The sequence below is a fragment of the Ralstonia psammae genome, assembly GCF_958405935.1.
In the GTDB taxonomy this organism is placed as follows: Bacteria; Pseudomonadota; Gammaproteobacteria; order Burkholderiales; family Burkholderiaceae; genus Ralstonia; species Ralstonia psammae.
Genome location: NZ_CATZBU010000016.1, coordinates 1 through 88,665, shown reverse-complemented (window position 1 = coordinate 88,665; position 88,665 = coordinate 1). Strand labels below are relative to the sequence as shown.

The 88,665-nt window shown below is 64.3% G+C and carries 78 protein-coding genes and 1 tRNA gene; 24 read left to right on the top strand and 55 right to left on the bottom strand.

Annotated features, from left to right (window positions below; all coding sequences use genetic code 11):
* From R2N16_RS22905 to R2N16_RS22890, 4 genes are all read right to left on the bottom strand, one after another.
* On the bottom strand, nucleotides 1-271 hold a 271-nt coding region (locus R2N16_RS22905), incomplete at its 3' end, for a PAS domain-containing protein (protein ID WP_316668906.1).
* A gap of 365 nt (nucleotides 272-636) precedes the next feature.
* Nucleotides 637-2,145, bottom strand: a complete 1,509-nt coding sequence (gene mctP, locus R2N16_RS22900; RefSeq protein ID WP_316668915.1) for a monocarboxylate uptake permease MctP — start codon at nucleotides 2,143-2,145, stop codon at nucleotides 637-639.
* Nucleotides 2,145-2,324, bottom strand: a complete 180-nt coding sequence (locus R2N16_RS22895; RefSeq protein ID WP_009240236.1) for a DUF3311 domain-containing protein — start codon at nucleotides 2,322-2,324, stop codon at nucleotides 2,145-2,147. The genes mctP and R2N16_RS22895 overlap by 1 nt, the downstream gene beginning before the upstream one ends.
* A gap of 991 nt (nucleotides 2,325-3,315) precedes the next feature.
* Nucleotides 3,316-4,677: an MFS transporter gene (locus R2N16_RS22890; RefSeq protein ID WP_316668904.1), complete on the bottom strand. Its 1,362-nt coding sequence runs from the start codon at nucleotides 4,675-4,677 to the stop codon at nucleotides 3,316-3,318.
* A gap of 150 nt (nucleotides 4,678-4,827) precedes the next feature.
* Between R2N16_RS22890 and R2N16_RS22885 the strand changes: the two genes are divergently transcribed.
* Entirely contained in the window at nucleotides 4,828-5,553 is a 726-nt protein-coding gene (locus tag R2N16_RS22885; RefSeq protein WP_316668903.1) for an ArsR/SmtB family transcription factor, read from the top strand.
* A gap of 9 nt (nucleotides 5,554-5,562) precedes the next feature.
* Here R2N16_RS22885 and blaOXA read toward each other — a convergent pair whose 3' ends face one another.
* The gene (blaOXA, locus tag R2N16_RS22880) at nucleotides 5,563-6,390 is read right to left on the bottom strand and encodes an OXA-22 family class D beta-lactamase (RefSeq protein WP_316668900.1); all 828 of its coding nucleotides are present in this window, start codon (nucleotides 6,388-6,390) and stop codon (nucleotides 5,563-5,565) included.
* Nucleotides 6,391-6,560: 170 nt separating this feature from the next.
* On the opposite strand from blaOXA, the gene R2N16_RS22875 reads away from it, so the two are divergent.
* Nucleotides 6,561-6,645: transfer RNA gene (locus tag R2N16_RS22875), tRNA-Leu, on the top strand.
* 119 nt (nucleotides 6,646-6,764) lie between these two features.
* Here R2N16_RS22875 and R2N16_RS22870 read toward each other — a convergent pair.
* Entirely contained in the window at nucleotides 6,765-8,183 is a 1,419-nt protein-coding gene (locus tag R2N16_RS22870; RefSeq protein WP_428984155.1) for a diguanylate cyclase, read from the bottom strand.
* 363 nt (nucleotides 8,184-8,546) lie between these two features.
* On the opposite strand from R2N16_RS22870, the gene R2N16_RS22865 reads away from it, so the two are divergent.
* Nucleotides 8,547-9,623 carry a glycosyl hydrolase family 18 protein gene (locus tag R2N16_RS22865; protein ID WP_316668897.1) on the top strand — a complete coding sequence of 359 codons (1,077 nt, stop codon included), beginning with the start codon at nucleotides 8,547-8,549 and terminating at the stop codon, nucleotides 9,621-9,623.
* Here R2N16_RS22865 and R2N16_RS22860 read toward each other — a convergent pair.
* The 9 genes from R2N16_RS22860 to pip form a co-directional block, all read right to left on the bottom strand.
* A complete protein-coding gene (locus R2N16_RS22860; RefSeq protein ID WP_316668896.1) occupies nucleotides 9,604-10,326 on the bottom strand; it encodes a hypothetical protein in 723 nt (240 codons plus the stop codon). The two genes, R2N16_RS22865 and R2N16_RS22860, sit on opposite strands and share 20 nt — an antisense overlap.
* A gap of 8 nt (nucleotides 10,327-10,334) precedes the next feature.
* Nucleotides 10,335-11,399 carry a hypothetical protein gene (locus tag R2N16_RS22855; RefSeq protein ID WP_316668894.1) on the bottom strand — a complete coding sequence of 355 codons (1,065 nt, stop codon included), beginning with the start codon at nucleotides 11,397-11,399 and terminating at the stop codon, nucleotides 10,335-10,337.
* A gap of 31 nt (nucleotides 11,400-11,430) precedes the next feature.
* On the bottom strand, nucleotides 11,431-12,492 hold the full coding sequence (locus R2N16_RS22850) for a hypothetical protein (protein WP_316668892.1): 1,062 nt from the start codon (nucleotides 12,490-12,492) through the stop codon (nucleotides 11,431-11,433).
* Between the two features lie 71 nt (nucleotides 12,493-12,563).
* The gene (locus tag R2N16_RS22845; RefSeq protein WP_316668890.1) at nucleotides 12,564-13,859 is read right to left on the bottom strand and encodes a glycosyltransferase family 2 protein; all 1,296 of its coding nucleotides are present in this window, start codon (nucleotides 13,857-13,859) and stop codon (nucleotides 12,564-12,566) included.
* A 76-nt stretch (nucleotides 13,860-13,935) separates the two neighbouring features.
* Complete coding sequence (locus R2N16_RS22840; RefSeq protein WP_316668889.1) at nucleotides 13,936-15,306, bottom strand: nucleotide sugar dehydrogenase; 1,371 nt, start codon at nucleotides 15,304-15,306, stop codon at nucleotides 13,936-13,938.
* Between the two features lie 443 nt (nucleotides 15,307-15,749).
* Nucleotides 15,750-16,898 (bottom strand): DSD1 family PLP-dependent enzyme, encoded by a 1,149-nt coding sequence (locus tag R2N16_RS22835; RefSeq protein WP_316668887.1) that lies wholly within the window; start codon nucleotides 16,896-16,898, stop codon nucleotides 15,750-15,752.
* Nucleotides 16,899-16,907: 9 nt separating this feature from the next.
* Nucleotides 16,908-17,567 carry an HAD-IA family hydrolase gene (locus R2N16_RS22830; protein WP_316668885.1) on the bottom strand — a complete coding sequence of 220 codons (660 nt, stop codon included), beginning with the start codon at nucleotides 17,565-17,567 and terminating at the stop codon, nucleotides 16,908-16,910.
* 103 nt (nucleotides 17,568-17,670) lie between these two features.
* Nucleotides 17,671-18,576, bottom strand: a complete 906-nt coding sequence (locus R2N16_RS22825) for a LysR family transcriptional regulator (protein ID WP_316668883.1) — start codon at nucleotides 18,574-18,576, stop codon at nucleotides 17,671-17,673.
* Between the two features lie 3 nt (nucleotides 18,577-18,579).
* Entirely contained in the window at nucleotides 18,580-19,533 is a 954-nt protein-coding gene (pip, locus tag R2N16_RS22820) for a prolyl aminopeptidase (RefSeq protein WP_316668882.1), read from the bottom strand.
* A 118-nt stretch (nucleotides 19,534-19,651) separates the two neighbouring features.
* On the opposite strand from pip, the gene R2N16_RS22815 reads away from it, so the two are divergent.
* From R2N16_RS22815 to R2N16_RS22805, 3 genes are all read left to right on the top strand, one after another.
* Entirely contained in the window at nucleotides 19,652-20,296 is a 645-nt protein-coding gene (locus tag R2N16_RS22815; RefSeq protein ID WP_316668880.1) for a TetR/AcrR family transcriptional regulator, read from the top strand.
* Complete coding sequence (locus tag R2N16_RS22810) at nucleotides 20,293-22,833, top strand: PEP/pyruvate-binding domain-containing protein (RefSeq protein ID WP_316668878.1); 2,541 nt, start codon at nucleotides 20,293-20,295, stop codon at nucleotides 22,831-22,833. Before R2N16_RS22815 ends, R2N16_RS22810 begins: the two co-directional genes overlap by 4 nt.
* 123 nt (nucleotides 22,834-22,956) lie before the next feature.
* Nucleotides 22,957-23,103: a hypothetical protein gene (locus R2N16_RS22805; protein ID WP_175537079.1), complete on the top strand. Its 147-nt coding sequence runs from the start codon at nucleotides 22,957-22,959 to the stop codon at nucleotides 23,101-23,103.
* 67 nt (nucleotides 23,104-23,170) lie between these two features.
* Here R2N16_RS22805 and R2N16_RS22800 read toward each other — a convergent pair whose 3' ends face one another.
* From R2N16_RS22800 to R2N16_RS22780, 5 genes are all read right to left on the bottom strand, one after another.
* Nucleotides 23,171-23,857 (bottom strand): Fe2+-dependent dioxygenase, encoded by a 687-nt coding sequence (locus tag R2N16_RS22800; protein WP_316668913.1) that lies wholly within the window; start codon nucleotides 23,855-23,857, stop codon nucleotides 23,171-23,173.
* 48 nt (nucleotides 23,858-23,905) lie between these two features.
* Entirely contained in the window at nucleotides 23,906-26,134 is a 2,229-nt protein-coding gene (locus R2N16_RS22795; RefSeq protein ID WP_316668873.1) for a TonB-dependent receptor, read from the bottom strand.
* A 282-nt stretch (nucleotides 26,135-26,416) separates the two neighbouring features.
* Nucleotides 26,417-27,823, bottom strand: coding sequence for a ClcB-like voltage-gated chloride channel protein (locus tag R2N16_RS22790; RefSeq protein WP_316668871.1), 1,407 nt, complete (start codon nucleotides 27,821-27,823; stop codon nucleotides 26,417-26,419).
* Between the two features lie 52 nt (nucleotides 27,824-27,875).
* Nucleotides 27,876-28,193 (bottom strand): YciI family protein, encoded by a 318-nt coding sequence (locus tag R2N16_RS22785; protein WP_316668869.1) that lies wholly within the window; start codon nucleotides 28,191-28,193, stop codon nucleotides 27,876-27,878.
* A gap of 127 nt (nucleotides 28,194-28,320) precedes the next feature.
* The gene (locus tag R2N16_RS22780; RefSeq protein ID WP_316668867.1) at nucleotides 28,321-29,319 is read right to left on the bottom strand and encodes a quinone oxidoreductase family protein; all 999 of its coding nucleotides are present in this window, start codon (nucleotides 29,317-29,319) and stop codon (nucleotides 28,321-28,323) included.
* A 205-nt stretch (nucleotides 29,320-29,524) separates the two neighbouring features.
* Between R2N16_RS22780 and R2N16_RS22775 the strand changes: the two genes are divergently transcribed.
* Nucleotides 29,525-30,397 carry a LysR family transcriptional regulator gene (locus R2N16_RS22775; RefSeq protein WP_316668911.1) on the top strand — a complete coding sequence of 291 codons (873 nt, stop codon included), beginning with the start codon at nucleotides 29,525-29,527 and terminating at the stop codon, nucleotides 30,395-30,397.
* Between the two features lie 108 nt (nucleotides 30,398-30,505).
* Here the strand turns inward: R2N16_RS22775 and R2N16_RS22770 are convergent, their stop codons facing one another.
* The 7 genes from R2N16_RS22770 to R2N16_RS22740 form a co-directional block, all read right to left on the bottom strand.
* Nucleotides 30,506-31,231 carry an ABC transporter ATP-binding protein gene (locus R2N16_RS22770; RefSeq protein WP_316668865.1) on the bottom strand — a complete coding sequence of 242 codons (726 nt, stop codon included), beginning with the start codon at nucleotides 31,229-31,231 and terminating at the stop codon, nucleotides 30,506-30,508.
* Entirely contained in the window at nucleotides 31,228-32,004 is a 777-nt protein-coding gene (locus R2N16_RS22765; RefSeq protein ID WP_316668862.1) for an ABC transporter ATP-binding protein, read from the bottom strand. Before R2N16_RS22765 ends, R2N16_RS22770 begins: the two co-directional genes overlap by 4 nt.
* A gap of 7 nt (nucleotides 32,005-32,011) precedes the next feature.
* Nucleotides 32,012-32,920, bottom strand: coding sequence for a branched-chain amino acid ABC transporter permease (locus R2N16_RS22760; RefSeq protein WP_316668860.1), 909 nt, complete (start codon nucleotides 32,918-32,920; stop codon nucleotides 32,012-32,014).
* Between the two features lie 10 nt (nucleotides 32,921-32,930).
* A complete protein-coding gene (locus R2N16_RS22755) occupies nucleotides 32,931-33,812 on the bottom strand; it encodes a branched-chain amino acid ABC transporter permease (RefSeq protein ID WP_316668859.1) in 882 nt (293 codons plus the stop codon).
* A gap of 121 nt (nucleotides 33,813-33,933) precedes the next feature.
* Nucleotides 33,934-35,094, bottom strand: coding sequence for an ABC transporter substrate-binding protein (locus R2N16_RS22750; protein WP_316668857.1), 1,161 nt, complete (start codon nucleotides 35,092-35,094; stop codon nucleotides 33,934-33,936).
* Between the two features lie 451 nt (nucleotides 35,095-35,545).
* Nucleotides 35,546-38,227 carry a diguanylate cyclase domain-containing protein gene (locus R2N16_RS22745; RefSeq protein ID WP_316668854.1) on the bottom strand — a complete coding sequence of 894 codons (2,682 nt, stop codon included), beginning with the start codon at nucleotides 38,225-38,227 and terminating at the stop codon, nucleotides 35,546-35,548.
* 108 nt (nucleotides 38,228-38,335) lie between these two features.
* A complete protein-coding gene (locus tag R2N16_RS22740; protein ID WP_316668853.1) occupies nucleotides 38,336-38,776 on the bottom strand; it encodes a surface-adhesin E family protein in 441 nt (146 codons plus the stop codon).
* A 125-nt stretch (nucleotides 38,777-38,901) separates the two neighbouring features.
* Between R2N16_RS22740 and R2N16_RS22735 the strand changes: the two genes are divergently transcribed.
* Nucleotides 38,902-39,702 carry a YhfC family intramembrane metalloprotease gene (locus tag R2N16_RS22735; RefSeq protein ID WP_316668851.1) on the top strand — a complete coding sequence of 267 codons (801 nt, stop codon included), beginning with the start codon at nucleotides 38,902-38,904 and terminating at the stop codon, nucleotides 39,700-39,702.
* Here R2N16_RS22735 and R2N16_RS22730 read toward each other — a convergent pair.
* The 7 genes from R2N16_RS22730 to R2N16_RS22700 form a co-directional block, all read right to left on the bottom strand.
* Nucleotides 39,699-41,057 (bottom strand): sigma-54-dependent transcriptional regulator, encoded by a 1,359-nt coding sequence (locus tag R2N16_RS22730; RefSeq protein ID WP_316668849.1) that lies wholly within the window; start codon nucleotides 41,055-41,057, stop codon nucleotides 39,699-39,701. The genes R2N16_RS22735 and R2N16_RS22730 overlap by 4 nt on opposite strands.
* Entirely contained in the window at nucleotides 41,054-42,970 is a 1,917-nt protein-coding gene (locus tag R2N16_RS22725) for a sensor histidine kinase (RefSeq protein ID WP_316668847.1), read from the bottom strand. The genes R2N16_RS22730 and R2N16_RS22725 overlap by 4 nt, the downstream gene beginning before the upstream one ends.
* Nucleotides 42,971-42,974: 4 nt before the next feature.
* Nucleotides 42,975-44,315, bottom strand: coding sequence for an MFS transporter (locus R2N16_RS22720; RefSeq protein WP_316668845.1), 1,341 nt, complete (start codon nucleotides 44,313-44,315; stop codon nucleotides 42,975-42,977).
* A 284-nt stretch (nucleotides 44,316-44,599) separates the two neighbouring features.
* Entirely contained in the window at nucleotides 44,600-45,550 is a 951-nt protein-coding gene (gene galU, locus R2N16_RS22715; RefSeq protein ID WP_316668843.1) for a UTP--glucose-1-phosphate uridylyltransferase GalU, read from the bottom strand.
* 266 nt (nucleotides 45,551-45,816) lie between these two features.
* Nucleotides 45,817-46,635, bottom strand: a complete 819-nt coding sequence (locus R2N16_RS22710) for a DNA-binding protein (protein ID WP_316668841.1) — start codon at nucleotides 46,633-46,635, stop codon at nucleotides 45,817-45,819.
* 321 nt (nucleotides 46,636-46,956) lie between these two features.
* Nucleotides 46,957-47,967 carry a ParB/RepB/Spo0J family partition protein gene (locus R2N16_RS22705; RefSeq protein WP_316668840.1) on the bottom strand — a complete coding sequence of 337 codons (1,011 nt, stop codon included), beginning with the start codon at nucleotides 47,965-47,967 and terminating at the stop codon, nucleotides 46,957-46,959.
* Nucleotides 47,964-48,632: a ParA family protein gene (locus R2N16_RS22700; RefSeq protein WP_316668838.1), complete on the bottom strand. Its 669-nt coding sequence runs from the start codon at nucleotides 48,630-48,632 to the stop codon at nucleotides 47,964-47,966. Before R2N16_RS22700 ends, R2N16_RS22705 begins: the two co-directional genes overlap by 4 nt.
* A gap of 416 nt (nucleotides 48,633-49,048) precedes the next feature.
* On the opposite strand from R2N16_RS22700, the gene R2N16_RS22695 reads away from it, so the two are divergent.
* Nucleotides 49,049-49,252 (top strand): cold-shock protein, encoded by a 204-nt coding sequence (locus R2N16_RS22695; protein WP_004632415.1) that lies wholly within the window; start codon nucleotides 49,049-49,051, stop codon nucleotides 49,250-49,252.
* Between the two features lie 77 nt (nucleotides 49,253-49,329).
* Here the strand turns inward: R2N16_RS22695 and R2N16_RS22690 are convergent, their stop codons facing one another.
* A complete protein-coding gene (locus R2N16_RS22690; RefSeq protein ID WP_009240208.1) occupies nucleotides 49,330-50,406 on the bottom strand; it encodes a replication protein RepA in 1,077 nt (358 codons plus the stop codon).
* 1,433 nt (nucleotides 50,407-51,839) lie between these two features.
* On the opposite strand from R2N16_RS22690, the gene R2N16_RS22685 reads away from it, so the two are divergent.
* On the top strand, nucleotides 51,840-53,144 hold the full coding sequence (locus R2N16_RS22685) for an NCS2 family permease (protein ID WP_316668832.1): 1,305 nt from the start codon (nucleotides 51,840-51,842) through the stop codon (nucleotides 53,142-53,144).
* Nucleotides 53,145-53,434: 290 nt separating this feature from the next.
* On the opposite strand, the gene R2N16_RS22680 is transcribed toward R2N16_RS22685, so the two are convergent.
* On the bottom strand, nucleotides 53,435-54,697 hold the full coding sequence (locus R2N16_RS22680; protein WP_316668830.1) for an integrase: 1,263 nt from the start codon (nucleotides 54,695-54,697) through the stop codon (nucleotides 53,435-53,437).
* A gap of 298 nt (nucleotides 54,698-54,995) precedes the next feature.
* Here R2N16_RS22680 and R2N16_RS22675 point away from each other — a divergent pair, with 298 nt between their 5' ends.
* The 6 genes from R2N16_RS22675 (at nucleotide 54,996) to R2N16_RS22650 (ending at nucleotide 62,014) form a co-directional block, all read left to right on the top strand.
* Nucleotides 54,996-55,778 carry a DUF4397 domain-containing protein gene (locus R2N16_RS22675; protein ID WP_316668828.1) on the top strand — a complete coding sequence of 261 codons (783 nt, stop codon included), beginning with the start codon at nucleotides 54,996-54,998 and terminating at the stop codon, nucleotides 55,776-55,778.
* Nucleotides 55,779-55,869: 91 nt separating this feature from the next.
* The gene (locus tag R2N16_RS22670; protein ID WP_316668826.1) at nucleotides 55,870-58,287 is read left to right on the top strand and encodes a hybrid sensor histidine kinase/response regulator; all 2,418 of its coding nucleotides are present in this window, start codon (nucleotides 55,870-55,872) and stop codon (nucleotides 58,285-58,287) included.
* Between the two features lie 51 nt (nucleotides 58,288-58,338).
* Nucleotides 58,339-59,604: an AI-2E family transporter gene (locus tag R2N16_RS22665; RefSeq protein ID WP_316668824.1), complete on the top strand. Its 1,266-nt coding sequence runs from the start codon at nucleotides 58,339-58,341 to the stop codon at nucleotides 59,602-59,604.
* 221 nt (nucleotides 59,605-59,825) lie between these two features.
* Entirely contained in the window at nucleotides 59,826-60,320 is a 495-nt protein-coding gene (locus R2N16_RS22660; protein ID WP_316668823.1) for a hypothetical protein, read from the top strand.
* Nucleotides 60,321-60,327: 7 nt separating this feature from the next.
* A complete protein-coding gene (locus R2N16_RS22655; RefSeq protein WP_316668821.1) occupies nucleotides 60,328-61,500 on the top strand; it encodes a glycosyltransferase family 4 protein in 1,173 nt (390 codons plus the stop codon).
* Nucleotides 61,478-62,014, top strand: coding sequence for a phosphatase PAP2 family protein (locus R2N16_RS22650; RefSeq protein ID WP_316668819.1), 537 nt, complete (start codon nucleotides 61,478-61,480; stop codon nucleotides 62,012-62,014). The genes R2N16_RS22655 and R2N16_RS22650 overlap by 23 nt, the downstream gene beginning before the upstream one ends.
* 9 nt (nucleotides 62,015-62,023) lie before the next feature.
* On the opposite strand, the gene R2N16_RS22645 is transcribed toward R2N16_RS22650, so the two are convergent.
* The 3 genes from R2N16_RS22645 to R2N16_RS22635 are packed head-to-tail and all read right to left on the bottom strand — an operon-like array spanning nucleotide 62,024 to nucleotide 65,579.
* The gene (locus R2N16_RS22645) at nucleotides 62,024-62,818 is read right to left on the bottom strand and encodes a DUF2334 domain-containing protein (protein WP_316668817.1); all 795 of its coding nucleotides are present in this window, start codon (nucleotides 62,816-62,818) and stop codon (nucleotides 62,024-62,026) included.
* A 21-nt stretch (nucleotides 62,819-62,839) separates the two neighbouring features.
* Entirely contained in the window at nucleotides 62,840-64,051 is a 1,212-nt protein-coding gene (locus tag R2N16_RS22640; RefSeq protein ID WP_316668815.1) for a glycosyltransferase, read from the bottom strand.
* 25 nt (nucleotides 64,052-64,076) lie between these two features.
* Nucleotides 64,077-65,579 (bottom strand): RNA polymerase factor sigma-54, encoded by a 1,503-nt coding sequence (locus tag R2N16_RS22635; protein ID WP_316668813.1) that lies wholly within the window; start codon nucleotides 65,577-65,579, stop codon nucleotides 64,077-64,079.
* 319 nt (nucleotides 65,580-65,898) lie between these two features.
* On the opposite strand from R2N16_RS22635, the gene R2N16_RS22630 reads away from it, so the two are divergent.
* Together R2N16_RS22630 and R2N16_RS22625 are read left to right on the top strand one after the other, a co-directional pair.
* On the top strand, nucleotides 65,899-66,303 hold the full coding sequence (locus tag R2N16_RS22630; RefSeq protein WP_316668812.1) for a hypothetical protein: 405 nt from the start codon (nucleotides 65,899-65,901) through the stop codon (nucleotides 66,301-66,303).
* A gap of 29 nt (nucleotides 66,304-66,332) precedes the next feature.
* Nucleotides 66,333-66,479, top strand: coding sequence for a hypothetical protein (locus R2N16_RS22625; RefSeq protein WP_316668810.1), 147 nt, complete (start codon nucleotides 66,333-66,335; stop codon nucleotides 66,477-66,479).
* Between the two features lie 64 nt (nucleotides 66,480-66,543).
* On the opposite strand, the gene R2N16_RS22620 is transcribed toward R2N16_RS22625, so the two are convergent.
* Nucleotides 66,544-67,647, bottom strand: coding sequence for a sigma-54 interaction domain-containing protein (locus R2N16_RS22620; RefSeq protein ID WP_316668808.1), 1,104 nt, complete (start codon nucleotides 67,645-67,647; stop codon nucleotides 66,544-66,546).
* 541 nt (nucleotides 67,648-68,188) lie between these two features.
* On the opposite strand from R2N16_RS22620, the gene R2N16_RS22615 reads away from it, so the two are divergent.
* From R2N16_RS22615 to R2N16_RS22600, 4 genes are all read left to right on the top strand, one after another.
* On the top strand, nucleotides 68,189-69,595 hold the full coding sequence (locus R2N16_RS22615; protein WP_316668807.1) for a sigma-54-dependent transcriptional regulator: 1,407 nt from the start codon (nucleotides 68,189-68,191) through the stop codon (nucleotides 69,593-69,595).
* Between the two features lie 90 nt (nucleotides 69,596-69,685).
* Nucleotides 69,686-69,853 carry a DUF1328 domain-containing protein gene (locus tag R2N16_RS22610; RefSeq protein WP_004632450.1) on the top strand — a complete coding sequence of 56 codons (168 nt, stop codon included), beginning with the start codon at nucleotides 69,686-69,688 and terminating at the stop codon, nucleotides 69,851-69,853.
* Between the two features lie 70 nt (nucleotides 69,854-69,923).
* Complete coding sequence (locus tag R2N16_RS22605) at nucleotides 69,924-70,229, top strand: hypothetical protein (RefSeq protein WP_316668798.1); 306 nt, start codon at nucleotides 69,924-69,926, stop codon at nucleotides 70,227-70,229.
* A 120-nt stretch (nucleotides 70,230-70,349) separates the two neighbouring features.
* On the top strand, nucleotides 70,350-71,357 hold the full coding sequence (locus tag R2N16_RS22600) for a YihY/virulence factor BrkB family protein (RefSeq protein WP_316668796.1): 1,008 nt from the start codon (nucleotides 70,350-70,352) through the stop codon (nucleotides 71,355-71,357).
* 9 nt (nucleotides 71,358-71,366) lie between these two features.
* Here the strand turns inward: R2N16_RS22600 and R2N16_RS22595 are convergent, their stop codons facing one another.
* Nucleotides 71,367-71,684: a hypothetical protein gene (locus R2N16_RS22595; protein WP_316668794.1), complete on the bottom strand. Its 318-nt coding sequence runs from the start codon at nucleotides 71,682-71,684 to the stop codon at nucleotides 71,367-71,369.
* Between the two features lie 134 nt (nucleotides 71,685-71,818).
* Complete coding sequence (locus tag R2N16_RS22590) at nucleotides 71,819-72,046, bottom strand: hypothetical protein (RefSeq protein ID WP_316668792.1); 228 nt, start codon at nucleotides 72,044-72,046, stop codon at nucleotides 71,819-71,821.
* A gap of 362 nt (nucleotides 72,047-72,408) precedes the next feature.
* Here R2N16_RS22590 and R2N16_RS22585 point away from each other — a divergent pair, with 362 nt between their 5' ends.
* Nucleotides 72,409-74,004, top strand: a complete 1,596-nt coding sequence (locus R2N16_RS22585) for a peptide chain release factor 3 (protein ID WP_316668790.1) — start codon at nucleotides 72,409-72,411, stop codon at nucleotides 74,002-74,004.
* Between the two features lie 111 nt (nucleotides 74,005-74,115).
* On the opposite strand, the gene mdcH is transcribed toward R2N16_RS22585, so the two are convergent.
* The 9 genes from mdcH to mdcA form a co-directional block, all read right to left on the bottom strand.
* Nucleotides 74,116-75,051, bottom strand: a complete 936-nt coding sequence (gene mdcH, locus R2N16_RS22580) for a malonate decarboxylase subunit epsilon (RefSeq protein ID WP_316668788.1) — start codon at nucleotides 75,049-75,051, stop codon at nucleotides 74,116-74,118.
* The gene (locus tag R2N16_RS22575; protein ID WP_316668786.1) at nucleotides 75,048-75,683 is read right to left on the bottom strand and encodes a malonate decarboxylase holo-ACP synthase; all 636 of its coding nucleotides are present in this window, start codon (nucleotides 75,681-75,683) and stop codon (nucleotides 75,048-75,050) included. The genes mdcH and R2N16_RS22575 overlap by 4 nt, the downstream gene beginning before the upstream one ends.
* Entirely contained in the window at nucleotides 75,680-76,444 is a 765-nt protein-coding gene (gene madM / locus R2N16_RS22570; RefSeq protein WP_316668784.1) for a malonate transporter subunit MadM, read from the bottom strand. The genes R2N16_RS22575 and madM overlap by 4 nt, the downstream gene beginning before the upstream one ends.
* Before the next feature lie 11 nt (nucleotides 76,445-76,455).
* Nucleotides 76,456-76,863 carry a malonate transporter subunit MadL gene (gene madL / locus R2N16_RS22565; protein ID WP_316668782.1) on the bottom strand — a complete coding sequence of 136 codons (408 nt, stop codon included), beginning with the start codon at nucleotides 76,861-76,863 and terminating at the stop codon, nucleotides 76,456-76,458.
* Nucleotides 76,864-77,096: 233 nt separating this feature from the next.
* Nucleotides 77,097-77,927, bottom strand: a complete 831-nt coding sequence (gene mdcE, locus R2N16_RS22560) for a biotin-independent malonate decarboxylase subunit gamma (protein WP_316668780.1) — start codon at nucleotides 77,925-77,927, stop codon at nucleotides 77,097-77,099.
* A complete protein-coding gene (locus R2N16_RS22555; RefSeq protein WP_316668778.1) occupies nucleotides 77,924-78,769 on the bottom strand; it encodes a biotin-independent malonate decarboxylase subunit beta in 846 nt (281 codons plus the stop codon). The genes mdcE and R2N16_RS22555 overlap by 4 nt, the downstream gene beginning before the upstream one ends.
* 9 nt (nucleotides 78,770-78,778) lie before the next feature.
* Nucleotides 78,779-79,084 (bottom strand): malonate decarboxylase subunit delta, encoded by a 306-nt coding sequence (locus R2N16_RS22550; RefSeq protein WP_316668776.1) that lies wholly within the window; start codon nucleotides 79,082-79,084, stop codon nucleotides 78,779-78,781.
* Nucleotides 79,071-80,000: a triphosphoribosyl-dephospho-CoA synthase gene (locus R2N16_RS22545; protein WP_316668774.1), complete on the bottom strand. Its 930-nt coding sequence runs from the start codon at nucleotides 79,998-80,000 to the stop codon at nucleotides 79,071-79,073. The genes R2N16_RS22550 and R2N16_RS22545 overlap by 14 nt, the downstream gene beginning before the upstream one ends.
* A complete protein-coding gene (gene mdcA, locus R2N16_RS22540) occupies nucleotides 80,000-81,688 on the bottom strand; it encodes a malonate decarboxylase subunit alpha (protein WP_316668772.1) in 1,689 nt (562 codons plus the stop codon). The genes R2N16_RS22545 and mdcA overlap by 1 nt, the downstream gene beginning before the upstream one ends.
* A gap of 165 nt (nucleotides 81,689-81,853) precedes the next feature.
* Here mdcA and R2N16_RS22535 point away from each other — a divergent pair, with 165 nt between their 5' ends.
* On the top strand, nucleotides 81,854-82,759 hold the full coding sequence (locus R2N16_RS22535; protein WP_316668770.1) for a LysR substrate-binding domain-containing protein: 906 nt from the start codon (nucleotides 81,854-81,856) through the stop codon (nucleotides 82,757-82,759).
* Between the two features lie 210 nt (nucleotides 82,760-82,969).
* On the opposite strand, the gene R2N16_RS22530 is transcribed toward R2N16_RS22535, so the two are convergent.
* From R2N16_RS22530 to R2N16_RS22510, 4 genes are all read right to left on the bottom strand, one after another.
* Complete coding sequence (locus R2N16_RS22530) at nucleotides 82,970-83,215, bottom strand: PAAR domain-containing protein (protein ID WP_316668768.1); 246 nt, start codon at nucleotides 83,213-83,215, stop codon at nucleotides 82,970-82,972.
* 25 nt (nucleotides 83,216-83,240) lie between these two features.
* The gene (locus R2N16_RS22525) at nucleotides 83,241-84,494 is read right to left on the bottom strand and encodes a hypothetical protein (RefSeq protein ID WP_316668766.1); all 1,254 of its coding nucleotides are present in this window, start codon (nucleotides 84,492-84,494) and stop codon (nucleotides 83,241-83,243) included.
* A gap of 47 nt (nucleotides 84,495-84,541) precedes the next feature.
* On the bottom strand, nucleotides 84,542-85,762 hold the full coding sequence (locus tag R2N16_RS25555; RefSeq protein WP_428984153.1) for an RHS repeat-associated core domain-containing protein: 1,221 nt from the start codon (nucleotides 85,760-85,762) through the stop codon (nucleotides 84,542-84,544).
* 631 nt (nucleotides 85,763-86,393) lie between these two features.
* A partial coding sequence (locus R2N16_RS22510; RefSeq protein WP_316668764.1) for an RHS repeat-associated core domain-containing protein occupies nucleotides 86,394-88,665 on the bottom strand: 2,272 nt, incomplete at its 5' end.

Here is an 88,665-nt window from a genome sequence, read left to right as displayed (position 1 = left end):
CCTGGCCCTCGCCCAAACCCACCACCACCCCCCCGCCTGGGCCGGCGGCTGCAGCCCGCGCGCCGGGGGCGCCCCCCGCGCCTCGGCCCTCCGGCGGATACAACTGCGCGAGTGGCTGGCCAACAATCTCGTCCGACCGATAGCCCTGAATGCGCTCGCCGCCCGGATTCCACGTCGCGACAATGCCGTGGAGCGACAGTGCAAAGACGGCGTAATCCGAGGTGGATTCGGCCCACAGCCGCAGCCATGCAGAGCCAAATTCGGAGGACAAGGAAGCGGCGTCGTTCATTCAGGTACCAGGTAAAGGTGCAAACGCCGCAAGGGGTATATGTTTGGGCCAGCAACGAATGTGCCCATGGCCTGTCCCCCCGTACAGCGGCGCGGTCTGGGGGGTGCGAGCCGGAGACCCGTCTCAGCGCCCCAGCTAGCAAGCGGAACGCAGTTTGCATACCTCGCAGCCGCCGAACGGGTCAGCGACCCTTTCCACCGTGTGGGCAATGGCCCCCCGCTGCGCACACCACGCCGTCTCGACATGGCTTTCGCAACCCATCAAGAGATCCCTGACGGGGAATTCACCCAAAAAAAAAGCCGGCACCCTGAGGTACCGGCCCTTTCACTTGCAGATCGCAGCGTCGATCAACCGGCCTGACGCAGTGCCGCTGCTTGTTCTCCGCGCTTACCCATCAACAATTGCACCACCACCGCAACGATGATGTTGAAGGCCAGTGCCGCCAGGCCCGTGTAGATGGAGTACTTGTCCCCGCCAATCACAAAGGTGTGCACGGGCTTGATGCCGTCGGAGAAGGCCAGCCAGCTGCCGGCAATCATGCCCGCCGCCCAACCGGCCAGCAGCGCCGGTGCGCGGAAGCGGTTCGAGAGGTTGAACAGCCCGAACACCACCGACGGGAAGGTCTGCACGATCCACACGCCGCCCAGCAGTTGCAGGTCCAGCGCGAACTTGGTCGGCAGGAACAGGATGAACACCAGGGCGCCCGCCTTGACGATGAGCGAGATCACCTTGGCGACCTTTTCCTCGCCCGCGTGCGACAGGTCCGGCGCCACGTAGGGCTTCCAGAAGTTGCGCGTGAACAGGTTGGCCGCACCAATCGACATGACGGCCGCCGGCACCAGCGCACCGATGGCGATGGCCGAGAACGCAAAGCCCGTGAACCAGCTCGGGAACAGCGCGTTGAACAGCGCGGGCACGACGTCGTTGTTGTTGGTGACCTTGATGCCCGCGGAGTAGGCCATGAAGCCCAGCAGCGCAATCAGGCCCAGCAGCACCGTATAGGCGGGCAGGAAGACGGCGTTCTTGCGGATGGTGTCTGCACTGCGCGCGGCAAAGATGCCGGTGAGCGTGTGCGGATACATGAACGCCGCCAGCGCCGAGCCAATCGCCAGCGTGGCGAACGGCAGGAACTGCGCGGGCTTGAGCGTGAGGCCCGTGGCGCCGCCCTTCACGGCAAACGCGTCGTGTGCATGCGCAAACACCGAACCGTAGCCGCCCAGCTTGGCCGGCACCAGCACCACCGCCACCAGCACCACGATGTAGATCATGATGTCTTTGACGAAGGCGATGAGCGCCGGAGCGCGCAGGCCAGCGGAGTACGTGTACAGCGCCAGGATGATGAAGGCGGCCGCCAGCGGCAGCTCGCCCGTCAGGCCCAGCGCCTTGATCACGACTTCCATGCCGATGAGCTGCAGGGCGATGTAGGGCATCGTCGCCACCACGCCCGTGAGCGCCACCGCAAACTCCAGCGGCCGCGAGCCGTAGCGGCCGTACACGGCATCAGCCGCCGTGACGTGGCCGTTGGCATGCGCCACCTTCCACAGCTTGGGCATGATCAGGAAGACGATCGGGTACACCAGGATCGTGTACGGCAGCGCGAAGAAGCCATACGCGCCCACCGCATACACGAGTGCCGGCACGGCGATCACGGTGTAGGCGGTGTAGAAGTCGCCGCCCACCAGGAACCACGTGATCCAGGTGCCGAAGTTGCGGCCGCCCAGGCCCCACTCTTCAATGTGGGCGCCCTTGTCGGACTTGCCACGCTGCCAGCGCGAGGCGATGAAGCCCAGCACCGTGACCAGCGCGAAGAAGAAGATGAAGACCGCCAGCGCAGTCCAGTTGATTTGTCCGTCCATCATTCTTCTCCTTTGCTCTGACCGTTCTTGAAGACGATCCAGATCAGCAGCGAGGTGATCGGCACCCACAGGAACTGATACCAGTAGAAGAACGGAAAGCCGAAGAGCGTAGGCGTTTCCTGGTTGTAGAACGGCACCCACAGCAGGCCGATGAAAGGCAGTGCGAGCAAGAACTTCATGGGTTTGTCTCCTAGTTCGGGGACTTCGGATGTTGTTTTGAACAGGTGAGGTGCCACGCCCGATGCGTGACCAGACGGATGTCTGACGAAATGCTTTCCGCCTTTGTTGTTATCGGGCGCACTGTGATCGCGCGCCTTCTGGAAGACCATCCGCACCTGTACGCAGCAGCCACACGTAGTAGTACGTAGTAAGCGTAGACTTTTCGCGTGAAATAACCAATCGCTAAGGTGGGCGCGGGTTTCCTAGGGTTTTCACGAATTCCTGTCACGACAGACAGCCGTCGAATGCGTGAGCAAAAATCGCAAGCCGCCACGGTGCCGCATGGCACCAAGCACAACGGGGAGCCGCAGTGGCTCCCCGTTGATTGTTGTGGCGCAGCATAAGCCCTGGCGTGTCCAGGGTTTCTGCAGGGTGCAGTGTTGCCGCGTTGCTGCCGGCTTACCCGTTCCAGCGGATGCCGAGCTTACCGTCGTAGCCATGCAGGCTGCCGTCCGAGCGTATCAAGCTGGACCTACAGCGCTGGACCCGACACACCAAGTCCCGAATTCCGGACCGCCGACGTGCGACTCGGCAAATAAAGACGGAATTGACGGTTCACCCGTCCAACTCAATTCAAATCGGATCAACTCAAACGAGGATTTTTCATTTTTATTTTTCGCCTCTTTTTAAATACGCCGCAATTTACCCCGCATTGGAATCTTTAAAGGAAATCGTTTGCCACAGACCCCACAAATGGCTTACTCATCAGGAAAAACCCGTACATCACATCTGCATTCAAGCACCCGTTTCTTTAGAGCAAACACTCAAAATCGCGTGGTGTTTTAAATTTGTTTTCAATCTGATCAAAGAAATTCTTGTAAGGTGGGTTCTGTCGCACGCATTCACATCCCACTTAGCCCGGCAATCCCCTCGCCGGGTATTTTTTTGGGCGGTGTTGCAGAGGGCCCTGCCTGCGACCCTCTGTCGTCAACCTGGGACATTGCACAGCGCTCAGTGGCGATCCGCACCATGACGCCACGCCACAGCGGCGCACGCGAGCTGTACTGCGCCACCGCACAACATGGCAACGCGCAACCCCGGTGCGCCGCTGCCGTACACGGCATACACCGCCCCCAGGATCGCCACGCCCAGCGTGGCCCCGCTCATGCGCGCCACGTTGACGAGCGCCGACGCCGTGCCCGAACGCTCCGGCCCCACGGCCCCCACTGCCGCCCCCATCAGCGGCCCGGTGGCAAAGCCCATGCCGAGCCCCGTGAGTGCCAGCCCGATGGCCGCCGGCACCACCGATGCCGCGCCGGCAGACGCCCCCAATGTGAGCAGCCCCAGTGCGATGATGCCCACCCCACCCGCCGTGGCCAGCCGCGCGCCATAGCGGCGCGCCACCGTGCCGGACACGGGCGACACCACCATGAAGACCAGCGCCATCGGCATCAGCGCAATGCCCGCGCCCATGACGTTCAAGCGCCCGGTGCTCTGCCACATGAGCGGCAGCAGAAAGAGTGCGCCGTACATGCCAAACGTCATGCCAGCCGTGGCGACAATGGCGCCCCGAAACGCGCGCACGCGAAAGAGTTCCAGCGGCACCAGCGCCTCGCTGCCATAGCGCGCCTCTACGCGGATGAACCACGCCAGCGCGATGAGCGCCACCGCCAGCACAGTCGCCCCCATAGCGGGCGCGTGATGCGCTTCGATGGCGGCAAAGGCCAGCCCGCCCAACGTGAAGGCGCCCAGCACCTGGGCCAGCGCATCGAAACGGCGGTGCGCGGCGTCGGACGATTCCGGCACCACGCGCACGGCCAGCACCATGATGGCCACGCTCACCGGCACCACCACCCAAAACACGGCACGCCAGCCGAAGTGCGTGACGAGCACACCGCCGGCCGTCGGCCCAATCGCCATGGCCAAGCCGTTGCATGCCGCCCAGATGCCCAGCGCATGTGCACGTTCGCGCGGGTCGCGCCACACCACCCGCAAGATCGCCAGCGATGCCGGCAGCAGCAACGACGCCCCCACCCCCGCCATGGCACGCGCACCTATCAGCCACCCGATCGACGGCGCCAGCGCGCACAGCACCGACGCCACCGAGAACACCGCCGCACCCGACACAAACGCCCGCCGCCGGCCGTACAGGTCAGCCAACAGGCCACCGCTGAGCAGCAGCGCGGCATAGGCGAGGTTGTAGGCGTCGATCACCCACTGCAGCGGGCCAACCGCTGCGTGGAAGAACTGGCCAATCGGGCGCACCGCCAGGTTGACGACGGCGGTGTCGATCTGCGCGACCAACACGGCCATCGACAGCACGCACAGCACCAGCCGCTTAGGTGTCGCGGTGTCGGCATGCGCTTGTTGCATCGTGATTCCATCCATCTCGGGGCCTTTGGCCTTGGGCTTGAGCAAGCGATGCCCCCAGCGTAGTGCCGGCACCCTGGGCAACGCTTCGATGCGTGTCGAAGCATCGCGGCGCGGGGCTCCCTAGAATGGCCACATGACGAGGAGTCCGACATGTCGCATCCGAACAGCTTTTCGGGCACGGCCTTCCTGATTGCCGACCCGGCACGGGCGGCCATGCTGACAGCGTTGCTCGATGGGCGCGCACTGCCTGCAGGCGAGCTGGCGCATACTGCCGGCGTCACCGCGCAGACGGCCAGTACGCACCTGGCCAAGTTGCTGGACGGTGGCTTGGTGGTGGTGGAAACCGAGGGGCGGCACAAGTACTTCAGGCTGGCCGGCGCGCATGTGGCGCAAGCTCTGGAACACCTGGCCGCCATCACGCCCGCAGCGGCCGTGCGCCGCGCCACACCCAGCCCGAAGGCGCGCGAGCTGGGCTTCTGCCGCTGCTGTTATGACCACCTCGCCGGGCAGGTGGGCGTGGCCGTCACGCAGGCGCTGCAATCACGCGGCTATCTGCTGCCGATGCCCGACAAGCAATACGAGATCACGCCCGCCGGCATCACCTGGTTTGGCGACGTGGGGCTCGACGTGCGGAACATTCGCCCGACGCGACGGGGGCTCGCCCGGCAGTGCCTGGACTGGACGGAGCGCACGCATCACCTGGCGGGGCCGCTGGGGGTGCAGTTCCTGCGTCGCCTGTGCGATGTTGGTTGGATGCTGCGCGCACGCGATTCACGCGCCGTGCTGGTCACGCCCAAGGGCTGGCAGGAACTGCATCAGCGCCTGGGCGTGGATGAGGCGACGGTGCGCAGCGAAGCCGAACACCGCCATGCATGACGCCGTCGATCAGTGCGCACCAAAGGCCAGCACTGCCGGCAAGCGCGCAAGCAGCGCATCGCGCGAGCGTATGCCCCCGGACGTCGGCTCAATCTTGTCGTCCTGGATCAGGTTGGCAAACACGTACGTTTTGTCGCCCTTCTTGGCCCAGCCGACAAACCAGCCATAAGCGTGCGCCTGATCCCACGTGCCGTCGGGTGAGGTATTGCCCGGCGCCGGGCCGGCGGTGCCCGTCTTGCCCTGCACGGCCCAGCCGCCCGGCACCTGCCAGGTCTGCACGGTACGGTCGAGCATCTCGTAGGTCCGCGCAGACACCGGCAATTGCCGGTTGACGATCTTGCGCATGAAGCCGACCTGCTCCTGGGGCGAGATCTTCAGCGACGAGGTGATCCACGAACGGTCCATGCCGTTGTTCTTGCCCGGGTCGCCGCTCACATCCATGTTGCCGTAGCCGAGCTTGCGCACGTATGCCTGGAAGGTCTGCGCGCCCATCGCATGCGTGATGCGCTGCGAATACCAGACCACCGAATATTTGAGCCACAGCGCCGGGTCGATGGGCTGGCGCCAGGCTTCGCCGCCCCAGTCGGGGTCACCGCGCCTGAAGTGCTCGACGGGGGCGTGTTCGTTTTTGAGGAAGCCGTGGTCGAAGCCCATGACGGCCAGGGCCAGTTTGAACGTGGAAGCAGGGGTCACACGCTCGTCGCACGTGCCTTCGTGCAAGACGGCCTGGCCCGTGGCGGCATCAGCAACGATCGTGCAGATCGGGTGCTCGGCGTGGGCCAACGTGGCAAGCGCGGCGAGCAGGGCGCCGGTGGCGGCGTGGCGGAGTTTCATCATCGTTCAACCTCATGTTGGGGGAATGCGGACAACTGCGCGGCAGCGTAGCAGCGAGGTTGCCGCCCTGCTGACCCCCACACGCGTAACTGCTGTAACGCTAGCGGAATAGCCGTTCAGAAAAGAAGGGCTTGCAAATTTTCCAGCGGTCGGTAGAATGCGCGGCTCACCTAGCCCAGGTGGCGGAATTGGTAGACGCACTAGTTTCAGGTACTAGCGGGTAACTCCGTGGAGGTTCGAGTCCTCTCCTGGGCACCAAACACAGTCCCAAGCAGTTCAGGGGCGACCAAAAACCCGCGTGGCGATGAGCCTCGCGGGTTTTTTGTTGTCCGGATGGATTCGGCGCGAGATGTATGGTCGCGTACGCGTGCGGGCAACTACGCCGGATTCAGCCTGGACCGGGCCACGCGGTTACGACCCGTTGCCTTCGCGTCGTACAGGGCTTCATCTGCAGCACGGATGACGGCCGACACGTCGACATCCTGTTCCGGCGTCCACGCTGCCGCGCCGATGCTGGCAGTCACCCGGCCATATTCGCTGGCCCTGTGCTCGATGGCGAGGTTGGCAATTGCCGCGCGTATTTTTTCGGCAATGGAGGCAGCGCCCTCCGGCGACGTATCCGGCAGGACCACAATGAACTCTTCACCGCCATACCGTGCAGCACTGTCGGTCGGTCGGCGAATATTGTCGCCAATGCACTTCGCGACCGCCGCCAAGGCATCGTCGCCCGCCTGGTGCCCGTAGGTGTCGTTGTACATCTTGAACCGATCAATATCGACGAACAGCAAGGACAGCACGCTGCGCGTTCGCTTCGCCCGACGCCATTCTTGATCGAGGATTTCGCCAAGGGTGCGGCGGTTGTTCAGCCCGGTCAGCCCATCTGTGCGGGCCAGCATGGCCAGCTCCGATTCCGCGCGCATGCGCCGCCGCAGTTGTGCCCCGAAAGCAAAGGACAGGCCGATGAAGCCCAGTGTCAGCGCGGCCATCAACGAGGCGATGACCAGCGCGCGATGCTCCCAAGCCGCGTAGATGTCGGTGTGTGCTTCGGCCACCATGATGATGAGCGGCAGGTTGGGCAGGTTCTTGAAGTAATACAGCCGCTCGACGCCATCGAGTGTCGATGTGTCAGAAAAACTTCCCTCCGGCGCCGACAGGAACTGCTTGAACGTACTGGCGTTGCGGATGTTGCGCCCAATGACCTTCGGATCGTAGGGCTGCCGCATGACCATTGCGCCGTCTCGTGCAATCAACGCCACCGATCCATGCGGCCCCAGTGACAGGGCAGCAAACAACTTCTGAAAATATTCGAGCTGGATCGCGATCAGAACGACGCCCGCGAACGAGCCGTCCGGCCGGGAAAGACGTCGACTCAGCGGAATGCTCGGCGCCCCATCCCGCAACCGAGACGAGTAGGGATCGCCAACGTACAGGCCGACGTTGGGATTGTCCCGGTGGACTTTGAAGTATTCGCGATCGGAGAAGTTGGCTTTGCGCGGTACATCGCCAGCGGAATCGATGACGATATTGCCCTGGGCGTCCAGCACAAGCATCGAGCCCAGATACGTTGCGGTTGCGGCGCGGTCGAACAAGGCGAAGCCACGCAACCGGGGCGAGGCATTCATCACTTCGGAGTCGTTCACGCCATCGACGACGGCCTGGAGCGACAGCGCGTAGAGTTCGAAATTTCTTTCGATGTCCCGCTCCGCCAGAAGCGCAAGGTTGCGTGATGTTTCGGTGGCGCGGGCCATCGCATCCAGCCGGCTCTCGTACAGCACCACCGTGCAGATCACCACCATCGATAGCGCGATGACAACGCCTGCAGCCACGATTGCATGGGGCGTTGTCACCCAGCGGTGATCCCAAAAGGACGAAAGCCAACGAAGTCGATTGGTCTTGTTACTGTCCTTCACCGTGATCGCCATATTCGTGTGCTCTTGTCAGGAAGACCGCGAAACCCCCGAATACATCAACGCCACCCTTGCCGTGGCAAGCCCGTCAGAAGCAGTCTAGAAGATCCGACAATGCTTCGTGCCTGACAGCCGATTCAAACGCCTGATTTCAACATCGCCCTAGGCGATATGGCTGAGACGTCGGCGTCTCAAGGTTCCAGAGGCCCGACCGATAAACCCCGAGAGAACAAAAAACGAACGGGGTTTCACATGAAGATTGTCGGTTTGGTCAGCGCAGCGTGCGTCGCACTCATGCTTTCCGGATGCGGTGGCGGCGACGGCGCATCCGGCTCGGGCGCCGCTGTGCAGACGAACACCCCCACGACGTCCACCAAGACCGCCGCGGCCGCGCCCAAGGTGCTGCTGGGCTACGCATTGGGCAGCTCCACGTCGATGGCGTCGGCCATGAACGCGGCCACGCCGGTCACTGCCGTCTCAGTGGATGTGATCCGTGCCGATGCAAACGGTGGTTTGAATGGCACGCTGCCTACGGCGCTGCTCTCCAGCAACCAGGCGGCGGGTAAGCTTTCATACGCGTGTATCACGAATTTCGGCACCGATTTCGACCCCGTCATTGCGCACGGCGCGCTCGTCACCAACCGCGCGACAACGCTGCAGAACATCGTCACGCTGGCCAAGACGCAGAACCTGGCCGGCATCAATCTCGACTTCGAGGGCCTGTACACCAGCGATCGTGACGCCTACACCAGCTTCGTCGCCGATCTGGCTACGCAACTGCACGCCAACCATTCCACGCTGATGCTCAGCCTGCCGGCAAAGAGCGCAGACGTGATCGGCAACACGTGGACGTGGCCGTACGATTACGCCGCACTGGGCCAGAGCGCCGATTTCATCCAGGTGATGACCTACGACGAGCACATCCCCAGCGGCCAACCCGGCCCGGTGGCCGGCAGCGACTGGATGCTCGCCGCGCTGCAGTACGCCGCGAGCCTCGTGCCGTCGACCAAGCTGCTGCTGGGCCTGCCAGCCTATGGCTACGACTGGAATCGCACACGGAACACAGGCACCTCGGTCGCCTTCAAGGACATCCCCACGCTGATTGCCACAACCGGCGCGACGGCCCAATGGGACGCCGCCACGCAATCAGGCCATTTCAACTACACCGCCACCGACGGCAGCGCGCACGAGGTCTGGTACGAGACAGCGCAAGGCCTGCAGACCAAGGCCGCCCTGGCCAATACGCTCAACCTGGCGGGCGTGTCGATGTGGGTGCTGGGCGCAGAAGACACGAGCTTCTGGGGCGCCGTCACCGCTGCGATTCACTAGGCGACCGGCGGGGCGTAAAGCGAAACGCCCGCATCACGAATTCCACCGGCTGCCCGTTCTGCGGCGGCTTGCCCCGGAACAGCCACAGGTTCAACTGGATACGCGCGTCGCCCGCCTCGGGCACGCCCGCGGTGCGCGACCAGTGCTGCAACACCGTGCCGTCGGCGGCCATGGCGCTGAACTCGGCCAAGCCGCGCTCCCAATGGATGCGATAGGTCACGTGCCCCTGATTGACCTCAAACCTGCGCAGCGTGTCCGGCGCACCGGAGGGCTGCACGACAAACTGGGCGTTGTTCGGCTCGCCCGGCCGCGCCCAGTAGGACAGCTCCACGTCCAGCTCGCGGTGCGCCTGTTCCGGGGCGCTGCTGTAGGTGAAGAAACCGAAGACGGCCTGCCGGTCCATGCCGAACGGATTGGTTTCCACCTCAAGCTCGTAGGTGCCGTAGCCCAGCGGACGCGAGAGCGTGACCTCGGCGCTGTGCCAGCCCTGCCCCGCCTTGACGATGGCCATGCGCAAACGCCCTTGTGCATCAACGTGCACCGCATCCAGCCCATCCGAAAATATGTTGGGGCCCGGCCCGCTCAACTGGTCGCCGGATGAACGCACCACCCACTGCTGATCGGAGAACGTGATCTCTCGGGCCGTTGCTACCGTGCACGTGCACGCAAGCCCCGCGAGCAGACATGCCAATCGGCGCAGCATGGCGGGTCTCACAGCAGCAGCGGCTTGCGGCCGAAGAAAACGACGCGGCTGGTGCTCGACGCCGGCTCGGTGAATGTCACCTCGACGAGTTTGCCTTTGAGGTCGTAGCGGAACAGCGGATGTTTTGCGTATTCTTCGGCGTCGTAGGTGGCCGCCACCTTGCCGACCTGCTTGCATAGGAAGATCTGCAGAACGCAGTCATAGACAGGCTCGCCGGGCTTAGCACGCTCCATGTTCTCGTACGGCACGAAGGCCACCGACACCGGTTGTGTGAGCGCCTTGTAATACGGCGAGCGCATGGCCACCGCCAGGATACGCTCCGACTCCTTGATGCCCGCGCGCAGCACGCCCAGATTGCCCTGTGCCGAATCGATTTCGGCCTTGAGCTGCATGCGCGAGAAAATCATCTGCTGCGTCTGTGCCAGCGTGGTCATGGTCTGCAGGTCATCCGCCGCGCCGCCCAGAGTGGACATCACCGCACGGCTCTGCGTGGAGTTCACGCCCACCTGCACTGCAGCGATCTTGGAATCCGTCAATGCATTGGCCGACGATTGCAGCGTCACCATGCGCGCGGCAGCGTCTTCCTTGGAGATGAGGCCCGCGCGCATCTCCGCATCGGTCGAAGCCATCATGCCCTTGAGCTGCGCGTGCGCGCGCTCGCTGTCGGCGATGTCGCCGAACTTGAGGCTCACCAGCCGCCCGAGGTTTTTCGACACACGCGACATGTTTTGGATCTGGCGCTGCTGCGCTTCGGTGGTGCGCGCGATCAACGCATCGAGCGCCTGCAGCCCTTCTTGCTTGACAGCGAGCTGCGCGGTGAGGTCTACCAAGTCTGTGCGCTGCTTGTCGAGCTGTGCACGCAGTTGCGCCACCTGCGGTTGATACGACAGCACGCGCTCCTGCGCGGGCGAGATCACGAGGGGTGCGCCCCAGTTGGTGCTCTGCAGGTAGAAGAAAAGTAGCGCGATGTAGCCGAAGATGCCGCCAATGATGGCAATCAGCACAAAGAAGGAAGCCAGCCGATAGACGACGAGCATCTTCGACTGAAAGTAGTTGGAGAAGGCGGCAATCATGAAGGTGCCCCGCAGGTTGGTGGATTCGGAATCAGTTGGTCGGATTGGCCTTGAGCCATGTGCGGATGTCCTGGATGCGCGCGTTGCTGGCGGCCAGCTCGGCCGAGGTGGTCAGACTCTCCACCGACATGTTGCGCAGCAGGCGGCGCGAAGCATTGGTGTCCACGCCCTGGGCGCGTTCGATCATCGTGCGGATAGCCGTGTTGCGTTGCTCCAGGCTGTTTTGGCGCAGGGTTTCGGCGCTCAGCACGCCTTCGAGCGACTGGCGCATGCGCTGGACTTGCCGATACGCGCCGTCGCGCTGTTCGGCAACCAGCTTTGCGGTGAGTTCGCCCACGCGGTCCGACGCGCGCACGGAAGCGTCATAGCCGAAGCTGCGCGATGCGGTGAGCCCGATGAATGGTGACTGCGAACCGGACGTGAAGTCGTGACGCATGCCGGCCAGGATGGTGACGTCCCAGCCGAGCGTGGCGCTCACGCGCGAGGCCAGTTGCGCAGCGCGCGCCTGGGCAGTGGCGTTTTGGCTCACGAGTTCGCTCAGCGGGCCTTGCGCGGGTTCGGCGGCGGTGGACAGTTCGACCTCACGTTGGCGCAGTGCGGCCATATCCATCGCAATACCGTCGCGCAGGCGCAGCGCCGCTGTGAGGTCGGCCAGCGTGGCGTCATTGCTCGCCAGCAACGCTTGTTCGGTAGCGAGGTTGCGCTCGGCAGATTGCAGCGCGCGCTCCAAGCCCTGTTTCCGCTCCGCCAATGAACGCAGCTCGATCTTGGCGGGCACGCCGTCCACCGATTCCTTGAGCGCAAGGCCAGAGCGATAGGCCTCGCACTCTGCCGCTGCGCGTTCCTGCACCAAACCCGCCCGGCGCGCCTGCGACAGACTCTTGCTTACACCGGCCGACACGACTTTGTTCGAGATGGATGGATTGCCCACATTGACGAAGGCGTACGGCGCGTCGAGCACCTTCGACTCCGCGTCGGCCTGCACACCCGACAGCTCGCAGAACAGATCGGCCTCGCCCGCCACTGCGAGCATCGGCAACACCGCGCACGTAAGAAACACTGCGCCCTTCCAGCGCATAGAACGACGAACCATGTCTGAGCTCCCCCGGCCGTCTCCGCGTACTGCTCTGTGAAGCCGGCGCGTTCGATTTGTTTTTTTGTGTGTCAGCCTTGTTGTGGCTGCATGCCTTCAAGTTCGGCGCCGTCCTCCGCGGTGCCGGCGGATTCCTCCGGTTTCTTGGATACGCGCGTGCCCCAGCTGCTTGAGTCCATCGTGAAGATGGCCATCATTGCGCACGTGACCGTGCCCGCCAGCGCCCATGCCGCAATAAACGGCAGCAGCGGCAGCGGTCCGCCCTTCACTGCCTGATCGGGTGCGCACCGCTTGGCCCAGAAATGCACGCCAAACAGGAACGGCGCGAACACCGTGTACGTGAACACCTGGTGCGACACGATCCACTCCAGCGCGTTGCCCGAGGCGATGGCGAACACGAACGTGAACAGCATCAGGTAGTTCACCGTCTCGGGCAGGATCAGGTTCATGGCCGAGAGCGGATGGACGTTGCGCGCGTGCCGGCCCAGCGTACGCAGCGTAAGCAAGTAGTCCTGCGTGCCGCTGCGGCGCCAGCGCCACTGCTGCGTGAAGAACTTGCGGAAGGTGGTCGGCACCTCGGTCCAGCAGATGGCATCGAGATTCACCGCAGTCTGATAGCCGCGCAGCATCAGCAGGTGCGTCATGTAGCGGTCTTCACCGGCCGAGAACTTGGCGCCCAGGAAGTTGCACGTCTTCACGTCGTCTTCAATCTCGAAAAACGCATCGCGGCGGATGGCAAACAGGCAACCGCTGATGCACGTGACATTGCGCAGGCGGTTCTGGAACATCTTCATCACCTTGTAGGCGTAGAAGTACACCGTGGCCTGGGTTTTGGTGACGAGGTTCTCGTTGACGTTGCTCACGCGCACGTGCCCGCCCACCGCCGCGATCTTGTCCGACGTAAACGACGCCACCAGCTCGCGCACCGCATCGGGGTGGAAGGTGCAATCGCTGTCGATGCAGATGAAGATGTCTGCGCTGTTGGCGATGTTGGCCGCGCGGTTCAGCGCTTCGTACTTGCCCTTGTTCACGGGCTGCCGATACGCGGCGATCCTGACCGCACCCGAGAAATCGCGCTGCGCTTTCTGGATCCATTCCCAGCTGTCGTCGGTAGAGTGGTCATCCACCGCAACGATCTCCAGCAGCCCGGTCGGATAGTTCGACTCGCTGATGCTCTTGATCGTGTCGTATGCGTGCGGGCCTTCGTTAAAGCAAGGCAGCAGCACCGACACGCGGCGCTGCTGGGTGTAGTCCTTCGCCAGGAAGGTTTCCTTGCGCCAGACAATCACGCACAACAGCGGGATCAGGTACAGCAAGGCCGACAGCACCCAGCCGAGTGAAAGGGTCAGCAGCAGATATGCATCCATGAACAAGCCAGGGCGATAGAAAAAAACGGAGAAACAGAAAGAAAAGGAAAGGCGGGGGCCAGGCCCCGCACGCACCTCAAGGCCGCCAGAGCACAGCGCGATCCGGGCATGTATTCCGATCCAGCACCGCCTTGAGATCGCTCACCACGAACGGCGACCCGGGTCGGGCGAGCGACTCCACCAGCGCCCAGCCGCCCTCGCGGTACTCGGTGTGCGGCACAGCCAGCACGATGGCGTCGGCAGGCTTGGCATCGGCCAGCCGCGTGAGGCGGAAGCCGTATTCGTGCGCCACTTCGTTGCTGTCCGCAAATGGGTCGATCACCTGTGTGCGAATGCCCAGCGCGCCGAGCTTTTTCACGATGTCGGCCACCTTGGAGTTGCGGATGTCCGGCACGTCTTCCTTGAACGTGGTGCCCAGGATGGTGACAAGCGTGTGCGGCCCAAGCAGGTGGCACTGCGTCATGCGCCGCATGAGCTGGTCGACCACGAACTGCGACATGCTGTCGTTCGTCTCGCGCGCAGCCAGGATCAGGCTCGCGTTGAAGCCGCACGACGCCGCCTTGTGCGTCAGGTAATACGGATCGACCGAAATGCAGTGCCCGCCCACGAGCCCCGGGCGGAAATCCAGGAAGTTCCACTTGCTGCGAGCGGCAGCCAGCACGTCGTGCGTATCCACGCCGAGCGCGGCCAGCAGTTGCGACACCTCGTTCATCAGTGCGATGTTTACGTCGCGCTGCGTGTTCTCCAGCACCTTGGCGGCCTCGGCCACCTTGATGCTCGTGGCCGGATGCACCTGCGTGACAGCACCGTAGAGGCTCACCAGCGCCTGGAGCGTTTCGGGCGTGTCGCCGGCCACGATCTTGGTCATCGTGGTGAGCGTGTGCACGCGGTCGCCTGGGTTGATGCGCTCGGGCGAATAGCCTACGTGGAAATCCTTCAGATGCTTCAGGCCGCTGTGGCGCTCCAGCAGCGGGATGCAGATCTCTTCGGTCACGCCGGGGTAGACGGTGCTTTCATACACCACGACCGCGCCGCGCTTCATGTGCTTGCCCACCGAGACGGACGCCTGCATCACGGGGTTGAGATCGGGCACGCGAGCCTGGTCCACGGGCGTGGGCACCGTCACGACAATCACGTCGGCCTGGCCGAGCACGGCGGCGTCGGTGGTGAAGCGCGCGCCGGATTCCAGCAGCTCGTTGCCGGTCAGCTCGTTGGTGCGATCGCGTCCTTCGCTCAGCTCGGCGACGCGCGTGGCGTCAATGTCGAGCCCGGACACGGCAAAGTGCTTCGAGAACGCCACGGCCAGCGGCGCACCCACATAGCCGAGACCGACCACCGCAATCTTGACTGTGGCCGGCTCGACCGCCGGCGCTACCGGATCCGGCCAGCGCGGCGCCGGCTTGATGAACAGATTTTCTGCAAACGTCGACTCGCCACCCAGTGACATCGCCCGCTCCCCTCGTTGAATCAGACCGGCTACCCGTGGGCCGACCCGTTGTGATGGTTCACGCAGACGCAGTTCCGGCGGCGGCTGAGGACCATTTTTATGAGGGGCAATTCTGCAAAGTGCGTGCCATGCGCGGTTGCAACATCACCTAAATCAGATGAAAACGTTGCCGCGCAAGGCGATGCGGGCAGGGCAACGTGTCGGAATCATCAACGAAAAGCGCGCCGTACGGCACTTAAAAACGTTTCGCGTTACGTAACGCCGCGCACACCGATTATGCGTTCTGCAGAAATAATCACGAGTTCCGCATAATTGGATGTGTCATGCAAGCGAGCAATGACACAAGTGCAAACGCCCGGCCGCCGCCCATTCGGCGGCACCGCTGCCGGCGGCACGCGAGAATGCAGTGGCCTACATCACCAAAGGCTTGCCAGGCGCACGACTCACCAGCCGTGGAACCGCCCCCACGTCTGCACCCCGCCGCGCGACGACACCGCCTGATACTCCGGGAACTGCGCCCCCGTGGCGCACGCGTGGTTCGGCAGCACACGCAGCTTCGTGCCCACAGGAAAACGCGCCACCAGGTCTTCACGTACCGAGCCATCGCTGCCCGCCAGAATGCCGTGCTCCTGGTTCGCACCGATCAGCATGAGCCCGTCGAGCGGCGTGCCGTCGAGCGCGCAAGGCTGCCCGTAGCCGAAGTCATGCGACTGCTTGGCGGTGCCGCGGTCACGGCTCATCGCCATCCATCCGGCATCAACAATCACCCAGCCTTTCTCAGGCTGATGGCCTATCACCGTGGTCAGCACGCTCAGGGCGATCTCGTCCATCGCGCACACGCCCACGTTGTGCATGACCAGATCGAAGAACACGTAGACGCCGGCGCGCACCTCCGTCACGCCTTCGAGGTGCTCGGTGGCCAACGCCGTGGGAGTGGAGCCCACGCTCACTGCCGCGCACGGCACGCCGGCTTCACGCAGGCGCTGCGCCGCGCGCACGCAACCGGCGCGCTCCTGCTCGGCCAATGCGGCCAGCGCGGCGCGGTCGTTCAGGTCGTAGCTTGATCCGGCGTGCGTCATCACGCCGCCCACGCCGATGCCGCCGTCTTTCAGGATGCGGCCCACTTCCAGCAGCGCATCCTGCTCGGGCGTGATGCCGGAGCGGTGACCATCGGTGTCGACTTCAATCCACACTTCGCAGCGCGCATCGTGTGCGCGGGCGTAGTCGACCACAGCGCGGGCGGCCTGTGCGTTGTCGACGACGAGCTTGAGATCGCAGCCACGGTTGCGCAGCGCCATCGCGCGCGGCAGCTTGTTGGCGACAATGCCCACCGCGTACAGGATGTCCTTGATGCCGGCGGCAAAGAAGGCCTCGGCCTCCTTCAACGTCGAGACGGTAATGCCCTGCGCGCCGGCCGCCACCTGTGCACGTACCACATCGAGGCACTTGGTGGTCTTCACATGCGGGCGGAATTTCACGCCCAGCGCGTTCATGCGGTGCTGCATGCGCGCGATGTTGTGCTGCATGCGCGGCAGGTCAATCAGCGCAGCGGGGGTGTCGAGATTTTCAAGCGTGTGCGTGTCGATGGTCATGGTTACTCCTCATGCGGCAAAACGGCGGGCCCAGGGCAGCAGATCGTCCAGCGTGGGCGATGTGATGTCCGGCAGCCTGGCGCCCTCCACCGGCGCCAGGCCGATGCGGTTGTGCCAGTACGTGCGCAGCCCCACGGCCGCCGTGCCGAACATGTCGTAACTGGAACCCGCGACAAATGCCGCGTCGGCCGCCTTCACGCCAAGCTGTTCGAGCGCCATGCGATATGGCTTCGGGTCGGGCTTGTACACGCCCGCCTGCTCGGCCGTGATGACGACATCCCACGTGATGGGCAACAGCGCGGCGGCTTGCCGGCCCAACCGTTCCGAGCAGTTGGTGACAACAGCCAGCTTGCAGTGCGGCTGGAGCTGGGCCAGCGCTTGCGCAGCGCCGCTCCACGGGGCGAGCTGCAGCCAGTTGGCTTCCAGCGCTTCCGGCGCCGACGCGGCCAAGCCGACGTTCTGCGCGGCCTGCCGCACCATCGCCTCATAAGGGGCGTACGTGCCGCAGCCGTACGTGAGCCGCAGATACTCGGCGCGCCACGTGCGGCCAGCCTGCTCGGAACCGGCGGCGCGGTTCCACAACGACCATGAATCGAGCAGCGCGGTCAGCAGATCGAACAGGACGGCCTTGGGATAGCCGGAGTGGGAGGAAACCGTGGAAGACGTCACGTTTGTCACCTGCAAATCGGTGGAGATCGATGCAACCGATTGTAGGCACCGCACGCCGGCTTTCGGTGAAGCCGGTTTGAATCAAAGATTCAGTCTGGCTACATTAGGTGCGCCAGGGCGGCTGCGGCTTGAAGCGGCTTTGTAGCGCCTGCATGAAGTGACGCGTACGTTGTGGCAAACCGGCGCGGTTGTGCGTGAGTGCGATCACGTTGGCATCCGGTGCCTTCCAGCCTGGTAGCAGGCGCACAAGCCGGCCCGCGCGCAGGTCGTCGGCCACATCCCATTCGGAGCGCAGGATCACGCCACGCCCTTCGCACGCCCACTGGCGGATGACATCGCCGTCGTTGCAGATCAGCTGACTCGGCACGCGCACGCTGCGGCTCGTGCGGCCCTTGCTGAAGTGCCAGAGCGACACGTCTTCTTTGTTCTCGCGCAGCACGATGCAAGGCAGCGCGGCAAGGTCATCGGGCGTTTGCGGCAAACCGAAGCGCTTCACAAGCGCGGGGGACGCACAGACAAAGCGGGCATTTGGCGCAATCGCATGGCCGACCAGGTTCGACACCTGCAACGCGCCGATATGCACCACCACATCAAAGCGGTCCGCCGCTTCGGTAAGGGGTGCATCGGACAGTGCCAATTCGATGTCGACATCGGGATGCTGCTGCTGAAAATCGGCAATGACGGGTGCCACGTAACGCCGCCCAAACCCCAGCGGCGCGTTGATCTTGAGCGTGCCGACCAGGCCGCCCCGGCGCGTGTGCAAATCCTCTGACAGTGCGTCGAGCTGGCGGATCAGCTCGGCCCCGCGCTCGCACAGCAGCGCGCCCTCCTGCGTAAAGCGCAGGCTGCGCGCGGTGCGATCGACCAACCGTGTGCCCAGCTTCTTCTCCAGCTGCTGCAGGCGCTGCGAGACTGCCGATGGCGTCAGGTCCAACGCCCGCGCGGTCGCCACCAGGCTGCCGTTGTCCTGGATGGCGAGCAGGAAGCGCAGGTCGGCAGAATCCGTCATGGGTTACTTGCCGGCAAAGCGGTCCGTTGCGGCCAGCAGCTGATCGAGGATGCCGGGTTCGGACCACGCATGGCCGGCACCTTCGATGAGGTGGAAGTCCGAATCCGGCCACGCCTGATGCAACGCATACGCGTAGCGCGCTGGGCACGGCATATCGTAGCGGCCGTGCACGATCACGCCCGGAATGCCCGCCAGCTTGTGCGCCTCGCGCAGCAACTGGCCCTCTTCCAGCCAGCACTGATGCGTGAAGTAGTGGTTCTCCAACCGTGCGAACGCCAGTGCGAAATGGTCGTCGGCGTGCTTGGCGCTGTTGCTCGGGTCGGGCAGCAGCGTGATGGTCTCGCCTTCCCACACGCTCCAGGCGCGGGCGGCTTCGATCTGCCTGGCGGTGTCATTGCCGGTGAGCACCTTGCGGTAGGCCGCAATCATGTCGCCGCGCTCGGCCTCGGGAATGGGCGCCTGAAAACGTGCCCATTTCTCGGGGAACATCTCGGACACGCCGTATTGGTAGTACCAGCGCAGCTCGGCCTGCGTGACGGTGTAGATGCCGCGCAGCACGAGTTCGCTTACGTGTTGCGGATACTTCTGCGCGTAAGCGAGCGCCAACGTCGAGCCCCACGAGCCGCCGAAGACGAGCCAGCGCTCGGCGCCGGCAATGGCGCGCAGGCGTTCGATGTCGGCCACGAGATGCCACGTGGTGTTGGCCTCCAGGCCCGCATGCGGCGTAGACCGCCCACAGCCGCGCTGGTCGAACAGCATGACGTCGTAGCGTGCGGGGTCGAACACACGGCGGTGGTCAACCGACACGCCGCCGCCCGGCCCGCCGTGCAGGAATACCGCCGGCTTGGCACCGGGCGTGCCGACGCGCTCGTAATAGATCGTGTGGCCATCGCCCACGTCGAGCATGCCGGTCTCATACGGTTCGATTGGCGGATACAGGGTGCGCAGTGCAGACATGGTGGGTCCTGTCGAAAGGCTGCCGGGAGAATGGGCTGATTCTACAGAGGGGTTCTCGCTTGCGCATATTTTTGAACGACGTATAAAATTGCTCATCGTATAAAAAAGCGAACCCATCATGTCGTCCAAACCGGTCCCCATCGCGATCCCCCTCGAAGCCGGCCGCCGCGAACGTAAGCGCACCCAGACGCTGGACCACCTGGCCGCCACCGCCTTCTCCCTGTTCGAGCAGCACGGTTACGACGCGGTGACGATGGAGCAGATTGCCGCGCAGGCCGATGTGTCCAAGGGCACGCTGTACAACCACTTCCCGGTCAAGGAAGCATTGCTGGCGCACCAGTTCCATGCCGAGCTGGCGGCAGGCGGCGCGCAATTGCGTGCGCAGATCGAGGCGCAGCCGGACTTCGCTTCGCGCCTGGCGGTGCTGCTTTCCGCCTCGGCCGATTGGTGCAACGCGCGCCGCCCCTACCTGGCCGCGTATTTCCGCTACCGCTTTGCCAGCGCCGACCTGGCCGCCCGCAGCCGTGACACCGACAAGCGCAGCGGGCTCGAAGCGGTGTTCATGGCGCTCATCGACACGGCGCAGCGCTCGGGCGAACTCGACACACGGCTCGATGCCGAGCACCTCGCGGGGCTGTTCGAGTACTTGTATCTCGGCGCGCTGATGCGCTGGCTCGCGCGGCCCGACACAGACCTGCACGCGGGCTTCTCCGCCGTCATCGACCTGTTCCTGCACGGCATGGCCCGCAAGGGGGCGCGATGAACACGCTCGTGCTGGATTGGCCGGCCGCGGCGGCAGCGGGTGCCGCAGTGGCCGGCGGCAAGGGCTGGCAGCTGGGTCGGATGGCAAGACTCGGCGTGCCGGTGCCCGATGGTGTCGTGCTGGCCGCAGACGCCAGCCGCGGGCGGCGTCGCGCAGATGCCGTGCCCGATACCGTGCTGGCTGCCATCGCAGAAGCCCTGGCCGCGCGCGGCTGGCAGAACATACCGTTGGCTGTGCGTTCGTCCGCGCCGCAAGAGGATTCCGCGCAACGCTCGTTCGCGGGCATTCACGAAACGCGCCTGAACGTCATCGGCGCGCAGGCGATGGCCGAAGCGGTCCGCGCCGTGTGGGACTCAGCACACGCACCGCAAGCGTTGGCATACCGCGAGCGCTTCGGCATCGACACCACCGACCTGGCGATGGCCGTGGTCATCATGCCGATGCTGCCGGCAGTGGCCGCGGGCATCGCGTTCACCGGCGACCCGGTGAGCGGCCGCAACGACCACATCGTCATCAACGCGCACTGGGGCCTGGGCGAAGCGCTGGTGGCCGGCCAGGCCGATGGCGACGTCGACCGGGTGGAAGTCGCGCCGCAAGCCGACATGCTGCACGTGATCGAACGCCAGGTCGGCACAAAGCGCCGCATGACGCGCGCGCTGGCAGAAGGCGGCACGGCACTCGCCGACACCGCCACAGAAGACGCCCGGCGCGCCGTGCTGGACGATGCGCAACGCATCGCCCTTGCCACGGTGGCGCGCGACACGGCACGCGCGCTGGACTTTGCACAGCCGCGCTACGACATCGAATGGGTCTGGGACGGACAGCGCTTCTGGATCGTGCAGGCACGCCCGATCACCACGCCCGCCCGCCACACTTACACCGCCCTGCAAAACCAGCCCACGTTCTGGACACGGGGCAACACGCGCGAGATGTTCCCCACGCCGCTGTCGCCCATCGACTGGACGCTCTACGGCCACGCGGCCAACCGCATGCTGACGCTGGCGTACGCGCTGGCAGGCTACGCGGTGCGCCCGGGGCTGGCGCGCGCGGGGCTATTCGGCGGCCGCGTGTATCTCGATGTCTCATTGATGCAGTGGGAGGCATTTGACGCGTTCGGCATTGCGCCGGATGCCATCAACCGCATGCTGGGCGGCACGCAGCCCGAGATTGCGCTGCCGCGCGCCACGTGGCCGCAACGGCTGGCACGCGGCGCGCGGCTCGTGCGCTATCTGTTCAGCGCCGGCGCGGCGCGCCGCCATGCGCAGAGCGATCTGAACCGCGCCCGCAAGCAAGCCGCGCAATGGCGCGAAGACGCATGGCCGGAAACGACAGCTGAGCTGGCCACCTGCCTTCGCGAGCGCTTTAACACCGCGCGCCGCGCAGACAGCCTGTTCTTCCTGCAGGGCTCGGCGGGCGGCTCCGTTTCGGGCCTGGTCGACGTGATCGAAAAACAGTGCCCCGGCGAAGGCCACGCGCTGGCCGCCGCGCTCATGGCCGGCGCTGAACCCAGCGTCACCGCGCAGCAGAGCTACGAGCTGATGGCGCTGGCGCAAACGGCCGCCGCCGATACCGAAGCGCTCGCCTGGCTTCGCTCGGACAAACGCATCGGCGCGCAATGGGCGCAGCAGTTGCCGGCACACAGCCCGTTCCGCCAGCACTTCAGTACGTTTCTGGAGCGCTACGGCCACCGCGCCATTGAAGAGAGCTACGTCCGCCACCCGCGCTGGCGCGAGCAACCGGACTACCTGCTCGACCTCGTCGTCGGTCTGATCGGCAGCGATGCGCGGGCCGTGCGACAACGGCAGCAAGCGGCGTCTGAGCGCGCGTGGGGGCGCCTGCCGTTCTGGCTGCGCCCGATGGTGCGAGGGATGCTCAAGAGTGCCGTGCGCGACAGCAACCAGCGCGAAGCCGCGCGCAGCGCGCTGGTGGCGTATCTGGAAGCGCTGCGCATCGGCCTGCTGAAGCTTGCGGACAGGCTGGTCGACGAGGAAGGACTCGATACGCCGGAAGACATCTTCAACCTGACGCTGGACGAATGCGTGGCGGCAGGCATCGGCACGTTGCCCCTGCGCTTTGCCGCCCAGCGTGCGCGCGAACGCCGGCAGCAGTTGGACGGTTGGGCCACCGAGCAGGAGCCGGACATCCTCACCGAACATGGCGGGGCGCTGGTCGCGGCCAAAGCACCAATCGGCCTCGGCCTCGGCGTCGTCGGAAATGTCTGGAGCGGCACCGCCGTGGGCGCGGGCTCGGCACAGGGCCAGGCACGTCTGGTCGACCACGCTGCCGCCGGCACGGCGCTGCAAGCAGGCGACATCCTGGTCGCGCCCAGTACCGACCCCGCCTGGACGCCACTCTTCCTGAAGGCAGGCGCACTGGTCATGGAAACCGGCGGCTACCTGTCGCACGGCGCCATCGTCGCGCGGGAGTTCGGGATTCCGGCGGTGGTGAACCTGCCCGGCATCCGGGCACAGTTGAAAAACGGCGAGACGATCCGCGTAGACGGCAATGCCGGAACGGTCAGCAGAGTGGAGGTCTAGCCACTTCTATGTGGCGACGAGGCGACACGGGCACGTGCAATTTGCTGCGTCGCAATATTCCGACTAAGATTCGGGTATTCCCTACTAGGGTTATCCCTAAATCAGTCCTCAGAAGGAATCGCCATGAACACCGTCGCCCTCAAAGCCGCCCCCGCTTCGCGTTTCGCCCGTTTCTGGCAAATCGTGCGCCGTGAGGCCAGCCGCGCCGTTGCGCTGCACGTGGAAAGCTGCGGCATGATGGCCGAGCTGTATCGCCGTTCGGGCCACTAAGCCGAATCACACGGAACGTGTGAATATGGCGTCGCACACCTCCCCGGTGTGACGCTGGGCGCTCAAATCAGGTTTCGCTCCACTGCCGCATCAGGTTGTGATACACGCCGATCAGCGTGCGGCGCGCAGTGGCATCCGCGTCGGTCTGATTGAGTGTCTGGATGGCGTTGTCCAGATCGAACAGCATGGCGCGCTGCGCGTCGTCGCGAATCAGGCTCTGGATCCAGAAGAAGCTCGCCACGCGCACACCGCGCGTGATGGGCGTCACCTGATGCAGGCTCGTTGCCGGATAGATCACCAGGTCGCCGGCATTGAGCTTGATGCTGTGCATGCCATAGGTGTCTTCGATCTGCAGTTCGCCGCCGTCGTAGCTGGCGGGGTCTGACAGAAACAGCGTGACCGAGATGTCGGTACGCAGCTTCGTACCGTTGTGCGGGTGGATACGCACACTGCCATCGACATGCGCGCCGAAGGTCATGCCCTCGCCGTAGCGGTTGAACATCGGCGGGTACACCACGTTCGGCAGCGCCGCGCTGATAAAGCGCGGATGCCTCTCCAGCACGCTCAGGATGAGCTGCTGGCACTGCAGGGCCACTTCCGCGCCCTCATCAATCTGTTGGTTGACCTTGACTGGCGCGCCCGAATACCCGGCCGACACGCGGCCATCGACCCAGGCGTCGCCCGCGCCGTCGAGCAGTTCTCGCAGTGCCGCCACCTGCGCGGCGTTGAAGACATTCGGGATGCAGACAAGCATGGTGCTGGAAAGAAACGGGAATGCAGCCAAGGGCCCATCCCCCAGCCATTACATCCGATACACCACCGAGAGCATCGCGGCGCGGCCGGTACCCGGCACGGCGCGACCACCATCGGACGGAATCAGCGCATCGTAATACGTCTTGTTGAACAGGTTGAACAGGTTCAGGCGCACGTCGTATTTCGGCTGATGGTAGGCCAGCATTGCATCCCAGCGCACGAAGCCGCCCACCTGCACCGTGTCGGTGTTGTTGGCGTAGCGCTGCGACATGTAGAACGCGCCCGCACCCACCTCCCAGTTCGGCAGGAAGGTGTAGCTCGTCCACACGGTGGCGGCATGCTTGGGCGTGTTGGCCGGCGTCATGCCCTGCGTGCCCGCGGCAATACCGTTGACGATCTGAGCATCCAGGTACGTATAGCCCGCGAACACCTGCAGCTTGTCGGTCACGTGGCCCGTGGCACCCAGGCGCGCGCCGCGCACGCGAATCTTGCCGGCCGAGGTGTACGTCGTGCTGTCGATCTGCGTGCGGGCGTTGTCCTTGGTGATCTGGAACAGCGCCGAGCTGACCGACAGGTCGCCGTTGAGCAGATCCCACTTGCCACCCGCCTCATACGACTTGTTCTTCTCCGGATCCAAACCCTGCTGGCCCGTGGTGCCCACGAGTTGTTCCAATGACGGATTGAACGACGTGCCGTACGACACGTAGTACGACTGCCACTCCGTCGGCTGCCAAATACCGCCCAGGCGCGTGCTCACGAAGTTCACGGTCTGCTGCGCGTACGGCAGCGCGGTGATCTTGGCCGACGCCGGCGTGTTCGCCGCATTCAGCGAGTTCGAAATGCTGGCGACGTAGCGGTCATAGCGCAGGCCGGCCACCGCCTTCCACTGCTTGGTGAACTCGATCGAATCGTTGAAGTACGCGGCCACCGTGTTGGCCGAGCCGCCCTGCAGGTTGCCCAGGCTCGACGGCGTGCTGGCCGGCGAGGTGGTGTAGCCCGGGCTGACCAGCGGCTCGCACGAGACGAAGCCCGTGGTCAGGCTCGACTGCGCCAGCGGCGTGCCGTTGCACGAACCGTTGCGGTAGTAGTTCTGGTTGTCGTAACCGTCGTGGCCGAACTCGGTGCCAACCAGCAGCGTGTGCTTGACCGAACCCGTATCGAACTTGGCCGTCAACTCGGTCTGGTTGAACAGGGAATAGTCGCGGATGCGGCGGTCATGGCTTTGCAAGCGCACCGACAGCGCCGAGAGCGGCAAATTGCTGTTGGTCAGCGCCGTAAATACGCCCGACGAATTGACGGTACCCACCGAGTTGGGCGCCGTTTCGCGCGCGTCGGTCTGCACGTAATTGAACTGCGTCTGGTTACGCAGCCTCAGGTTGGGTGAGAACTTGTGATCGATATTGGCCGAGAACGACGCCACGTCCTGTGTGGTGCGGTCATCGGTGTAGCCGTAGTACGTCTTGGGGCTGACGTTGACGGGGTGGCCATTGAGGTTCGGCACGCCGTAGTCGGGCATGTCACGGTTGTGCTGCAGCAGCGCGGACAGGGTCACCTCGGTCGGCGTGCCGATGCCGAAACGCCACGACGGCGCAATGCCGAAATCCTGCGCGGTCATCTCGTCGCGCGTGCTGGTCTTGCCGTTCTGCGCCATCGCGGCGATGCGGAAGGCGGAGGTGTCGGAAGTCGGCGTGTTGACATCGGCAGTCGCACGCACCAGGCCGTTGGTCGTGATCGAACCGGTGATTTCCGTGGCCGCCTTCAGCTTGGGCTTCTTCGTCACCTGGTTGATGACGCCGCCCGTCGAGCCGCGGCCAAACAGCATCGACGACGGGCCCATCAGCACTTCCACCGAATCGAGGGCGAACAGGTCGCGGTAGTACTGGCCGCGATCCCGGAAGCCATCGAGATAGATGTCGGTCCGCGCAGAGAAACCGTTCAGGTTGATGTTGTTGCCGATCTGCCCGCCCTCGGCCGCGCCGATGGTGATCCCCGGCACGTTGCGCAGCGCATCGGCCAGCGAACTGCCGCCTTGCGCGTCGGTCAGCGCCTTGGGCACGACCGTCACCGATTGCGGTACGTCGCGCAGGTTTTCGGGCAGCTTGGAGATGGAGCTTTTGGCGGCGTTGTAGTCGTCACGCGGGGCAGAGGCCTTCACGACGGCTTCCGGCAACGTGGCGGTGGCTGGCGCCTGCGCAAGCGTGGTCTGCTGGGCGAGTGCGACGGTGGGGGTGGCAAACAGGGCCAACAAGGCGCTGGCGACGGGCGTGTGGCGGTTCATTGCGTGGTTTCTCCGGCGGCACTCTTTCGTTGGGTGCCGACCGCTACGGAACGCCCTCCTGCGCCCGTGCCGCCGTGCACGAGAGCGCACTACGAATTGCGGACGCAAATATAAATGATAACGATTCGCAACAGCAACAAATTGTCGCACGATCTCCGAAAAGTTCCCGAACACGCACAATTTCAAGAGACTCATGGCTCGCTTTTCCTTGGATTTAGCTGACAGGGCAAGCTGTGCTCCTGGGATATTGGGTGGCGGTGCCCCACAAGCGGAAAAGCGTACCTATTTCTGCGTGGCATCTGATGATGGCGATGGAAGGTGCTCGGCGTCGTCGCCCGCATCCTGACGATTGCGCGCCAGCGCGCGCGCATACACCGACGGCGCACCCGCTGCATGTGCCGTCACATAACCGGTGATGCATGCCAACATGAGCGGCAGCACCACCTGGTACGACAGCGTCATCTCAAAGATCATCAGGATCGACATGAGCGGCGCATGCGTGGTGGCTGCCAGCAACGCGCCCATACCGACCACCGCATAGCTGACCGGCACGGGCGCGGCGTCCGGCAGCAGCGCATGCATGCCCGTGCCGTACAGCAACCCCAGCGCCGCGCCACAGAACAGCGTGGGCGTGAACACACCACCCACCGCGCCCGATCCCGCACTCGACGCCGTTGCCACCACCTTGCAGATCAGCACCAGCGCTACCGTCTGCCACAGCCACGGCTCGTGCAGGAAGCCATTGACCACGCTATAGCCGTTGCCCCAGACCTCGGGCACGCCCGTGGAAAGCGCACCGACAATCAACCCGCCGGCCGCCAATTGCAACGTGAGCGGCAACTTGGTCTGTGCAAACGCATCGCGCGCGCGGTCAATCAGACCCAGCAGCAGCGGCCCCACCATTCCTGCCGCCAAACCAAGGCCCAAATACGTCAGCACTTCCCAGCCGGAAACGAAATCGAAGTGCGGCATCTCGTAGACCGCCCCGTACCCGAAGAATTGGCGCACCACGATGTCTGCGGTGACAGCCGCCACCAGCAGCGGCCCCAGCGTGGCCGTGGTGATGACACCAAACACGATTTCGCAGACGAACACGGCGCCCGAGATGGGCGCGTTATACGCAGAGGTGATGCCCGCGGCCGCCCCGCACGCGACCAGTAGACGCAATTGCTCGACCGGCACGGGCGTCCAGCGCCGCAGCACGCGGCCGACCAACGAGCCGCACATCGCCGCCAGTTGCACCATCGGCCCTTCGCGCCCGATCGACGCACCGCTGGCCACCGAGCACAACGACGACGCGCTGCGTACCAGGCTCTGCCGCGCGCTGAGCACGCCATCGCCCACGGCAATGGCTTCCATATAGTCGTCCGAGCCTTTTCGCGGAATCCATTTGAGGCCCACCTGCAAGGTGATGCCTGCCAGCAGTCCACCCGCCGTCGGCACCAGCAGGCGCGCCCACCATGGCAGCGCCCGCGCCGTGGCCACCAAGCCCTGGTCCGTACCCGAAAGCCACCATTGCAGATGACGCAGGCACTCGCGAAACAGGATCGTCGACAAGGCCCCAGCGCAGCCGATCACCCCGGCAATCACGAACACCAGATGCTCGCGGCCGAACGGCAGCCGGGCAATCGCGTGCCGCCACCATGGCTGGCGCGGCACATCAGGTTGAGGCGGCGGCGTGTCGGTCATGTCGATTCGCGCAAGGACGGATCGACATGATAGCGGCGGCGCCGCACCGGTTTTAGGCCGATGCCGCAACCAGGGCGTCTGGCAACCACGCCTGCGGTACGTCGGCGCTGCGACGATTCGGGCCCCAGGTAATGACGCGCGCCTGTACGAGGTTTTCGATCACGAAAGGGTCGCGCGCGACGATGGCGTCGATCTCTTCGCGGGATTCGGCACGCGCCAGGATGCCGCCACCCTCACGGGGGACGAACGGGCCCGACATCAGGAAGTGACCGCTCGCATAGTGGGCGTCCAGGTGCGCGCGGTGCGCAGGCAGCACGCGATCGAGTGCTTCGAGCGGTGCCGTGTAGTTGAAAAGAATCAGGTACAGCATGCGATGGCTCCTTATGGGATGAGGTGAAACCTTCGAAACGCGAGACCCGGCAGCGTGAAACAACGACGTCGAGTGTCACGCAGAAATGGGTACGCTTTGCAGGGAAACCCTTCGGTGCGCAGGGTTCTCAAGGGCGCAAGAGCAGCGCACCCGAGGTCTGTCCGGCTTCCAGGGCGGTGTGCGCGGCGGCCGCTTCTTCCAGCGCATAGATGCCGCCCACCGGCACACGCACGCCATCGAGCATGCGCTGCAATGCTGCCTGCGCCCCCGTGCGGTAGTTCGACAGATCGGTCATGTAGCGGAATACGCCTGGCCGCGCCAGCGCAATGGAGCGCGACGGCCCAAGCGCAGCAAGATCGACGGCGTTCGTTTGCGCGTTACCGACATCGCCCGCCTGACCGATGCTCGCCACCATGCCGAACGGCCGCGTCACCGCCAACGAGGTCTGCAGCATCGCGCCGCCAATGCCATCGATCACATAGTCGGCGCCTTCTCCGCCGGTGAGCTGCAGCACGGCTTCGCGCACGTCTTGCTGGCGATACAGCACGACGTGGTCCGCGCCATGGCCGAGGGCAAGAGCGGCCTTGGCCTCGTTGCCAACCGTGCCGATCACGCGCGCACCCTGGCGCTTGGCCCACTGCACCAGCAACACGCCCAGGCCGCCGGCTGCCGCGTGCACGAGCACCGTATCGCCGGCGCGCACCTGCCGTACCCGCGTCAGCAGCATGTGTGCGGTGATGCCGCGGACCAACGTGGCCGCCACGGTTTCGTCGTCCAGCGCATCAGGCAACGCAATCGCGCGTTCGGCCGGGATGTTGCGGTGGCTGGTGTAGCCGCCGGGCGCGCCGTCCATCAGGCCGGCCCAGGCCACGCGCTGGCCCAGCACAAAGCCGCGCACATCCTTACCTACCGCTTCCACCACGCCGACGCCCTCCACACCCAGCACCGCCGGAAACGCCGGCACCGGATATAGCCCGGCACGGTGGTACACGTCGACAAAGTTCACGCCGACGACGGTGTGCCGCACGGTCAACGCGTTCGGCGCGGGCGGCGGCAACATCAGGCTGGTGGGCTGCAAACCCAACGCTGGTCCGGGTTCGCGGAGTTGGATCACCTTCGTGTGCATGGCAAAAAGTCCTCGCAGAAATGGGTACGCTCTCGGGTTTCGTGATGAGGGGTACTGCGTTCGTCACGTTGTGAAACAAGCGTAATCCGTTCAGAATCACCCGGGAATTCACAAAAACTGATCACTTTCTGTGCAAAAAAGCTCAGACCGACCGAAAAAAGTGCGCGCCCTGTCGCGGGCGGCGGCGGCCGAACCTTCTTCTTCCTTGCAGTGGGATGACGTGCGCTACTTTCTCGTGCTGGCGCGCGAGGGCAGCTTGTCGGCCGCTGCGCGGCGGCTGGCGGTAGAACACACCACGGTGGCACGGCGCGCCGATGCACTGGAGCAATCGTTGGGCGTGCGGTTGTTCGACCGCCTGCCGCGCGGCTGGCGCTTGACCGCCGAAGGCAACGCGCTGGCCGAGCGCGCTGAACGCATGGAGCAGGAAGCCGCCGGCTTTGCACGTGCGGCAGCGGGGGCGGGCAGCTTGCGCGGGACGGTGCGTATCTCCGCGCCGCCCACGGTGGCCAGCCACATCATCGCGCCAAACCTGGCGACACTGCGCCGGCAATGGCCAGGCATCGACCTCGTGCTGCTGGGCGAAAAGCGCAACGCCAACCTGATGGCGCACGAAGCCGATCTGGCGGTGCGGCTGTCGCGTCCCACATCGTCTGGGTTGGCGACACGCCCGCTGGGCGATCTCGGCTACGGCCTGTACGCCACCGCAGAGGTGCTCGCACGCCCCGAATCAGAGTGGGAATTCATCGGCTACGACGAAAACCTGCGCCACGTCCCGCAGCAGCGTTGGCTGGACAACTACGCAGGCGAACGTCGCGTGGTCTTACGTTGCAGCGATCTGCTGGCGATGCATCAGGCGGCGCTGGCCGGCCTGGGGGTCGCGGCGCTGCCCCACCTGCTTGGCGCCCCCGCAGAAACGGGTACGCTTTTGCGCCGATTGCCCGTCGACGACCCCGCGTTGCATCGGGAAATCTGGTTGGTGATCCACCCCGACGTTCGACGATCACCGCGCGTGCGGGCCGTGGCCGATGCGTTGATCGCGCTGTTCGACGCACAGCGACACGTGTTGGCAGGGATGTGAACGTACGCAGAAACGGGTACGCTTTTGGATGGAAATGAACCGCAAACCCAATGGATATGCGGTTCTCGCGCCCCGGCGATGTTGCATGCCGAGGCGCGTTGAGAACACTCAGCCGCCCAGGTAGGCTTCGAGCACGCGCGGATTGCCCAGCAGGTTTTTACCGCTGTCAGCCAGCACGATCTGGCCGGTCTCCAGTACATAGCCGTGCTGCGCAATCTTCAACGCCTGGCGCACGTTCTGCTCGACCAGGAAGATCGTCAGACCCTCTGCATTGATGGTGCGCAGGATGCGGAAAATCTCCTGCACGATGATCGGGGCGAGGCCCATTGATGGTTCATCCAGCAGCAGCACGCGCGGGCGCGCCATCAGCGCGCGGCCGATGGCAAGCATCTGCTGCTCGCCGCCCGACAGGTTGCCGGCCAGACCGTCGATGCGCTCCTTCAGGCGCGGGAACAGGTGGAACACGCGCTCGAGGTCAGAGGCGATCTGGCCCTTGTCCTTGCGCGTGTAGGCGCCCAGCTCCAGGTTTTCGCGCACCGTCATCGTGGTGAGCGTGGCGCGCCCTTCGGCCACCTGCACGATGCCGCGCTCCACGCGCTTGTGGGCAGACCACTGTGTAACGTCTTCGCCCTCGAACAGGATCTGGCCGCGCACATCACCCTGCGACTTGGGGATCAGGCCTGAGAGCGCCAGCAGCGTAGTCGATTTGCCCGCACCGTTTGCGCCCACCAGCGAAGTGATCTCGCCGGCCTTGAGCGCAAAGTCGATGCCCTTGACGGCTGCGATGTGCCCGTACGACACGTCCAGCCCTTTGACTTCCAGCAGTGTCGTCATGCTGCCACCTCACCTTCGTCGTCATCGCGGCCCAGGTACGCCTCGATGACTTGCGGGTCGTTGCGGATCGCCTCGGGCGGCCCTTCGGCGATGATGCGGCCGAAGTTCAGCACGGCAATGCGCTCGCACAAACCCATCACAAAGCGCATGTCGTGTTCGATCATGAAGATCGTGTAGCCCCGCCCCTTGATGTTCTCGATTTCGGCCATCAGGTCGACCTTCTCGCCCGTGTTCATGCCCGCGACAGGCTCGTCGAGCAGCAGCAGTTTGGGGTCGGTGGCCAGCGCCCGCGCGAGTTCGAGCTTGCGCTGGTCGCCGTACGAGAGGTTGTCGGCAATGTCATGCGCCTTGTGGTCGAGCTTGACCCACGAGAGCAGCTCCAGCGCACGGTCGCGGGCGCGGCGCTCGGCAGCGCGGTACTTGGGCAGCGAGAGCAGCAGGCCCGGCGCGCCGTAGTCCAGATGCCGGTGCATGCCCACCACGACGTTCTCCAGCAGCGTCATCTCCTTGAAGATGCGGATGTTCTGGAACGTGCGCGCGATGCCCATCTGCGTGATCTGGTGCGGCTTCTTGCCGACGAGATTCTCGCCGTTGAATGTGAGCGAGCCGCCTGTGGGCGCAAGCAAGCCGGTGATCAGGTTGAAGACGGTGGTTTTGCCGGCGCCATTCGGGCCGATCAAACCGAAGATGCTGCCTTGCGGCACTTCAATGTTGACGTCCTGCAAGACCGACAGGCCGCCAAAGCGCTTGGAAATGGAGGTGAGTTTCAGCATGGCGGCCTCAGTGCGATTCATTGGAAGCGGCCCGGGTGTCGCCCGTGCCCGGCATGGTGCCACCGCGCTTCATGCCGAACCAGCGCGCGAAACGCGCCGGATCCCAGATGCCCTTGGGCAGGAACAGCACGATCACCATCAGGATCACGCCGTTGACGACCAGGCGGAAATCCTTGAACGCACGCAGCAACTCCGGCAGCAGCGACAGGATCAGGCTGCCGAGCACGGGGCCCGTGAGGCCGTTGGTGCCACCCAGAATCGTCATCGTGAGAATTTCCACGCCGCGATCGAAGCCGAATTCGTTCGGGCCGATGAAGAAGGTCAGGTGCGCATTGAGTGCGCCCGCCAGCCCCGCGATGGCTGCGCCCAGCGTGAACGCCAGCAGCTTGGTACCGGCGACGTTGATACCCATGAGGCCTGCAGCCGTTTCGTCTTCCTTGATGGCCTCGAATGCGCGGCCAACCTTCGAGCGGCGCATACGCGCAAGCACGAACAGCGTGGCCAACACGGCCAGCGCCACATGCCACCACTCGGTCAGTTGCGGAATGCCGTTCAGGCCCAGCGCGCCGCCGGTCCAGTTCTCGGTGTTCAAAATCAGCACGCGCACGACTTCGCCAAAACCAAGCGTGGCCATGGCCAAATACACGCCGGAAAGACGCAGCGTCGGCCGCCCGATGACCACGGCCACCACGGCCGGCGCCACCATGCCGCCCAGCAGCGCGACCGAAAATGGCATCTCGGCATTCATCGTCAGCAGGGCCGCCGTGTATGCGCCGATGCCCATGAAGGCCGCATTCGCCATCGCCAGCAGGCCGCACGACAGGGTCAGGTAAATGGACAGCGCCAGCAGCGCGTTGATGCCCAGCGTCAGCACCAGGTTGCTGTAGACCGACCAGAAGTTGTCGAACCATTCCATGTCGGTCTCCTTATGCCTTGCGTTCCAGCACCTTGCCGAACAGCCCTTGCGGCCGCACCAGCAGGATCAGGAACAGCAGACCGAACGCCACCGCATCGCGCATGGTCGAGCCGATGTAGGCAACCGACAGCACTTCGGCAAACCCGAGGAACAGCCCGCCGAGCATCGCGCCGCGAATATCGCCCAGGCCGCCCAGGATGATGACCGCGATGCCCTTGTGCAGCATCGGCTGGCCCATCAGCGGGAATACGGCGTTGGAATACAGCCCGATCAGCACGCCCGACAACCCGCCCAGCGCAGCGGCCGCGAACGACGTCAGCAGGAACAGCCCTTCGACGTTGATACCAAGCAACGCTGCCGCTTTGGGCGACTCCGCAATCGCGCGCAGCGCGCGGCCGAGTTGCGTGCGTTTGAGCAACAGCATGAGCGCGCCCATCAGCACGAACGACAGCACGATGATGCTCAGCTCCAGCGGCGTGAGATGGATGCCGCCCAGATCCAGCGACGCATCGGACACGAGCCCGGCCGGGAAGCGCAGGTTCTCTGCGCCAAACGCGCCTTGCATGGCGTTGTTGATGGCGATGCCCGCACCGATGGTCCCGATCATCGGGATCAGGTGCGGCGCGTTGCGGCGGCGCAGTGGGCGCAGCAGCAGCACATCGATGATGAGCCCGGCCACACCGCTCACGATAAAACCGACGGCCAGTGCTGCCCACAGTGGCAGATCGAAGTGGAGGACGACCTGCAGCGCCGCATAGGCACCCAGCATGAAGACCGCGCCGTGCGACAGGTTGATCACGCCCAGGATGCCGAAAACCAGCGTGAACCCCAGGGCGAACAACGCATACACGCAGCCAAGCGACAACGCATTGACGAGTTGCTGTTCCAGCATGATGAATCAGAGTGAGGTGCGGCCGAATGTGACCAAAGCGGTCACCAAAGCAGCCGCAAAAAAAGCGATGGGGCGTAGGTTTAGCTACGCCCCGCGTTTCGGTCTCAACGAGAACCGAAGATTACTTCTCGATCGTGTACTTGCCGTTCTTGGTCACGCTCACGATCGGCGTCTGCACGGCGTCATAGCCGGCCGGCTTGCCGCGTGCCGTCACCTGGCGGAACGCAAACGCGCCGGTCGCCCCGGTGTGCTTGACTGCCGGCAGCGCGTCGCGGATCGCCTTGCGGTCGGCATCCAGGTTGCCGCTGAACTTGACCGTCTTCAGCGCCTTGCTGGCGATATACATCGCGTCATACGCCTGCGCCGCAAACTGATCCGGCGCTGCCTTGTACTTGGCGGTGTAGGCGGTGATGAACTTGCTGTTCTCAGGCGTGTGGTTCTCGATCGACCACGGGCTGCCCACCCACAGGTTATCGGACTTGTCCTTCGCCAGGTCGAACACCTTGACCGAATTCATGCCGTTGCCGCCGATGATCGGCACGTTCAGGCCGAGCTGGCGCGCCTGCACCATGATCGGACCACCTTCGGCAATCAGCGCAGACAGCACGATCGCATCCGGGTTCGTCGCCTTGATCTTGGTGAGCTGGGCCTTGAAGTCGACGTCGCCCTTGGCGAAGGTCTCGGTGGTCGTGACCGGGATCTTCAGGTCTTCGAGCGCCTTCTTGAAGTTGTCGTAGCCGCTCTTGGTGAAGACGTCGTCGTTGCCATACAGCACCGCGACCTTTTTCACGCCGGCTTTCTTCACGACCGTCTGGATCGTGGCCGGCAGCACGTCGGCTTCGGTCACGGAATTACGGAAGACGAAATCGCCGATGCTGGTGATGCCGTCTGCGGTGTTGGAAGTGCCGAAGGCCACCGTCTTGGCAGCCTGCGCGATCGGGTCGGCCGCCTGGGCCGAGTTGGACAGCGTGGGGCCAAACACCATCGCCACCTTGTCCTGGAAGATCAGCTTCTTGAAGACGTTGATGGCCTCTTCCTTCTTGCCCTGCTCGTCTTCGATCACCAGCGCGATCTTGCTGCCGTTGATGCCGCCCGAGGCGTTGATCTCGTCAGCCGCCAGCTGGAAGCCGTTGCGGATGGCCACGCCGTACTGGGCTGCGCCGCCCGACAGCGCTTCGGCCACACCGATCTTGATGTCCTGGGCCGCGAAAGTCGTGCCCGTTGCGATTGCCGCCCCCGCAGCCACTGCCGTCAACAGCAGCCGTTTGATCATTTTTTGCATGCGAACCTGCTCCTTGTTTGTCCGTCGCGATTGCTTGAATGCGATGCGTCTCGAAGATGCGCTGGCCCAACACCGTCGCTTCCCCCGCATGCGCCCTGCATCGCGTCCGGACGCTCGCCTGCCGGGTTTCACGCCACGAAGACAAAACAACGTTGGCGAAACGGCGGAAGGCCTGCCGGGCAAGCGATGCCGGATTGGGCATGCGTGCTCCAGGAGTGCGTCGGCGTGTGAAGCGAAGGCGCCATGGGTACAGCGCTCTTGTGCGACGCGCCGGGGTGGCCGGCACGTGCAGTCAGTCGCGGGACTTTACCGGAAAGCGCACGACCGTGCGATAGGGGATTGTCCGCCGCCCGGCCTGGGGGGCGGACATTGCGGCGCAACATTGCCCGCGCAACACCGTCAAATCGACGTGGAGCGTACCCGTTTCTGCGTGCCTTGCGGCACTGCGAAATCAGCCCGTCGACAGTTCGTCGGCACTGACAAACAAGCCCTTGCCGCGCGATTTGGCTTCGTACAGCGCCTCGTCGGCGGCTTCGAAGACGACGCTCTGCGCCAGCGTGCGCGCGTCAAAGGTCGCGATGCCGATGCTCGCGCCCACCTGCACCATCGCCTCACGCAGGCGAAACGGCTTGTTGCATGCGGCGAGGATGTTGGTGGCAACCGTCTTCGCGTCGTCGGGGTGCGGCAGGTGCTCCAGGATGACGGCGAACTCGTCACCGCCAAAACGCGCCACGCCGTCGTACGGGCGCACGGCCCGCGCCAGGCGCTGCGCGAAGGTACGCAGCAGCGCATCGCCCACGGCGTGCCCGTACGTGTCGTTGACGACCTTGAAGCCGTCGAGATCGACCAGCAGCAGCGCGCCGGTGGATCCGTTCACACGCGCCTGGTCGAGCGCAGCCAGCAAACGCTCTTCAAAGCCGGCACGGTTGGCCAGGCCGGTGAGGTGATCGGTGGTGGTCAGCGCGCGCAGGCGCAGTTCCTGTTTCTTGCGCTCCGTGATGTCGAGCGTGACCGAATGCACACCCGCCACACGGCCTTGCGCATCGAACTGCGGAAGGTAGCTGACCTCTTCGCAGCGGTACAGATCGCGGCCGCGCAGTTCGCGCTCGAAGACCATCGTCTCGCCGCCCAGCGCGCGCCGCAACGCGTCACGAAGAATGCTGTAGGCATCGTCACCCACGACTTCACGCAGCGTCTGTCCGAGCATGCTGGCGGCCGATCGCCCATACGCTTTCTCGTAGGCGGCGTTCAGGAAGCGGAAGCGCTCGTCGGTGTCGATGAAGGCCACCAGCGCGGGCAGCGCGTCGGTCACGGTCTGCAGCGTTTCGCGGCTGCGCTGCAGCGCTTCCTTGGCGGCCCTGTCCTGCGTGATGTCGCGCATGACCGACGAGAAGTACTCCATACGCCCACGGGGATCGCGGTGCGCGATGATCATGTGGTTGATCGGCACGACCTGCCCCTCTGCACCTCGCACGGTGGTTTCGCCAATCCACACGCCGTCGCGCGCAGCCGCGGGTACGGCCACCTCGCGCAGCCAGCCCATCGTCTCGGGCGGGTAGAAATCTGCGACGGTCAGCCCTTGAAGACTGGCGTCCAGCGCAATGCCGGCAAAGCGGCGGCCGGCCGGATTCATGTAGGTGACGTTGCCCTGTACGTCGCTCTGCGCGACAAAGTCGGTGGTGGAGTCGAGGATCTTGGTCAGCACGCGCGATGCCTGCTGCGCGCGCGCGCGTACGGTGATGTCTTCCATGGCCCCGACGTGGCCAACCACCTCGCCGTCCACCCGCACCGGTGCGGTCGTGACGATCAGCAATCGCTCGCCGATGCCCGGGACGATCACACGCTGTTCGGCGCTGTAGCCGGCGCCGCGCGCGAGCGCCTCGCGCCAGCCGGCCATGGTGGCATCCCGGTCGTCCGGATGCAGGCGCGCGAGCCACACGTCGGCCAGGGCCTCTTCATGCGTGGCACCGAGCAGGCGGCGATATGCCTCGTTGGTATAGACGGTCCGGCCGTCCGCATCCGAGCGGAACAACCCGAGCGGCGAGGCATCGTTCACGGCTTCCAGCTCGGCGCGCTGGCGGACGACCTCGCCCATCAGTTTGCGGAACGCCGTCGACACCGCCTCGATTTCCGCCGAGGCGCCGAGCAGCTCAAGCGGCGGCGCATTGCGCAAGTCCGTGGCAGAGAGCTGCGTCATGGCGGCATGCAACCGGCCAAGCGGGCGCAACAGCCACAGCATCGCCGCCCACACCGACACACCGATCAGCGCCGCCAGCACCAGGAGCGACCAGCGAAAACGCTGCCGCATGAGGAAGAGTTGCCGATTGGCCTCGGCGCCAGGCAGCACGGCGGCGAGCGTCCAGCCGGCCGCGATGATGTCGTGCGTGGTGACCACGTCGCCGCCGCGCTCAGGCAGCGCTTCCGGGTCCGCGCGGAACGCCGCGGCCGCCACCGGATCGGCATCGAGCGGCGCAAGCGTCTTGTCGGCCTCGGGGTGCACGATATAGATGGGATTGTCACCACGCGTGACCAGGTAGACATGGCCGGTCTGGCCCACGCGCATGTCGCGCAGCTCGCCGAGAAAGTTCGGCTTGAGCAGGTACAGCGACGCGCCGATCAGTCCGACGAGATTGCCGTCCTGATCATGCACTGGCGCGGCCAGGATGACGATGGGCTCGCCGCCCACGCGGTTGCGCAGCGGGGCGGAGATGGTCGGCTGATCGACCACCATGATCTGCTTGAAGTAATCCCGATCCGAAATGTCGATGCCGACCACGCCCGCGCGGCGCGACGAGGTGGCGGTCACCTTGCCCTCGGCCGAGGCCAGGAACACGCCGTCGAACAGGCCGCTGGCGGGCTGGATGGATTGGTAGAACGCCGCTTCCTGCGCGGGCGTGTTGAACCGCACGGTGCGCATCTGCTGCGCGGTGCGCTCGAGCACGCCCAGATAGGTGTCCAGCCGCTGCTTGAGGTCTTCCGCCGACTCCTTGACCAGGGCCGTCTGCTGCACCTTGATCTGCGCCATTACCTCGCGGCGGATCGGCTCGCGTTGCGACCAGCCGAACAGGCTCACCACCGTCACGCTGATGACGGTTGCCATGATGGCCGCCTGCGACTTCAGGGTCAGTTTCATCGGACGGTCGGCTGGCACCGGCGCCCCTCGCGGCCGGTGTCTTGTTGTAGAGAGTGGGCAGACACCATAGTGCTCTGCCCGCCGGTCATTGTCGAGCCGCCGTGACGTTTAGCGGCGGCTGCAGACGTAGGCAGCGGAGCGCGCCGCGAGCGTACCGGGGCGGATGCGCATCCAGTGCGCGCCGGCTGCGGTATCGCTATCGAGCGTGGCGCCGTCGGGAGCGCGCACCACGTAGTCGATCAGGCGGATGCGCTGGCGATGGCAGTCGATCTCCTGGCGCGAGAGGATCACCGTGCCGGGCCGGTAGCGGGCCCCATGGGCACGGCGTTCGCCGCGCTTGAGCACGGTGCGCGCCAGAAAGATCTTGTGGCCAGTACGGTTGGAGCGCAAAGACGTGCGATCGATGGAAGCCACGACGGAGGTGGTCGTCAGGTACTCGTGCCAGCGTGCTGCCTGGGCAGGCGCCGCCATGCCGAAGGCGCCCACGACGACACCGCATATCCAGAACCACCGCCACATCATGCGTTTCACGACCGTCTGTCCTGCCATATCAAGAAGCCAAGAAGCGGCATTCCTGCCGCAGGCCGTATTGTAACAATCGGCCCGTAAGACTCGCGCCTGCGTGCCTCAGGTAGCATGCGGCCACCTCGATCGTCTCAACTGCGCCATCCGTCATGCCCACCGTCGCCCTGCCTGCCCTCGTTGCCCACGCCATCGCGGCCTTGCTCATCGCCAGCGCGCCCGTCGGGGCGTGGCTCTGGTTGCGGCGGCGCTTTGACCTGGCGTGGCGCGACATCGGCGTGGGCGCGGCGGTGTTTGTCGTGTTTGCGCTGGTGCTGGAACGCACGCTGCACCTGTATCTGCTCCAACTCAACCCGATCACGGCGCACTGGCTGCGCATGCCCGTGCTGTTCGTCATCTACGGCGCGCTGATGGCCGGTTTGTTCGAGGAAAGCGGCCGCTGGCTCGGCCTGCGCTTTCTCGTGCGCAAACCCGGGAATGCCGCCACACCGGTCGCGTACGCGCTCGGGCACGCCGGCGTCGAGGCCTGGCTGGTTGGTGCGGCATCGCAGGCGCAGATGGTGATGTTCGGCATTGCCGCCAACCGGGGCGAGCTGGAATCGCGCCTCGCGGCCAGCGGCGCCGACGCCATGGGCGGAACGATCCACGCCATGCTCGCGCAGCTCTCGCCGTGGCTTGCACTCGGCGCAGTGAGCGAGCGCATGGCGGCGATGCTGATCCAATTCACGCTCACGCTGGTGGTGTGGCACGCGGTGCGGCAGCGGCGGTTTGTGATCGTCGTGCTGGCGGTGTTGCTGCATGCGCTGGCGGACTTGCCCGCTGCGCTGTACCAGGTACATGTGCTGCCCCTGGCGGTGACCGAAGCGATCTACGCCGTGGCGGCCGTGCTGCTGGCAGCAACATGCTGGCCCCCGCAAGGTGGCCGCAAGCTCGGCGAATCTTCCCTGCGCTAACTGCTGCGGAATCGGTCCGGCTCGATGCCGTGCCGGTTGAGCTTGTCGTACAGCGTCTTGCGCGGCACCGCGAGCAAGTCCGCCGCGCGCGCAACATTGCCCTCCGTGGCGCGCAGTGCTTCCTCGATGGTGGTGCGTTCGACCGCCATCATGCGGCCGGCCAGGGAATGCTGGCTCGCTTCGGAAGCCACCAGGCCATCGTCCAATCCGAGGCAAAACCGTTCGGCCACGTTCTTCAGCTCGCGCACGTTGCCGGGCCAGTCGTAGTGCTGCCAGCGCATCATGTCCTGCGCAGTCCAATCGGGCGCGGCACGCTCGTACCGCACCGCGGCTTGCTGCAGAAAGTGGGCCATCAGCAGCGGAATGTCTTCGGCACGCTGACGCAGCGCCGGCAGCGCAATCGACACGACATTCAAGCGGTAATACAGGTCCGCGCGGAACTGGCCGTGATCGGATGCGTCCTTCAAGTCGACCTTCGCGGCGGCCACCACGCGGCAATTGACCGGCACGCTCGCGTTGCTGCCCAGCCGTTCGATGCTGCGCTCCTGCAGCGCGCGCAGCAGCTTGGCCTGCAGCGCCAACGGCATCGATTCGATTTCATCCAGGAAGAGCGTGCCGCCATCGGCATATTCCATCTTGCCGATACGGCGGCGGTTGGCACCCGTGAAGGCGCCCGCCTCGTGCCCGAACATCTCGCTCTCGAACACGGACTCCGGCAACGCCGCGCAGTTCAGCGCGACGAACGGCCCGCGGCGTCGGCTGCCTTCGTGAATGGCACGCGCGAGCACTTCCTTGCCCGAGCCGGTCTCCCCGGTGACGAGGATGTCGGCGTCGGTCGGTGCCAGCGCGGTGACGAGTCGGCGCACGTTATGCATGACGGCGCTCTGGCCGATCAATGGGTACGCCTGCCGGCCCTGCAGCGCTTCGCGCAAACGCAGGTTTTCGGAAGTGAGCCTGCGCTTTTCCAACGCGCGCCGCACCACGTCGACCAGGCGCTCGGAGTGGAACGGTTTCTCCATGAAGTCGTACGCGCCCGCGCGCATGGCGGCCACGGCCATCGTCACATCGCCATGACCGGTGATGAGGATGACCGGCAACTGGCGGTCGTGCTGGAGCATCTCGCGCAGCACAGCAAGACCGTCGCGGCCGGGCAGGCGCACGTCGGTGACGACCACGGACGGCGTTTGCGTGGCGAGCGCGGCCAGCGCGCTTTCCGCATCGGCAAAAGACTGCACCGGCACATCGGCCAGCGTGAGCGCTTGCTCGCAGCCCAGGCGCACCACGTCATCGTCTTCGATCAGGAAGACGGGCGCGTGGTCGATGGGGGAAGGGTCCGGCGTACCGTGTTCAGTCATGTGGGTTCCACAACGCGTTCTAGCTCGATGATGAATTCTGCGCCACCCGCATCGTCGCCAGCATTGCGACCTTCGAGTCGACCACCAAAGTCTTCGATGATCGCCAGCGAAATCGCCAGCCCGAGCCCCAGGCCCTGACCATCGTCCTTGGTAGTGAAGAACGGCTCAAACAGGCGGGGGAGCACAGCGGCGGGAATGCCCGCACCGAAGTCTCGCACGGTGATGCGTACCCATTTCTCGATGGACTCGACGTTCACGTGCACGGTGGCGGCTTCGGCTTTTGGCGCCTCGACGGTGGCATCAATGGCGTTGCGGATGAGGTTTACGAGCACCTGCTCGAGCCGCACGGCGTTGGCCCAGACCGCAAGATCTGCCGGCACCGGCTCGGCCGTCACCGTCACGCCGGCCTGGCGGCGACGCGTCTCAACCAGCATCAGTGCCTGGCGGATGGCTTCGTCCACCGACACAGCCGCGCGTGCCGCATCGCCCTTGCGCGAGAACGCCTTGATGTGCGAAACGATGCGCCCCATGCGCTCGGCAAGCTGGCTGATGTGCGTGAGGTTGCCGCGCACCTCGTCGATGCGGCCGCGCTCGGCAAGCTGGTTGGCGTTGTCGGACAGCGTGGTCAGCGCGGTGAGCGGCTGGTTGAGTTCGTGCGTAATGCCGGCTGCCATCTGGCCGAGCACGGCGAGCTTGCCGGCCTGCACGGCGGCATCGCGCGTTTCGCGCAGGATGCGTTGTGCGGCGTCAAGTGCCTCGACCTTGCCGGCGAGTGCGGTGTTGGCAGATGTCAACTCGGCGGTGCGCTGAGCAATGCGCACTTCCAGGTCACGCTGGACTTCGCGCAGCGCGGCGCGCGCGCGGTGCTGCTCTTCGCGCCGGCGCGTACGCAAACGCAAGGCAACGAGTACGGCGAAGATCAGCGCCATCGCAAACGCGGCACTCGCACCGGCCACCAGCGCGGTGCGCTGCTCGTCGCGCGGGTCGATCAACACGGCGACCTGCCAGCCGAGCAAGCCCACCGGGCGGTACTGCACACGCAGTGTCGATACCGATTTTCCGGGCAACGCCACGCGCACGGTCTGCGGCGGGTGGTCCGCAGAAAAGGGTACGCCCCCGGCTTGTCCGTCGTTCATTCCGAGCGGCGTGAGGCTGTGGGGTGCGTACTGGCGTGTCGCATCGAGTGCGGCGCGCTGGTCCGCGCTCAAGGTGCCAAGCGTGCGGTATTTCCACTCGGGTACGGACGACAGGAAGATCACGCCGTGCCGATCCACCAGCAGCACCGTATCGCCACTGCGCGACAACGTGGCCTCGAACGCATCGAGGTTGACTTTCACGACCACCACGCCGATCGGCTTGTTGTCTTCGCGCACCGGGGCGGCCACGAAATAGCCCGTCTCGCCAGTGGTGTTGCCGACGCCATAGAAGCGGCCGAGCCCTTCGCGCATGGCCTCGACAAAGTACGGGCGGAATGCGTAGTTCTGGCCGACGAACGAAGTGGGCAAGTCCCAATTGCTCGCCGCAATCGTCAGGCCTGTCGTATTGATCAGGTGGGCGGCAGCCAGATCGGTGGCCGCCTGCACTTCTTTCAGGTAGGCGTTGGCCGCACGACGCATGACGGCGTCGCCAGCCGGGGGATTCTCTTGTAGCGCGACGTGCAGCACGTGCTCCAACGCCGCCAGCCTTGGCAATGACTCGTAGCGCGCCAGCGTGCTGCGCAGGTTCTGCGCGTAGAAGGTGGTGCGCTGTCCGGCCTCCTCGGCGCGCGTTGCAACGTAGCGCTGCAGGGCGATGGCGTAAGCGCCCCAACCCGCCACTGCGCAGCACGCCGCCATGGCCAGCGCGACGGCCACGCGCCAGCCCCTCCCGCGCGCAGGTTGGGCAAGATCGGCGTGGCCGTCGGTTGGCGACATGGGGTCAATGTTCGATGCGGGAATGCTCGCGAGTATCGCGCATGAACACGTACACCAACAGCGACAGGAAGATGGCGCCCGTCACGTACCAGTAGAACAGCGACTCATGACCCGACTGCTTGAGCCACAGCGCGATGTACTCCGCGGTGCCGCCAAAGATCGACACCGTGAGCGCATACGGCAGGCCCACACCCAGCGCGCGCACTTCTGCAGGGAACAGCTCCGCCTTCACCACCGCGTTGATCGACGTATAGCCCGAGACGATCACCAGTGCGGCCATGATCAGGAAGAAGGCTGTCCACACGTTGGTGGTCTGGCTGATGCCGGTCATGATGGGCACGGTAAACAACGTACCCAGCACGCCGAACGCAATCAGGATCGGACGGCGGCCGATGCGGTCGGACAACCCGCCCACGATCGGCTGCAGCATCGCAAACAGCAGCAGCGTAGCGCCGGACACCAGCGTCGCCTTGTCTTTCGACAGACCGACCGTGTTGGCCAGGAACTTCTGCATGTAGATCGAGTACGTGTAGAACGCCACCGTACCGCCCATCGTCAGGCCCACGACCGTCGCAACGGCACGCGGATGCTTGGCCAACTCCGACAGCGTGCCGCGCTTGGTGTTTGCCTTCGCGGCAGTAAAGGACTGCGTTTCTTCCATGTGGGAGCGCATGGCCATCGCCACCAGCGCGCACAGCGCGCCGACGAAGAACGGAATGCGCCAGCCCCACGCCTCAAGCTGCGCCGGCGACAGCACGAACTGCTGCAGCACGATCAGCAGCGCCAGCGCCGTCAGTTGGCCGGCGATGAGCGTGACGTACTGGAAGCTTGAGTAGAAGCCGCGGTTTTCCTTGCTGGCGACTTCGCTCAGGTACGTGGCCGAGGTGCCGTATTCCCCACCGACCGACAGCCCTTGCAGCAGACGCGCCAGCACCAGCAGCGCTGGTGCCGCAACGCCGATGGTCGCGTAGCTCGGCGTGAGCGCAATGATGAGCGAGCCCAGGCACATGAGCACCACCGAGAAGAACAGCGCGCGCTTGCGGCCGTAGCGATCGGCGTAGATGCCCATCAGCCAGCCGCCCACCGGACGCGCCAGGAAGCCCACCGCAAACACCGCCGCCGTATTGAGCAGCTGCGCGGTCTGATCGCCCTGGGGAAAGAACGACTTGGCAAAGTACAGCGCAAACGCCGAGTACACGTACCAGTCGTACCACTCGACCAGATTGCCAATCGAACCGGAGAAGATGGAACGCAGACGACGGCGTACGTCTGCGGGAGTGTCTTTGGCGGGGGCTTGCGTGGGCGAAAAGTCGCCCGTGACCGCGCCAGCCTGAGGCTGCGTCATGGTGTCTCCTTGGAGCGTTGGCGGCGGCCTTTGCTCATGACATGTCGGCACATGCAGCTACGTGCGCGACGTCCGAGCGGCCCGCCGGTTTATGGGTGGTCGCTCTTACTCAAGAAGCATTCCATGCGGAAATCAGGCGCGTTGATCCGCCGCAAACGCCCATAGCACAAGGCTTTGCGGGGAAACTGAGGAACGGCGGGGGATAAGAGAAGTGTGCGGATTCCCAGAATCGGCCGCGCGGCCTGTGCGGAAACCCGCACGACCGATTCTGAAAGAGGCGAGGCTCAGGCTGCCACGCTCAGCGGAATGGCGTCACGGACCAACGAATCCATCTCGGCAGGTACTTCCTCACGCGTGTGAGACAGGCCAAGGCGGTGATGCAGATACGCCTCAAAGTCAGCACCCACTTCCGGATGGCGCAGGGCAAACTCAACCGTCGCCTGCAGGTAACCGAACTTGCTGCCGCAATCGAAACGCTGACCACGGTAGCGGTAAGCCAGGACCTGCTCTTCTGCGAGCAGGCTCTGGATGGCATCCGTCAACTGCAGCTCGCCGCCCGCGCCGGGCTTCAGATTGCGCAGATGATCAAAGATGCGCGGCGTCAGGATGTAGCGCCCGACGACGCCAAGATTGGACGGTGCATCCTTCGGCGCCGGCTTTTCGACGATGCCGTCGAGCTTGACCAGGCGGTCATCCCATTCACGGCCGGCCACGACGCCGTACGAACGCGAGGCTTCCGGCGCAATCGTTTCGACGCCGACGATGGAGCAACGGTAGTGATCGTAAAGCTCCGTCATCTGCTGCATGACGGGCGGCTGGCTGTCCAATAGGTCATCGGCCAGGATCACGGCAAAGGGTTCGTCGCGTACCAGTTTCTGCGCGCACAGCACGGCGTGGCCCAGGCCCAGCGTCTCGGGCTGGCGCACATAAAAGCAGTCGACGCCGGGCGGCTTGATCGACTGCACCATCTCCAGCAACGCCAGCTTGTTCTTGGCGGCCAGTTCAGTTTCAAGCTCGTAGGCCTTGTCAAAATGGTCTTCGATAGCACGCTTGGCGCGGCCCGTGATGAAGATCATCTCCGTGATACCCGCAGCGGCTGCCTCTTCCACCGCATATTGGATCAGCGGTTTATCGACGATCGGCAGCATCTCTTTCGGGCTGGCCTTGGTGGCGGGTAGAAAACGCGTGCCGAGCCCTGCCACGGGAAACACGGCCTTGGTGATCTTCTCGTTCATGACGACTCCATTGGTGAGACGTAGCGTCAGGAGCAAGTCATATGCCAGTGCAATCCCGTAGGTCGGCCCTTTGATGGAGCACCATCTGGCGCGGCCTGCTCGACGTGGCAGGCATCGCATGGGCGCCTTTCCTACAACCGGTTGCAACTCTGCCGCACCAACTTTCAGCGCCGAAAGTCGAAAAGCGTACCCAATTCTGCGTACCGATTTGCGCGAACTTGCGGTCGGCCAGACCCGTAAACACGCGCTAACAGTGCGTCAGAAAATCAGGAAGATGGCTTGACCCAGCCGCGCGAAACCGGTGTGGTGCGCTCCGATGTGCGTCGGTAGGCGTCGATTTGCGCGTTCAGTTGCGTGACCTCGGCCTCAAGGGTGCGAATGCGCTGGCGAAGTTGATCGGCCTCGTTTTGCGTCTGCTGCCGCACCGCATCGTTCTGCAAGCGCAGGAAGCGCTCCGTCCCCGCCAGCGCGCTGGCCGCGCTCTCCAGGCGGGTCACGGTTTCCATGGTCTGCTCCAGGCGCTCGAGGGTCGCATCGGTCAACTTGGGCGGCAGGGCAGGCGCCATGGCCAGCGCCTCGCCGAGACGCCGCTCCAAGTCGGCCATGGCCGCCTGCAATTGTCGGTTGCGCGCGGCCTCGTGCTCCAGCGCCCGCTCCGCCACTTCGGCGCGAATGCGCGCTTCCATCCATTCAGCACCCGCACCCGGCGCACCAATGGCGCGCGAGGCGATGCGGTTGCGCTCGTCACGCGCCGAAAGCGTACCCGTTTCTGCGTGCATCAACGGGATCGGCCAGGGCTCAACCGCATCCGCTGCGACACCGCTTGCAGCCGGCCCGCGGCCCTGCGCTCGATCCACCGCCTTCTGCAGCGTCGTATTGCTCGGACGTCGGCGCACTCCCGCCTCCGCCAGCCACTGTGCGTAACGCCGCGCGCCATAAATACGACGCGTCACGCCCTGAACGGCTTCGATGACTTCGTCCAGGAACACGGCATTGTCGTGCGGGAAAGCGATATCCAGCCTTCGGATCGCTTCAACGATCCGCTGCTGCTGCTCTGCCGAGAAATGTAGACCGGGGCGTGCCATGGGGGCTATTGGGTGTCCAGATAGTGTACATGAAGGGTTAAAAACCTCAAATACCGCACAATAGAGACCATTATTTAAATACAGGATGAATGTATTTGCAGTCCGCATCCGAGACATTGAGATGGTCGTGGAGCACCGAATCTGCGCATTTCGGCGCGCGTTTGGGAGTGAGGAGAAGCGTTCCCGGGAATACACCCTCCGCGAGTCGCCCTCCCGCAGAAACGGGTACGCCCAACGCGCCGAAGTGCTTTCTGCACACGAAATCGGGCCCAAAAAAAAGCGCCCAATCGGGCGCTTATGGCGGATAAATCTGCGGCGAAGCTACAGGAGGGCGACGTCCAGGCCAAACCGGCTTTTCAGCGCCTCCACCAACGATTCCCGGGCACCACGATCTCCCAGCTTCACATCGAGCATGACGCGCCCGGAATCCCACTCCTTGATTGTGCCGAGAAGATCACCTTCCGCGCTGCGGATCTTGTACTGTCGGCTGACTTCCTTGACCTTGCGGGTACGCCCCTCCTGAGCCACCTTGCGGATCTGCTCCACGTCGCGGCTTGAGAGCCCCTCTTCCAGCACACGATGCACCAGTTCACGCGTGCGGTCTTCGCCGGCGCTCTTGAAATACAGCGTCAGCTCATATCCGGTTGCGATACCGATACCAGCCGGTCGCTCCTTCATCACTTCAAGCACCGACTCCGGCAGCTTCAGCAGCGCCAATGTCTTGTTGACCGTTCCAGCGGACACGCCGGTAATTTCACAAATATCTTCTTCTTTTTTAACTTTTCCTTCGTCTAGCAGCTGCCGCCAAGCGATTGCGTTATCGAGCACGGATTGGCCCGAACGCTGCTCGTTCAGAACGAAGGACAGACGGTAGAAATCGATGTCCGACAGACCGTCTTCGATGAAGCAGTCCATCTCCGCCTTCCCGGCGGCGGCCAAGGCACGCTTACGGTAGTGGCCGTCGATCAGGACGTACCAGCCAGGCCGCGCCGGGTCTGGCGCCGCCAACCCTGGCGTCTGCTGACCGTGCGTAGCGATGGATGCCGCTCGCTCCTGAACGATCTGCGGATCGTAGATGCGACGCGCGTTGAGCGGATTTTCCTGCAGTCGCTCAAGGGAAACCTTGATGACCCGGCGTTCGGACGTGTTCGCAGGCGCGGGACTTTCAGCGCTGAAAACGGGCGCGGGCGCGGCTTGGCCAAGCAGGCCGCGGGGGTGCGATGTAATCGCTTTTTCTGCCAAAGCAAAGCGATCAACCGGTGTCGCCTTGGTTTTCTCTGCGGCAATGCCGGCCAGCATGCCGTCTTTGAGCGATTTCAACTTCGCGCTCATACACGTTCCTCCTGCAACAACTGCAACACCTCGTCGATCAAGATGTCGACTTCACTAATGGCTTCCCGGGCGCCCGATACACCATGCACCGTCGCACCGATCGCCTGGCACTCGCGAAATGCGGAGCGCGAACCGATCATGGAATCCATCAAAGGAATATCACCATCATCACCAAGAATTTCAATTGCTTGCTTGGCGAGCGATACGCGCCGCTGGACCATGTTCGCCAGTACGCGAATGCGCAGCGTCTCATTGGTCACCTGGGCCTGCTGAGCCAGGGCTTTGGCAGCCACCGCAGCCCACAGATCGGGCGGTGACGGCACAACGGGGATCAGGGCAATGTCGGAGATCAACAGCGCGCTTGACGACGACGGTGAGTGCACCGCCGGAGGGCAATCGACCACGATGTAATCGTAGTCGGCCACAAACTTGCGGACTTCTCGGTGCATGGCACCGCCCGAGGGCGCCAAACCGATCACCGAAGCAGGGAAGGGCTTGTCTTCCGGAGCTTGAGCAGCCCACCGCGTGGCCGTTCCTTGCTCATCCATATCGACCAGCAGCGTCTTACTACCCCGCAAACCGAGGGTTCCGGCGATGTGCATGCTGACCGTGGTCTTACCGCAGCCGCCCTTCTGATTGAATACCGTTACGATCTTGGCGCTCACTGGCCCTCCACTTTCAGCGCTGAAAGTCAGCAGCGCTCATCTTAGGGAAGACAGCATGAAAACACAAGATCGATAAAATTCAATTCATACAAATTTCATTGGGAAGCTGGCGCACACGATGCCCAGGACAGCCGGCTTTCAATTCATCTAAATTGAGATGTAAATGCGGTCTTTGGCGCATAACTTCATGCGTTCGCCCCTGCATTTACCAGCTTCCTAGGTGTTTACCAGTGAGATGCATAAAAGCGACATTTCGGAAAAATGCCGCCCATCGACACTCTGCTCCAAACTGGTTATGATGCTTAGACAGTCGTCTGAAGACTTTGTCTACGCAAGATTCGGAAATCAGCCGGTTCTTCGTGCGATGTCCGGATCGGCTGGACGACGTGTTTTTTGTTTATTAAAGGAATTTTTGCATGGCCACGGGTACTGTCAAATGGTTTAACGAAACCAAAGGCTTCGGCTTCATCACTCCGGACGGCGGCGGCGCAGATCTGTTCGCGCACTTCTCCGAAATTCAGGGTTCGGGCTTCAAGACCCTGAAGGACGGCCAGAAGGTCACCTTCGAGGTGAAGCAAGGCCCGAAGGGTCTGCAAGCCTCGGCGATCAAGCCGGAATAAGTTTCGGGCTGATCGCCTGAGATGAGAAAGGGGAGCTTCTGCTCCCCTTTCTTTTTGTCTGACGCTTCCGCTTTGCTTCAGGCCAACTTCCGCACGCTGGTACGTGAAGGCTGCAGAATCAGCGCCTTGGAAGAGTCGGCATCTACCTTGGCGTCCGGATAGACAACCAGCACATCCTTCAGCGCCTTGCGGAACAACGCACGGAATTTCCGCTCGCTTTCGGTCTCGGTACCGAACTGCATCTGCAGCGCTTCCCACGGGATCTCTGTACGCTTCTGGATCGTAAAGAAGCGGTATGTGAGCCACGAATACACATCCAGCGCAAACGGCGATTGCTTGAGCGCTTTCAACGCCCGCATATCCACCGGCACAGGCCGATTCACGAGTTCGTTGAAGAACGGTTCGGACAGCACGACGAAGCTCTCGAACATCGAGCCCTGGCCCGGCTGCATCGGATCCCACCAAGTCGACAGCTGATCGGCCAGCAGATAGCCGATACGATCGATCGACAGCGGTTCCTGATTCTGATTTTGGCTGCTGGGTGCTGACTTGTTCTGCACGATGGCAATCGTGGCGGAGAACAGGCGAATCATCTGCTGGCGCACCAGCGTCATGGTGCCCCGCTTGCCCCCCGTGGCCATCGGGATGCCCAGGTTGTACATGAACTCGGACAACGAGTTGCCCAGCGAAATGCGCCGGTCTTCCACGGTGCCCTGGAATTCGCCGCGCTTCTTCTTGGCCATGATCTCCTTGCCGATCCACGCCAGCATCAGACGCGGATACGAGCCATAGGGATAACCGAAGGAGACCGTCTCGGAAACGATGCGCTGCCGCCCATTGCTGGCCCGCTCGGAACGCTGCTGCGTGAAGTAGCCCGGCTGGATCATCAGCGAGATGTTGCCGCTGGAACGCGTCCAGACGGGCGGCGCCCCTTTGGGAGCGCGATAGGGGAGGGTGACCTGCACGCTGGCGCGGCTGAGAAAGCCGACCTCGCCGCTTTGCCAAGCGTCTTCGCGTTCCATCGCCTGTGCTTCGTCGAACAGGCGCTGAAATTTCTCCGGCGCGGCAATGACTTGCCCTCCCGAGGGGACGATGATGCGGCCGGGCGAATCGTCGTCCGGTTTCCCATTGGGTGTGAGGCGTTTGGTGACCATGGTGGGCAAGAATTGTTCAGAGCCTTTGTACTAAAACGCCTTCGGCTTGTCACGCAGAATTGGGTACGTTTTCTTATTTTTGCTCGTTGTCGCGGGAAGGGCATCGGTGGGCAACCGTTAAGGTTGTCCACGGAAGACCTTTCCTTACTACCAGCCATATATACCTTCTACGTTTACTACAGGTAAACCGTATACGCGGCCCGCAAAGCCTTGCCACGACTGGGTTCGGAGGGGTAAACCGAACCAGTTTCTGCGCACCCGCGAACCAGATTCTGCGGAATGGCGTACCCGCTTCTGCGCGAAACCGTACCCGCTTCTGCGCATTGGGCGTACCGGAATCTGCGGGGACAACATCATGTTGTCCACAGAGTTATCCACAGAAAACAGGCGTGGGGCGGCGCGATTCGCTGGATTTCTGCGTGCGCGTACCCGTTTCTGCGGCGGATCCGGCGACGTTTGGGGCTGGCTGAGCTTGATATCCGCCGAAGCGTACCTGTTTCTGCGTGAGTAAGGGCGATTTCTGCGCGCACTCGCGTACCCAAATCTGCGATCGTGCCGATCCGCCGGATTTTCTCTCTCTCCTTATCGCGCCATTTGCTTGAAAGCGTGCGCACGCTTCGGACTGCCTGCCTGACCTCTGTGCGTACCTGTTTCTGCGTGGCTATTCGGAAGCCGTATGTGCCCGCACATCACCAAGCCTTCCGCCTGGACGAGTGAAATTCTGAACTTTCATCGCTGAAACCTGGACGAGGGGATGTGGTTTGCCGACGTTTCGGGGCCTGGCATCAACGGTGCCGTACCTGTTTCTGCGGGTAAAAAGCCTTATTAGCCAAAGGCTTAGCGAGGCGGCTTGCAAATAAACCGTACCCATTTCTGCGGAGGGCCGCGCAGAAATGGGTACACCCGATTCCAGACCGTGCACGCAGAAACGGGTTCGCTGCGAGCCGGGTGGTGGGCGTGATCATGCGCAGAAACGGGTACGGTCTGCTCCTCAAAGGCCCGCAGAAACGGGTACGCGGCGCCTTGTCCTCACGCGTTCCCCGATTTGCAGAATGCGTACCCATTTCTGCGGAGGCGAACGAAGAAATGGGTACGCCAATCGCTACGCGGACCGCGTGGCATCGGGCTTTCGCAGAAACGGGTACGGTTGATCGGTAAGGGCAGCTCCTTCGCTGCCGAGGCGATGCGGCCTGTCAGGCGAGTGCGCACGCTTCGCGTTTCGGGCATCATGCGCATCCCGCGCGCAGGCCTGGCACTTGGCCGGCGCGTTTTCCATCATTCGATTCGCATGAACAGTATGTTGACCGCGCAGCGTTTGGGTGCCGGAATCTCGCTCAGAGTAGCCTCGCCCCGTGGTGGGCGTGCATCGGGGGGCCGGGTGCAGGACAGCGCCGGCCGGCGATGACACTTCATAACGAGAGGAGACAAGCTGAATGACCTGGCTCGCGCGCACCTTCAAGCTCGAGGAACACCAGACCGACGTCCGCACGGAAGTGCTCGCCGGGCTGACAACGTTCCTCACGATGGCGTACATCATCTTCGTCAACCCGAACATCCTGGCTGACGCGGGCATGCCGCACGACGCGGTGTTTGTCGCCACCTGCATTGCCGCGGCGATCGGCACGACCATCATGGGGATGTACGCGAACTACCCGATCGCGATGGCGCCGGGCATGGGGCTGAACGCCTACTTTGCGTACGCGGTGGTCAAGGGCATGGGCTTTACATGGCAGGCGGCACTGGGTGCGGTGTTCATCTCCGGCTGCCTGTTCCTGCTGGTGAGCGTGTTCCGCATCCGCGAGATGATCGTCAACGGGATCCCGCATTCGATTCGCGTGGCGATCACGGCGGGTATCGGGCTGTTCCTGGGCATCGTGTCGCTACGGGGTGCGGGGCTGATCGTCGGGAATCCGGCGACGCTCGTGACGCTGGGCGACGTGCACCAGCCTTCGGTCATCCTGGCGGTGATCGGCTTCTTCGTGATCGTGGCACTGGACCACCTGCGCGTGAAGGGCGCCATCCTGATCGGCATTCTGGCCGTGACGGCAGCGAGCTTCTTCTTTGCGGGCAACACCTTCCACGGCGTGGTGTCGATGCCGCCGTCGCTCGCGCCCACGCTGATGCAGCTCGACATCATGGGCGCGCTGTCGGTGGGCATCCTGAACGTGGTGCTGGTGTTCTTCCTGGTGGAGCTGTTTGACGCGACCGGCACGCTGATGGGTGTGGCCAACCGCGCGGGCCTGCTCAAGCAAGGCAAGATGGATCGCCTGAACAAGGCGCTGCTGGCCGACAGCACGGCCATCATGGCGGGCTCGCTGCTGGGCACGTCGTCGACCACCGCCTATATCGAAAGCGCTTCGGGTGTGCAGGCTGGTGGCCGGACGGGGCTGACCGCGCTGACGGTGGCGGCGCTGTTCCTGCTGTGCCTGTTCTTCTCGCCGCTGGCTGGCGTGGTGCCGGCTTACGCGACGGCGCCCGCGCTGCTGTATGTGTCGTGCCTGATGTTGCGCGAACTGGTGGACCTGAACTGGGAAGACACCACCGAAGCCGTGCCGGCCGTGCTGACGGCGCTGATGATGCCGTTCACGTATTCGATCGCCAACGGCGTCGCGTTCGGTTTCATCACGTACTCCGGGCTGAAGCTGTTCACGGGCCGCATGCGCGAGGTGCCCGTCATCGTGTGGATCATCTCCGCTGTGTTCCTGTTCCGCTTCTTCTATCTGTCGGGCGGGCACTGAGCACGTAGGCCGTTACTCGACCAACAACGAACGCGGACCGTCGAGTCCGCGTTTTTCTTTGGGGTATTCGGGCCAAAACGTACCCATTTCTGCGGACGATTGCGGGGGCGGGCGTACCCGTTTCTGCGGGCCGCCGTAGACGCTTCTGCGGCAGAGCGTACCCAATTCTGCGGACGACGTAAGCGGCAACTGTCGCGCAAATCGCGCCAACAATTGGTTTCGACAATGTATTCACACGGCATTCGCGCTGGAGATGCGTACCCGTTTCTGCGCGAAGTGGGGAGGAAATGTCAGGTCGAAGGCGGGGCCAGTTTGCGGGCCGCGTCAGCAATGCTGGCGGCCAGATCGGCTTCACGCGCGCGCACGGCGACGCTCGGCAGGGCAGCAAGGCCAAGTGCATGGGCGATGTCGGCTGCGGCCTCACCGGCGGCGAGCCGCTCGCGCAAATGAGCACCGCGCACGCCGCGCAACGAAGCATTCGCAAGGCGCACGGCCGCGTCAGCGTGGCCGATGGCGCGAGCGTATTCAGCGGCTTCGCCGAGCATGGCCTTGACGATGAGCAGCAGTTGCGAACGCGAGGCGATGCCCTTGCGCTCGCCGAAGTCGCGGCGCAGGGCGGGGGAGTCGATGATGGTGCCGTCTGCGCGGCGCGGCGAGCGCTTGCGCACCGACAGCAGCAGCGGCGTGGCTTCATTCGGCAGCGGCAGCGGCGACAGGCCAAAGGCCGCGCGGTACTCGCGCAGCGCAGACATCAGCGCATCGCACGGCAGCCAGCGCTGCGAGCGGCCTGAGCCGATCGCCAGCAGCCACACCGATGCCGGCAGCAGGGTGTCGGATGTTGCGTGCTCGGTCGGCACGGCGTGCAGGGCCACGTCGCCCATGCGCGCGCTCACCAGCTCCGATACACGCATGCCCGCCTGCGCGAGCAGCACGGCCAGGAAGTGGTCGCGCGCCTGGCGCAAGCGCGCTTCGCGGCCAAGGGCGACGCGGGCGCGCACGGCATCGACCATCAATGCCATGTCGGATGCGCTAAGCGCGGTGTCGGGTTCGGACGCGGCAACGGACTTGGGGGCGGGGGCGCTTGGCGACGGCACGGTAATGACGATCGCATCGTCATCGAGAAATGGGTTCGCGCGCAGATAGCCGGTGCGCAGCAGCCAGCCGCAGAGGTTTGCCGCGATGATGCCGCTTTGCCGTGTGGAGCGTGCCGAGAGCGGGCCGCGTAGCGGCGTCCAGTTGGCATCGTCGCGTTCGATACCGCGCGCACTGATCGCCCATGCAGGCGGTTCTTGCAAAAAGCGCAGATAGGCCGACGCGTCGTCGCGTCGCCAGCTTGCGATCGGCTTACCGAACGTGCGTGCGTACCAGCACACGCGCTCGGCTTCCACGCGGTACTGCGACAGCGTGGAAGCACTCACCGCACGCGCGCCCGAAGCCCGCGCAGCGAGCCACGCCTGCACGCGTTCGCGCTCGTGGGCGAATGCCTGCGGATCGGCCTGGGTAGCGGCGTTATCGGGAAGGGGCGCGGCGTCAGCCGGGCGCGGTTCGAGCATGCGGGGCGTGCGTCGCGCACGAAGGCAAAGCAGATCGCGCAAGTATAGCGATCCGCATTCACGCCCCGCCACACACACCGGATTGGAGTGGTCATTCAACTGCGATGGGCACGCGCCATGCTCAACGAGGGAACGTCGCTTCGTGTGTCGGACGCTTCCGACAAAACGATCGGAACCGGCTCGATAGGCGCGCTGCATGTGCGCGGCTATCGTCGGTTCCGCAAGTCGACAACAACGTACATGGGCGCGCCATGACCGGCGCCCGGTTCATGACAGGACTCTCCCTCCGAGGTGGAAGATGAAAATACAGATCAGGAAGATCGTCGCCGTGCTGGCGATGGGTTCGTTGGGTGTGCTGGCCGGATGCGGCGGCGGTGACGACGACATCGGGCAGATCATCGGCACCAGCTCGCCGCAGTACCGCACGGTGCACGCCAACCCGTTCATCGGCAACGTCGACTTTGGTGTGAACGGCACCACGAAGGTCACCAACGTCGGGTTCAAGAACGTCAGCAACTACTTCGGCATTGACGCGACGGCCAGCACCGCCACCGTGTCGAACGCGGGCAGCAGTACGCCGCTGGCCTCCACCGGCTTCACGCCGGCCAACGGCCACCGCTATACAGCGCTGGCCGTCGTAGGCGCCAACGGTTCGGCCACGAGCCTCGCGCTCATCGATGATCCGTACAACAAGTCGATCCTCTCGGACAAGGCGCGCGTGCGTACCTTCAACGCTTCGTACAACGCCCCCAACGTCGACGTCTACGTGACCGCGCCGAATGTGGATCTTTCGGCCATTGCGCCGACCATGAGCGGTGCAGCGTATGGCGCTGCGTCGCCGGCAAGCACGCAGGATTCGATCTACGTCGATGGCGGTACGTATCAGGTGCGCGTGGCGACGGCGGGAACGAAGAACATCATCTTCACCTCGCAGCCGTTCAGCCTGGCCAACAACGCCGACTGGCTGATCACCACGCTGCCGGCCGGGGGTGTCGGTGCGGTTACGCCAAACGCGATTCGCGTGCTCGTGGCCCAGGCCAACGGTGCCTCGCAGACGGCTTCTGAACTCCCCACGCAGTAACTTCGTCCCACGTCCTATGATGCGGTGCTATGGCACCGCATTTTTTTTTCGGCGGCAGCCTCGGGAATGAAAACTGCTAGCGAAAGGCGCAATGAGTGAATCCGTAACGGGCTGGTCGGCACCCGTGCGCGCAGCGCGCGAGACGCGTACTGCACCGGCCGCCAGGAAGCAGGTGGATGTGTTCTGGGTAGACGATCCGATGACGGGAACGCGTCTGCACGTAAGCGCCGGGGCGCAGACGTGGGGCGTGCCGCCCGATTCGTTGTGCGGCATCCGTGACCGCTGGCTCATCCATGTGCATCCGGATGACCATGGCGCGCTGCGTGCCGCCTGGGAAGGCTTGGCCCGGGGCGAGGAGTTTGCGCTCGAATACCGATGGCTCGGGACCGACCACGGCGAAGCACGCGAATATCGTGTGCGCGAACGCGGCTACCTCATGCCACGCCTCGACGGTGCATCCGCCCATGCCGTAGGCGTGGTCGAAGACGTGACACAGGGCCAGCAGACCCTGGCCGCGCTCACCGAGTCGGAATTCCAGTTGCAATGGCTGACCGAAAGCGTGCCGTTTCCGCTCGTGCAGATCGACCCCGAGCACCGCGTGCGCTTTGCCAACCGCGCTTACGCACAGCGCTTTGGCGCTCGGTACCAGGACGTGCTGGGGCGCCATCTGCGCGAGCTGATGGGCGACGCTGCGTATGCCCGCATCCTGTCGCACCTGAACGATGCCTTCGCGGGGCAGCGCGTCGAATTTGAAATGGAACTGTCGTACCCGGGCGATGTGGGCCGCCGCTTCATGCATGCCGCGTATTCACCGCAGCACGGGCCCGACGGCAGCGTACAGGCGCTCGTTTGCGTGGTGGAAGACATCACCGAGCGCAAGGAGGCCGAGCACGAGCGCTTTCGCCATCAGCGCGAATTCGTCACGCTGGTGGAGAACGCGCCCGACGTGATTGCGCGGCTCGATCGCGAACTGCGCTGCGTGTATGTCAACCGCGCGGTCACCGAAGCCTTTGGCGTGACGCCTGCCGTGATGATGGGCAAAACGCTGGCCGCGTCGCCGCTCGCCCCCGAGGTCACGCACCCGCTGGAGGACGCCGCCCACCGCGCGTTCACCTTGGGTGCCGAGCAGACGCTTGCGTTGCATCTGGAAGTGCAGGACGGACGCCCGCGCATTGCGCACTACAACGCGCGCGTCATTCCGGAAGCCGATCGGAATGGCGCAGTGGAATCGGCGCTGCTCATCATTTACGACGTGACCGAGCGAACCGAGGCCGAGCGCGAGCGCGATGCGCTGTTGCTGCGCGAACAAGCCGCGCGTGCACAGGCCGAGGCCGCAGCGCTGGCGCGCGATCAGTTCCTGGCGGTGGTGTCGCACGAGCTGCGTTCGCCGCTCAATGGCATCCAGAACTGGGCGTACGTATTGGAGAGCCAGATCGCTGGCGGTGCGCCGCTCATGCAGCGCGCGCTGGCAGGCATCAAGACCGGCGTCGAGCAGCAGGTGCGCCTGATCGAAGACCTGCTGGACGCCACGCGCGTGATGAGCGGCAAGCTGCGCCTGACACGCGAACCGTTCGTGCTGCGCACGGCGCTGGAGAGCGCGCTCAACAGCGTGCACGCGCTGGCCGCCGAACGCCACATCACCCTGCACACCACCATGGGCCTGGACGAACACGAGATTGACGGCGATGCCGATCGTGTTGAGCAGATCGTGTGGAACCTGCTGACCAACGCCATCAAGTTCACGCAGGAAGGCGGCGACGTCTGGCTGTCGGCCGATCTGTTGGGCGAGGTGGCGCGCATTGTGGTGCGCGATAACGGCCGCGGGATTGCGCCGGCGTTCTTGCCATATCTGTTCGATCCATTCCGCCAGGCGGACGGCGCGCACACCCGGCGTACGGGCGGGCTCGGGCTGGGGCTGGCGTTGGTCAAGCGCCTGACCGAGTTGCACGGCGGGCGCGTGTATGCGCGCAGCGAGGGCGACCAGCATGGCACCACCTTCACCGTGTACCTGCCGCTGCATGCCGGCGCCGATCTGATTACGCCGCTGGCCGAAGATCCGGAGCGCAGCGGGCCATTGCCCTCACTGGCTGGCCTGCGCGTGCTGCTGGTAGACGATCAGCAGGATGCGCGCGACGCGCTGGCCACACTGCTGATGCAGGTCGGTGCGGAAGTCGGCAGCGTCGGGTCCGGCCACGAGACGATGGCGCTGCTCGACGTCTGGGGCGCGCGGGGCGGGGCGGGCCGCCCGCAGGTGGTGGTGTGCGACATCGCGCTGCCCGATGAAGACGGCTACGCGATCCTGCAGAAAATTCGTGCTTGGGAACACGAGCATCTGCCCGCCGGTGCTACGCCGATGGCCGCCATCGCGCTGACCGCATTTGCGCAGCCGCACGATCGCGCCCGGGCGCTGGCTACCGGTTTTCAGGAACACCTGGTCAAGCCTGTGTCGCCTTACGATTTGGTGCGCACATTGCGCTTGCTTGCCATGCCTGTCTCTACGGCGTCATAGGCTACCAGGGCACAACTTTTGCGCAGAGAAGGGTGAACCACTTTCTCTGCCATGCCAGCCCAACCGACTCAACCCCCCACGCCGCCGGAACCCCTGCACGGCAGCCTGCTTGACGGGCTGCGGCAGCCTGCATGGCGCGTGGCGATGGTGCTGGTGGCCATTGGCGGCACGTTGGTGTTTCTGCAATGGGCGCGAGCGTTTCTGGTGCCGTTCACGCTGGGTGTGGTGCTCGCGTTTGCGTTGAACCCGGTGGTGGTGTGGCTGCGACGCTGCTATGTGCCGCGGCCCATTGGGGCGGGCATCGTGGTGCTCGGCTTGTGGATCGGCGGTGCGGTGCTGGCCTTCGGGATGCAAGACGGGCTATCGGCCATGGCGGACCGTCTGCCCCTGGCGGCGGAGCGCATGGCGCAAGCCGTCGACGGTATGCGCGGGCACATGGGCGGCGCGTTCGACAAGATGCGCGAAGTGACCGTCGCGCTCGAGCACGCCGCCGAAGGCGTGCAGGGCAAGCCGGCGCCGGCGCCTGCCAAGCGTTCGCCCGCGGCCGCGGCTCCCGCCGAGCCTGCCGCGCAGCCGGCGCTGCCGCTGCGCGAGTTTCTATGGACCGGCTCCGCCAACCTGTTCGCGCTGGCAGGGCAACTTGTCGTGGTCTCGTTTCTCGTCTACTTCCTGCTCGCTTCGGGCCAGGCGCTCAAGCGCAAATGGGTGCGCGCGGTGGGCAACACATTGAGCGAGAAGAAACGCGCGGTGCGCATGATGGCCGTCATCGGCACGCAGATCCAGTACTCGCTGCTGGTGCTGTTCTTGACCAACATCGTGCTGGGCGTACTCACCGCGGTGGCCTTTGTGCTGCTCGGCATGGAAGACGCAGCGGTCTGGGGTCTGGCGACCGCCGTGCTGCACTTCGTGCCGTATCTGGGTTCAGTGATGATTGCCGTGGCCAGCGGCATTGGTGCATACCTGCAGATGGGCGCGTGGTCGGATGCGCTTGTCGTGGCAGGCGTCACGCTGCTGCTGGCCACGCTGGTCGGCACGCTGCTTGTGACGTGGCTGCAGAGCCGGGCATCCAAGCTCGACCCATGCGTGATCTACATCGGCCTGCTGCTGTGGGGCTGGCTGTGGGGCGTGTGGGGCTTGCTGCTCGGGACATCGATCACGGCGATGATCAAGGTGGTATGCGACCACGTTGATCGGCTGCGCCCGTTGGGTACGCTGCTGGGCACCACCGACGCGCCGGCCGGCGTGTCGCAGCGGTTGCTGGACCGACTGCGCGGTCGTCCCACACGACGCGTGGAACGCATGCGCCGCCCCCGCTGATTTTTTCTGCATCACCTTGCGCAGCAAGCGTTACACGCGCGCATGTAACCCTTACGCAACGATCACCCCGCGCTACGGCCGGATGCATGGGTACGCTGCGTCGTCCGCGTCAGTGGTGCAGTGGTGGTGCCGGTCTTGTCGATTGGAGGGTGTGCGCGTGCGTGGTAGGCACGTCGGTTGCGGTGCGCAAGGCAACCAGATCACGTCCGCAGGAGGGCGCCATGAACCGACCACGCCCCACCTTACATGGCCCGCAAGAGCGCGGCGAACGGCCGGCAGGCACTACGCCGCCGCAGGCGCCGGGCGCGGGCCAAAGGGGCCAAAAGGATCAAGGGGAGCAAGGGGAGCAAGGGGAGCAAGGGGAGCAAAAGGTCCAAAACGCCGAAAACATCGACAAGATGCTCGGCAAGCCGGAGCAAAGCAAGCCGCAGTCGGGACCGGCAGATCAGCTGCCACACGAGCGCGATCAGCACCTTGGAGAGCAACGTTCCGAGCCGCGCAGCAATGTCGAGCAGGCCGCGCGCGACATTGAAAGCGGTCAGCTCGACACCGATCTGCACAACACGCCGGGCGTAGAGCGCGTCGTGCGCGAGCGCAATCCGGCCAACCGTGACGACAACGATCGCCAAGTCGCCAACCGAAGCGCGGACGACCTTGCCGACAAGCGAGGCCAGTCGGGCCGACCCTCGCAAAGCCGCGACGAGCGCAAAGGTTGATCGATCCATGCGCATTGCTTATGTGACCGAAACCTGGCCGCCGGAACTTAACGGCGTGTCGCTCACTGCCGCGCGCACTGTGGCGTTCCTACAGGCGCGCGGGCATGACTTGATGCTCGTGCGCCCGCGCCAAACCGCCATCGACGCGGGCAAGCCCGCATTGGCAGACGACACGCTGCGTGTTCCGGGCGTGCCGATTCCGTTGTATCCGGATTTGCGCATGGGCTTGCCCGCACGCCGGCGGCTGCTTCGCGCGTGGGGCGCCTATCGGCCCGATCTTGTGCATGTCGCCACGGAAGGGCCGCTGGGCTGGTCGGCCATTCGGGCCGCGCGGCAGTTGGGCCTGCCGGTGACGTCTGACTTCAGAACCCGCTTTGACGAGTACGGCCGCCACTACGCGTGGGAAGGTGCCGTGACGCTAGTGCGCGCCTATCTGCGCGCCTTTCACAACCGCACCGATCGCACCTTCGTCCCGACGCGCGAGTTGCAGCAGCAGTTGAGCGAACTCGATTTCGAGCGCCTGACCGTCAGTACGCGCGGCGTGGACGCACACAGATTCTCGCCACAGGACCGCAGCCCCGCATTACGGGCGCAATGGAGCGCCACTGCCGATACACCGGTCGTGCTCACGGTCGGGCGTCTGGCGTTGGAAAAGAACCTGGGTGTCGCGCTCGATGCGTTTGAGGCCGTGCGCGAGCGCGTGCCCGATGCGCGCCTCGTCATGGTGGGCGACGGCCCGCAGCACAACGCGCTGCGCCGGCGCTGTCCCGAGGCCATCTTTGCCGGAACGCAGCATGGCGAGGCATTGGCCGCGCACTATGCGTCGGCGGACGTGTTTCTCTTTCCGAGCCTGACGGAGACCTTCGGCAACGTGGTGGTCGAGGCCATGGCCAGCGGCTTGCCGGTGGTGGCGTTCGATACCGCTGCGGCCGGCATGCACGTGCGCAGCCACGAGAACGGCTGGCTCGCGCCCGTCGGTGATGTCGCCTCGTTCACGCAGGCTGCCGTCACGCTCGCCACCGACGCCGGCCTGCGGCAACGCCTGGGTCAAGCAGCGCGCTTGACGGCGCAGACGCTGGATTGGCCGCGCGTGCTCGAACGTTTTGAAGCCGAGCTCATCGCCGTGCACGATGCAGCCACCAACCAGGAGGCCTACCATGGCGGCCCACGCCTGGCGTGACTGGAAGCGCTGGCGCGAGCGCGATCGGCAGCTCGCCGTAGCGCTCAACCACGTGGCGGGCGATGCTTCGGTCATGCGCTTCTGTCGTGGTGTCAGTCGCCTGGGCGACGGCATGCTTTGGTATGCGCTGATGGCGGCGCTCCCTGTGGTGGGCGGTGACACCGGCTGGGAATGCGCCAAGCAGATGGGGCTCACGGGGCTGCTCTCGCTTGTCATCTACATCCTGCTCAAGCGCGGCGTGTGCCGACCGCGGCCCTACCTCTCTTGCGAAGAGATCCACCTGTGCGGGCGCGTGCTCGATCAGTTCAGTTTTCCATCGGGCCACACGCTGCATGCGGTGTCGTTCAGCATCGTGATGGCGGCGTACTACCCGCGCATGGCGCTGGCGCTGGCGCCGTTCACGCTGATGGTCGCGGTCTCTCGCGTCGTGCTCGGTCTGCACTATCCGAGCGACGTGCTGGCGGGTGCCGGGCTCGGAATGCTGATCGGCGGATTGTCGGTGTGGCTGTTCTAGCGCCCGCGCTCAGTACGAGGTTTGCGCGTGCCCGGCGACGGTGGTGTCTGGGCCACCCATCCAGGCTTGGGCCAGCACCTGCGCAAAGCCATTCTTGGTGACGGGTGTGCGCGTCTCCAGGCATGCGGCGAGCAGTTCCTGCCAATGGCGAATGACGTCTGGATGCGCCGCATCGGCTGGGTGCAGGCCCAGGCGCAGCAGCGGTGTCTGGGCGTGCCGCTGCGCCAGCCAGCGCAGGTAGTACCGAGACACCAGCCGGCGCGCCGGCGAGCGCACGCTGTACGTCAGGCAAGGTGCCTTCAGCGGGCGCCTGGGGTGCAGCAGATAGAAGCGCTGTAGCGTGGTCGTGTAGCGCAATGGCAAGCCGTCGAGCGCTTCCCAGGTGGCCGGGTTCATCAGCCACGCCGGTGCGACAAAGCCATGCAGCGGCCAGCCGTTGGCTGCAAACCACGCGGCGCCGGCCTCAATGCGCGCCCGCGCCGCTGCCAGCGGAATCGCAGAGAACTCGCCCTCACCGGCGGTATAGCGGGTGCGGATCAGTTGGTCGATCATGCCGCCGGGGGGCTGGTCGTCCAGGTGCGCATAGCCGTGCAAGACAAGTTCGTCGCCCTCGGCCAGGCACTCGCTCATGACGCGGCAGAAGCGCTCGCTGCTGCGTGCGGTCGGGCCGCGATAAAAGTTCGGAATGACCAGCAGCGACTTTGGTATGCGCGCCACTTCATCCAACGCAGAAAGCAACACCTTGCACGCAGGCCAGGTGGAAGGCGTGACATCGTGCATGGCAAGGATGAGATGGCGCGACATGATGGGCAGGATCGATCTGGGCTACCGGCCGCGCGATGCACGCACGCGCTCGCGGGCCGGTTGGGGTGTTTCTGCGGGGGCGCCGCCTTGTCGACCGAGCAGCGCCAGATAGCGGTGCAGCAGTTGCGGCAGCACGGCTCGCCAGTCGTACTGCATGGCATGGCGGCGCGCGGCGTGTGCGAGCGCCACTGGATCGCTCTGGCGCAGTGCCTGGAGCGCCTGCGCAAAATCGTCAGCGCGGCACCGTGGCACGGCATAGCCGACGCGCTCGTTCACCAATTCGCCCAAGCCCCCGGCCGCGCAGGTGACGACCGGCACGCCACTGGCCATCGCCTCCAACGCAACGAGGCCGAATGTTTCCTGATCGCCCGCGTGCACGAACACATCGGCACTGGCCATGGCGGCGGCCAGGTGCTGTGCATCGCCTTCATAAGCAAGGGCGCGTACCTGCCTGCCACGCGGGGGTGTCGGGCCCGAACCGATGGTGACGAGCACGCTGCCGTCATCGAGCTTGTCCACCGCGTCGCACAAGACGCGCAGGTTCTTCTCGGGCGCGTAGCGGCCGACGTACAGCAGCACGCGTGCATCGCGCGGCAGGTCAAGCTGTTCGCGCCAGCGCAGCGAGCGCCGCGCGGGGTGGAACAGGCGCGTGTCCACGCCCAGCGGTTGTAGTTCAATGCGTTGCACGCCCAGGTCTGCCACTTTCTGCGCGATATAGCGGCTGGGCACGAACACCGTATCGAAGTGCGGATACAGCTTACGGGCGTATGCGGCTGCGGCCAGCTCGGCAAGGGGGCCGCCCAGGCGGCGAAAAAACGCGGGCAGATCGGAGTGATAAAAGGCCGCCACCGGCACCTGCAGCCGTGCGCCGGCCAGCACTGCCGCCCACGACAGCCGGTACGGGTCGCCTGCTTCGATCAGGTCCGGCGATAGGGCACACAGCGCCCGCACGGCCGGCCCGGTGCGCAACGGAACGCGATAGCCGTGCGACAGCGGCAGCGGCACGCCGGGCACCACGGCGATCTCGTTGCTGGCGTCGTCCGCCGTACCCGGCACGACCAACGTGTGCCGCCAGTGCGTGGAGCGCAGGAAGTCGTGCTTGGCGCGCAGGTAGCGTTTGACGCCACCGCTTTCCGCAGCCCAGAACATCGTCACGTCTGCCAGATGCAAGGACGCGTTCGTGGCATCGCGTTCGTGGCGTTGCGGGTCGTGATCGGTGGGCAGCTTGCGCACAGGGCTCCTGTCGGTGGCGGGTGCGTCAGACCTGGCGCCGCATTTCCGCCGGTGCGATGCGCATCAGCCCGCGGTATTTGGCGACGGTGCGACGCGCGACGATCACGCCCTGCTCGGCCAGCATCTTGGCGAGCGACACATCGGAGAGCGGCGCGTCCGAGTCTTCGGCTTCGATCATCTCCTTGAGCAGCGCCCGCACCGAAGCCGCCGAGCATGCGCCGCCGGTGTCGGTGGCCAGTTGGCGCGAGAAGAAGTACTTGAACTCGAAGATGCCGCGCGGCGTGGCCATGTACTTGTTGCCCGTGGCGCGCGAGATGGTGGATTCGTGCAGACCGAGTTCTTCGGCCACATCACGCAGCACCAGCGGCCTCATGGCCACCTCGCCGTATTCCAGGAAGTGCTTCTGGTGCGCGACGATCGCCTCGGCCACGCGCTGGATGGTGGCAAAGCGCTGCTGTGCGTTGCGGATCAGCCAGCGCGCTTCCTGCAGTTGGTGCGCGAGCGGCGTGCGATGGTGGCCGCGCGTCTGCGCAAACAGTTCGGCGTAGACCTTGTTGATGCGCGCGCACGGCGCCACCGACGGGTTCGTCACGGCAATCCACTTGCCCTTGATCTTGGCGACGATCACGTCGGGCACGATGTAACCCGCATGTGCCTGCGAAAAGCGCAGCCCGGGGCGCGGGTCCAGCATGCGGATCAATGCGCAGGCATCGCGCAGCTCATCTTCGGTACAACCAAGCGCGCGACGCATCTGGATGAATTCGCGCTTGGCCAAACGGGGCAGGTGGCTGCGTACGATGTCTTGTGCGATCTCCTGGATGCGTTCTTCGGCTTCGGTGTCGGCGGGGCGGGCTTCGATCTGCAGGCGCAGACACTCCGCCAGATCACGCGCAGCCACGCCCGGCGGGTCCAGGCTCTGCACCAGTGCCAGGGCAATCTGCATCTCCTTCTCGGTGGGCGGTGGCTCCACCGGTGCCAGCGGAATCAGTTCGGAGAGCAACTGACGCAGGTAGCCGTCGTCGTCCAGCGCTTCAATCAGCGTCTGTGCAAGGAGGCTGTCGCGGTCCGACAGGCGATAGCTGCTCAGCTCCTGACGCAGATGCTCGCGCAGGCTCGGCATGGAATGCACCCATTCGCCGATGTCGCTGTCTTCACCATCGCCGTGGTGGCCGCCCCCGTGGCTGTAGTAGGTGCCGAAGTCGGTCGGGAAGTCTTCCGATGCGGCCAGCGTGGAGTCGGTTTCGATCGCGCTGGTGGTGGTTTCCAGCGGGGCGTCGTCTGCGGGCGTGTGGTCGGCCGCGGCGCCGTCCGGATCGGCAGAAATGGCAATGTCGCCGGTGCGTGCGGCATCCGGCTGCGCACCAGCTTCTTGCTCGACTTCTTCCAGGAAAGGATTGCTTGCGAGCGCTTCTTGCATTTCCTGCGCAAATTCGGTTGCAGATAACTGCAGCAGCTTGACGGACTGCTGCAATCGCGGCGTGAGCGCGAGATGCTGCTTCGCACGCATTTCCAGAGCGGCCTTGACCATTCGCCTTGCCTCCTTTGGTGAGTGGGCGTCGACATTTCCGTCGACCGGTCACCGCATCGATGCAAGGGGTATGCCATGCCAGCAATCCCAGTTGCCACAAGGCTTTAGGGGGAGCTGGCACGCCGTTTCTACATGGTCATGTCGTTTTTATATGCGCATTATTGCCGGCACATGACAGCGGCGGCGGTGGGGTGTAACTGCGCGGGCAGAGGCAGACGGGCGGCACTGGTACATGCATTGCTGCGGGAGGAGGCGGGAGACGCGCCGCAGTGCGCTTCCATTGCCTTCTTATCGAGCTTCACATTCCAGGACAAATCACATGCAAACACGTTTCCTGACCGCTGCATTCGCCAGCGCGATCCTCAGCCTTGGCGTGGGGACGGCCATGGCCCAGACAACGACTGCACCGGTTGACAACCAGGAATCCAGCAACCCGACCAGGGCGCCGGGCAAGCGCACCGATCCGCCGTCGTCGACGGCCGATCGCACGGCCAATACGCCGATGGCCGGCGGCGAGGCGACACCCGCCATGGGCAGCAGCAACGCCAACAAGCCGATGCACAAGAAGCATCGCGCTCACAAGAAGTCGAAATCGGATTCGACCGTGCCGGGCGGTACCAATAGCGCGGGCGACATGTCGCACTCGGGTGTGCAGTCCGGCGGCAACGATGCAGCGACAACCACCGGCAATTCATACCCCGGTAGGTCCAAGCAAGGTCAGTAACGTTGAAGTTGAAAGGAAAAGGGCTCGCCATGCCGATGACACTCACCACCGCCGTCCGCACGGGCCCGCGCGCCCGCGCGGAAACCGAACCCGCGCCGCGCCGGCCGGCACCCGAACCGCATGAGCGCCGCCGCCACGAGCATCCTGGCGAGCGCACGCACGCGCATCCGCGCTAGAACGTCAGCGCGGATGCAGCGGGTACACCAGGGTCGGAATGTCTGAGTGTTGAGAGCGCGGCTGTCAGGCCGCCATGGCGGCGGCCGCATTGCTCTGGTAGAGGTCGAGGCGGTTGTACAGCGTCTTCAGGCTCACACCGAGCGTCTTGGCGGCTTGGCGCTTGTCGCCCTGGAAGTGCTCCAGCGTGGCCAGGATCATCGCGCGCTGCGCATCGGCCAGCGTCACCCCCACCGAAAGGCTCAGCACACCTTCCTTGACGGTCGGGCGTGCAGGGCCACGCGCCGGCGCCAACGGCGTGACCAGCTCGACGGTTTTCTCGCCCAGGATGTAGCCGCGCTGCACGGCGTTGCGCAGCTCGCGCACATTGCCGGGCCAGGGCTGGCTGCGCAGTGCCGCGAGGGCTTGGCGCGAGAACACCTTGTCGGTCTGGTGCGCCGCGTTGAACTGGGCGAGAAAGTGCAGGGCGAGCTCTTCGATATCGTCGCCGCGCTCACGGAGCGGCGGCACCTGCAGCGGCACCACGGCCAGGCGATACATCAGATCTTCACGGAAGGCGCCCTCACTCACCGCTTCCAGCAGGTTGCGGTTGGTGGCTGCGATGATGCGCGCGCGCGTCTGGATCGGCTCGGTGCCACCCACCCGCATGAACACGCCGGTCTCCAGCACGCGCAGCAGCTTGACCTGCATCTCGACCGGCATCTCGGTAATTTCATCGAGGAAGATCGTGCCGCCGCAGGCATGTTCGAAATAGCCGATATGACGCTGGGCGGCCCCCGTAAAACTGCCCTTCTCGTGGCCGAACAGTTCCGACTCGATCAGGTTGGGCGAGATAGCGCCGCAGTTCACGGCGATGAAGGCCTGGTCTGCGCGCGGGCTCATGTCATGCACCGTGCGCGCAATCAGTTCCTTGCCAGTGCCCGATTCGCCCATGATGAGCACGGTGGCCAGGGTGCCTGATACCTTGCCGATCTGATCGTACAGCGCACGCATCACCGGCGAGCGGCCGTAAAGGTGACCGAAATCCGGCTTGGCAATGGAGTGGGCAGGAGATGTTTCGGCGTCAGACGGCACGCGGTCGGTGTCGTCAAAGTCAGCCAGGGCAGGGGGATAGCGCAGGCGCCCGACGGTCACTGCACGATCGTCGGCGAAGGCTTCGCTCAAGGACATGGCTCCCTCGTGGTTGGTCGCGACGGGGACGTCCTGGCGAGCGGCTGCATCTTCAGCGATGCAGTCTTCGGAAGGCAGGGTACGTCGTCATCCCGTCACATTGTGTTGAAAAGTTGAGCCATTATCAGGGCCGCCCAAGCGCGTTGTATGTCAGGCATGCGCTGACGTTTCTTCCATCCTGTCGGTCAAACGCTGACAAGAAACGGGCCTGATACGTAGATGCCGCGTGGGTTTCACGTTGTTATGCGACTTAAGGTGTCCATTTCAGTCCGCAGGTGGCGAAGCGCGGACCTTCTCAACTATGCTGACTGCTGCGCAGTAACAGCGCGCTGGTGGTTGGAGTGATGTATTCGATCCATTTATTGCATGTGCGCGTGTAAAAATTACCGATCCGCACGTCGTGGACGGGGGTTCGGCCTCGCAGCGGCAAGGGTTGTATTGGATGGAATACTTTTTGCACTTACTCCCGGTTCTGCCGTCGAGCGCCCCATTGCGCCCTGCATGACCGCCGGCACGCGCCGGCTCATCCAACCGAATCGAGATGCCACATATCCTGATTGTCGAAGACGATGCCAACGCACGCGCCGCTCTGGGTGAGCTGGTGGGGGCCGAAGGCTTCACCACCGCGCTGGCCGGGTCGCTGCGCGATGCGCGCATTCAGATGTCGCGTCACAGCCCCGATGCCGTGCTGATCGATCTTGCCCTGCCCGATGGCAACGGCATGGATCTGATGGAAGACATCGCGCCGCACTCCGGCACCGAGATCATCGTCATGACGGGCCACGCCAGCGTGGAAACCGCCGTCGAGGCGCTGCGCATGGGCGCGGCCGACTACCTGGTCAAGCCGGTCAATTTCCAACGGTTGAAGTCTGTCCTGGCGCGCATTCCGCGCCCGGGCGATCTGAAAGCCGAAATCGGCAACCTGCGCGGCGAGCTGCGGCGCCTGGGCCTCTTCGGCCAGATGCTCGGCAACTCGACCGTGATGCAGACGCTGTATGACCAGGTCAGCCGCGTGGCGCCCACAGAGGCGACCGTGCTGCTCATTGGCGAATCGGGCACCGGCAAGGAACTGGCCGCACAGACCATCCATGACCTCAGCCTGCGTCGCAAGCAGCCGTTCCTGCCGGTCAACTGCGGCGCCATCTCGCCCAACCTGATCGAGTCGGAAATGTTCGGTCACGAGCGCGGCAGCTTTACCGGCGCCGACCGCCAGCACAAGGGCTACTTCGAACGCGCCAACGGCGGCACGCTGTTCCTCGATGAAATTACCGAGATGCCGATCGAGCTGCAGGTGAAGCTGCTGCGTGTGCTGGAAACCGGCGTGTTCATGCGGGTGGGCACCAACCGCGAGATCGACTCCGATGTGCGCGTGATTGCCGCCACCAACCGCGACCCCGAAGAGGCTGTGGCCGACGGCAAGCTGCGCGCCGACCTGTATCACCGCCTGAACGTGTTTCCGCTGCAATTGCCGCCGCTGCGCGAGCGCGGCAAGGATGTCGAGTTGCTGGCCCAGCATTTCCTCGATCAGCTCAACGCGCAGAACAACACCAAGAAGGCGTTCCTGCCGCCGGCCATGGAAACGCTGCGCAGCTACCACTGGCCGGGCAATGTGCGCGAACTGCGCAACTACGTGCAACGCGCCTACATCCTCTCGGACGACGCCGGCATCGATACGGCCAACGTGCCGCTGCAGGTGTCGAGCACGCAGGTTTCGTCCGGTTCCACGCTGACGATTTCGGTCGGCACGTCGCTGGCGAGCGCTGACAAGAAGATCATCCTCGCCACGCTGGAGCAGTGCGGCGGTGTGAAAAAGCGTGCGGCTGAACTGCTCGGTATCAGCCTTAAGACGCTGTACAACCGGCTGGAGGAATACGGCAACAGCAACGCCGACGACGGCGGCGACAACAGCAGCGCCGGCTCCGGCCGCGCGCACGCCACCGAGGCATAACCCGACATCCTGGCGCGGTACGCGGCTTGCTGGACCAGTGGGGCATCCGCCCCATGGCGGCAAGCTCACTCAACTGCACAGGAGGTCACCATGCTGCGTTATGCAGTCGTCTTTTTCATCATTGCCCTGATTGCGGCCGTGCTCGGGTTTGGCGGCATCGCTGCCGGCGCAGCGAGCATCGCCAAGATCCTGTTCATGATTTTCGTGGTCCTGTTTGTCGTCAGCCTCATCTGGGGCCTGGTCGCGGGCAGAGGATGACGCCGGGATGATGCCCACCGCTTTCAACCCGGCATCTTACGATGCCGCACAACTCCAGGAGTGCTGACTGATGGAACCTTCTCAACCCAACCCCTTCCCCAAATCCGATGCCAACGGCAACCTCATCCGCAGTGACGTGGCGCAAGCCACCGAGCGTGTGAAGGCGACCACGGCACAGGCCATCGACCGCGTCGCCGACGCTGCGTCCACGGCACTTGACGAGGCCGCCGCCAAGCGCGATCAATGGCGCGCCTCGCAGCAGCGGCTGATGAGCGATGCCGCGGACTGCATGCGCGCGCATCCGCTCGCGACGATCGGCCTGGCGTTCGGTACCGGCTTTCTCATCAGCCGGCTGCTGGGCCGCAGCGCCGACTGAGGGCTTGAGCCCTCGCGGTGCCCTCAACCGCGGCCGCGCTTGCGCGCGTGCCGCGTGCTGACTACGCTCAAGGTCGAGCGCGGCCCAGCGCCGGCCGCGCCGCTTTGCAAGGGAGCCTTCATGGGTCTGACTGCCTACTTCGACCGCGACCTGCTCAAGCGTTCTGGCCAGGTACTGATCGGGGCGGTGCGGCAGTGGTCTGCGCTTCGTGGCGCGAGCAAGGGCGCGGCGTTGTCGTTCTACACGTTGTTCTCGATGGCACCGGTGCTGGTGCTGGTCATTTCCATTGCCGGGTTGTTCTTTGGAGAACAGGCCGCGCGTGGCGAAATCTTCGGGCAGATCCAGGGTCTGGTGGGCGCGCAGGGCGCCTCGGCGGTGGAAGCCGTGCTCGCGGCGACCCGGCGCTCGGGCAACGGCGTTTTCGCGGCCGTCACGGCCGTCGCGCTGTTGCTGGTGGGGGCCACCACGGCCTTCTCCGAACTCAAGGACAGTCTGGACGAACTGTGGGAGGTGCCACTGCGCCAGCAGCCCGGGCTCTGGGGCTTGTTGCGCTCCCGCCTGCTGTCGTTCAGCCTGATCCTGGTGCTGGCGTTTCTGCTGCTGGTGTCGCTTAGCGTCAATGCGGCGCTGGCGGTGGTGGAGCGCTTCTGGGGTGCGTTGTGGTCGGGCTCGACCTCGGGTATTGCGCTGGTGGTGGCCCAAGGGCTGTCGTCGGCGTTTTCGTTTGCCGTCGTATCGCTGCTGTTCGCCACCATCTTCAAGATGCTGCCCGAAACGCGCGTGGCCTGGCGCGACGTCGCCCTGGGCGCAATCGTGACGGCGCTGCTCTTCACGCTGGGCAAGCACCTCATCGGCCTGTATCTCGGCAACAGCGCCGTGGCGTCGTCCTACGGTGCGGCGGGCTCGGTGGTGGCGCTGATGCTGTGGATCTACTACTCGGCCCAGATTTTTTTCTTTGGCGCGCTGGTAACGCGGCAATACGCGTTGCAATTCGGCAGCCGCCAGTACGAAGCCGCCGGCCGGGCCGGTCAGGCCGCGCAAGCCGCGTTGCTCAATCCGACGCTGGCGGCAAACCTGACCCAGGGTGCGGCAGGCGGCCACCCAAACGCAGCGCACGACAGCCGCTAAGGCGGCAGATCAATCCCGCGTCAACTGCTCCAGCAGCATCCCCGCCACAAACGCCAGGCCGATCGTAATGACCGGATGCTGACGCACGGAGCCGCTTGCCTGTTCCGATACATTCGCGTGCAGGTTCTTCAACTGTTCGGTGCGTTTGTCGAACTGGGTGAGCGCTGTGGAGAGGACGCTCGCCAGCCGGTCGATACCCTCTGCCGTGGCATCTTTGACGCGCTGTGCGGTGTGATCGATCTGCGGATGCAGCGTGGTGACTGTGGCACCGTTGGCGCCATTCGTGCCGTTGGTGCTGGTTGGCGAGTTGGGGTTCAGTTCGGTCATGTGGGTCTCCTGAGCTGAGGACTGAGTCACGTCAGCCAACGACAAGCAACCACCATGCCCCCGAAACGCCGTGCGATGCGCCCAAAAGAAAAGGGCCACGACTGTGGCCCTCGACACGGTGAGGAACTGCCCGGCTAACCGACCGTCACCACGGTCTTGCGCGCGGCCCAGATTTCAGCTTGCAGGGCGAGCGCGGCGAGTGCCTGCAGGCTGTCCTGCGGCAAAGCCTTGATCCGTTGACGGCGATTTGCGGCACGCTGTTGACGCGCCGCGCGCACGCTTTGCTCGTCGAGTTGCCACGCCTTGCGTGTGGTCTCGAGGATGCGTTGCACCGCCGGATCGACAGGGGTTCGACTACGCACGATGTTGGACTCCTTGCTTCTTCGCTTCTTTCAATGTCGTGGCGTACCCAAACGCGGGTTTCACGACGGCCTCCACAATACGGGAGCTTCATGACAACTTCGATAACACCGACTCCGAAAGGGTTGTCAGCGCATTCCGACATCGGGTTGGTCTCCTCCGTCCGGGGGACGGTTCCTAGGGAGTTTCCCCTGCTTGCGGCTCGGGTCAGGCGATCTTAAGCAAGCGCGCCGATCGCGTACAATCTCGGCTGCCCCGGATTGACAACTCCGACCGGGCAGTCCATCGGCCGCCGGGATGACCCCGCCAGCCAGCGCCCGCGCCACGGGCGTATCCATCACTTCTCCCTTTCGGTTTTTTGCCCGTGAGTACGCTGCAGCAGGAGATCCGGCGCCGCCGGACGTTCGCCATCATTGCCCACCCGGATGCGGGTAAAACCACGCTCACCGAGAAACTGCTGTGGTTCGGCGGCGCCATTCAGATGGCCGGCGCCGTGCGCGCGCGCAAGGCTAACCGCCACGCCACCTCCGACTGGATGGAGATGGAAAAGCAGCGCGGCATCTCGGTCACGTCGTCGGTAATGCAGTTCCCGTATCGGAACGAGGGCGGCGACTACATCGTCAACCTACTCGACACCCCAGGCCACGAAGACTTCTCGGAAGACACGTACCGCACGCTCACGGCCGTCGACTCCGCCGTGATGGTGATCGACTCCGTCAACGGCGTGGAAGCGCAGACGATCAAGCTGCTCAACGTCTGCCGCCTGCGCAGCACGCCCATCCTCACGTTCATCAACAAGCTCGACCGCGAAGGCCGTGCGCCCATCGAATTGCTCGATGAAATCGAAAGCGTGCTGCAGATCCAGTGCGCGCCGATGACGTGGCCGATCGGCATGGGCAAATCGTTCAAGGGCGTGTATCACCTCGTGAACGACACGGTGCAGCTGTTCGACCCCAACGCCGACAGCGAGAAGGGCGCCACCGCCGGCCTGATTCAAGGTCTGGACAACCCGGAGTTGGACCGCGTGCTGGGCTCGCAGGCTGAAGAGCTGCGCATCGACATCGAACTTGTGCGCGGCGCATCGCATACGTTCGACAAAGAGGCGTTCCTGGCCGGCAAGCAGTGCCCGGTGTACTTCGGTTCGGCGGTGAACAACTTCGGGGTGCAGTCGCTGCTGGATGCGCTGGTCGGCCAGTCGCCCGAGCCGCTGGCACGCCCCACCGAAACGCGCGAAGTCAAGCCGATGGAAGAGAAGTTCACCGGCTTCGTCTTCAAGATCCAGGCCAACATGGACCCGAAGCACCGTGACCGCATCGCCTTTGTGCGTGTGTGCTCGGGCCGCTTCGAGCGTGGGATGAAGCTGCTGCAGGTGTCGACGGGCAAGACGGTCGCCATCAACAATGCCATCACCTTCATGGCGCAGGACCGCAACACCACGGAAGAGGCATTTGCCGGCGACATCATCGGCGTGCCCAACCACGGCACGATCCGCCTGGGTGACGCGTTCACGGAAGGCGAGACGCTCAAGTTCACGGGCATCCCGTCGTTCGCGCCGGAGTTCTTCCGCCGCGCGCGCCTGAACAACCCGCTGCGCCTCAAGCAGTTGCAGAAGGGGCTGCAGCAGCTGGCCGAAGAAGGCGCCACGCAGATGTTCCGCCCGCTGGCGTCGAACGATCTGGTGCTGGGCGCCGTCGGTATCCTCCAGTTCGACGTGGTGGCGCACCGCCTCGAGCACGAGTACGGCGTCGACGCCATCTTCGAACCGCACGAGTGCTCCACGGCCCGCTGGCTGCGCGGCAAGCAGGAAGATATCGACAAGCTGATCGACAAGGCAGGCCACAACGTGGCCCTGGACGGCGCGGGCGACTACGTGTACCTGGCGCCGAGCCAGGTGAACCTGCGCCTGACGCAGGAGCGCTTTCCGGACATCCAGTTCATGGAAACGCGGGAAATTGTCTAAGCGGCGATCGGCAAAAACAAACGGGGCCATGTGCCCCGTTTTTTCATGGGTGCGATTGGCGCACGACCCTGCCTCAGCGCGTACCCACGTGGGTGCTGCCGCGCGAAGCTGCTATGGATTGCCGCCGCGCCTGTGTCGCTGTATCCGCGCCCGAACCGCATCCAGCCCACTGCCCGCATCCAGCACCGCATCGGCGACAAACACCGCTTGCGCCAGACGCGCCAGCGCGCCACCGCCCGGCACCTCCACCGCCATGCTTGCGCCGCGTTCCAGCGCATGCCGCAGCGTGTCATGCCACAACACCGGCCGCGCCATGTTCCACGCAAGATCCTCGACGATGAGATGGGCGCGAAACAGCGCCCGCGCGCGGCTGCTGCTCACATACGTGAGGCGCGGCGCGCGGGCGGTGATCTTCGCGGCGGCCTCGGCAAGCGCCTCGGCCTGCGCGTCAAGCAAGGGGCAGTGCGACGGCACCGGCATGCACAACCGCGTGACCGTCGAGGCGCCGCTGGCTTGCGCGAGTGCCGTGACCTGCGCGAGTGCGGCGTCGTTGCCGGCCACCACGATCTGCCGCTCGGCATTGATGTTGGCGACGTAGGCAGGAGTCGGTGCGGCGTGCACCTGGGCAACGATGGCATCGACCTGCGTTTCGGCCAGTCCGATGACGGCGACCATGCCGTAACCGCTCGGGTAGGCGTCTTCCATGAGCTGGCCGCGCAAGCGGACCAGGCGCAGCGCATCGCTGAGCGCCAGCACGCCCGCGACGACGGCTGCCGGCCACGCGCCAATCGACAGACCCGCCACCATGTCGGGCCCGGCGTCCTGCCGGACCAGCGTGCGCGCCACCGCCACGCTGGCAATGAGCAGGCAGAGCTGTACGGCCACGGTTGACCGCAACGCCTCTACGGTGTCGAGTGCGAGCGGATCGACGCCGAGCACGTCGCCCGCTTCGGCCAATGTTTGCGCAACAACCGGGTCGCCAGGCAGCGCATGCAACATACCCGCGCGCTGGCTGCCCTGACCCGGAAACATGAACAGCACGCTCATGGGTTTTCGCTCCATGGGTCCGCAACGAGCCGTGGGCCGTGGTCGGTCTTGAGCAACGTTTGACGCGGCGATGCCAGCCAATCGCGTAACGCGAAGCCGCCGTGGCCGGTGTCGATCTGCAAATCGACGCGGCATTCGGTCTCGCTCAGCAGGTGGACCAGCAGATCGCGTTGGGCAATCGATGGTGGCTGCGGCATGCGTACGACCAGATCGAGATCGCTGCCCGCGTGCAGCACAGGCAAACCGCTGGCGAGTGCAAAACCGGCCCCGCCCGTCGGCCCCCACGCCCAGCCGAGTGCGTTGAGTTCGGGCGCCAGCACACGCAACGTGCGCAGCGCGGCAAACGGCGCATCGTGTGCGATGGAGCCAGTGGTGGTCGCCAGCGCCTCGGGCGTGAGCGTGCGCATGATCGCGTTGGCGGGCACGGTGGCCGCGCAGCGTTCATGGCGCGCGCCGCCGCGCAGGCCTACCGGTATTGAACCATTGCTGCCGCGCGGCGCCCGTCGCACCACGACCGGTGCGCCTTGCCGGCATGCCGTGATGGCCCAGTCCGGCAGGGGCGCCCCATCCGTGGCCGTCGGTGTCTCAGACACCCACAGCAGGTCGTGCGCGCGCAGCAGCGAGGGTGTCATCGCAGCAGAGCTTGCGTAGCCAGGAACAGGATCGACGGCCCGAGCAGGCAACCGATGCCCGTATGGAAGGTCGCCACCAGCGAGCCGTAGGGCACCAGTCGTCGATCCGTGGCCGCCAGACCCGCCGACACGCCGCTGACCGTACCCGCCAATCCGCCGAACACCATGGCCGCGCGCGGGTTGTTCAGGCCCAATGCCTTGGCCGCGAATGGCGTGCCGACCATCACGAGGATCGCCTTGACGAGCCCCGTGGCAATCGACAGCGCCATCACATCGGAGGTGGCACCCAGCGCCGCGCCCGTGACCGGCCCGACGATGTACGTGACGGCACCCGCGCCGATGGTGGTGACGCTCACCGCATCGGTGTAACCAAAGGCGTAGGCAACGCAGGCGCCGACGATGAACGGCAGCACCGTTCCCAGCAGCAGCGAGATCGCGCCGATCATGCCCGCCTTGCGTGCCTCGGTCACCTGCACTTCAAAGGCCGTGGCAACGATGGCGAAATCGCGCAGCATTGCTCCGCCCATCAGGCCGATGCCGCCGAACAGCTTCAGGTCAGCCAGGCCACGTTCGCCACCGGTCTGCATGCCGCCCCAATAGGCGAGCACCAGCCCGATCATGATGGCGATGGCCGAGCCGTGTACGCGCCCGAACGTCAGCCTCTTGGACACCCACATCGACAGACCCATGACGATGCCGACCAGCGCAAACGCCGCGACCAGCCCGTTGTGCTGCAGAACTTTCTCTAGCATTGACAGCATGGTGAGGCTCCTTAAGCGCGGGCTTGTTCGGATTCAGGCAGCGGGGGCAGCGGGCGCCGGTCTTCCGCGTTGCCCGTGCGGTTGATGAGCGCGATGCAGACACCGCACACCACCACCGCACCGATGGCGCCGAGCAGTGCAACGGGGCCGCCGCGCAGTGCCGTGACCACGTTCTGCGTGGCCGCCATGGCCACCACCACCGGGATGTACATGGCGCCCCAGAACGAGACGCCCGCCTCGGTGGCGGCGGGCATGAGCCCGCGCTTGTGCAGGTAGAGCCGCGCGAAGATCAGCAGCAGCATGGCGATGCCCACGCCGCCCACATTGGCCTTCACGCCGATGGCCTGGCCGAGCAAGTCGCCCAGGAAGAGGCCGGCGATATGACAGAGCGCCAGCAGGGTTGTACCGTAGATGATCACGTCTTTGTCTCCTGAAGGAACGGCGATGGGTCGCCTGTTATGTGGTGTTTTGGTGATCGAGGGTTGAAGACTGGTTTATTTGCTGGTGGTGCATCCTTTGTTTCATCCCCTGCCGGGGCTGACTTACTTTCTTGTCTTGCCAAAGAAAGTCAGCAAAGAAAGGCGCCATCTAGGGCAGGTACGGCCAAACCGTCGGGGCGCATGTGTTCACGCCGCGATGTGTCTCCTATTCGTTAGGCGTTTTCTGGCTGCGTGTTCCATTGCTCGCGCAGGCGTTTGCGTACCTCCGAGGACGCGTTGCGCAGCGGTGCGCCTAGGCGGCTTTCCAGGCCGCGCGATGGGTCGGCTGCGATGTCGGCCAGTGCTGCGGCGAGTGCGGTCTGCACGGTGTCGACGTCGCCTGCATCGGGTGCATCGGCGGATTTGACCTTCAGCAGTTTCCACAGCAACCCGAGCGATGCGAAGCTGGCGATGTCGTACGCCATGGGCGGAATCTCCTGCGCGAGGCGTTCCAGGTCGGCGACGGAGCGCAGCGTTACGCGCGCGGCGGCGGCCTTGCCCATCGCGTGCACCATCACCTCGGCATCGTCGAGGGCGAGCAGGCGGTTGGCCTGGTAGCCGTGCGCGAGCAATGCGCCCGACATGGCACGACCGACGATCAGGCCGATGACAGGGTGGCCGGCCAATCGGGCGGCAGCGTAGGCATCCGCCGCTGCTGCCAGTGCGAGGTGGATGCCGTAGGCCTCCTCCCGGCGCCCGTAGGCTTGGCTTGCCACATCAATGACGGCGACGATGGCGCGCTTCTTCTCTTGCCCTGCATCTGCAGTCATGGCATCGCGCACGGCACGCGCAAGCTGCCAGCCTTCGATGAGGCCGACTTCACCGTTGCGTGCGCGGGGGAAGCGGTTCTCGGCATCGGGCACGACGGCGATGTAGCGCGCGGGCTGATCCGCCAGCGCGGCATCGACGACTTGCAGCGTGCTGCCGTAGCCCGCCACCGGCGTGCCGCCGGCAAGCGCGCGCATCCAGGTCGCGCCGCGCGTGGAAAGTTCGTTCTGGCTCATGCGTGATCCTTTGCATAGTGCGTGCGCACATCTTCTGCTGTCGCTTGGCGCGATGTGTCGACGGCGGCGAGTTGTGCGAGGTAGTGGTCGATCTGCTCGCTGCGCTGGTGCTTGGGTGCGCCAGCGCGCAGCCAATCGATGACCTGCGCGCGGATCGTGACGGAGTCGTCTTCGATGCAGACATCGGCCAGGCCGGTGGCGTTGCGCTGTTCGCCGCCGGTCAGGCTCCAGATGAACGGGCGGTCGCGCGAGTCATACTCTTCGATGCCGGCTTCCTGTTCGATCACTTGCGGGCCGTTGAGGCCGAGGCGCGCTTCGCGCGTCATCAGCAGGTAGCTGCACAGGCCCGCGGCGATGCTCATGCCGCCAAAGCAGCCGACGACGCCCACCGTGATGCCAATCACCGGCCCGTACTCGCGCAGTGCACGGATGCCCGCGTGGACCTCGGCAATGGCGGCGAGGCCCAGGTTGGCTTCCTGCAGCCGCACGCCGCCGGTCTCGAAGACGATCACGGCGCGTGTGGGAATGCCGTTGCGGTTGTCTTCCGCCGCCAGCTCCAGCGCGCCTGCGATCTTGGCGCCGGACACCTCGCCCATGCTGCCGCCCTGGAAGGCGCCTTCAATGGCGAGCACCACCGCGGGCTGCCCGCCCAGCATGCCGCGTGCCACCACGACGCCGTCATCGGCCTGCGTGACGATGCCCTGACGTGGTAGCCACGGCGAGGTCAATTGCTCGAACGGATCCAGCAACTCGCGGAAGGTCCCGGGGTCGAGCAGGGCAATCGCGCGACGACGCGCATCGCGTTCGATAAAGCTGTCGCGTTCAATCGGGTTGCGTGACATGGCTTCTCCTTATGACCCGATTGCCTGAAGCGATTCAAGCGCCTGCTCAAGCCGCAACCGCACCACGGCCGGCGTCGCGCCGAAGTCGTTGATGGTGATCTTGGCCGCCGGCCACGTGTGCGAGCCGAACACACGCGCAAGCTGTGCCTGCCACGTCGCGCTCATGCCATTGACGGACGTGGTGATGGCCACGTCGATCTGGCCGGCGCTGCCGGGCGTCAGCAGCACTTCGAGGTCGCCCGAGCCGACCACGCCGGCATACGCACGGCGTGCAGCGGGTGCGCCGCCGGTGAACTGAAAATCAAGATGCTCCATGTTCGGTTTCCTGATGAGCGGATTCGGTGTCGGACACTGCGTGCGCGCTGGTGGGCAGGCGGTCGAGGAACAGTGCGGCGGCCAACAGGTCGGCGGCACCGCCGGGTGACACGTGCAGTGCCAGCATGGCTTGTTCAAGTGTGCGGAAGGCGCGGCGCCCTTGCGCCGTTGCCAGGCCGCCTTCTGCGCGCACGGAGGCGGCGCCGGTTTGCACGACGCGCAGTGCGTCTGCACCGCCGCGCGCGAGCACGCAGGTGTCGTCGAGTGCGGCCATGACGGCAAGCAATGCATCCACGCGTGCGTGGTCTTCGCGGATGCCCGCTGCGCGCGCTTGGCGCAACGCCGGCAGCGCCACCTTGATCACGTGCGGGAAGCCGGCACAGGCTTGGCCCTTCGCACCGCCGACGCCGTAGTCGTTGCAGGCGCGCTCGCCCTTGTGGCCCGTGGAGACCGGCGCAAAGCGGTCGGGAATATTGGCCAGGCGCGCCGCGCGGCTGGCAACAGCGGTGGCGCCCAATGCGTGTGGCGCTTGCGCGGCAGCCGTCACCAGCAGCCCGAGCGCCCAGATGGCGCCCCGGTGCGTGTTGATGCCGCCGGTGGCATCGAGCATGGCCGCTTCGCCTTCGCGGCCCAGGCGGCCGATGCGCTCGCGCAGCGCGAGTTGCGCGCCGGCCTGCGTTTCGATCTGCGCGCCGGCCAATGCCATGGCTTCAAACGCGGGGCGCAGGGTTTGGGCGGAATGCACCATCAGCGTCCAGTCGAGGTCGTGATGCGCGCCGTTGCCGCGCACATCCACCAGACCGGGTTTGGGCGACAGCGTCACCTCGTCGATGAGGGCGGATTCGACCAGCGCGGCCAATCGCTTCGCGCGCGCTTTCGAGCCGGCCGGCAAGGGCCGTTGCAATGTCTTCTCCATTACCAGCTCCGGAAGCGTGCAGGCGGTTCGTACAGGCCACCAGACCATTCGACCAGATCGGCAATGCTCTTGGCGGCGAGCAGCTCGCGGCTGGCGTCGCTGCGGCGCACGTCGAGGTCTTCGGGCAAAGCGATCAGGCCGTCGCGGCGCATCTGCTCGGTCTTGGATGGATCGTGGCGCAGGCCAATCGACGTGACGCCCGCCACTGCCGCAATCATCGCGCGCCGCTCTTCCAGCGAACGTGCCTTGTACAGATAAGCGATGCCGTCTTCGGTCAGCAGGTGGGTGACGTCGTCGCCGTAGATCATGATGGGCGCCAGCGGCATGCCGCTTTGCTTGGCGACGGCCACCGCATCCAGGGTATCGACGAAGGTTGGCTTGCCGCCTTCCTGGAAGGTTTCCACCATCTGCACGACGAGCTTCTTGCCGCGTTCGAGCATCGTCACGGGCTCGGTCATGTCGAGCCACGCAGGCGTGGCGTGGCGCCGTCCGCGTGGGTCGTGGCCCATGTTGGGGGCGCCGCCAAAGCCGGCCAGGCGCCCGCGCGTGACGGTGGACGAATGCCCGTCGCCATCCACCTGCAGCGTCGCGCCGATGAAGAGGTCTACCGCATACTGGCCCGCCAACTGGCACAGCATGCGGTTCGAGCGCAGGGAACCGTCCCGACCGGTAAAGAACACGTCTGGGCGCGCGGCTACATAGCGTTCCATGCCCAGTTCAGTGCCGAAGCAATGCACGCTTTCCACCCAGCCCGATTCAATGGCGGGAATGAGCGTGGGGTGCGGGTTCAGCGTCCAGTTGCGGCAGATCTTGCCCTTGAGACCCAGGCGTTCGCCGTACGTCGGCAGGATCAGCTCGATGGCGGCGGTGTTGAAGCCGATGCCGTGGTTGAGCGACTGCACGTTGTGCCGCTGGTAGATGCCGCGAATGGCCATCATCGCCATCAGCACATGCACGGGTTTGACGAGGCGCGGGTCGCGCGTGAACAGCGGTTCGATGTAGAACGGCTTGTCGGCCTGCACGATGAAGTCGACCCACGAGCCGGGGATGTCGACGCGCGGCAGGTCGGCCGGATCATCGACGATCTCGTTCACCTGCACGATGACGATGCCATCGGAAAACGCAGCGGGCTCCACCAGCGCGGGCGTGTCTTCAGTGCTCGGGCCGGTGTAGATGTTGCCGTCGCGGTCGGCCTTGAAACCAGCCACCAGCGACACATTGGGAATCAGGTCCACCACCAGCCGCGCATACAGCTCGATGTAGGTGTGGATGGCACCGACTTCGAGCAGCCCGTCGGCCAGCAACTGGCTGATGCGCAGGCTTTGCGGCCCCGCAAACGAGAAATCCAGCTTGTGCGCGATGCCGGCTTCGAAAATGTCGAGGTGCTCGGCGCGGCTCACACTCGGCATGATCATGTGCAGATCGTGCAGGCGCTCCGGGTTGACCTTGGCGAGCGAGCGCGAGAGGAAGTCGGCCTGCTTCTGGTTGTTGCCCTCCAGCACGACGCGGTCGCCCGGGGCGAGCAGCGCTTCGAGCGCGGCGACGATATCGGTGGTGGGAATGACCTTGCCGTTGGCGATGCGGCGGGCTGCGCTCAGGCGGCGTTCCTTTTCATCGCGTCGCCGGCGCCACTGGGGCGGGATGGGTGCGTTGACCCCGTGTGCCGATTGGGTGGGCATCGGTTGCATTGGGTGGCGTCTCCAGCCTGGATTGATTTGATGCCCTGTACCGTAGGCTGTAAAAAGGCGCACTTCAATCAACCTAAGCGCGGTTTCATTAACTTGAGATTAATGAAACAATGGCCAGTTCTGATAGCAGCGCGCCGACAGAACGCGCCCGGAGGAGACCCTGCCATGGCAATCGACGAAGACATCACCCTCAAGAAGCTCGAGGTGTTCCAGTCGTTCATGACGCTGGGCAACATGGCGCGCGTGTCGGAAGCGCTCGGGCAAAGCACGGTGAGCGTGCATCGCGCGCTGCATTCGTTGGAAGAAGGCTTGCGCTGTCCGCTGTTCAAGCGCGACGGCCGCAAGCTGATTCCGCTCTCGACCGCCTACGTGTTTGCCGAACACGTGGAACGCATCCTGGCCGAGTGCGAAGCCGGCGTGCGCCGTACGCGCGAAGCTGCGGGGTTCTCGTCAACCACGTTGAAGATCGGTGGGCTCTATTCGATGACGGTCGGCACGTTGCCGCGCATCTTTGCGGGCCTGAAAACGCGCCGCTCCGCACTCGACATCGAACTCACGCTGGGCTCGAATCGCAGCCTGCTGGCCAAGCTGGAAGACGGCCAGCTCGACGCCATCGTCATCGCGCTGGGCGAGCCGCTGCGCAATCCAGACCTGCTGACCGTGCCGATGTTCGACGATGAGATTCTGTTTGCCGCGCCGCTCGGCTCGCCATATACGGCGTCAGCGGAGATCGACTTGCAAGCTGTACGCGGCGAGAAGTTCGTTGCGCTCGGCGACGATTTTGCGACGTACCACGACTTCATGGCTGCCTTTGACAAGGCCGGCTTTGCGCCGCAGATCACGCTGCGCGTGGGCGACATCTTCTCGCTCATGAACCTGGTGAGCGGCGGGATCGGATATGCGCTGCTGCCGCGCCGCGTTGCGGATTTCAGCCCCAAGGTGCAACTGATTCCGCTGGCGGCGCGCTATGCGATCAGTCAGCACATTGTGCTGGTGATGCAGCGCAATCGGGAGCGCGATCCGAATTTGTTGGCGTTGTCGGCGGAGTGTCGGTTGTTGGGTGCACGGTGATCATGTGTAGTGTACCCAGCGGGTCGATCCATAGCGTCGGATTGCGTGCGTCCCGGTAGACGTTCAATCCAGTCTCCAGACCGGTCGGAGCTTGCCAATAAATTGTCCATTGGTCTGGCTCAGTACTGCTGCGGGCGTTTCACGCCAATCTGGGAGTGGGGCACGCACGAGTGAATGATGGTGGTAATGCGAACCCGTGGCGCAGTGGTGTCAATCCACAATGGCGCTGCCGTCCCCGATGAGCACCGCGCCACACGCGGTCTCGTCCCCGTGCGTGGCAACATGTTCGCCATCCACCTCCATATCGCAGCGCACCTTAATGATCCTGTTAGGCCCGTGAATCGGGCAGTCCACCCAGTCTGTGCGCCGCGCGATGGGTTTGCCATCGAGCAGGCTGTCTGGCGAGCCCGTTGTGACATGGCCGCCATGGGAGTGGCGGCAACCGACTGTGATCATGCTTGCGTCCATGTTTGCGCAGTCCCTACTTTTTGTCTTTGATTTTCCCTTCGCTGGTACTTTCAGGGAATAGGCTCTTAGGAGCGGCTGCCAATGCTTCGCTCAACGCAGTCAGAAACTCGGTCTCAAATTGCTCCGACACATGCCATCGATCAAGTTGTCCCTTCTTTTCAAAGGTAAATTCTCCATCGATTTCAAGCACGCCATTTTCAGAGAGTTTTGCAAGCAGCGGATCCTCGTATGCGATGCGCAACGGGCATAACTGTTGAGAGGGCGATTTCTCGGTGCAATCTGCCGTGGGGCTCACAGACATCACTCGCTGGCGCAATGTTTTTGAATGGCTGACGCCGAACCAGTCCTTCCGATTATTTGTGGGTGAGGCTGAAACGTCTTTCTTTTGCAGCACTTCCAGGCCGTTCATGAATGCCTTGCGGAGCCTCTCGCTTCCGATCGGCGCCCCCAGCGATTCGCTATTTCGTTCGCCACCGTATTGGGTCTGAACAAACTTCGCGGGCACCATGGCGACCTCAAAACCAGAGCCCCCCTCGGCTGCTGGGCGAATGACAAAACCTACGGTCGTCTTCAAATTACCGACCTTGACATCAACCGTACATCCACGGGAACGGGAAGTTTTTTCGTATCCGATCTCCCGAATGTTAGACAAATCAGGGGACCCTGCCTGTATTGCGTCGATGGACGACAAATATGAACTCATCGATATATTGAATAAGGACGCGGATGCGCCCTTCGATTTACAGGCTGGCGTGGTGGGAGGGGCGAGATAGAAGGCCACTGCTGCCGCCACAACGCCAAGCCCTGCCGCCCACCCGCCAGAGCGCCACAGCTTTCTACGCCGATTCATTCGGATCGAAATCGGTTTAATTTTTTTCACAAAACGATCTGGATCCAACTCGCAATAGGAAATCAACCTGGTCTCGGCGACAAGGTCTTCGTCGCTTTCGGACGCCTCCAAGACCTTTGAAGCAACTTCATCCAACATCTCACTTGGCACGAGACCATGCTTGACCAACCAATGCATGGCACCACCAGGGCCAGCAAACAGCGGGGCGTCAAGGAGAATGCGGTTCGTGCTGGCGGCCTTCGCATCCTGAAGCAATTGGATTGCTCGATTGTGGACGGCATCGGTGATGAAACCGTCAACCAGCAGCACTCTGAGCTTCCATTCGTCCGTGTGCTGGTCAATCTCGATTGCTCGCCAAACCAACGGGCCCGTACTGGTTGTTGCGGAAGAGGTGGTTATCGTTTGTTTGTGATTCATGTTGAATTCTTGACAGGTGAATCGAGTGTTGGCGCGCGATCGTCGCGTTACACCACCGCCTGTGATTTCTGCTGCTTGAGAATGGCTTCTGCCTCGGATCGGGTCAGCGCGCCCTCTCGTCTACGCTGGGGTTCCAGTGCCCACGCGCGTTCCAGGTCTGCCCGCGACGGCTTGCCGCCCAGCCCGCTGGCGAAGCCGATATAGTCGTCGGCGTAGGGGCGGGCGTACGGGTCGTTGGGCTCGGGCTTGCAGGCTGCCTCAATCTCGGCGGGCCAGACGGGAGCGCTACAGGTGGCAAGCACGAGCCAGCGTACGGTCGCATCCAGCAGCATGAACGGGAAGAAGACGTAGTCGAAGAGCGAACTGAACAGGCTGGAGAGCTTGTCTTCGCGACAAATCTTGAAGCCTTCCCAGAACGATTCGCGGGGGTTCCAGAAGCGGTGCGGCTCGGGCAAGTCGGCGGGGCCGTCTTGCATGTAGCGACGGTAGTACTCCCATTGTTGTTGGGCTTGCTCCAGCGAAAACATCAGACGACCCAGTACGAACCCTCGCACGACGTTGCCATCGGCATCCAGCGTGTAGTGGCGGATGTCGTACATGGAATAGCTGGTGGACAGGCCGCCTACCCTGCGCTTGCCGATGCAGAAGAACTCGTCGTTACTCCAGCGGACTTCCCAGAGGCCATCGCGGTCTTTGGTGCGCATGGCGTAGATGCGGCGGGTCTTGCGGTTGAGGCGGATGGGACGGTGCTTGAGGGAGAACAGGTAGCGGCGGGCTCCGTCACTTGATGTGCGTGCCAGGCCGAGTGGGTCAATCCATTGCACCGTATTTGGTGCGTATTGATAGACGTTCAGTCCCCCCGCCAGCCCAATCGGGTCCTTCGATATAAACCGTCCACTGCTCGGATCATAGTAGCGATGCCGGTTGTAATGCAGCCCCGTCTCATGGTCGAAGTACTGCCCCTGGAACCGAAGCGGGTTCTGGATACCAGCCTTCCTGGCCGCATCGCTGATGACCTCTTTGGCCTGTCCCCACGCCTTGTAGTGCGCACTCCAGACAATTTCGCCGTGCTCGTCAGTCAGCTCCTGCGGCGTGCCGAGGTGGTCACACTGGTACCAAGCAATGGCATCGAATGGCTGCGGTTGCAGCCCGGTCGTCCACAACGGGTCGTCGTCGAGGTCGTATTCAGCCAGGGCGTAATCCGGCTGCTGGTGTAGCTGCATCGCATCGTGATGCAGGGCCTGCGCCAGCGGCGGGATGCTACCCACTGCCAGAGTCCTTACGTTAAATAGAATTTTGTCAAGCGATCAAATGCTGTGCACTTCCCTCGTTCCCAATGCCTATCTCTCACTGCGAGCATGTCGCAATAAGTCATAGAGAATTTAACCTGACCGGTTGCGATATTCTTTATGTTTCCCGTTTTATCAAAGTCACTTTCGAGCGTTTGAATCAAGTAACTGCCATGCCGTGTTTTTTTTGAAAACCTAACAACTATCGATTCGTCAAAAATTGCAGCTCCATCCATCCTGTTATCTGAAAAATAGAATTTAATGTTCCCATTCGAAATGTGAGTCAGTTTCTTCAATTGCTTATAGTGTCTTAAAAAAGATATAAGGCGAACGCCAGGTCCTATCCTAATCCCATTTCCAACCTCGAATTTAGACAGAAAATAGCTCTTGAAAATAATATCAACGGCGCGACCTCGATAGTTTGTGGCGTGTGATTTCTCGTAGAAATGAAAATCTGATGGATCTCCGACCAGTTCGTAACCTGCTGCCTTCATGCTGGTCGGACTAAAATCGATTAGTCCGAATAGGTTTGGCTTCTCTATCACGCCTCTGCTCACGAATAAGTCAAATAGCTCAATGAGCGATATCGTTGATATGTCCATATTTATATTCATTGATAGATAGGATTTTTGCCGGCCGTACTGTGCTCGCGCAGGATACTCCCAATTTTTTCAAGTTCTGCCGCGCGCGAGGAATTCGGGTACGCATCTGCTCCAGCCTGAGCAGCTTTAGCAAGACGGTCAACGTTGCGCGGATTGTCGAGATATTTTTCAACACATTTGCATGCCTTTCTCCACTGAGAATCAGACATATCTCGTGTGCCCTTATCCGCGGGTTTTAGCTCGGCATGTGTTCCTTCAGCATTGGGCGCCAACGTTATATGTCCGCCACTCGGAGGCAGTCCAGGGCCGCTTACATTAACGTGCGCTCCCCTCGCCAACGTATCCGGCCCCGCCGTATTGGCCGATACGTTGTAGCCAGCAAGCCCGAGCGGATCGACCCATCTCACCGGATTAGGCGCGTACTGATGGACGTTCAGCCCACCCTGCAACCCAATCGGGTCCTTCGATATAAACCGTCCACTGCTCGGATCATAGTAGCGATGCCGGTTGTAATGCAGCCCCGTCTCATGGTCGAAGTACTGCCCCTGGAACCGAAGCGGGTTCTGGATACCAGCCTTCCTGGCCGCATCGCTGATGACCTCTTTGGCCTGTCCCCACGCCTTGTAGTGCGCACTCCAGACAATTTCGCCGTGCTCGTCAGTCAGCTCCTGCGGCGTGCCGAGGTGGTCACACTGGTACCAAGCAATGGCATCGAATGGCTGCGGTTGCAGCCCGGTCGTCCACAACGGGTCGTCGTCGAGGTCGTATTCAGCCAGGGCGTAATCCGGCTGCTGATGTAGCTGCATCGCACCGTGATGCACGGCCTGCGCCAGCGGCACGAAGCTATTAGGCTCGTACAGGTAATGTGTGGTCCGGCTGGCGCCCGGAACGGGCCACCAGGACGAACCCGGGCCTTCAACCTCCGCCTCCTCCCTGCACTCCCACGCCAGGGTGTCGCCATCCCAGCCATAGCGGGTGGTGCTGCAGACTTCTTCGCGGTTGCGCCGGGCCTGGTGCATGGCGTCATAGCCATTGGCCCGCAGTTCACGGCGCATGTAGTGCGCCTGCGAGCGCTTGACGGTCCGCCGGCCCAGGGCGTCGTACTGGTAGTGAACGTTGATGCGGGCATTGGTATAGGACTGCAGCCGGTTGAACACATCCCAGGTCAAGTCTTCGGTCTTGCCGTTGACGGTGCGCCGGATGAGGTTGCCGCGTGCGTCCCATTGGTAGTGGGTGCCGGCGTACTCCCTGATCAGGTTGTCGACCAGGGCGCTTTTGCCTTGCAGGCGGCTGCTGAACTTGGGTCTTCCAGTCGTGGGGTCGGCCGCAAAGGTACGCAGTGTCGGGTCTTCGAGCAGGTTGCCGGCGGGGTCGAAGTCGAAGGTTTCTTGCCCTAAGGCGCTGTTGGCTTCGAGTAGTTTGCCGACCGGGTCGTAGCGGTAGTTGAGGTCCCCGCGCCGGGCGTCTTTGATGCTGGTGAGCTGTCCTGCGACGTTGTAGCGGTACCGGCGGCGGTTCACATAGGCAGTGGCCCGGTCCAGGTGCGAGAGTGTTTGCTCCAGAAGCCGGCCTGCGGGGTCGTAGGCTTGAGTCTGTTGGAGGCGATTGCCCTGGGTCCGAGTGGTTTCGCGGTGCAGGTTGTCGCGCTCGAAGCCGACAAGCTCGTGGCCGTCGAGCTGGATGCCGTGCACATGGCCGCTGCCGTAGGTCAGCAGGTCAATGCGGTGCCCGTCGGGGCGAATGGTCGCGATGCGCTGGTTCAGCGCATCGTATTCGTGGCGCCAGACGGCGACCTTGCTGTCCGTCTTGTAGTGCTGATGCTCGCGTGTGACGTTGCCTGCGGTGTCGTAGAACCACTGCAATCGGCTGTGCGCGTTCTCGGCCAGGGCCACGTTTCCATTGCCGTCGTAGGCGAAGGTTTCTTTGCCAGCCTCCTTGGCCACGCCATCCTTGTCGCGCAGGCCGGCGCGGCGCATGGTGAGTTTGCCCAGTGCGTCGAACGCGTATGCAGTGACGAGGGTGTCAGCCTCCACGGTGCTGACGAGGACGCCACTGGCATCGTCGTATTGGTATTGGGTTGCCTTGCCGTCGAAGCCGGTTTGCTTGAGCAGCCTGCCGACGGGGTCGTATTGAAATTGGATCTGACGGGCATTCTCGTTGGCGAGGCCCGTGAGGCGGCCGCGCTTGTCCCACTGGTATTCGATGACGCCGTTGGCGGCATCGGTGCGTCGGCGAATGAGCCCGGCTTCGGAGTAGGTCCAGACGGTACGGTGTTGCAGC

Bases quoted from the DNA above. Each gene is read 5' to 3' on its own strand.
- R2N16_RS22890 (WP_316668904.1), bottom strand. From the start codon at position 4,677: ATGCAACAAGCGCATGCCGACACCGCGACACCTAAGCGGCTGGTGCTG.
- R2N16_RS22725 (WP_316668847.1), bottom strand. From the start codon at position 42,970: ATGTCGCCAACCGACGGCCACGCCGATCTTGCCCAACCTGCGCGCGGG.
- R2N16_RS22535 (WP_316668770.1), top strand. From the start codon at position 81,854: ATGGCAATCGACGAAGACATCACCCTCAAGAAGCTCGAGGTGTTCCAG.
- R2N16_RS22765 (WP_316668862.1), bottom strand. From the start codon at position 32,004: ATGCTGAAACTCACCTCCATTTCCAAGCGCTTTGGCGGCCTGTCGGTC.
- R2N16_RS22710 (WP_316668841.1), bottom strand. From the start codon at position 46,635: ATGGCACGCCCCGGTCTACATTTCTCGGCAGAGCAGCAGCAGCGGATC.
- R2N16_RS22525 (WP_316668766.1), bottom strand. From the start codon at position 84,494: ATGAATCACAAACAAACGATAACCACCTCTTCCGCAACAACCAGTACG.
- R2N16_RS22630 (WP_316668812.1), top strand. From the start codon at position 65,899: ATGCAAACACGTTTCCTGACCGCTGCATTCGCCAGCGCGATCCTCAGC.
- R2N16_RS22815 (WP_316668880.1), top strand. From the start codon at position 19,652: ATGTCGTCCAAACCGGTCCCCATCGCGATCCCCCTCGAAGCCGGCCGC.
- R2N16_RS22550 (WP_316668776.1), bottom strand. From the start codon at position 79,084: ATGGAGCATCTTGATTTTCAGTTCACCGGCGGCGCACCCGCTGCACGC.
- R2N16_RS22850 (WP_316668892.1), bottom strand. From the start codon at position 12,492: ATGGTTCGTCGTTCTATGCGCTGGAAGGGCGCAGTGTTTCTTACGTGC.
- R2N16_RS22800 (WP_316668913.1), bottom strand. From the start codon at position 23,857: ATGCTTGTCTGCATCCCGAATGTCTTCAACGCCGCGCAGGTGGCGGCA.
- R2N16_RS22845 (WP_316668890.1), bottom strand. From the start codon at position 13,859: ATGGATGCATATCTGCTGCTGACCCTTTCACTCGGCTGGGTGCTGTCG.
- R2N16_RS22600 (WP_316668796.1), top strand. From the start codon at position 70,350: ATGGGTCTGACTGCCTACTTCGACCGCGACCTGCTCAAGCGTTCTGGC.
- mdcE (WP_316668780.1), bottom strand. From the start codon at position 77,927: ATGAGCCAGAACGAACTTTCCACGCGCGGCGCGACCTGGATGCGCGCG.
- galU (WP_316668843.1), bottom strand. From the start codon at position 45,550: ATGAACGAGAAGATCACCAAGGCCGTGTTTCCCGTGGCAGGGCTCGGC.
- blaOXA (WP_316668900.1), bottom strand. From the start codon at position 6,390: ATGATGAAACTCCGCCACGCCGCCACCGGCGCCCTGCTCGCCGCGCTT.
- R2N16_RS22665 (WP_316668824.1), top strand. From the start codon at position 58,339: ATGCCAGCCCAACCGACTCAACCCCCCACGCCGCCGGAACCCCTGCAC.
- R2N16_RS22555 (WP_316668778.1), bottom strand. From the start codon at position 78,769: ATGTCACGCAACCCGATTGAACGCGACAGCTTTATCGAACGCGATGCG.
- R2N16_RS22705 (WP_316668840.1), bottom strand. From the start codon at position 47,967: ATGAGCGCGAAGTTGAAATCGCTCAAAGACGGCATGCTGGCCGGCATT.
- R2N16_RS22625 (WP_316668810.1), top strand. From the start codon at position 66,333: ATGCCGATGACACTCACCACCGCCGTCCGCACGGGCCCGCGCGCCCGC.
- R2N16_RS22745 (WP_316668854.1), bottom strand. From the start codon at position 38,227: ATGAAACTGACCCTGAAGTCGCAGGCGGCCATCATGGCAACCGTCATC.
- R2N16_RS22835 (WP_316668887.1), bottom strand. From the start codon at position 16,898: ATGACCATCGACACGCACACGCTTGAAAATCTCGACACCCCCGCTGCG.
- mctP (WP_316668915.1), bottom strand. From the start codon at position 2,145: ATGGACGGACAAATCAACTGGACTGCGCTGGCGGTCTTCATCTTCTTC.
- R2N16_RS22645 (WP_316668817.1), bottom strand. From the start codon at position 62,818: ATGTCGCGCCATCTCATCCTTGCCATGCACGATGTCACGCCTTCCACC.
- R2N16_RS22685 (WP_316668832.1), top strand. From the start codon at position 51,840: ATGACCTGGCTCGCGCGCACCTTCAAGCTCGAGGAACACCAGACCGAC.
- R2N16_RS22530 (WP_316668768.1), bottom strand. From the start codon at position 83,215: ATGATCACAGTCGGTTGCCGCCACTCCCATGGCGGCCATGTCACAACG.
- R2N16_RS22610 (WP_004632450.1), top strand. From the start codon at position 69,686: ATGCTGCGTTATGCAGTCGTCTTTTTCATCATTGCCCTGATTGCGGCC.
- R2N16_RS22870 (WP_428984155.1), bottom strand. From the start codon at position 8,183: ATGGTGGTGATCTGCACGGTGGTGCTGTACGAGAGCCGGCTGGATGCG.
- R2N16_RS22760 (WP_316668860.1), bottom strand. From the start codon at position 32,920: ATGGAATGGTTCGACAACTTCTGGTCGGTCTACAGCAACCTGGTGCTG.
- R2N16_RS22670 (WP_316668826.1), top strand. From the start codon at position 55,870: ATGAGTGAATCCGTAACGGGCTGGTCGGCACCCGTGCGCGCAGCGCGC.
- R2N16_RS22805 (WP_175537079.1), top strand. From the start codon at position 22,957: ATGAACACCGTCGCCCTCAAAGCCGCCCCCGCTTCGCGTTTCGCCCGT.
- R2N16_RS22810 (WP_316668878.1), top strand. From the start codon at position 20,293: ATGAACACGCTCGTGCTGGATTGGCCGGCCGCGGCGGCAGCGGGTGCC.
- R2N16_RS22825 (WP_316668883.1), bottom strand. From the start codon at position 18,576: ATGACGGATTCTGCCGACCTGCGCTTCCTGCTCGCCATCCAGGACAAC.
- R2N16_RS22860 (WP_316668896.1), bottom strand. From the start codon at position 10,326: ATGCTGCGCCGATTGGCATGTCTGCTCGCGGGGCTTGCGTGCACGTGC.
- R2N16_RS22615 (WP_316668807.1), top strand. From the start codon at position 68,189: ATGCCACATATCCTGATTGTCGAAGACGATGCCAACGCACGCGCCGCT.
- R2N16_RS22750 (WP_316668857.1), bottom strand. From the start codon at position 35,094: ATGCAAAAAATGATCAAACGGCTGCTGTTGACGGCAGTGGCTGCGGGG.
- mdcA (WP_316668772.1), bottom strand. From the start codon at position 81,688: ATGCAACCGATGCCCACCCAATCGGCACACGGGGTCAACGCACCCATC.
- R2N16_RS22575 (WP_316668786.1), bottom strand. From the start codon at position 75,683: ATGACACCCTCGCTGCTGCGCGCGCACGACCTGCTGTGGGTGTCTGAG.
- madM (WP_316668784.1), bottom strand. From the start codon at position 76,444: ATGCTGTCAATGCTAGAGAAAGTTCTGCAGCACAACGGGCTGGTCGCG.
- R2N16_RS22655 (WP_316668821.1), top strand. From the start codon at position 60,328: ATGCGCATTGCTTATGTGACCGAAACCTGGCCGCCGGAACTTAACGGC.
- R2N16_RS22695 (WP_004632415.1), top strand. From the start codon at position 49,049: ATGGCCACGGGTACTGTCAAATGGTTTAACGAAACCAAAGGCTTCGGC.
- R2N16_RS22650 (WP_316668819.1), top strand. From the start codon at position 61,478: ATGGCGGCCCACGCCTGGCGTGACTGGAAGCGCTGGCGCGAGCGCGAT.
- R2N16_RS22620 (WP_316668808.1), bottom strand. From the start codon at position 67,647: ATGTCCTTGAGCGAAGCCTTCGCCGACGATCGTGCAGTGACCGTCGGG.
- R2N16_RS22755 (WP_316668859.1), bottom strand. From the start codon at position 33,812: ATGCTGGAACAGCAACTCGTCAATGCGTTGTCGCTTGGCTGCGTGTAT.
- R2N16_RS22770 (WP_316668865.1), bottom strand. From the start codon at position 31,231: ATGACGACACTGCTGGAAGTCAAAGGGCTGGACGTGTCGTACGGGCAC.
- R2N16_RS22720 (WP_316668845.1), bottom strand. From the start codon at position 44,315: ATGACGCAGCCTCAGGCTGGCGCGGTCACGGGCGACTTTTCGCCCACG.
- R2N16_RS22785 (WP_316668869.1), bottom strand. From the start codon at position 28,193: ATGCTGTACCTGATTCTTTTCAACTACACGGCACCGCTCGAAGCACTC.
- R2N16_RS22635 (WP_316668813.1), bottom strand. From the start codon at position 65,579: ATGGTCAAGGCCGCTCTGGAAATGCGTGCGAAGCAGCATCTCGCGCTC.
- R2N16_RS22740 (WP_316668853.1), bottom strand. From the start codon at position 38,776: ATGGCAGGACAGACGGTCGTGAAACGCATGATGTGGCGGTGGTTCTGG.
- R2N16_RS22790 (WP_316668871.1), bottom strand. From the start codon at position 27,823: ATGACCGACACGCCGCCGCCTCAACCTGATGTGCCGCGCCAGCCATGG.
- R2N16_RS22840 (WP_316668889.1), bottom strand. From the start codon at position 15,306: ATGTCACTGGGTGGCGAGTCGACGTTTGCAGAAAATCTGTTCATCAAG.
- R2N16_RS22690 (WP_009240208.1), bottom strand. From the start codon at position 50,406: ATGGTCACCAAACGCCTCACACCCAATGGGAAACCGGACGACGATTCG.
- R2N16_RS22865 (WP_316668897.1), top strand. From the start codon at position 8,547: ATGAAGATTGTCGGTTTGGTCAGCGCAGCGTGCGTCGCACTCATGCTT.
- R2N16_RS22795 (WP_316668873.1), bottom strand. From the start codon at position 26,134: ATGAACCGCCACACGCCCGTCGCCAGCGCCTTGTTGGCCCTGTTTGCC.
- R2N16_RS22735 (WP_316668851.1), top strand. From the start codon at position 38,902: ATGCCCACCGTCGCCCTGCCTGCCCTCGTTGCCCACGCCATCGCGGCC.
- R2N16_RS22855 (WP_316668894.1), bottom strand. From the start codon at position 11,399: ATGATTGCCGCCTTCTCCAACTACTTTCAGTCGAAGATGCTCGTCGTC.
- R2N16_RS22595 (WP_316668794.1), bottom strand. From the start codon at position 71,684: ATGACCGAACTGAACCCCAACTCGCCAACCAGCACCAACGGCACGAAT.
- R2N16_RS22675 (WP_316668828.1), top strand. From the start codon at position 54,996: ATGAAAATACAGATCAGGAAGATCGTCGCCGTGCTGGCGATGGGTTCG.
- R2N16_RS22895 (WP_009240236.1), bottom strand. From the start codon at position 2,324: ATGAAGTTCTTGCTCGCACTGCCTTTCATCGGCCTGCTGTGGGTGCCG.
- R2N16_RS22605 (WP_316668798.1), top strand. From the start codon at position 69,924: ATGGAACCTTCTCAACCCAACCCCTTCCCCAAATCCGATGCCAACGGC.
- pip (WP_316668882.1), bottom strand. From the start codon at position 19,533: ATGTCTGCACTGCGCACCCTGTATCCGCCAATCGAACCGTATGAGACC.
- R2N16_RS22885 (WP_316668903.1), top strand. From the start codon at position 4,828: ATGTCGCATCCGAACAGCTTTTCGGGCACGGCCTTCCTGATTGCCGAC.
- R2N16_RS22660 (WP_316668823.1), top strand. From the start codon at position 59,826: ATGAACCGACCACGCCCCACCTTACATGGCCCGCAAGAGCGCGGCGAA.
- R2N16_RS22680 (WP_316668830.1), bottom strand. From the start codon at position 54,697: ATGCTCGAACCGCGCCCGGCTGACGCCGCGCCCCTTCCCGATAACGCC.
- mdcH (WP_316668788.1), bottom strand. From the start codon at position 75,051: ATGAGCGTGCTGTTCATGTTTCCGGGTCAGGGCAGCCAGCGCGCGGGT.
- R2N16_RS22780 (WP_316668867.1), bottom strand. From the start codon at position 29,319: ATGCACACGAAGGTGATCCAACTCCGCGAACCCGGACCAGCGTTGGGT.
- R2N16_RS22730 (WP_316668849.1), bottom strand. From the start codon at position 41,057: ATGACTGAACACGGTACGCCGGACCCTTCCCCCATCGACCACGCGCCC.
- R2N16_RS22545 (WP_316668774.1), bottom strand. From the start codon at position 80,000: ATGGAGAAGACATTGCAACGGCCCTTGCCGGCCGGCTCGAAAGCGCGC.